Below are 115343 nucleotides of genomic sequence, written 5' to 3'. Positions count from 1 at the left end.
GCACAAAGTCATCCCGGCACGAAATTGCGTCGTCACGACGACTTCGGGTTGGTGACCGGCGCGGCCCGCTCCGGGCCGGCGGCCATGTCGATGGCCGGCGTCACCGTCGACGATATCGATATCGCCGAACTCTACGACTGCTACACCTACACCGCTCTGGTCAGTCTCGAGGATTACGGGTTCTGCGCCAAAGGCGAAGGAGGCGAGTTCGTGTCGACGCCGGGAAATATCGGCCCCGAGGGCAAGCTGAAGATGAATACCGGTGGGGGACAGCTGTCCTCGTATTACATGTGGGGTATGACCCCGCTGTCCGAGGCCGTCCTGCAGGCGCGCGGGCAGGCAGGTGCCCGGCAGGTAGACCAGCACGAGCTCGTCCTGGTTTCGGGTAACGGCGGAATTCTCGACCACCACTCGACCTTGATCCTGGGCTCGTGAGCAGGGTCGGAAGAAACGGAGGGATTCCCACATCTATGAACATTCAGCCTGTTGTCCGCGATGCCGCCACCTCGGAATTCTTCGACGGCGCCGCACGAGGAGTCTTCCTGGTGCGCCGGTCCACGGAAACCGGCGAGGTCCTGGCCCCGCCCGCAGTACAGGACAGCGTGGGTAACACCGATCTGGAATGGGTGGCGGCTTCGGGGCTCGGCCGGGTCGTCTCGTGGGCGTTCGTCCCCCGGCGGGGCGGCGGTTCGGATACCCCGGTCGAGCTCACGATCGGTGTGGTCGAACTCGATGAGGGGCCGTGGTGGTGGACCCAGCTCGTCGATATCGAGCGCGATACCCTCACCGCGGGACTACGAGTCCGCGCGGTGTTCCCCAAATCCGGGCCGGCGGAAGCCGACGAGTATGTCCCGGTCTTCACGCCCACACCGGACGAGTAGGCCATATTTGATTCGACAGGGCCGGCCTTCGGGATCGGGCCGGTCGAGCCGGCATTCCGGTCGCCGTGGTGTCCCGGCGGCACGCTTCGCTGATATCGACAACATATCCGACGAACCTGGAAAGTAGGTCAAGAATTATGTCCGATCGAACTGCCGGCGTGAAGTTTCCGTCCGAGGTCGGCGTCTGGTGGAACAGCGAGGCGTGGCCGATACGTGAGGCGCAGGACATCGCCCGGGAAATCGAAGCGTTGGGGTTCGGTTCGCTGTTCATGCCCGAGGGGGGCGGGAAAGACGCGCTGGTGGAATCCGGGGCCTTTCTCTCGGCCACCGACCGGCTGGTGATCGGCACCGGTATCGCCAATATCCACGTCCGGATACCGACAGCGGCGGAGTCCGGCGGCCGCATCCTCAGTGCCCTGTACCCGGGGCGGTTCGTGCTCGGTCTGGGCGTCAGCCACGGCGCGTTCGTCGAACAGTTGGAAGGGGGTGCGTATCGCAAGCCGCTGGCGACGATGCGGACGTATCTCGAGCGCATGGATGCGCTGTCCCCAGAGATCGAGCCCGGCGCCAGGCCGCTACGTCTGCTCGCCGCACTGGGACCGAAGATGATCGAACTGTCCGGCGAACACGCCGATGGAGCCCATCCCTATCTGGTGACGCCCCAGCAGACGCAGGTCACCCGCTCGATCCTCGGCCCCGATCGCTGGATCGTCACCGAACAAGCCGTGGCGATCGGTGGCGATTCCGAGGATCAACTTCGGCGTGCGCACGACCATCTCACGATGGGTTCGACGCTGCCGAACTACCGGAACTCGTGGCTACGCCAAGGTTTCGACGAATCCGACCTGGTCACCGGTGGGTCGGACCGGTTGGCCCGCGCACTGGTCGGCGTGGGTTCGGCCGACGACGCGGCCGCTGCGCTCACCGCACATCTCGACGCCGGCGCGGACCACGTCGTCGTGCAGGTCCTGACGGACACACCGGCGACCGATCCGCGGCCGGTGCTCCGTGAGCTTGCCAAGGCGTTGCAGTTGTAATTTCACCGGTGACCAGCGCTGGGCTTGCCATCCGACGGTGTGCGGACGGCCGCGCGAGATGGCGCCACCGCAACGGGACGCCGGCCTCTTCTACCGGAGAGGTCGGCGGCCCGCGGGCGGTGGGTCAGTGGTGTGCGGCGCGATTGATCGCGACGGTCTCGTCCAGCGAGGGTGCCGCAGTCAGGCTCGTGAATTGCTCCCCGAGCCGGTCACGAGTACGGGGAGCTTCGTCCTTGTCGGCCGCTGCCAGGGCCCGCCGCAACTCCGCGGCATCCAGTTCCGTGCAGTAGGCAGGCGTCCCCGGCTGCTGCCGCCACGATTCGGCCAGAACACCGGCATCGACCGGATCGAAGCCTGTGTCGTCGACGAGCTGCATGACGATCCGGCGGGCTAGTTCCGAGTCGGCGGCAACGGGGATCGCGATGCGACCAGGCGTTCCGGCGGGTACTCCCTTGGTCTGCTGCGTCCCCGCGAGCGCCGCGTTCCACGCCTTCACAATCGGTTTGCCGAGCTGCTCGGCGCTCCACACGCTCTCGACCTGCCCGTGGTCCACCGCCTCGACGTGGCCGTTCATGCCGGGATAGTAGTTCGACGTATCGACGATCACGGTATCGCCGGAAACCCCGGCGAGGACGCCGGCGAGCTCGGGCTGCTTCGCGAACGGGATCGACAGGATGATGACCTCCCTGTCGTGGGTCGCGGCTTCCAGGTCGACTGCGCGAGCGCCCGCCTCGCGGACGTCGGTGGCGACGGCCTCCGGGCCCCGGGCGTCCGCGACCAATACGTCGTGTCCGGCCTCGCTGAGCCGGCGTGCGATATTGCCGCCGATGGCTCCGGCGCCGATAACGGAAATCCTCATATCGTGTTCCTTTCTTCTGCCGTGTGCGGATCGCTACATGAACAATGCGCGGCTGAGACGGACGCCGTACTCCGAGTCGGGGTTCGTCGTCCCGTCGCCGACCCTTTCGAAGATGGCGGCGACCGACAGATCGCGCCGCTTCGGCAGTCGTGCGGCCTCGGCGCTCGCCAGGGCCGCCGGCATCTCGTCGCGGGTGAGGTCCGTGCAGTACGCCGGTGCCCCGGGCTGCTGACGCCACGATTGCGCCAGCGGTCCGGCATCGAAACCATCGAATCCGGTGTCCTCGACCAGCGCCATGCCGACCGCGCGTTCGCTGTCGTCATCGGCGGCGACCGGGATGGCGATACGACCCGGAGTGCCCGGCGGCGTGCCTTTCAGGGCGAAGGAGACGGAGCCGATGGCGTTCCACGCCTTGACGATCGGCCGACCGAGCTGTTCTGCGGCCCAGATACTTTCGACCTGGCCTGCCTCGATCGCCGCTATTTGGGAGTCGCGCCCCGGATAGTAGTTCGAGGTGTCGATGACAACGGTCCCGGCGGGTACGCCGGTGAGTAGCGGCGCGATATCGGGCAACCGGTTCAGCGGGGTGGAGAGGATGACGACGTCCACATCTTGCACCGCTTCGGACGCGGTCACCGCACGTGCTCCCGTCTCCAGGACCGTGGCGTCGATCGTTTCGGGCCCGCGGGAGTTGGCCACCTTCACGTCGTGTCCGGCCGTGCTCAACTTTCGACCGAGTGTCTTGCCGATATGGCCGACACCGAGAATGCCGATTTTCATCCAGTAACTCCTTGGGTTGTTCTATCGATTTGCTCGATCGGGCAACGCTGCGCGGTCGCCGTGTCGGCCGAGCCGTTGGACGGCCTCTTCCTCGTTTCCGGCCCTGTGCGACCCGGACCGAATTGCGGGGCTCACCGCCGCGGGTACTGGGCCTGCCGAATGACGGAAAAGCCGGCATTTTTCCAGGCGTTACCGAACGCGTATGCCGCGGTTCCGCCTCGGTCTTGCGGGTCGGCGAGTACGGCGGGTGATGCTGCTACAGCTTGTTGTGTTGTTCGCGGTAGCCGTTCTCGATCAGTGTCAGGAGACGATCGAGCGCCTGCTGGTCGGCCTCGGCGGCGCCCATGGTCCATGCCACCGAGACGGCCAGGAGGAACAGGTCACGCCCGCTCACCGCGGCCCGCACCTGTCCCGTGAGTTGCGCGCCGCGCATGTATTCATCGGTGGTCCCGATGAGATTTTCGCAGGGCACCGTCAGCGGGTTATCCGGTTCCAGTGCCCGCGCCGCAGCCATGAGCGGTTCCGGCAACCCGCTGAACGCGCTGAAATATTCCTCCATCGCACGCAGCCATTGCCTCAGCTTTTCCAGCGCGTCGTCGAGCTGAGCGATATCGGCTCGACGTGCCTCCAGTTCTTCCGAACGGGACTGCAACACCGCCGCCAGCAGCGCCTCGCGGTTCGGGAAATGCCGATACAACGTGCCCGGCCCGACCCCGGCCTCCTTGGCGACCGCCTCCAGCGACGTGCCGACCCCGAACCTCAGGAACTGACGCTGAGCCGCCTCCAGCAGAGCAGCACGGTTGCGCTGGACATCCGCGCGCGGCCGGCGGCCCGGCTGCTCCTCGGCGGCCATACGTCCTCCTACCTGATCCACACGGCAAAGCGGATGCTTCCTCCGGATACCTTCTGAGCATAAAACGGAGGCCGCATCCGGTCAACCTCGGGGTCGATGGCAGATCCGATATGACCGCACAAGCGTGGTCCTCCCGGTAATCCGCTGCGGGCACCGATAACGAGAACTCGTGCTCTGGTGTTCGGGCGCTCATGGAAAAGGTCCACGTCCAGACCGCTCCGATGTGCGGGTCTACGAGTCGACGCGCCGGCCGGCGGTGAGGCGTGCCCGCAGTGTTTCGATGATCCGCGCTCTGGTCATGGCGTCGATGCGGTCGCTGGTGGCCGCATACAGAGTCACGTCGGGGATCGGGGGTAGCGCGTCGATGCGGCTGATCCCGTCCGGCGGCGGGCCCAGGCGCGGCAGTGGGGTGACCCCGAGGCCGTGCCGTGCGGCGGTGAGCACGCCGGTCAGGTCCGGGCATTCCTTCACGACCCGGTGCGGGGCTTTCGTCAGCGACGCGAGCGCTTGGTCCCGTACCGCGCACGGGCGAGTGAAGAAGATCAGGCGGTCGCGAGGGGCGTCGTCGGTGCCGAACCATTGCAAGGGAAGCTCGGCGATGGCATGGCTTCCGCGAGCCGGCCGGGTGAGCATCAAGGCCACGTCGGCGCGGTCGTCGTGAACCAGATCGCGCACATGGGCGCTGCGAGTCAGCCGCAGTCTGATCTCGTGGCCGGGATGCAGGGCATTCAGGGTGGATACGACACTCGGTACGAGGAATTGCGCCGCGTGTTCGGTCGCGGCGACCAGGAACTCGCTGTCCCCGGGGGGCGCCAGGGCGTGGATCGCGTCGTCGTGGTGCGTCAGGATCACCCGTGCCCGGGCGACGAGTTCCTCGCCGTCGCTGGTGAGTCCGATTCCTCGTCCCTGGGCGGTGACCAGCCGGGTGCCGAGTGTTTTCTCGAGCTTGCGCAGATGGTTGCTGACGGCTGACGGGGTGAGGTGGAGCGCCTCGGCGGCTCGGCGCACGCTCGAGAATGTCGCGACCGCGACCACACTGCGAAGTTGGGGGATGTCGAGAGTGGCCATAGCGCCAGTATGCCGCAAGACTGTTCACGTTTTGTGAACGGTCTTGCGGCGGCCGTGCTCGCGGCCGATTGTGGAGCCATGTACACGACCACGCCCCGCCTGTCGGCGCGACTGGCTGTTCCGACCGTGCTGCTGTACGCGGCCGGATATCCACTCGGAACGGCGACGGTCGCGGTCATGTCCCCTTTCTTGGTGATCTTCCTGCGTTTCGCAGGTTCGGCGATGATCCTTTGGGCGATCGTGGCCGCCCGCAGAACGGCGCTGCCTTCGCGGCGGCAGGTGTGGCATGCGATGGTCGCCGGGTTGATGACCCAGGCGGTGCAGTTCCTCGGGTTGTATTGGGGGTTGGCCCATGGAGTTTCGGCAGGACTGGCCTCATTGGTGATCGCGCTCAACCCGGTGATCACAGCCGCCCTCATGGTAGCGGTGACGCGCCATCGTGAGTCGCGTAGGGGAATGTTCGCGCTCGTGTTGGCCACCGCCGCGGTACTGCTCGCCTGCGCGCCGCGTATTGCCGCCGACCATCAGATGGGGATCGGTATTGCGGCGGTAGTGATCGCCATGCTCGGTTTATCGGCCGGCGGTGTGTATCAGGGTCGCTTCTGCACCGATATGGACCCGTGGCTGGTCACCGCACTCGGTATCACGGCGGCCACTCCGGTCGCCGGGGTGGCGGCGGTCCTCACCGGCCCGCAATCCTCGGACTGGCCGCACGCTCTGCTTCTGCTGGCGTGCATGATCGTCGCCACTTCCGTTGGTGCTACCACGCTGTACTCGGCCGCAATCAAGAGGGCGGGGGCCCGCGCGGCCTCGATTCTGTTCGCGGTCATCCCGGCAGCGGCGAGTGTCATGGCGTGGGCCGCGCTCGGGGAGACACTCTCACCACTGGCCGTTGCGGGTCTGGCCCTCGGCGCCGCGGCGTGCACAGTGCAGGCAAGCACCGCTGCATCCCGGCCGAGCCACCGCGACCGACAGCCTATTTCCGACCAACCGTTGCCGGCTACTCGTTGAGCTCAACGGATTCGCCCAGCGGCCGTGGAGAGAATCAGCGCTGTGCTGCGAGTGTCCTGACGGAACGGCATGAGAGACAACGAAATCGGCCGGACCGCTCCCAGCAAGGGCAACACATGACGCGTCGGCGCGGATTCGGTCGGTCGGGCTAATCCGGGGATCCGCTGTCCGGTCGGTACTGAGAGGCATCCCGGTACGCGGACGGCGGCATCCCTCGCCACCGCTTGAAGGCGATCGTGAAGCTGGCTGCGTCCTTGTAGCCCAACGTCCGGGATATCCGGGATATGGAATGGTCGGAATTGGAGAGCAGATCGCAGGCGAGGTCACACAGGATCTCGTCGCGTAGCTCGGCGAAATCGTGGCCTGCGAGTTCGAGTTTGCGCTGCAGCGTGCGCGGTGAGACCTGCAGCGTGGCAGCCACATTCGCGAGTTTCCGGTTGAGCGCCGGCGCGGCCCTGATGGCTTTGGCGACGGTGTCGGGCCAGTCGCCGGTCGCCCGGAACGAGTCGAGAACTTCGGTGTCCGCTTTGATCCATGCCGCGTGCTGGAATGCGTTCCCGAAAGGGAGTTCCTCTGTCGATATCACGGGATCCCACCACAGCCGCAATGTCTCGGAGCCACATTCGACCACGTTGCAGGAGATGTAGGTCAATGCTTCGGGCGAGACTTCCGGTAACGGGAATTCGATGCGAGTGAACGGGAATCGGCCGCCGTAGAGCCACTCGAACGAACGGCTGGTGGCATAGAGGTCGCGATATGCGCTGAACGGGATCAGCTCTTTCGCGGTGTCGGGGTAGGTGAACTGGACACCTGTCACCGTGCCATCGGATGTCCGGAGCGCCCCGATCTCGAGAAGTCCCGGCGAGTAGTCGACCGCGTTCACTGCTTCGACCCAGGACGCAATGGTCGGCGCGGTCGCGAGGGCCATTCCGCGGGCGCCGACCGTGGCAGTGGTGTAGGCCCGCGCGGCGCGTAACCAGAGATCGACGCGATCTCTCGTCAGCGTGACGAACTCGAGTTGAAAGGCGAGTTCCTTCTTCGCCGGAATGGTGCCCCCCGGGCGGTTCACGGCATCGGGGTCGATCTCGGCATCGGCGAGTGCGGTTCGCCAGTCGAGACCCGCTTCTTCGAGAATTCGGCGCAGTGCGTGGACGCTGAAGTTCGCGACACGGAGGTTCTGATACGAGTTCAGCTTCACTGCTGCCTCCTTACATGGGTCGGCGGCCGGCGCTCGACAGCGCTGTCGAGACGGCAGCTCCGGCAGGCATCGGAAGTCCCGCCAGTACGTTTGCATCCTGCGCCATCACCCGATATCGGGAGGCGTTTGGCGCGTTATACGGCTTTGTTGGCGTCGAATACCGTGCCGTTCCGGCGCCACGGCTCCCCGCCTGAGCCGTGGTGAATGTGAGCCGCCGCTCGAGATGATCGTGGCGCCTCCTGGAACGCTGCCGTCAGAACTGTCGTGCCGCGACGTCGGGACGATGCGAGGCGGTAAGTAGCTCGCGCAGGCGGTCGGCCGGAACGGGGGCACCCGGGTCGGCGAGGTAGTCCGCGGCGAACCTGTCCTTGTCGGCCGCGTAGATCGGGGTGTACGCACCGGACTCCGGTTCGAACCTCCAGGATTCGGCGAGCGTTCCGGCGTCGACGGTATCGAAACCGAGCGTGTTCACGATCGTGGAGACCCGCGCCTTCGCCTCGCTGTCGTCTCCGGCGATCGGCAGCGCGGTACGCGGGGAGGAGTGTGCCAGGTTCGGGATATGTTGGAAGAGAATGTTGTTGAACGCCTTGACGATCACCGTTCCCGGAAGAAGCGACTGCTCGTACTCGGCCGTCGTGCTCTTCAGGGAGTCCAGCTGCTCGATGCGGCCATCGCGATGAGGGTAGTAGTTCCCGGTGGAAAGGACCGTCTTTCCGGCGAAGGCGTCGACGGGCAGTTTCGGGTACGCGGCCAGCGGCACGGCCAGGACCGGGATGTCACCGAACGACGCTGCCGCGCGGACCTCGTCGGCCCGGGCCCGGGGGCCGAGTTCGTCGATCAAGTCCGTGAGCGATTCCGGTCCCCGTGAGTTCGCGATGAGGACGTCGTAGTCGGCTGCGACGGCGAGCCGGGCGATTGCCGCTCCGATCGATCCGCTACCGATAATTCCGATGCGCTTCATGGTGCTCTCCTTGCTGTTGACGAGTGTTCAGGCCGGCACGAGGCGTGACTTTCCGGCTACTTGTTGTCGGTGATGCCCGTTGGGCGGGTCGTGCGTGTGGTCGACTCCCACCCGCTTCTGAGGAGACCGGCCAGGGCCGCGCCGGACGCGTCGTCAGCCATGGCCGCACCCCGTGCCCAGCTCGTGGCCAGAGCGGCCAGGAAGAGATCGCGGGCCCGGATCCCGCTGCGCGCACTCCCCTCGCGCTGGGCGGCGTGCAAGAACTCCTCGGTTGTCGTAATGAATCCCTGGCATGTCACGGCCAGCGGAGAAGGGCTCTTCATCGCCGCGCGCAGGGGCTCCGGCAGCCCGTCGAATGCGCCGGCCCATTCGGTGAGCGCGTCGAGCCAGCCCTCGAGTGCGTCGGCGGCGTCGGCCGACCGGGTGCGGAGTTCATCGCGCCGGGACACGAGCACCTCGTCGCGTGCGGCGAGTAACGCGGCGAGCAGCGTTTCCCGGTTCGGGAAGTGCCGGTACAAGGTCCCTGCACCGACGCCGGCCTTTTTCGCGATCGCGTCGAGCGAACCGTTGACGCCGTGATCGGAGAAATACCGTTCGGCGACAGCGAGGATGTGATCTCGGTTGCGCCGGGCATCGGCCCGCGGGGCACGAGCCCCGCTCGTGGCGCGCTCAGGCATGGCGGTCACCTCACATTGACTAAACGGAGAATGTCTCCGTAGGCTTCCAATATAAGAGGAGACTACCTCCTCTTATCTTCGGGGGTCCGGCACCCACCCCGCGCCACCCCGAACCAGCAACCCATTTATCCGAGAGCAACAACGCGGTCTGTTCCGCACCGAGTGCGAGGGCGCGACGCTACGCGAGAGCCTGGATATCGACCATCAGTCCGGCCTCCATCGTCGACCTCGCTCCTCGCTGACCACGACCCCGCCTACACAACCCACGCTCAGCGAGTGACAAACAGCCCGGATCTGCGCACGGAAAGAGGACATGATGGACAGGCAGATGATCATCGGCATGCATCTGGGCAATGGGTACGGCAACCTGCCCGGCGCTTGGCGTGCCCCGGCGGTCGATCCCACGAGCTATACGAGCTTCGACGTGAAAGTTCGGCATGCCCGAGCGGCCGAGCGTGGAAAGCTCCAGTTCCTGTTCCTGCCCGACGGCCCCAGTCACGTCGGCGATATCGAGAACGAGCCGCCCAACTTCAATCTCGATGTCATGGTTACGTTGGCGGCTGTTGCGCGCGAGACGAGCCGGATCGGTCTCGTCGCCACCGGCTCGACCACCTTCAACGAGCCATTCAACCTCGCGCGACAGTTCAAGGCACTCGATGTCATGAGTCATGGACGGACGGGCTGGAACGCCGTCACGTCCAGCGGTGAGGACGTCGCGGCCAATTACGGCAAACGCCTGCCGTCCAGTCTCGAACGCTACGGGAGAGCGCATGAGACGGTCCAGCTGGTGCAGGCTCTCTGGGGCAGCTGGGGAGAGACCGCATGGGTGCACGACAAGGTGACGGGCCGATTCGCGGACGCCGAGAAAATTGCCCCGATAAATTTGGGCGGCGAGTTCGTCGCCGCGCGCGGGCCGCTGCACATTCCCCCCTCCGAACAGGGACAACCCGTCGTCTTCCACGCCGGAGGCAGCGCGAACGCCCTCGAGTTCGCCGGCCGCTGGGCCAGCGGCGTCATCGGAGCGGCTTTCACGATCGACGATGCGCGTGCGCAGCGTGCCGCGTTCCGCCGAGCGGCCGAACGCGCCGGGCGCAACCCGGACGAAATCAAGTTCTTCGCCGGCCTGATGACGACCATCGCAAGCGATAGGCGGGAAGGTCTTGATCGCCGGATCACGTTGAGCGGCCGAACATTCCCGCAGCGCGCGTCCTATCTCGGACGGATGCTCGGCCTGCGGCTCGATCCCGCCCGGCTCGACCGGCCACTTTCGCCGGAACAGTTGTCCGCGGCGCGGCCGTCACCGGGCGACCCGCGCTCGGTCCACGCATTGAAGATCGCGCGTGAAGGCTGGACCGTCCGCGACGTTCTCGCGCACGGTGTCATCGACTACCACCCCGTCATCGTCGGCCCGGCCGCCGAAGCCGCTGACCACATGCAGGAATGGTTCGAGGCAGACGCTGTCGACGGCTTCTGGGTCTCGCCGGACATCTACGAGGACGGGGTCGACGCCTTCGTCGATGGCGTCGTGCCGATCCTCCAAGATCGCGGGCTGTTCCACCTCGAATACGACGGCGCTACCCTGCGCGGACATCTGGGCGCCCCGACCCAATACGGAGTCGATCCGCGCGTCACGCGGTGACTGCAATCGCCGATCACCTCAATCGCTCCCTCATGCACCGGGGTCTGTCCAGTTAACGACACACCCAACCAATCGAGCAGCCGGTGTAGTGGTTGAAAGCCCAGACCGTTGAACGGGTTTACTGTCCGGTGCGGGGAGAGGTGTAGGTCCGACCGTCGAGAACCGTGATCAATTCTCCGGATATGGTGGCGCGCTCGCCGGATTTGCTGGGCGGTGTCACCACGAAGCCGTCCCGCCCGGTGGACCTCGATCCGCTGTGCTTTCCGCTGAGCGTCAGGTCGGAATGCCAGGTGTAGGGCGCCGAGGTAGCCGACTCCGTACCGTTTACGACGTTGTCTCCGTCGATGGAGTAGTCGTCGTAGTCGACATCGATTCGTGAAACCGCGGTGCCTTCGGCATTCTCGGTGACCACCACCGTGGCTTTGCCGGATACGTCGCCGTCGAGCGTATAGGTGCCCGCAGGTAGGTGCGGGCGGGTGGGGAGCGGCTGTCCGGGTTCCACCCGGGTTGCCCAGGGGATGTCCATATCGAACGGTTCGACAGGCGGGGGTTCGTGTGGTTGCCGATCGGTCAGTTCGGCGATCATGAGCCGGGTTGCGCGGCCACCGGGTTCGGCGGATACCGGACAGTTGGGTGCGGTGGGTTGGCCGGGGCCGCATGCCGGCGGCACTGCCATGGCCTGCCAATAGACGATGGCAGTTCCATCCGGAGACCAGGCCGGATCAGCGCGACCGTTCCACAGCGGGTCGCACACGCTTCCGCTCCCCGGTGTCGGGTCGTCGCAAGCGTTGAGCTGTTGAGTTCTGCCCGGGTCATCGATTCGTGCGATATATGGCTGAAAGAAGCGGCGGTCGCCGTTGTTGTAGAAGAACTGGACTGCTCCGGTGTTCACCACATCGACGATCGGCGGAACACCCGGTAGTGCACCGGCAAAGCTCATGCGATCACCGACACGGCCATCCATGTACACGATCCAGTCGTCGTCGGGCGAGGTCTTCGACGGGTCGGTGTACGCAGGATCCATGGAAACTCTTCGCGAACCAGCGGTTTTCAGGTCGGTGACGAACAGGTCGAAGTTCCACGAGTCATAGGTTCCGATACCCAACGCCGACTTCCCGTCGTGGGTGAAGCCGCGGAACTCTCCGATCATCGCGGTGGGCTCGTTCCTGCGAAGCCTGGCGGGTTCCCCGGGGACCGGCTCGATCAATCCCTGGGACTCGGACGCGTTCGGGAGTAGATAGGTGACCTCGGTTAGTTCGTAGCGTGCGGCCGCCCGGTTGAAGACAAGCCCGCTCACTACCGCGAACTGGTCGACAAAAACCCCATTGATCAGGCTCGGTTCGCTGAACCCCAGATGCCTGTCATCCGGATGCAGCCGGAGTTCCCGCATAACCGCCCCCGGTCGATGCGGCGCGATGGGGTAGACCGTGGCCTTGTCCGGCGTGCACGTGTCCACCAAGCGAAGCTCCCCGCAGTCGAACACGTTGGTACCGATGAGCATGCGCGTTCCGTCACGAAACGCCTGTGGGTGGTCGACGAGGATCTCACCGGCGCCGGAAGAGCCGGGCTGCCGGTTGGCGCGGGCGGTGTCGGCGATACCGCAGGTGAGGCATCGCCACGCTTCGCCGTTGGCGAACCTGGTCCCGTCGGTCTTGATCACGATGACCTGGTCCCCACTGAAGATGTGGCGGGGGTCCGGCGCGGCGGGTGCTCCGGAATAGTGAATCGGCAGCAAGACATGCTTGGCATCCCAGGTATAGCTGGGTCCTTCCGCGATACCTCGGTCTCCGCCATCGATGCAGCCGGTCGGATGCGCACACGAACCGGCTCGGTCCGACGGGGCAGTGGGTGGCAGCGGCAATTCGCGGACCGAGACCGGTTCACCAACCGATGCCTGTCCATTCGATGTGGGATCGGTTGTACCGCTGGAGCAGCCGACCAACATGGCTACCGTCAGCATCAACGCACCGATGCCGGTGCCAACTGTACGCGTCGATCGCATACCGAATGTCCTCCGCGGTCAAATGCATCTCTATAGATACATCTCTAGTGATAGATTAGCAGCCGTGGACCGGCAACGATTGCACCGCCTGGGGCGACGATTGGTCGAGCTTTCCCGGCAAGTGCAGCTCGAACCAGGGGACATACGGCCGAGCCCCGCAGAGGAATTGATCATCAGTGACGTGATGTTTCACTCGAACAGCACGGTCGGCGATGTTGTTGCCCGCACCGGTTATGCACAGAGCTATGTGTCCAAATGCGTCGCGGACCTGGTCGAGCGAGGTCTGCTCGTGACGAGTACCGACGAATCAGACCGCAGACGTACGATCATCGGCCCATCCCCGATGTTGCAGAGCGCCACTCCGCGCCGCACGCCTCCCCTGGCCCGCATTCTCGCCGACGATCTGGGCAGTGACGAAGCAGCAGGTCGGGCGCTGATGCTCCTGGACGACCTTTGCGACGTACTCCTGGACCGGACGCCAGGCGACAGTTCAGGCAACGGGGGCGGCGTCGCCGGTGAGCAGGGACACTCGCCGTAGCACGCGGGGCCTTCAGCTGGTCGGTTGATGTGCGTGACGGCACATCGGTCCGTAGCGGGATCGCTGAGGTTCACCCCGAATGGTGGACAGGGGGTTATGGTGCCGGCGTTGTCCCAGCAGATCCCGGTAGCGCCCATCGACCGGTGCAGGCCATGACGACGGTAGGCCGCTGCCACGGCCGAAGCGGTGTATTGACTGCCGCGGTCGGCATGTAGAACGATTCCGCGGCCATGCCCGCCGCGTGCCGCGACCGCCATGTCGAGGGTATCGATGACCAGTTCGGTGCGCATACGGTCGGCCACCGACCAGCCCAGCACCCGTTTGGAGTGCTCATCCTTGATCGCGTACCAATACAAGTCTGCTTCCCCGCAGGTCAGGTAGGTGATATCGCTCGTTCAGGCCACGTCGAGCCGGCCCTGGTCGAACCGGCGGCCGACCAGATCCGGCGGGAACGACGCACCCGGGTCGACCACCGTGGTCGCGACTTTGAAGGTGCGGGGGCTGATCCCCTCGATTCCGGCAGAGGCCCCGTCGCAGAGTGAGTTCGTGGCGCTGCCGGGTCGCAGTGGTTCCGGTAAGAGCACCCTGCTCCGCGCCTTGGGCGAACTCGATCATGATGTCGCCGCGGACGGTGAGCTCCTCGTCCCGGTGGAGCGGTCGGTGGTCTTCTCGGACTCCCCGGGGCACGCCGCGTGATGATGCCACGAAAGGTGGTATCTGACAACTGTTGACAGTTTTCAGCAGGGCGTCTTACAGTGACCTGAGTCATAGCACCCGAAAGATGAGGGCGGGTGCTGGGCGGAAAAGGAGCGGTGATATCCATGTGCAGCTACTGGGCCAGCTGGTCGGACCTTCCCGAACGGGAGGTGCTGGAAAATAATTTCCGCACCGCCGTCGCGGGGAAGGAGATGGGGCTCAATCGGATCCGGTGGGTGCATCCGACGACGCTTCCCGCGCACAATCATCCGGATGCCGAGCAGGCGATGGTGATCACGAGCGGCCGCATCTCGTTCACCGTCGCCGGTGCGGAAACCGTGCTCGAAGTGGGAGACGTCGTGGTGATCCCGCGAGGCGTCGAACATTCGGGGCGCAGCATCGAAGGCGAGGCGACCTTCCTCGAAGTGTTCGCGCCGGCGCGGATCGAGAACCTCGTGGGATTCCTCGGGGGCGCTTCGATGCCGGCGGTGCCGCGATGAGCCTGCATCAGATCAGCGCCCATGTGCACGTGGAAACATCGCACCTCGGCAGCAACAACTCGATTGTCGTGGGCGACGGTATCGCGCTGGTGGACACACCACACCGGCCGACCGACGCCATCGCGTGGCGTAGCACCGTGGACGGGTTCGGTGCGACACGGTATGTCGTCAACACCGACCACCACCCCGACCACACCATCGGGAACTATTGGATGGGCGGCGAGGTCGTCTCCCATCGAGGTACCCGGCGGCGCCTGCTGCACGATGCGCCCGATCATGATTACCTCGCAAGGCTTTTCGCGCGCATCGATCCGGCCGCGGTCGCATTGCTCGACGAATACCGGGTGCGGGTACCCGACGTCGTCTTCGACGATCGGCTCGACCTGCACCTCGGTGATATCCACCTGGAACTGACCTTTCAGCCGGGACACACCGCGAACAGCCTGATCGCTTATCTGCCCGCGGACGGCGTGGTCTTCACCGGCGATATCGTCTGCGAGGCCGGACTCCCGTCGTTCCAGGATTGCCGGGTCGCCGATTGGTTCGATGCCATCGACGCGGTCGCGGGGTACGACTTCGAGTATCTCGTCCCAGGACACGGCGAGGTCGCCGGCCGAGATGTCCTCGACCGCTACCGCGAATGGGGGCGTGAGGTCGTGGGCCGGGTGGCCGATGCCATTCGCCGTGGCGTGGACAGTGAGCAGGCCACCGCGGAAATCCGGTTCGCCGACAATATTCACGTCGATACCGAGGATCAGCCCGGTTACCCCGACGATCTCATCGAGTTCTTTCAGCGGCGTTCCATTGCCCGCGTCTACGCCGACCTCATCGAGCGGCCGGAGCTCGCGTCGCGTTAGCGGCACCCGGCGCCCGGCCCGAAACTCCGGCGCCCGATCCGAACACGGAGAACACCCATGCGTACGAAGAAGTTCGGCGCCGCGTTCGCGGCCGCCGCTGTGACGGTCGGCGTGCTGACCGGCTGTCAGAGCGGGACCGGCGATGCCGTGGCCACCCCGCAGGGAATCCAGAAAGCCGAGGCAGCGCGGCAGGTGGTCGCCGCCGCCACGGCCGTTCCGAGCGCAGACGACCTCGGCCCCGCGATCGCGGTGGAATCGCTGCGCGGTAAGACGATCTACAGCATCCCCATCGATAGCAAGGCCGAGTTCTACCAGGCCGGCGAGCAGGCGATGAAGAGTATCGCCGCAAAGGCGGGCATCAACTACGTCACCTTCCCGTCCGACGGTACCCAGATCTCCTACCAGCAGGGCATCAACCAGGCCATCAATGCCCGGGCGGGTGCGATTCTGCTCAACGGCCCGCTGCCCTCGACGCTCGGCCCGCAGATCGACGCCGCGAACAAGGCGGGTGTGCCGATCGTGCCGCTGCACATTTCCGATAAGGACAGCCCGGCGACCCCGGGCGTGCGGTACGAATCGTTCGCACCGTTCAACGAGGCGGCCCGGTTGATGGCCCTCGCAGCGACCGCCGCGCAGGAGGGGAAACCGGTGCATGCGCTGGTGATCGAATCGTCGGAGACCGGCCCATCGCAGGGCATGGTCGACACTATCCGGAACACGCTCGCCGAGCAGGCCCCCGAAGGTTCACGGACGACGGTGATCAATATCGCGGTTCCGCAGTGGGCGCAGCAGATTCAGGGCCAGGTGCAATCGGCTGTGCTGCGCAATCCCGATATCAACGCGGTGCTGCCGATCTTCGATTCGATGTCGCTCTACGCCGCCCCGGGCATCAGGCAGGCTGCGTACAACCGTGACGTTCCCATCTACACGTTCAACGGAACCCCGTCGATCCTCGCGATGGTCGAGAACGAGCAGGTCGCGATGAATGTTGCCGAGAATCCCGATTGGGTCGCCTACGTCAATCTCGACGCCGCCTTCCGCGCGATGCTCGGGGTGGAGCCGGTGCCCGGCGCATCGGGTCCGGTCCGGGTGATCGATGCGTCCAATGTCGCCGAAACCGGTGACCCGCCCACGAGCGGTCAGGGTTTCGGCGACGAGTACGCCGGCGCCTTCCTGCGGCTGTGGGGCCTGGCGTGATGGCCGCGCAGACACCACTGCTGGCAGTGGCCGGACTGGCGAAGGCATTCAACGGAGTTCCCGCGCTGCGCGGCGTCGACCTCGAGGTGCACGCCGGGGAGGTGCACGGGCTGCTCGGTGCGAACGGCAGCGGGAAATCGACCCTGATCAAGGTTTTGGCCGGATTCCACGAGGCCGACGCGGGTGCGGTCACCGTAGCGGGTACCACCATCGGCAGCCCTTTCGGGGCCCGCGGGCTGCGCGACCACGGATTGGGTTTCGTGCACCAGGACCTCGGGCTCGCCGGTGCGGGCACGGTGCTGGAGCATATTGCACTCGACTCGTGCGGGGGTGCTGGCGACCTGCGCCGGATCGACTGGCGCGCCGAGCGAAAAAGAGTGCGGGAGTTATTGGGACGCTTCGAGATCGGTGTTGACCCGGATTCCACCATCGATACGCTCGCGCCGGTACAACGCGCCATGGTCGCGGTGGTGCGGGCGGTCGGCGCGCAGGAACTGACCTCCGACGGTGCCGGGCAGATCCTGATCCTCGACGAACCGACGGTTTTCCTGCCGAGACACGAGGTCGGCCTGCTCTTCGGGCTGTTGCGCCGGCTACGCGACCGCGGGGACGCGGTGCTGCTGGTATCGCACGATCTCGACGAGATCCTCGAGGTCACCGACCGGGTCACCGTGTTCCGGAACGGACGGTCGGCCGGTACCCGGCGCACCGCCGGTGCCACCCGCGACGATCTCGTCCAGCTCATTCTGGGAACCCGCGACGAACACGTCCCCAAGGGGAATGCGACGGTCGACCGCGACCGGCCGGCGCTGCTCGCCGCACGCGGCCTGCGTGGCAGCCGGGTGCGTGATCTGGATCTGGACCTGTTCGCGGGCGAGGTGGTCGGAGTGACCGGGCTGGCCGGATCGGGTTTCGAAGAGCTGCCCGATCTGCTGTTCGGGGCGCGCCCCGCGGCGGCCGGCACCGTCGAGCACGGCGGGCGCACCGTGCGCCGGCCCGGTCCGGCGCTGTCGATGTCGAACGGAGTCGTACTGATTCCCGCCGACCGCAAAACGCAGGGCGGCGCACTGGAACTCAGTGTGCTGGAGAATATGTCTTTGCCCTTCCTCGCCGGCCGGGCCCGCGGCCTCGCCGTCGACTGGCGGATGCTGCGCCGGCGCGCGCAGGACACCTGTGCACGACTCGACGTGGTTCCACCGGATCCGCAGGCGATGTTCGGCCATCTCAGCGGCGGCAATCAGCAGAAGGCACTGCTGGGCAAATGGATGGACACCGACCCGCGGGTGATGCTGCTGAGCGAACCCACCCAGGGCGTCGATGTGGGCGCCCGGCGCGAGATCTTCACTCTCATCCGCTCGGCCGTGGCCAAGGGGATGGGCGTGCTGTGTGCCACCTCCGACTATGAGCAGCTGGTCGAAATGGCCGACCGGGTCCTCGTTTTCGACGGCGGCCGGATCAGTGCCGAGATCACCGGCGCGGACATCACCAAGGACGTGCTGGCGTCCGCCGTCTACGCAGAGGAAACACGATGAGCACCACTGAGAAAGAGTCCGCGGTCGCCGGCCGTGCGGCCGCTGCGTCGCGGCGAAAGCGCGGGAGGAAACCGGCCGAGCCGGAGCGTTTCGCGCTGCTGGGTGTATGGGTCGTTCTGATCGTCGCATTCAGCGTGACCATCCCCGATATATTTCCGACCACGGCGAACGTATCGAATATGCTCGCTTCCCAGGTGGTCCTGCTGATCGTGTCGATCGGTTTGCTCTATCCGCTGCGCGCCGGCGATTACGACCTGTCGGTGGCGTCGACGTTGAACCTGTCCATGGTGGTCGTCGCGGTGCTCAATGTTCAACAGGAATGGAACATTTGGCTCGCGGTGCTCGCCGCGATCCTGGCCGCTGTCGCCGTCGGTGTCCTCAACGGCCTGATCGTGACGGTTTTCGAGATCAACCCCTTCATCGTGACGCTCGGTATGGGAACCGTCGTGCAGGGCCTGATCTACCTGTTGTCGGACTCCGCGACGATCAGCGGTATCGATCGGTCGCTATCGGATGCGGTGCTCACCCAACCGTTCCTGGCGATCCCGATCGGCTTCTTCTTCGCGCTCGCGTTGTGCGCCGTCGCCTGGTACGTCTTCGACCACACCGCATTCGGGCAGCGGCTGCTGTTCGTCGGGCAGAGCCATGATGTGGCGCGGCTGAACGGTGTCGATGTGGCCCGGCTGCGGTGGCGCGCCCTGATCATCTCCGCGGGCACCGCCGGGCTGGCCGGCGTCGTCTACGCCGGTACGACGGCCAGCGCCGATCCGGTATCGGGTGCGTCGTTCCTGTTGCCCGCGTTCGCCGCGGCGTTCCTCGGCTCGACGGTGCTGCGGATCGGCCGGTTCAACCCCTGGGGCACGTTGATCGCCGTCTACTTCCTGGTCACCGGCATCACCGGATTGCAGTTGCTCGGTGCGCAGCAGTACGTCCAGCAGCTGTTCTACGGCGGTGCGCTGGTCGTCGCGGTCATCGCCGCGAAGCTCGTGCGCACCCGCGGCGAACGCAAACGTCGCGGACAGGCAGCGGCCTGATCTGCGACAACTACCCGACTTTCTCAATGACAAGGAGTAGCCGATGAAGGCACAGGGAGCCGTTCTGCACCGGATCGACGGGAAATGGGAGGTCCAGGACCTCGAGGTCGACGAGCCCGGTCCGAACGAGGTGCGAATCAAGGTGATGGCCAGCGGGTTGTGCCACTCCGATGATCATTTCGTCACCGGCGACCTCGCCGTCACCCTGCCCATGGTCGGTGGGCACGAAGGGGCCGGCATTGTCGAGCAGGTCGGATCGAAGGTCACCCGGGTACGGCCGGGCGACCATGTGGCGACGCTGTTCATACCGGCGTGCGGCACATGTCACTACTGCGCTCGGGGCATGCAGTACATCTGCGATAACGGTGCCGGGATGGAACACGGCCGCGCGATGGACGGAACCGCGCGCTTCCATGCGACCGACGGTAGCGATATCGGCGGCGTGACCCGGCTCGGCACCTTCGCGAACTACCTGGTGTGTCACGAAACCCAAGCCGTCAAGGTGCCCGACGATATGCCGTTCGAACTTGCCTGTCTGGTTTCCTGCGGTGTGGCGACCGGATACGGCGCGGCAGTCAACGGCGGGCCGGTGCGTGCGGGTGATGTGGTGCTGGTGTGCGGGCTGGGCGGTGTCGGGGCGAACTCCGTGCAGGGTGCCCGGCATGCGGGCGCCGACCATGTGATCGTGGTGGACCCGGTGCCGTACAAGCAGGAACGGGCCGCTGATTTCGGTGCCACCGCGGCCTTCGGCTCTATTCCCGAGGCGCGGCCGTTGATCGACAGCCTCACCAACGGGCAGGGCGTGGATGTCGCGATCGTGACCGTCGGCCGCGTCGACGGCGATATCATCGGCGAAGCCTTCGCGGCGGTCGGTAAGTCCGGGCGCTGCGTCCTGGTCTCGGTCGGCTCCTCTGACCTGCATCTCGCGGTCAGCCCGCAGGACTTGACCAACTTCGCCAAGTCCATCAAGGGCGTGATGTACGGCGATTGCAATCCGACCGCCGATATCCCCCGGCTGTTGCGGATGTACCGCGCGGGCAGTCTCAAGCTCGACGAACTGGTGACCCGGCGGTACTCACTCGGCGAAATCAACGAGGCGGTCGCGGATATGCACGCGGGCCGCAATATTCGCGGCGTTCTCGTGCACAGCCACTGACCGATCTGTCGTTGTTCTGAGGAGATTGTTGACCATGGCGAATCTACGGACCGAACCTGTCGAACACACCCGTCTGCATATCGGTGGCGAGTGGGTCGACGCGATGGCCGGGGGCGAGCTGGATACCGTCGATCCCGCGACCGGCGAGGTCTTCGCCCGGGTAGCCCAGGGTGAGGCAGCCGATATCGACCGTGCGGTAGCGGCGGCGCGAGCGGCGTTCGAAACCGGCCCGTGGCCGCGGATGAAGCCCAAGGAACGGGCTGCCGCGTTATGGCGGCTCGGTGATCTGCTGCTCGCGGACGCCGCCGAGATGGGCCGGATCGAAACCCTCGATCAGGGTAAGCCCTACGCGATCGCGCAGGCGGGCGATGTGCCCACCGCGGCCGGGCTTTTCCACTATATGTCCGGCTATGCCACCAAAATCGAGGGCGAGACCATACCGATCTCGGCACCCGGCCGATACCACACGTATACGCGCCGTGAGCCGCTCGGCGTGGTGGGGCTGATCGTGCCGTGGAACTTTCCGCTGGTGATCACCTCGTGGAAGGTCGCGCCCGCACTGGCGGCCGGAAATACGGTGGTGCTCAAACCGGCCGAGGCGACCCCGCTGTCGGCGCTGCGACTCGCCGCGCTCGCACTCGAGGCCGGGATTCCGCCGGGCGTACTCAACGTCGTCAACGGTTACGGTTCGAGTGCCGGCGCCGCGCTGGCCGCACATCCGGGGGTGGACAAGGTCTCCTTCACCGGCTCCACCGCTACCGGGCGCAAAATTCTCGACGCCGCCGGGGGCAACCTGAAACGCGTAACCCTCGAACTCGGCGGCAAGAGCGCGAATATCGTGTTCCCGGACGCGGATCTGGATAAGGCGATCACCGGGTCCAAGGATGCGATCTTCTTCAACGCGGGACAGGCCTGCGCCGCCGGATCCCGCTTGTATGTGCACGACACCGTCTACGACGAGTTCGTCGCGGGCCTGGTCGAGCAGACGAAGAAGATCCGCGTCGGCGACGGTTTCGACCCGGACACCGAGATAGGGCCGTTGGCCGGCCGTGAGCATTTCGACCGTGTCACCACGTATCTCGACGCGGGCAGCCGGGAAGGCACGGTACTGACCGGCGGCCGGCGGGTCGGCGACGCGGGGTATTTCGTCGAGCCGACCGTTATCGCGGATGCCGCCGCCGGCGCGCGAGTCACGCGTGAGGAGATCTTCGGTCCCGTGGTCGTGGTAGACCGCTTCACCAGCGAGGACGAAGTTGTGCGGGTCGCCAACGATACGCGCTACGGGCTCGCGGCCGGGATCTGGACGAGCCGGGTCGGCACCGCGCACCGGGTCGCGGAGCGGCTGCGGGCGGGCACGGTATGGGTCAACACCTACGGCGTCTTCGATCCGAGTATGCCGTTCGGCGGTATGCGGGAATCGGGTTGGGGCCGCGAAATGGGACATGAGGTGCTGCACGACTACACCGATGTCAAAACGGTCTGCGTGAATATCGATGACTGACGGAGCCGTCGCGTCCGCTACCGTTTTCGACCCGGTACGAGTCGGCGATATCGAACTCGCCAACCGGGTCGTGATGGCGCCGATGACCCGTAATCGCGCCGATGCCCGCGGCGTGCTTCCGGATTCGGCGGCGACCTACTATGCGCAACGGGCATCCGCCGGGCTCATCGTCACCGAAGGCACCCAGCCCAGCGCGGCGGCGAAAGGTTATCCCGGCACACCGGGTATCCACGACGATGATCAGGAGCGGGCATGGCGCAAGGTCGCCGATGCGGTGCACGCCGCGGGCGGGCGGATCTTCTGCCAGCTCATGCACACCGGACGGATCGGGCACCCCAGTCTTATCCCCGCCGACGCCCGGATCGTCGCGCCGAGCGCGATCCCGGCACAGCTCGAAGTGGCCCGTGCCGATGGGGTGATGGTTCCGGCGGTGGTGCCCGAACCCCTGACTTCGCAGGGTATTACCGAGGTCATCGGTGATTTCGCGAGTGCGGCGGGTCGCGCTGTGCGCGCGGGTCTGGACGGTGTCGAACTGCACGCGGCCAACGGTTATCTGCTGCACCAATTCCTCTCCCCGGGCACGAACCGGCGTGCCGACGAGTACGGCGGCTCGCCGCAGGGGCGCGCTCGGTTCGTTATCGAGGTCGCGGCGGCCGTCGCGGCGGAGATCGGTGCCGGACGGCTGGGGATCCGTATCTCACCCGGCGGCCAGTTCAACGATATGCAGGACAAGGGAAACGAGGACACCTACCTCGCGCTCGCCGACGGGCTGGCCGAGCTGCGACCGGCCTATCTGCATACACTGCGCCGGCGTTCTTCGCCGCTGCACCGGGAACTACGGCACCGCTGGCCGACCGCCTATGTGCTGAACACCGGCTACCTGGGGGCGAGTGAACTCGACGATATCTCGCCGCTGATCGCCTCGGACGCGGCGGATCTGGTGAGCGTCGGGCGCCTGTTCATCTCCAATCCCGACCTGGTCCGGCGCTGGGAGCGCGGGGTACCGCGGGCGCCGTGGGACGAAACCACCTTCTACAGCGGAGGGGACCGTGGGTATATCGACTACCCCGCCGCGCACGAAGGGCAGGAGTGAGGTGGTGGTACCAGGTGCCGCGGACCTCGTCGAGCGTAAGCAGAGGAGTCGGTAATGAGCTCGATATCGAATAAGCGAGTTGTGGTGGTGACGGGAGCGGCCTCCGGAATCGGTGACGCCACCGCACAGGTGTTGCGCGAGCAGGGCGACACGGTCGTGGGCTGGGACCTTTCCGGTACACCGGAAGCGGACCCGCTGGATCTGACCGATATCTCCGCTGTCCGTGCCGCCGCCGACGCGGTGCGCTCGCGGCACGGCCGGGTCGACGCGTTGGTCAATTGTGCGGGAATCATTACCGAGAACCTGCCCGTCGAGGATACCGATCCGGCGGATTTCCGCCGCAATTTCGATGTGAACGTCGGTGGGATCGTGCACGCGAGCCAGGCGCTGCACAGCGCGCTCGCGGAATCGCGTGGCGCGGTGGTGAACGTGGCTTCGCAGGCGGCGCTGGTGTGTCTGCCGCATCAGTCGGCGTACTCGGCGTCGAAGGGTGCGGTCGCCGCGCTCACCCGCTCGATGGCGATCGACTGGGCGGCGGCGGGCATCCGGGTGAACGCCGTATGCCCGGGCTTCAGCCTCACCCCGATGGCGGTGCAGCAGATGACACCGGAGCTGGACGCGGCGGTGTCGCGGCGCGTGCCGCTGGGTCGTATGTTCCGGCCCGAGGAGATCGGCAAGGTGATCGCCTTCTTGGCCTCGCCGGCCGCGTCGGCGGTGACCGGTGTCGTCATGCCCGTGGACGGCGGCTGGACCGCCGGTGAGCCCGCACTGCCGATGGGGGCCGCATGATCGCCTATGTGACGGGCGCCAGTTCCGGTATCGGTCGTGGTGCCGCCGTGCGGCTCGCGGCAGACGGTGCCACAGTGGTGCTGCTGGGCCGCGATGAATCCCGTTTGACCGAGGCGGCACACGAATGCGGTCCGGCGGCGGTGACAGCGGCCTTCGATATCACCGATATCGCGGCGGTGGACGCCGTGTTCCCGGACCTGCTGGCCCGGACCGGCCCGCCCGATATCGTCGTGCACGCGGCGGGGCAAACCGTGGTGGGCGCACTCGACGAGCTGACCGCCGAGCAATGGCACCGGCAGTTGAATGTGAACCTGACCAGCATCCACACCCTCAATCGGCATTTCTGGCCCGCTATGCGGCCCGCCGGGGGAGCGATCGTCATGGTGGCCTCGACCGCGTCCTTCGCGGCTTTCCCGCAGGACGCGGCGTATGTCGCCTCCAAAGGTGCGGTGCTGGCCTTGACGAAAGCGATGGCACTGGATGGCGCCGCCGACGGCATTCGGGTGAACGCGGTGTGCCCGGGGTTCATCCACACTCCGAACCTCGAAGGTTTTTTCGATGCCCAGGAGGATCCGGCCGCCGCGGCAGCCGGTGCGGCGGCGGCCGCGCCGTTGGGCCGGATGGGCACAGCGGCCGATGTCGCGGCCGCGATCGCGTTCCTGGCCTCGCCGGATGCCCGGTTCATCACCGGCACCTCGTTGCTGGTGGACGGTGGGTTGATGGCCAAGGTGCCGACCGCGTGATTGCGCGGTCTCGCGGCCCGGCGAGCCCCGGGTGCCGCCGCCCTGCCGCGGCGTGCCAGAATTACAAACTGTTGACAGTTGTCAGTTTATGAACTTGGGAGGAAGGTGGGGGAGTGTGACCGACTACCGACTATCCATGGTTTCGAGCAACCTCGAGGAGACCCCATGACCACTCCGGCGCGAACGCTGCGTACCCTCGCCGGCGCACCGGATCGTCCCCTACTGCTGCCGGGTGTGGCCAACTCCCTGGCGGCGCGGGTGGTGGAGGAGGCAGGATTCGCCGCCGCCTACGTCACCGGCGCCGGCCTGACCAATACCTATCTGGGGATGCCCGACCACGGCCTGATCACCCTCGACGAGCTGTCCGCACACGTCGACGCCATCTGCGATGTCGTGGGTATTCCGGTGATCGTGGATGCCGATACCGGCTTCGGCAACGCCCTCAACGTGCAGCGCACCGTCCGCAGGCTCGAACGAGCGGGCGCCGCGGGTATCCAGATCGAGGATCAGGTGAGTCCCAAGAAGTGTGGCCACTTCGCCGGTAAGGAGGTGGTGTCGTCCGGTGAGATGATCGGCAAGATCCACGCCGCCGTCGACGCCCGCCGCGATGACGACCTCGTCATTGTCGCCCGCACCGACGCCCGCGCCACCGAAGGACTCGACGCGGCCTGCGATCGTGCCGCCGCGTATCTCGAGGCGGGCGCCGACCTGATCTTCGTCGAGGCTCCGGAAAACGTCGAGGAGATGCGCGAGATCACGCGCCGCGTCCCCGGATTGCATATCGCCAATATGGTCGAGGGCGGCCGGACCCCGATTCTGTCCCGCCAGGAGCTGGGCGAACTCGGTTTCGCGGTCGCGCTCTACGCGAACGCCACCATGCGCGGCGCGGTGGTCGGTATGCGCGAGGTTCTCGCGCATCTCCGGAAACACGGCGATACGCGAGCGGCGGGGGATTTGATGATCAGCTGGGAAGATCGGCAGGCGCTCGTGCGCAAGCCGGAGTTCGACCGGCTCGAGCAGCGGTACGCGGCGACCGCGGAACGGAGTCATATCTGATGAGCGGCAACGATATTCACGATCTGAGGTTGCGGGGCGGCCGGGTGTTCCAGCACGGTGCCGGGCTGCAGGACCTCGATATTCTGATCACGGACGGCATCATCAGCGGTCTCGTCGCACCCGGCACCCCGGTGAATGCCGCCGAGGAATTAGATATCTCGGGCAAGGTCGTGCTGCCGGGCGGGATCGACCCGCATGTGCACCTGGGCAAAGATATCCGGGTTCCGCGCGATCCCGACGATGCGTCCCGCGAAACCGCGTCCGCCGCGGCCGGCGGCATCACCACAATGCTCATCTACCTGATGAGCGCAGACCCCTACGAGGGGGTGTTCGCCGCCTCGAACGCCGCCATGGCGGGCAATTCACATACCGACTACGGATTCCACTTCGTTCTCGGTACCGAGGAACAGGTCGCGCAGATCCCCGCGTACGTGCGGGAACTCGGCGTCCCGAGCTTCAAGTTCTTCATGAACTTCCGCGGTGACGAGGGCAAGTATCTCGGCCTGCCGGGTAACGACGACGCCTATATGTACGGGCTGCTGGGCGCGGCGGCCGACGCGGGCGCCATGGTGAACCCGCACCCGGAGAACATCGAGCTCGTCTGGAAACTGCGTGAGCAGCCGCGTGATGAATCGATCCCGCCGCTGGAAGCGTGGTACCGCAGCCGGCCACCGATCGTCGAGGCCGAGGCGGTGCAGCGAGTCGCCTACTTCGCCAGCGCCACCGGCGCCTCTGTCTACGCGGTACACACGAGCAGCAAGGCCGCGCTGGATGCCATGCGGATGCAGCAGACGGCCTACCCCAATCTCTTCACCGAAACCTGCACCCAGTACCTCACCCTGACCACCGATTCCGACTGCGGCACCTATGGCAAGGTCAACCCGCCGTTGCGGCACGACGAGGACGTCGAGGCGCTGTGGGAAGGCCTTCGCTCGGGCGCTGTCGATACGGTCGGTTCCGACCACAACGCCCGGCACCGCACCGCCAAGGAGAAGGACATCTGGACGGCCTCGGCGGGTTTCCCCGGCACCGGTCTCGTACTGCCGACGACCGTGGGGGAGGGGCTGCGCCGCGGTATCGACCTCGAACGGCTCGTCGACGCCACGAGCACCCGGGCCGCGCAACTGTTCGGGCTCTTCCCGCGCAAGGGAACCATCCGCGTCGGCTCCGATGCCGACCTCGCCGTGGTGGACCTGAACGCACACACCGTCGTGCGCGCCGAGACCCAGTATTCCGCCGCCGAATACTCACCGTGGGAGGGGCGCGAAATCCCGCTGCGCGTCGTGCACACCCTGGTCCGCGGCCACTTCGCGCTCCGGGACGGCGAGCTGTCGCAGACCCCGGCCGGAACCTACCTCGCCCGGACCCACGGCGGCGCTGCCGCGCTGGCACATGTACGGAAGGAGTTCGTATGACCGAGCAGCCCTGGACAGTAGGCGGTGCCGGAGTTGTCGACGAGACCACCCTGCGCCACTACGAACTCGCCGGTTTCGGTAAACCTGTCGGCCTGGGTGCACGACCCGCACTGCTCATCATCGACGTCCAGTACCGCACCGTCGGCACCACGCCCGCGCCGTTCGAGACATCCGTGCAGGAGTTCCCGACCAGTTGCGGTGAGGTCGGCTGGAAGGCGGTCGGCCATATCGCGCGGCTGGTCGAAATCTTCCGCGCCAAGGGCTGGCCGATCCTGTACCCGCACGTGGCACCGAAAAAGTCCTACGACGCCGGTCGGCTCGGCGCGAAAGTGCCCGGGATCATGGATATCCCGGCCAAGGGGTATGAGTTCGTCGCCGAGATCGCTCCCGCCGAAGGCGATGTCCTGGTCCCGAAACGCCACCCCAGTGCATTCTTCGGCACCCCGCTCACCAGCTACCTCGTGGAAACCGGGGCGGATTCCCTGGTGGTGACCGGCGCGACCACATCGGGTTGTGTGCGATCGAGTGTCGCCGACGCGTTCTCCTACAACTTCCGCGTCAGCGTGCCCGCGGACGCGGTCTACGACCGCAGCTCCGTGGTACACGAGGTCAACCTCTTCGATATGGCACAGAAGTACGCGGACGTGACCACAACGGATTCACTGTTGACCGCGCTGCGGGAGCTTCCTGCCCGGGCCTAGTCGCCTCTCATGGACTCTGCCCGGCGTCGATCGTGCGTCCCACCGCCGCTGTGGCGGCTGTGCGCCGACCGATGCCGGGCTGTGTCCGGCTGCGGGCCTGTCATCGTGTACGCCCCCGCCGGTGCAGCCGTGGGCTGGCAGCCTACGCCGGCTTGACCCCATCGGCAGGTTCATCGGTGCGTAGCACCGCCAGCGCGTTGTTGAGCGAACTCACCAGGTGGGCTTCGATAAGACGCGCTGCCTGCTCGTCGTCCCGCGACGACAGGGCCGCGACAATCGCGCGATGCTCGTCCAGGGCGGTGCGGGCCCGCCGCGGCTGGTGGGCGGAGCGGGCGCGGGCGAGTTGGATCTTGCGGCCGACCTCGGTGAGTGCGTCCAGCAGTGGCGGTTTCGCAGCCAGGCGCACCACCCGCGCGTGGAAATCCTGGTCGGCGGGGTAGGCGGCGTTCGTATCCGCGCCCATGCTGGACTCGGTGTCGTCGAGCAACTGGCTCAGCTCGTCGATACGCTCCTGCGGCGTATGCCGGGCGGCGAGGCGGACGGCATGCGTTTCGAGCGCGATCCGGAGCTCGTAGAAATCGGTGAGTTCGTTCGACGAGAAGGACCGCACGTAGGCGCCCCGGTGGGTCACCGCCTCGACGAGGCCTTCGCTGGCCAGGCGCTGAATCGCCTCGCGCAGTGGGCCTCTGCTGATTCCGAGCGCCTGGGACAGATGTACTTCGTTGAGGCGTTCGCCGGGCGCGAGGGTCCCGTCGAGGACCATATCGCGTAGTACCTCGAGGCTGCGGCCGGCGAAGGTTGCCACCCGGCCGAGTTTGGCGGGACGGATCTGCTCGCTCACCAGGGTCTCCTTACACGGTCGATGTGCCGTGCCGTGCGGTCGGGGTTACTCCCCAGACCGTTCGAAACTGTCAACAGTTGAATAGTAACGATAGCCGATGTCCATCGTCATGAGCGCCCCGCTCGACAGAAAACTGTTGACAGTTGGCAGTCTGTGTCGCAGAGTAGGGCACCAGCGAAGCCGGTCGGGTACCGGCAGCCAGGAGCAGGAGGTCCTTCACAGTGGAGGCTAATGGACGTGCCGCGGCAGCGGACGTGAACGCACTGCTCACACCTGCCGGCCCAGCAGTGGCGGCAGTCGAGGGCGGCGCCAGACCCGGTGTCCCGCAAGCGATCGACCGACGAGTGGTGCCCGCCGGGCTCATCGGGTCGATGGTCGAGTATTACGACTTCGGGATCTACGGATACCTCGCCACGATCCTTTCGGTGGTGTTCTTCGCCAGCGAGACCGATCCCACGGGCGCCCTGCTGGCCACGTTCGCGACCTTCGCCGCCGCCTTCGTCCTGCGCCCGCTCGGCGGTCTGATCTTCGGCCATCTCGGCGACCGGTTCGGCCGGTCGCGCATTCTCGCCGCGACCATCCTGTCGATGTGTGTGGCCACCGTGGCGATCGGCCTGCTGCCCACGTACGCCGCGATCGGGGTGAGTGCGGCCTTCCTGCTGGTGGTGGCCCGTTGTGTCCAGGGCATCGCCTCCGGTGGCGAAGTCGGCGGCGCGGCGGCCTATGTGGCGGAGAAATCGCCGCCCGCGCGGCGCGGGTTCCTGTGCTCCACCGTGCAGCTCGGTGCGCTCGCCGGCGCGTTGCTGGCATCGGTCGCGGTGACGATCCTGACATCGGTACTGACCCACGAGCAGCTGGTGGACTGGGGCTGGCGGATACCGTTTCTGCTGAGCCTGCCGCTGGGCCTGGTGGGCCTGTGGATCCGGTACCGCCTCGAGGATTCCGTTGCCGACGACGACCTCTCCGCGGGTGGCGGCCTCGCCTCGGCCCCGGCCGCCGAGCTCGTGCGCGCACATCTGCCCGGCCTGCTGCGAACGCTCGGACTGTCCACGCTGCTCTTCGCGGGTTACTACGTGGTCTACGTCTACGCGTCCACACATTTGCAGCGCACCGGCGGTTTCACCACCACCGCCGCATTCTGGTCCACCACGGTAACGCTGACGGTGTCCTGTCTGGCGATGCCGCTGTTCGGTCACCTCGCCGACAAATGGGGACGCAAACCCCTGCTTCTCGGCGCCGCGGTGGCTTTCGGTGTGCTGGCGGTTCCCTGCTTCGCCCTGATGAACGCCGACAACTTCGGGATGGCACTGCTCGCGCACGTGGTGCTGGGGTTGCCGGAATCCGCGCTGATGGGCGTGGTCTTCGCGACCTTCGCCGAGATGTTCCCCGCCCGCGTCCGCTACACCGGTATCGCGCTCGGGTTCAATCTCGCGAGCATGGCCGTAGGCGGTACCGCCCCGCTGATCTGCTTATGGCTGCTCGAGGCCACCGGGAACGCTTTGGCGCCCGCCTGGTTCCTCGTCGCCACCGCCGTGATCAGCGCCGGCACCGCACTGACCTTGACCGAGACGCGCGGCACCGCGCTGCGCGCCAGCTGAGCCGAGAGGACCCCGTGGCAGAGCCCAAACAGACGGATGTGGACGTCGACGTGGTGGTGGTAGGAGCCGGCGGCGCCGGCCTCGCCGCTGCGCTGGCGGCAACCGATGGCGGTGCGACCGCCGTCGTACTGGAGAAGGAAGACCGCCCCGGCGGCAACACCGCCGTATCGACCGGGTCGGTGCCCGGTGCCGGTTCTCGCTGGCAGGCCGAGGCCGGTATCGACGATTCGGCCGAACGGCTCGCGACCGATCTACTGCGCCAGTCCGGCCCGCACGAGGCGGCGGAACTCGTCCGGATCCTCGCGGCGGCGAGCGCCCCACTCGTGGAATGGCTGGTGGACACACACCGGATCGACCTGCGGCTGATCACCGACTACAAGCATGTCGGGCACAGCGTCCCACGGTTGCATGCGCCGCCGTCACGCAAGGGGCACGCCCTGATCGCCGATCTGCTCCGCGCCGCGAAGGCCGCCGATATCGAGGTGCTCACATACAGTCCGGTGCAGCGGCTGCTCATCGAGGACGGCGTTGTCCGCGGTGTGGTCGTCTCCGGGCGCCGCTCCGGCACCTACGAGTTGCGCAGTCACGCGGTCGTCCTGGCGGCCAACGGGTTCGGCGCCGATCCCGATATGGTGGCCCGGTTCGCGCCACAGGCCCGCGGGCTCGAATACCTGGGCGCGCACGGCAGTACCGGTGAAGCGGTCCGCTGGCTGCTGGACCTGGGCGCGACAATGGCCAACGGCTCCGCTTTTCAGGGCTATGCCGCGGTCGCGAACCCACACGGCTCGATCACCTCGTGGACCACGGTCGAGCACGGCGGCATCCTCGTCGATGCCCGTGGTGCACGTATCGGTGACGAGTCGATCGGCTATTCGGGTTTTGCCTCCGATGTCGCGCGGGTGCCCGGTCCGGTGCACGTCCTGTTCGATACGAGGATCCGCGATTCTGTTGCCGCCCATGAGGAAGAGTTCGCCGATCTGGTGGCTGCGGGCGGAGTGAAGGAAGCGGCGGATATTCCGGCTCTCGCCGCGGTGATCGGGGCGGACGTGGACGAATTGACCCGCACCCTCGAGTCGGCGAGCGCGGCGGCGGCCGGTGCGACGCCCGATCCCACCGGCCGTAAAGAATGGGGCTGGGGGCCATTACAGCCGCCGTACGCGGCCGTACGCGCGATTCCCGCGCTTTTCCACACCCAAGGCGGAGTCCGGGTCGACGCGGATGCCCGTGTCCTCGGTGCCGATGGTCCGATTCCCGGCGTCTACGCGACCGGTGGCGTCGCCGCCGGAGTGAGCGGCCGCGACGGCGGTGCCGGTTACTCGTCCGGCAACGGATTGCTTGCCGCGCTCGGCCTCGGCATGCTCGCGGGCCGGCACGCCGCCGCCGCCCGCGCCTGAACTCGACGAACACGCAGGAGCGAATCCGTGTCCTCTTCACCCCCGGTGCCCGGCGGCCAGTCGCGGCGCGCCGCGACTGGCAGCTTCGTCGGCACGACCTTCGAGTGGTACGACTTCTTCATCTACGGCACCATGGCGTCGCTGGTGTTCGGTGAGGTGTTCTTCCCGACCCAGGAGGGCGTCGTCGGTACGCTCGCGGCGTTCGCGACGTTCGCCGTAGGCTTCCTCGCCCGGCCGTTCGGCAGTGTCCTGTTCGGGCACTACGGTGACCGGCTCGGACGGCGTAACGTCCTCATCGCCACGCTGTTGATCATGGGTAGCGCGACCGTTCTCATCGGATGCATTCCCTCCTACGACACGATCGGTGTCTGGGCGCCGGTCCTGCTCGTGGTGTGCCGGATCGCCCAGGGCGTGGCACTCGGCGGCGAATGGGGTGGCGCCGCACTGCTCTCGGTGGAGAACGCGCCCGCGAACCGGCGCGGGCTGTTCGGTTCGTCGACGCAGATCGGCTCACCGGCCGGACTGTTGCTGGCGAGCCTGGTCATCGCGGCCTCCGCGGCCGTCAGCGGTGACGCATTCGAGCAGTGGGGCTGGCGCATTCCGTTCCTCGCCAGCGCGCTGATCGTCGTGGTCGGCCTGGCGATCCGCCGGGGCCTTGCCGAATCGCGGGATTTCGCCGAAACCGTGCAGACCGAGGGCGTGGCGACCGTACCGGTGGTGCAGGTGCTGCGCGAGGACTGGCGCACGGTACTCATAGCGGCCGGTCTGGGCGCCGCGAACAATGCCCTCTACTACACCGTGGCCACCTATACGCTGGCCTATGTCACCGGCACGCTCGGTCTGCCGAAGGGCGAGACGATCAACCATCTGACGATCGTGTCGGTCTGCTATCTCGTGTCGATCCCGCTGTTCGGCTGGCTCTCCGACAAGGTCGGCCTGCGACGTCAGGTCGCGGTGGCGGCACTGGTCGCGGCGGCGTTCGTCTTCCCGTACTTCGCCATGATCGATACCGGAAACGGGTGGATCATCCTGCTCGGCATGATCCTCGGCCTGGCAGTGATCCAGTCGGCCGCCTACGCACCACAGCCGGCCGTCTACTGCGAACTGTTCCCGGCCAAGACCCGTTATACAGGCGCGTCTCTGAGCTACGCCCTGCCGACCACGATCGTCGGCGGTACCGCGCCGTTCATCGCGACCTGGTTGTACAGCGTGACCGGAAGCAACAGCGCCATGGCATGGTACGTGGTCGCCCTGTCCTTACTCGCCGCCGTGTGTGCGGAACTCGCGCACCGCCGGCACACCGCTTCCTCGCGCACCGCTTCATCGACGGTGGAGGCACAGAATGTCTGAGATACACAAGCTGCTGACGTGGGCGGCCGAATCAGCCGACCTGCCCGATGCCGTGCTCCGCACGACCCTGACGATCGTCTGCGACGACCTTGCGGCCATGATCGGCGCGCATACCGAGCCGGAGGTCCGCCATATCTCCGCGCATGCCACCGGACCGGGCGAGGCGACCGTTGTCGGAGTTCCGGGCAAGCGGGCCGGCCCCCGATCCGCGGCATTCGCGAACGCGGTCGCGGCGAACTGGACCGAACTCGACGGCGGCTACCGGCCCGCCACCTGCCACGGTTCCCTGTACACGCTGCCCGCCGCGCTCGCCGAAATCGAAACGACCGGCGGCACACTGCGCGATCTGCTGCGCTCGGTGGCGATCGGCTACGAGGTCGTCACGCGCATCGCCCGTGCCTACCGGCCGCCGTTACCGCTCGTACTCCATCCGCACGCGACACTGTCACCGATCGGCGCGGCCGCCGCCCTTGCCGCCGCACGACAATTGCCCGCGCACCAGTTCACCCAGGCCGTGCTCGGCGCCGCTTCGATGTCGCTGACCGGCCCGTTCGGGCATGCGCCCGAGGGGGCCACGGTCCGCAACGCCTGGGCGGGGGCCGGAGCGCAACTCGGTTTCGTCGCCGCGGATATCGCCGTTGCCGGACTGACCGCGAGCCCGGCCGTGCTCGACGAGGTATTCGGCCGCGTCGGTGGCGCCGCGTCGCAGGTCGCCGAGCTGACCGACGGACTGGGCGAACGCTACGCAGTTCAGGACGGCTACCAGAAGCCCTACGCGTGCTGCCAATACCTGCACTCCAGCGTCGAGGCGGCCGCACTCGTCGCGCAGCAGGTCGAGCCGGCGGCGATCTCGGCTGTCGCCGTCCGGGCGCATCCGCTTGCCGCCGCGCTCGCCGGCGCTGCCCCCGAGACCAGCCTCGCCGGGCGGTTCTCGTTACCGCATGCCGTCGCGGCCGTTCTCGCGGCCCGCGATACTTCCGCGGAAGTTTTCGCGGCTGCGTCATTGCGCGACAGCGAGGTCGCGCGCCTGCGGGCTCTGGTGGCGATCGAGGAGTGGACCGACCCGCCGCAGCCGCCGCACGACCGCCCTTCGCGAGTGCAGGTCTCGCTGGCCGACGGCCGGGTCGTGGCGGAAACCGTACTCTCCGCGGCGGGCGGCCCCGATCGCCCGCTGGCCCGCGATCAGCTGCAGGCCAAGTACGAAACCCTCACCGGGGAGCTTCGCCCCGGATTCGCCGACCGCGTCCGGACACTGACCGATCCGGCCCGCCTGCCGGACCTCGATCTGCCCCTGGCCACGCTGCTCGACGAGGTGCTGGGATGACGGCCGCCGAACACCTGGTCGACGGATTGCTCGGGCTCCCGGTAGTCTTGCCCGACGATATCGACCGCACTGCCCGCCTGCACCTGCTGGACGCCATCGGAGTCGCCGTCGCCGCCGCCGCGTGCGGACCGGCCCGCGCGTTCGCCGCGTCGCCGCGCCCCGACGGCCCCTGCACCATCCTGGGCACCGGATCCGGAACCGGGCCGGCCGACGCCGCTCTCGTCAACGGAACGCTCATCCACTCGCTCGAGTACGACGACACCCACACGGGATCGGTTATGCACGGCAGCAGTGCCCTCGCGCCGGCAGTGCTCGCCGCGGCCCAGCACCACGGTTTCGCCGGTGCCGAGGTGGTGCGGAGTTTCGCGGTGGGCTGGGAGGTTCTCGTCCGGCTCGGTCTGGCGGCGCCGAGCGGGTTCCAGCGCACAGGTTTTCAGGGCACATCCGTCGCAGGGCCCATCGCCGGGGCACTGGCCCTGGGGTTGATGCACGGGTTCGACCGCGCACAGCTCATCGATGCTGTCGCCGTCGCCGCAAGCTTCTCCGCGGGAAATTTCACGTTTCTCAGTCGAGGTGCCACGAGCAAGGCCGCGCAGGCCGGTATCGGTGCTCAGGCCGCTGTATCGGCCGTCGCGCTGGTCGAGGGTGGAATCACCGGAGCCCCGGACGTCTTCGAGGGCGACCGCGGCTTCTTCGGTCTGTACGCCCGCGACCCCTCCGCCGCCAGCCGGCTGCGGGAGGTTTCGGACGACCTCGGCTCCCGCTGGTATGTGGCCGATGCGGCGTTCAAGGGTCTGCCCTGCTGCCATTTCCTGCACCCGTTCGTCGAGGCCGTCGCGACCCTCGATCGTGCGCCGGACCGGATTCTGTGCCGGGTGCCGAGCGGGCAGGAACAGATCATCGCTGTTCCGTGGGCGCGCAAACAACGCCCGGCCCGGGCCGACGAAGCACGCTGGAGCCTGCCATATGTGCTGGCCCTGCAAGTGGTGCGCGGTGCCGTGACATTGGACGACTTCATCGGCGAACCGGACCCTGCCGTGCTGGCGATGGCGGCCCGCATCGACTGGGAACCGTGGCCTGATTCGGGCTACCCTGCTGTCTTCCCGGCCGCGATCGAGGCCGAATTCGCCGACGGCACCGGCCGGACAGTCCGCATCGACGATGTCGACGGCGGTGCCCGGCGTCCCTGGAATGCCGAACGTGTGATCGGTAAGTTCCGGGACAATTGCGCCCGCGCCGATGTCGCGCCGGATGTGGTGGAGCAGGTGAGGGCCACCCTTATCGACGCGCCGCAGCCGGACTTTTCGGCCGTGCGCTCACTGGTGCGCGCTGCCTGACGAGACATCGTGGAAGGCACCACCACCCGCCGTCAATGCCGGGTGAGCGTTTCTCCGGGAAGCCCAGGGGCATAGCTCTCCGAGTGAGTCAGGCCGGAAACTCCTTTGAACCGGCTCTGGCTCACTCTCGGTGGTGCATATGAAATGCCGGCGGCACGGCAGCCCATGGCTCTAGGTGAGTGTTGTTGTCGGCGTGGGTGTTTCAGGTTCGGCGTCACTTGTTGCCGAGGAGGTGGGTGTGGCGGGTCCGCGGCCGGTGGTCCGGACGCGGACTCCACCGGCTCGGTTCCGGTCAGCAGATGTACTGGCACCGCTGGTTCGCTGGTATCCCACGGCAATCGCCCGAAGCTCGTCCTCGGTCAGTACGTCCTCTATTCGTTCGAAGCCCTGAGGAGCGCGCTCCTCGACCAGCCGTAGTACTCGGTCGGATGGAATATCCCGATTGGCGAGCACGATGGCATTGGCGGCTTCCAGCCGGGCAGCTTCGTATGCCAGCAAGCCGTGCCGGGGATCAGCGGAACCGGCGAGCTCGGCGGCGATAACACCGGCATCGAGAATCGCCTGCGAGCCGCCATTGGACCCGATCGGATACATCGGGTGCGCAGCGTCGCCCAGCAACGCGATTCTCCCGAAGACCCAGCGCCGCACCGGGTCGCGGTCGACCATCGGATACTCGAGTATTCGCTCACTGCCGGAGATCAGCTCGCCGATATCGATCCCCTCGAAATGCCATCCACGATAATGCGGTAGCACATCGGATAATCGGCCGACCCGGTTCCAGTTGGCCGTCGATTCCCTGTCGTCCGGGACCCGTACTTCGGCAACCCAGTTGATCAGGGCACTTCCTTGCCGTCGCGCGGTGGCCGAGATGGGGTAGGCCACCAGCTTCGCGGTGTGGTTGCTACCGGCCATCACCATCGACGCGCCGGTCAGGAATGGCTTGGACACGGTGACTCCGCGCCACATACGGATTCCGTTCCAGCGCGGTGCGGTTTCGTTCGGGTACTGGCCCGCGCGAACGGCCGAATGCAGGCCGTCCGCGCCGACCACCACGTCGGTCGTGATATCGAACGTGTGGTTCCGAGTGCGGTCGTAGATAGTGCTGCACACTCGGTCCAGATCTTGATGCGCCTGGACGAACCGCATTCCCGTGCGAATCGCGGAGTGCCCGAGGCGATCACGCACTGTGGCCGCCAGCAAGGACTGCAGTTCACCGCGGTGGAGCGAATACTGCGGCCAGTCGTGGCCGGCTGCCAGCCCCCGCGGTTCGCGCCAGATCTCGTTGCCGAACCGGTCCAGGTGCACCAGTTCCGCGGTGGGGATGGCCAGTTCGGCCAATGCGGCCCCCAGGCCGAGCTCGCACAGTTCGCCTGTCGCGTGCGGAAGTAGGTTTATGCCGACACCCAGCGGTAGCAGTTCGGTGACGCTATCGATGACGACGACATCGATCCCGGCTTCGTGCAGCTGCAATGCTGTCGTGAGACCGCCGATTCCGGCCCCGACCACCAAGACTTTCACAGTGCCTCCGTCAGCGGCGCGAAGGCGGGGCTCATGCGCTCGTACAGGTGCGCTACCGGATCGGATACATGGTCTCGCAGCAGGCTTTCCTTGTACACGCATCGATTGCCGTTCGCCGTATCGGTGAACGACCAAGCGGTAACACCGGTTTCCAGCACAACCCGCTCGAGGTGTTGCCCGGAGGCGATCATGCTGTGTCCCATGGGACGGTGCTCATCAGCCAGCATGGTGGCGTGTCTGTGCTGGGCGACTATTACCACTGAATTCTCGGAGACCACTGCTCCGCTGCCTGTGGTGAGAACGGACCGGCGGATGATCACCGGGTCCGTTTCGGATCGGCCGAGGGCGAGGCGTATCCGATCGGACAGTCCGGCTGCGGTCGTGTGGCACTGGTCGAGCAGCTGGAGTATCAGCGGTTCGCCGACGAGGGCTTCGAGTAGGGTGGTCATAGATCCGTCGGATCTGAGCAGCATCCGGGTTATCACCGGAAGAGCTGATTGCGCTGTTACTGTTAACGATTCCGCCGCCATGGAAATCGAATATATGCGCCGCGATACCGGACTTCTATCTGCTGGGAATATTTATCGCCCAGTACCCCGTCAGTTAACTGAATCTACCATTTCGTAGTACCCGGAGACATTTGTTGGCAATCAACTGGCAATCCAACCGTATTGGAATTCTTGTACGCGATGTGCCAGTAGGCGAGCCCGTGAAAGGGGCCGACCCATGTGGGATCGCAGGGGCTCGATGGCAGGTTTCAACCACTCGGGCCATCCGCGGGGCGTAACAGGTGGGATCCCTGAATTTCATCGAGAATTTTCATTGTTATCCAACGCGGGAAACTCTCCGTTGATGAGTCACCACCACGCCGCTGCCGATATTGATCCGCCACGGAGAGTGCGTCGGCCTCCGGGCAGGAACAGGGGCCGGCCTGTCAGCGCGACGTATGGAGGACGAACTCCTCGAGCGTGGTGAGCGTCTCGGCGCGGTTGTCCCGGTGTCGTAGGCAATACCTGGTGGGATACCAGCCCGGCTGCTGCCAGGCTTGCGGCTGTTTGATATCGAAGCAGGAATCGGCCATCCTGCCGCCACGCAGAGCCTCGTATTGCGAGAGATCCACCATGGGTTCGAGGAAGGTCACCGCGCCGTTCCAGCTTCCGTAGATGAATGTGCTGGTGAAATCGGCTCCGTTCAGTTCCGGGGTGGTCGAGTCGATCAGGTGTTGGCCCATGGCCGGTTCGATCGCGTCGAGGTCGACGTAGTCCGGGTGACGGTACTTCGGGTCGGGCAGAAGCTTGCCGAGCCGGTAGTCGTCGCAATCCGTGAGCTGCGGGCACGGTCCGGGCCGGATCGCCAGCCGCTCGGAATTGTCGTTCAGGTAGAAGTGAACATCGAAATGTGGTGTATCCCAGACGCCGGGTGGAACGTGCCCGTGGGGGTTCCAGTTCGCGAGGACATAGGTGAACGGAATGTCCGCACGTGCGGTGAAGGCATCGCCCAGCGGCAATACGGTCTCGTGCCCGCCCGCGCATTCGCCGTGATCGGCCACCACACCGTCGTCGTTCTTGTCGTGACACCACAGACGGCCTGACGGTGGCTCGTACGGCAGTGCGTCGTAGACGCTGTCGTCGGCCGCGAGACCGACCGCCACTGGTTTACCGGACTCGTCGGTTTGCGAGAAGGCGGTGATCCTGCCTCCGCCCAAGCGCGTGCTCGCACCGTATTCGGCGCATGGGCCGAGGTAGGACCGGGTTTCGGCGAGCAGGTCGGCGACTTCGGATTCGGCGATTCGGCGGCCGGCTTCCTGGGTTGTGTCTACGCCGTCCACCCCGCAGACCGAAACGAGATTCGCACCTTCGATACCTGGGAGTGCTTCGGAATCCCTCGACAGCGGTATCACTATCAGCATCGCAGCCAGCACAATTGCGATCAGCCCTGTGATCAGTAGCGCCCTGCTGTGGCGAAGCTTTCCGAAGTTCCGCAGAGCTGCAGCGATTGGTGACATGATCCAACCCACTTTCCGAGCAGCGGTGCAGATTACGTTATGCGCAGGTCTCGACCCTGTTCGACCGCGCAGTGTCGAACAGCCTCATTACCGTTCGACAGCGGAAATCAATGACCGCCTCACCGATGCGCAGTAACCATACAGCTCTGATCAACCGGGCGCATGGTTTCGGCCTCTGCCGTGGATAGGGATAGCGGCCGGGTCGCGATAGGCGGCGTCGGTCGACGCAGCCGGTCCTGGATGTCGCCTGGGCCGACTGGCTGGTTCCGCGATTCTTTCCCGCTTGTGGGAAATCCCCTTTTGTGGGTGCTGGAAGTATTTTGCCCACCTGATGGGTGGCGACGCGGTCGGTAGGCAGGTCGAGCTGTGAGCGAGTGGGCAACATGTGCGACACGAATTCGGAAGAGCCGGAGAGTGCGGGTTTCGGTTCGGGCGCACAGGCGTGTGCCCTGGGCGACGGTGAGGATCGGTGATGGCGAAGAGGATCGAAGTCGACCCCGCGTTGCTCGGCGATGCGGCGAAGCTGGTTGCCGAAATCGGCGATAACCTCGCGGCTGTGCGAGACAAGGCGGACAGGATTCTGTTCGATACCGAAATAGCCTGTGGCAGCGATCAGTTCGGTGAGGAGTTCGCCGGTGGTTCTCGAGGTTTCCGGAGTCAGGGGGAGGCGGCCGGGGACAAGGCGGGCCGGATGTCGGAGATCGTTGCCGGGATTGCCGACGATATGGGGGTCGGGAACGGTGCGGCGCGGGCGCATATCGACACGGACGAATCCTCGAGCAAGCGATTCGGGTGATAGCGGTGATATCCGGCGAATACTCAGAGGAAGCGGCTGCGGCGTATGAGAGTCTGCAGCGGCAGATGGGGCTGATCGCCGAGGCGCAGCGGCAACGGGTGAAGTTGACCGCGTCCGCTTCGGTGCGGGACGGCCGGGTGACGGCCACCGTCAATGCCGATGGGTTGCTGATCGAGACGATATTCGCCGACGATATCGATGAGTTGAGTTATGCGGAGATCGCAGCGGCGACGACCGAGGCGACGCAGCAGGCGGCGGCCGAGGTTGCCCGGAAGAGTGCGGAATTGGTCGCTCCACTGCGGGAGGAGCGAGCGGGGCGACCGAAGCTGTCGGAGATGCTTCCCGGGCTGGCCGATGTGGAGGCGATGATGCCGGTGGCGCCGCCGGTACCGACTGTCGCTCCGGACCACGAGGCCCCCGAGGATGATGCCGAGGATGCCGAAGTGGCGGCCGACCCGGTTTTCGAGTTCGAGAATGTGGAAGAGGTCGATCGGGCCACGGGCCGTGGACGGAGTGATCCTCCGGTATCCGGTTCCGATTGGTGATCTAGGTGGCTATTCCGTTTCCTCCCGCGGATTTGGCGGGTTTGCTGGGGTGGGTGGGTGGTAGTGAGATCCCGGTGGGGAACGAGGATTTCGCCGAGGTCATGCGGGAGGGGTTCGACGATCTGAAACGGCAGCTTCTCGATGAGGAATTGACGCGGATCGACGAGGCGATCGCCGCGGTGCGCGCGGCGTATCCGCATGGTGACGGTGGTGCGGCGATTCTGGCCGAACTGCGGAGTGTGCGTGCGGATGTCGAGAGCACAGGGGAGGAATTCGGTCGTCTGGCCGACAGTATTCACGAGTTCGGTGGGGAGATCGTTGCGGCGAAGCTGAACGGCATCATCGGGCTCACCTGGCTGGCTGCTGAGCTTATCTGGGCGTTGACGTTGGGGCCGGCGGGTCCGTTGGCGCAGGCGACGGCAATTGCGGCGACCAGGTATTTCTTCCGGATGATCGGCTTGCGGTTGGCGGCATGGATCCGGGGGAAGTTGCCGGGTCTGCTGATTGATCGGGGGTTGCGGACGGCGGCGTCGCATTTTGTGTACGAGGCGATTCAGGAAGGGTTCGAGGAGTTCGCGCAGGGGACGGTGCAGGAGGTGGTGGTTCAGTCGGTTCTTATCCACGACGGTTACCGGAGCGGATATGACTGGAATGCCCTCGGTACGAATGCGGTGGTGTCGGCAGGGGCCGGTGCGGCGGCGGGGGTGGGTGGTCATTTCCTGCATCGTGGCGCGTCGCGGTTGCCGTTGGGGGCGGATCGGTGGGGTGGGTTGGCTCGTGGCGGGTTGGTGGGTTCGGGGGCGGAGTTGGTGGGTGTGGGTGCGGCGTGGGCGATTCAGGGGGGCATGACCGGTGCGTGGGAGTTCGATCCGAGGTCGTTGACCGGTGCGCTCGCCGGTGCCGCGCCGAGCATGGCTTATGGCTGGCTGGGTGGTGGGGACTATTCGGGTAAGCCGATCACTCCTGATGACTATCGGCGGGTGCGGGTCGGGAATCCGGAGTTGGATGCGGCTCCGGGGGAAGAGGCCCGGCCGGAAGTGCAGGCGCGGCGATCGAGCGAGGCGTCGGCCCGTGCTGGTGATTCGGCGCGTAACGGTGTTCCGGGAGGCGAGGACCGGTGGGCGCCGCCGGGCGCCGGCGAAGCGGGTCTGCCGGACAGTTCGGAAGCCGGGGTGCGGCGTTCGTTGTCCGCCTGCGAGGTGGGGACACCGATCGGCGCGAGTGTCGTCGAGGGTGATGCCGGTGCCGCTCCGAATGTTGTCGCGAGTCGCGACGGTTCCGAGGCAGGAGAGCAGCGGATTGCCCCGGATGCGGATGCCGGTGCGCGGGACGGTGCCGGCCTGGACGACTCCGGATCGCGGATGGATGAATCAGATTCGCCTACCACCGAATACGGCTCGAGAAAGGGCGGACCCGGCCTCGGTTCGGACGCGGATAGCACCGGATTCGGTGTGGTGGCCGGGGAGAGGGCTTCGGGAACCGGCGAGCACGGTGAGCGGGTGTGGGACGGTCGCGATGCGGAGACGGTGGGTCCCGGGCGAGGGGCCGGTTCGGATTCCATCGCGGATCCGGGAGCCGGTGGATCCGAGGGCGGTGCCGGGGTGCCACCGGGTGAGACCGTTGGGGTACCGGGTGCGGCCGGTCGTGATCCTGTTGATGTGATTGCGGCACTCGCGGATACGCTCGCGCGGCGGCATCCGGGTGGTTTGATCGAGTCGCCCGGGCCGGTGGATGCGGCCGGTATGGATATGCGGGCGCTGGAGCAGGTGTTCGACGGGAATTTCGTCCGCGCGGGAATCGAGCGGGGGGCGACCCCGAAACAGGAATCGTGGCGGTTGCAGCTGCTGGCCGGTCGCGAGGAGCGCCGGTTGACGGGTATCGGGCACAGTAGGGCCCGGCATGCGAAAAAGCACGCGCGGCAGCGTGACGAAGCTGTGCGGACCGAGGTCGAAGAGTTGCGCCGGATACGGGCCGGGCTGGCTGCCGGGCGGGACCCCGGAGCGAATATCGAGGCGGAACTGGCGGGCATCGCCCGTTCGCGGAGTCGCGAGACGCAGGGGTTGTCCGATGCCGACCGCTGGATGGTCTACGCCGACCTGCTGGGCGAACAGATCGAGGAGAAGCAGACGGCCCGGCAGCGGGCTCGTGCGGCGGAACTGGCCGCAGGGGCCCGGTCGGCCGCGGAGTTCACAGAGCGAGGCGCCCGGGAGAAGGCCCGGCTGGAGCGCCTGGCCGGCCGCCGCCGGGGCATCGAGAAGGAAGAGTGGCGCGAGAGGTCGACGCCGGAGCATCTGCGGGAATCGCTGGAGGAGCTCGGGCCGGGTGGCACGTTGGTGGTGGTCGAAGAGTTCGGGCGTGCCGATGCGAACGGAGTGAACGCGCGACCGTATGCGCTGTATCTCGCGGGGGATACGGTGATGGTCGCCGACGGGGTATCGGACGGGCCGGCACCGTTCGATTTCACCGCACGCACCGGTATCGAGCGGACATTCGTCGCCGGGATCCGCGGAGACGGTGTCCCGACGCGACCGGCCCCCGCCTCCGGTTCCGGCCGGCCGGAGCGGGGGCCCGGTGCGCCTGCCCCGCAGGGCTCGAATCCCGGTACTGAACAGGGGTATACAGGCGCAGTTGCCGAGGATGACGCGCCACCGGTGACGGGCCATCCAAGGCAGGTGGTAGACGGAACGGCCCGCTATCAGGTGGACCCACGGTTCCCAGAGGAGGTCGTCGCCGCTGCCGGCGTGGACGCGGCGATGCGAGATACGGCCGATACTCCATTCGGCGCGGCACCCGCGGTGGGTGTCGCGAAATCCCGGGTGGCGGCGTTGGCTGCCGCAGAGATGAATACGCTGACCGCGCCGCTACCGGTAGGTGTGGCGTCCTCCCGAGAGGCGTTCGAGGCCGAAGCCGAGCGGCTGTATCACGAGGCCGTCGAGAGCGGTGCCCCGGAGATCGCAGAGCCGGTCGAACCGAGCGCGTGGCGAGAGGATGTCGATCCGCACTATCACCTGTGGGTTTCCGGTACCCAGGAAACGATTGCCGCGTTGCGCGCGCATCTGCCGAAATTCGCGCGGGGTAGAGGGGAATTCGATCAGCGCACCACCGCCTCCGGTGCCGCGACATTAGCGATACCGGTCGAGGATCACGTGGCGTTGGGGCAGACGCTGCGGGATATCACCCGGTTCCAGGCCGGCCATCCGGCCGGGTTCACCCATGAGCTTCCGGTGGGCGCGCAGCCGGTGCCGGAATGCCCCGGGGTGGGGTTCTCGGCAATACCGGCGGTCGAGATCAGGCGGCGGTTGCGGGACCTCGAACTACTACTCCACTTGCCGGACGGCCGGAAGATGGTCGAACTGCTTCGGGCGAGGACGTATATCGAAGCCGACAACACACCGGTGGGTCGCGAGCGGCGCAGCGCGTACGAGCGCGAACTGGTCCGGCAGGCGCGGCGACTCGCCCTGCCCGAATCCGGAGGGCCGGAAATCGTGCAGGCGCTTCGCGCCCTACGGGATGTGGATGAGAACGACTCGCTCGCCCTGCACCGCCGTCTTCGGGAGGTATATCACCGGATTCGTCCCGCCCTCGTGGACGGTCCGCAGGCGATCACGGCGATCACCAACGCGACACTGCGTCGATATCTGGCCGAAACAGATTCCACAGCAAGGAATTGCGACGACTTTCTGGTGACGCTGCGAGATCAGCTGTGGTTCATCGGTATCGATCCGGCACGGCCTCATCTCGAACTGGGGGATGAGGCGTTCGGTGCCCTTGAGGACGCGGTACCTCCGCACCGCGGCACCACGCTCTCGGCCGGCGAACAGGCCGAGGAGGTGGTAGAGCGGATCCGGGACCTCTACTCCCGCGCAGATATGGAACTGCCGGCCGGGGAATCCGGGCCGGCGCGCAGCGATCGTGGGCCGGCAGCGGCATTCCGTGGCTCGCTGGATCGGTTCGGCACATCGGAGCAGGGCTATCGCGACGCTTACGCCGCACTCGGCCGGGAACTGCTGGAAATCGGGCCCGGCTCCACGGCCGTAGTCGCCGAACAGTCCGCCGGAGGTGAACGCAGTGTCTACCTGGTGCGAAATATTTCCGGCCAGTTGTCGGTCGAGAAACCCGAGGGCCGGATACGCGGCACCGCCTACACCTTCGATGCCGCGGTTCGACCGATGGGCGAGGTGCGGGCCACGCTGCTGGACGACGCCGGTTGCGCGGTGGCTCCCGGCCATGCTCGGACTATCGCCGAAGCACTGGCTGATCCGGCCGCGCACCCCGGCGCCGTCGAGAGGGAAATCGATCGACTGCGAGCCGAATGCGATCGCCTGCTGGCGAACCCGGTACCCGGCGTTTCGGGGAATCTCGCCGAGCACAGGATTCGGGAGCTCATCGACCGAGATCCGCACGAACTGGTCGTCGCGGTCGAGAAGATCCGCCCCGACCTCTGGTACCCGTTCACCGGGGACCAGCGCCCACTCCACCTGCTCCGGCTGGCCCGGCGGCTCGAGATCGCGCGACTGAGCGTCGACGAGTGGCCCGCGGGCGAGGCAACGCGAGCCGAGCCGCTGGAGATCCCGGCGAGCGACACCTCGGATATCACTACTTCCTCGGAATCAGCGGGGCAGGAATCGGTTACGACAGCGCAGCATGGCCTACCGAGCGCCGACCAGGATATCCGGCAGCTGCTCCAGTCGCGGTGGGAGGGGCTGAAATATTCCACCGACAGGGGTCCTGACTACTGGCGCCGATTGACCGGACTCTTCGACGACGACGGAACATCTGTCATCGTCGCGCTGGACCACGCTCTCACCGACGGTCCCGTCGTTCGGGACGCAAAGGAGTTCGGTCCGCTCATCCGGGCCGTTCTCGAGAACGGTGCCAATGGCGTGTTCCTGCATCGCGGTAACGCGTCACGGTTCGCTCGGACAGATGCGGACGGACTGGTCCTGCATGTGACCGGTGGGCCCGTCATCGGCGAGGATGCCGACGGTGACGGACTGCTCCGCGCCGACCCGAATCACAAGCTGCTTCTCGGCTCCGCCGAAAGTATCGTCAGGGAGGCGCAGCGGCTCGACGTGGATGCGGTGAGTGTCCATGTGAATGTCGGATCACCCGGCAACGCGGAGCAGGAAGCCGAGGTCGCGGAGCTCGGGCGGGCTTTGTCCGAGGCCGATATTCCGCTGATCATCATGAGCTACCCACGCGGCCCGGGTATCTCGCCGGACAACCTCGACCACGTCCTCACGGCTGTCAGTCAAGCGGTGCTATTGGGCGCGGATATCGTGAAAACGAGCATCCCGAAGTGGCCCGACGGGGCGGTGGACACCGAGGACAGGCCCATCGGCGGAAGCCCCAACCTCGCCGCGATGCGGGCGGTGGTCGCCTCTTCGCACGTACCGGTGGTGTTCGCGGGCGGATCGAACTGGACCATTCCGATGGAACAGATCGTCGCGGCCGTCCGGGAATCCGGCGCCGCCGGATTGGCCGTGGGCCGGATGGTATTCCGCAATCCCGATAGCCTCTCTCCGGGCGCCGCGATGCGCCTCGTCGACGATGCGCTACGCGGCGATGCGGTGCCGCGCTTACCGGACAAGGGGTCGGACGCGTCGACCTGGGAATCATGGGCGGAGACGCGGTACGACGCGGCACGCGCGGACGATACCGATGTGGAGCGGATCGCCGCGTACCTCGCCGGGATCGCGGCGGATCCCGCGGGGCACGGACTCTCGCCCGAGGACCTCGCTCGTCTCCTCGAAGTGTCCGACGTGGACACATTGGGTGCGGTCAAGAACCATTTGTACTTCAACGAGCACGATCTCATCGATGACCTGACCGGGGAGCGTGTTGTCGCGAGGTTCCGGGCGAATCACTTGATCGCCGAAACGTGGCGTGATCTCTCCCTCGGCTGTCCCCTGCACCGTGACACGTTGATGAGTCATGTGGAGTTGCTCAGACACGAGGCGGCCGAACAGCGGTTCGAGGCGCGGTGGTTCTCGGCATGGGGGAAGCTGCCCCCGTTCGAGATAATGCACGGGGAGGCGAACGGCGAAGCCGATTGGGAACACCAGCTGCAAGATTTGCTCCCCACGGCGAACACCGATCCCAGGTACTTGCCCGCCCAGTCCGGAGGCCAGCTGATCGAGCCGGGCGGTCCGGATCGTGGTGCGGGCGCCGAGCGGAATCGCATCACCCGCATCCGGGAGCTGGACGTGGAGATCCAGAAGCGTGCGGCCGAGGTCCGGAGGCAGGGCACGCTGTCGTCCGGATCCGACCTGGCGAGCCGGGTGCTGCAGATTCCCCAGTTCCGGCTGCGTGAACTCTGGCGCGAGCGTGATCAGCTCACCGACGGTCTCATTGCCGACGGCGTGCTGAAACACGGCGGGCAGGATGACGTACGAGCTGTCCAGGGCGAGTCGGCGAGAGCGTTCGACAGCGTTCGGGAGCGGGCCGGGGCCGCATACGCTCGGCTGCGGGCGATCGCAACCGAGTACGACGTCGATGCGGCGGTAACCGAGGTGCGAGATCTCCTGGACGCGATCGGGGAGCGGATGACCGTCACCGACCGGGGGGATATCGGCAGTGAAGCCCAGGTCGAGGGCAGTTTGACTGATGCCGAGTTCCTGGTCGAGCGCCGCGCCGCTCGGTTCCGCACTGCTGTCGAGATGTATGAAGCCGCAATCGAGTACCACGCGAGCCAGGAGCGTTCGGCCCGCGCCGGTGTGCCGCTCGCGCCTGTTGGCGCGGCCGGAAGCGCGGAATTCCACAGGGGCCGGGTGGAAGACGCGCGACGGGCGGCCGAGGCTTCGGTGGCCGAACGGCGTCAGCGAATTGCCGCCGATCTGCGCGAGCTGGCGGTTCATGCCGGGCTGGACCTCGATGCCGCGATCAGGGAGCGCACCGAGGGGGATCCCGAGGCGATGCGCGTGGCCCGGGCCGCGCTCGGGAACGCCCGCCATCTCCACGGCCGCCTCACGACGTGGATAGCGACCGAACGTGGCAGTATCGCGACTGCCGGACAGGACCCCGCGGCAGCCGCCGGCGCCGCGCACCGGCGCCGGATCGCCCAGGTCGACCGGGTCGAACGAGCCCTGCTGCGGTTGCAGCGGGGCGATCTCATCGCCCAGGCCGCCGCATGGAAGCTGACCGATCAGGACCGCGCCGCCCGCACCTGCATGGCCGACCACAAATCGGCCTGGTTGACAGCCCGTCTCGAGGCAAGCCGAGCCTTGCACGCCGCGAACCGCCGCATGCGCACGATCGCCGGACTGGACCCGATCGGTGAATCAGCCGGGCTGGGCGAGGATTTCCGGCAGCAGCTGAGGCATCGCGAGGCCACGGTACAGGCCGATCTGGCCGGTACCCCGGGCAGCGGGAACCGGCGGAACGGGCAGCGCCGTTTCGATGACACGACCGGAGGCCGCAGGGCGCGCCGCGTACTCCAGGCGCAGCTGGGCCAGATCCACCGGATCCGCGCGGCCTTCGACCGGGCCGAATACGAATTACACTGCGCCGAGATAGACCTCGCGCTGCTGGAAGCAGAACTTCCGGGTGCGGCCGTTGCCGTCTGGGACCCGCAGTCCCGGCCGCGTCGCAACGACACAGTTCTGGAGCAGGGCCGCAGTACGGAAAAAGATCAGGGAAAGGGTGATTCCGATGGCACTGCTGGTGTATTACGGCCTGGTTCAGGACGGCCCGGAGAAGATCGAGTATCGGTTCGGGGGGACCGAGGCGATGGACCAGCGCCTGACCATCGACAAGCGGACGAATCACTTCGAGGACCAGAACGGGGGCTCACACGGGATGGTGGCCTCGACGGCGGCACGGATCCTGGGCCGCCGCCGGGCCCAGGGCGAGTGGCCGGAGAAGGGAATGATCCAGGCGTAACCGAGATCGCCGGCGGACATGGGGAGTCGGCCGTCGACAGGGAACCGCCACCGGATATGCGGGCCGCAGACCCCGCAGTGGACCAGCCGGACGATTCGGCCGGAGAAACACCGGAATTCGACGTGGTGTCGGCCGAGGTGGCCCACGACGGTTCCTCGTACCGCATGCTGAAGTACAAGGTCCGTATGCCCGATGGCAACGTTTATCCGCGCGATGTGCTGGATGTGCCCGCGACGGTGGCGGTGCTTCCGGTCGACCGGAAGGGCCGCGTTGTGCTCAGCCGCCGCTTTCGTGCCGCGGTCGACGATGTGGTCCTCGAATTACCCAGCGGTGTGTTCACCGCCGACGGTGATCTGCCGGTGACCGCTCGCGGGATCCTTGCCGAGTACGGGCTGGAAACCGGCGCGGAGTTGTCGCTGGTTACGGATGCGGTGCGCAGCGGCGGCAGTTCGAACGCCGTCACCCGCGTCCTGATAGCCCGGGAGGTCGACGATATCGAGGGCGCCGAGCCGCCACCGGATATGCTGCGAATGCCGCTGACGGAGGCCGTGGCCCACCTCACGGGCGCGGCGCTCGTGGACACCGCAACAGCGGTGGGGGTCCTCGCCGCGGCGGGCGAGACATCAGGCGAGATCCGGTTGCGCCCGGCCACGGACCCGCCGCTGAACCCACTGCCCGCAGCATCGGGCACGCCGCCGGTCGACAGCACCCGAGTATTCGGGGCACGGAGGCTATGGCGTGGGGCCGAGGACACGGTGTGGTCCAGCCCGTACAACGAGGTGCGCCGGCTCGAGCTGCATACGCCGGACGACGGCGTGGTGTCCCAGGATGTCATCACCCGCCATGCCACGGTCCTCGCGCTGCCGTGGGACGAACGTACCGGTGAGGTCGTCCTGGTCCGCCAGTATCGGGCACCGCTCGGCCGCTGGATCTACCAGCTGCCCGCCGGTATGCTGGATAAAACCGGTGAGGACCCGCTGACGGGTGCCCGGCGCGAACTGGCCGAAGAAGCGGGACTCGCTGCCCTCCACTGGAGCGAAATCCTCACCGTGGAGCCACTTCCCGGGGTCACCGACGAACACCACCGCATCTACCTGGCACGGAACCTGTATGGGATCCCCCGCTTGGACGCGGGCGAATCCGACGAGATCGGGATGGGGCAGGTACGCATCCCGGTCGATGAAGCGCTCGCCATGGCAATGCGCGGCGAAATCGACGACGGCCCAGCAGTCATCAGCCTCCTGGCACTGGCCTCCGTCCGGGCCGGCCGGTCGGCACCCCGGGTCGTCGTCGAGAGCGGGCAGCGGAGCGCGACCGAAAACAGCACCGGCCGCGGTGTTCTCCCGGCCGACCCGCCACCACCTCCGGCAGACGGCGTCGTGCCGGATCGCGCGGACGGCGGATCGGGGACAGGGGCGCGGCCCGAGCCCGAGCCCGAGCCGGCGGTATCCGGCGTACCGCCGTCGTCGTGGGAGAGCGGCGAGCTTCCCAATGACGATCGTTTCCTGACCGACCGGAACCGAGCGGTCACCAGGGCATGCACCGAAGCCGGGGTCGAAACACCCGAGGGATATGCGGCAGTAGCCCGTGCGTACGAACTTGCCTACGGGTCACTCGCACCGTTCTTCGTCAAACACGGCATCGCCATCGCCGAGGACTGTGCTCGGGACGTCGCTCGCGGTGGACGGGTGAAGGTCGCCTATCTCGCTCGTGACGGATATGCGCTGTCCGAGGTCGCCGCTGTCTGGGATCCCGAATTCTTCGGCGAACACTGCGGGATCCTTCCGATCTCGCGAATTATGCTTGCCTCGGTCTGGCACGATACGAATCGGGACGATATCGGCACCGGGGAAGAACCGAGTATGAGCGCCCGGCTCGTACTCGGGAAAGGCGACCCCAGCGAAAATTCTGCGGGTGCACGAGAGAAATTCATCGAGATGGCGCAAGCGAATGGTGTGCCTCTGACGGATCCGGGCAGCGAGATCGTATTGGTGGACAGCGGATTACGCGGGACCATCCAACATGCGCTGTCCGAACTGTTCCCCGATATCACATTCCGGGGCCGTTATCTTGCGTACATGGCTCATTCGGATTCCGGCAACTCGGAGTCTGTACAGGGCTACGCGATGCACGTACCCCTGGCCGAAAGCAACGGCGCGGGGTACTTCCCCGACCTACCCGACGAGCCCGGCCTCACCTTCGGCCATTACGACGCCAATAAGATCAAGAATCTGGTGCGAGGCACCGATTCGAGTGCGACAGCAGTCCGCTTCGTCGATGTCGCGGGCGTGCTGGCTCTCCGGTCCGATCAGCAGATCGAATCACCGCTGTTCGATGACATCAACCCGCTGCGAATATCCGAACATTATGCGGATCCAGCAGTCCGCCTCGCGGTCGGCAACGCGAATTTCTACGCGGTACACGATCTCACAGCACGCGTCGCCGAATGGCGGGACAGTGGCGTCGACTGGCAGCCGATCATCGATCGCCATGCGGATAGGGCGGTTACGAAGATCCGGGCGTGGGTCGGGGGCACCAGTATGGATGATGCATGGAACGAGTTGCTGGATTCGTTCGTAGCGCGGACAGACGGCCTTGCGATCCGGCGGCTGAAGGAAGTGATCGCCGAACGTGGACTGAGTGAAAATGAAACCCGGCATCTTTGGGAGAATTTCATCGGCCTGCCCTCCCTGGAGGCGAAGGAATCGTTCGCCGGCGAGTTCCGCGCCGCGGACACCTCCGTACCGGGTTGGGCGCGCCGATTCACGGAACAGCGCGTCGTGGAGCAGGATCCACGAGGGCAGTCGGCTCCGGACAGGCGGCCGGGGCACTCCGGCACACGGCCGGTCGATCAGTCGATGGTGGAGCAGCGGCCGAACGAATCGGATTCCGGGGTGCCGGGACCGGAAACCTGGGTGCTGGAGAGGGATCTGGACGAGGTCGGAATCGCCGCGATGGCCCCGGAGCTGGCGCAGAAGCGGATCGCCTGGCGCGCCGCGCAAGACAAGCTGAAATCCGAACTGTTCGGCCGGCTGCGTACCGATTATTCCGACCTCTTCCCCGGGAGCATCATCCACGATCCCGGCAGGGCAGGCGGCGACGCGCTGAACAATCCGGACTCGGAATTCCGCAGGTACGTGGACGAGTACTACGAGCGACTGCGAGTGGAGATCAACCGAGATATCGCGGCCCTGCCCAGGTGGGTACCCGGATCGGCTACCGGGACCACTCCGGAATCCTCGCTCGAATCGACCAGGACTCTGCAGGTGGTCGGTGATCTGTGGTTGATGCCGGACCGCCCGAAAGTGCTCACTTCGCTGCTGGCGGATTTCGCGAGACTGCACGGCATCGTCGCGCGGATCCGCGAATTCGCGCAGTACACCGGCTGGATCGACGCGATCGATGCCATGGATTCGGCGATGTACCGCGAATCCGCCCATCCGGGCGCCGGTCCCCTGACCCTCGCGGAATTGCGCGCCCGCGCGGCGGAATTCGGAGCCAGGGCAGCGGAGATGGATACTGTCGCGACGACAGTGCGGCAGACCGGACAGCTGCTGATGAACCTGGCATCGGACTCGGGTGTGCAGTTGAACGTCGGAAAAGCCCGGCGCCGCGATGTCCTGCCCGGCGCGCAGACGGTGGCGCGTTTGCGGCGGGAAGTCGAGGAACTCGAGCTACAGGCCAAAACGCGGCCATTCCCTGATCCGGACGGGTGGCAGCCCGTCGTCGCGCGCCTGGGGACACTGAACCGTCTGCTACGAACTATCGCAACATTCGACGCGTGCAGCCTCGAGCTCGAGGAGCGACGTTTCGAACTGGACACACTGGCTGTATCCGGGAGTTCGGTCGAACCTTCGCTGCCGCAGGACTCGCCCCTGAAATGGGAGGCCGGAAGGTCTCTGGAGTGGCTCGCGAAAATCCGGATCGCCCTCTCGGATCCGCTGACCTCGATCGAGTACTACGAACCGACCGACAATGTGCCGCCGGATGTTCGGCGGCAGCGGTGGTTCACCGGACTCGAGGCGCTGGATCGCGCTGTCCGGTATGCGTGGGCAGAGTTCGAGTTCGCGTCGCGGGCCGAGGTGGACGATCATGGGCGCACTCGAGCGATCGAACGGATGTATTGGCAGTGGCGGGTCGAGCAGTTGGCGGCGCGGGCGAGTGTGCTGGTGGACCAGAGCGTCGTGCGCACGAACTCGTTCGGCGAGCTGCAACAGCTCTACTGGAAACTCGGCCCGCTCGTCGAGGGATCGGAATTCGACCGGAACACCGGGTTCGCATCGAGCTACCGAGACGAGCTGGATGATGCCATGAGGCGGCCGGTATCGCCTGGCCGTCTGCTGTCACTGGTCGATGACATCCGTGAACAGTTGGTGCTTGAGCAGGTCGAGCGAGCCGACCGATTCGGTGACGATGTGGTAGCCGGGGTCCACGCCACCGATCCGGACGCCGAGGATCGGATCGCGCAGGTACTGCTCGACATCGAGGAAGTGGCCGGCCGGCTGGAGTCGGTGATCGGCGACCTCGGCGTGATCGAACGGCAACTGGACAGCCTCCTCGGAACCGATTCCGCCTGGCAGGTGCTGGCCGGCCTCGTCCCGGATGCCGGCGAGGCGATCGCCCCGCACCGGCGCCCCGATACCCAGGACGCGGCGTGGGAGCCGAACCGGTGTGGCGAGCGGCTGCTGGCCGATATCGAGCGGGTGTTCGGCCGGGACGATCTCGGAGATCTGACAGGCGTCGGTGATCTGAGCGGCGTGCTGGTCAGTCAGCTGGAGCGGGCACTCGCCGATGATCCCGACGGTGAGGTGCCTCGCGCGGTGCGGATCCCCGGTGTCGCCGAGATCGAGACCGGGGTGCGCCGGCTGATGACCTCCGGGCAGAAGTGCGGCGGGGTGGCGCTGTTCGACCCCAGGGTGACCTCGACCGCGGCGGGGGAGCAGGGACATACCTATTTGATCGAATGGTCGGTCGACGCACAGGGTGAACCGAGATTCTTCAGTCACGACGACCAGGGGCGGGTCAACGCGCAAACCTTGTCCGCGGCCGATCGATCAGCGGCCGGTGGAGTCCAGTTCGTACTTCCCGACGCTGGATTCGGCGGTCCGGTGTTCGTGACGTTTCTCGATACGGAGGCACGGGTCCAGGCCGTGCCGCAGCCGCCGGATCACTGGCGGGCACGCTCGGACAGCGAGGATTTCCCGGTCGGCGCCGACGATGCCGTTCCGGAAGATTCCGCACCGGGTGATCTTCCACCGGATGTGCACGAAGCGGTCCGGACGGCGCCGCCCCGGGATACAGGTCTCGACTCCGAGCTCGGTCCGGACGGACGGGACTCGGTGTCCCCCTCGGCGCTCGCCCGGCAGCGCGGGGGCGCGCCGGCCGGACAGATATCACCCGCCGCGCCGGTGCCCGCGTACCGGGATTCGGCCCCGGTCGGCCGAGACCGCCGGTTGCGCTGGCCGTTTTGGCGCACGGTAGATCCGGCCCGGGCCTATTCGGTACCCCCGGCGCTGCCGTGGCTGAATCGGAATGTCTACCAGGTCCGCTATATGGGACCCGATGCCGGCGGTGCGCTCCGCGACAACCCGGAGGATTCCGGCTACCTGCGGTCTCCGGTCGCACCGGACGAGTGGTTCGACCGAATCGAAAGCTTGCACGCGTGGCTCGAGGCGGAAGATCTGATCCGGCCCGTCGCCGAGGACTTGGCGCTCACGTCTGCCCGGCGGGATATCGCCTGGCGCCTCGACGAACTCGCGGAGCACGCCGAAATGCTCTATCGGCGGCAGAGTGAATATCGTGCGCTGAGCGGCGCAGAGCCTCGATCGCGTACAGAACAGGCCGGGGAACTGATCGAGTTGCGATCCGCATTCGCGACGCACTCGGGCCGGATACTCGAGTTGGCCGAGGAATACGGTATCTCCCTCGGCAAACCGGTGACCCTCGGAATCGGCCTGCAGCAGCTCGCCCGCGAATCGGCGCAGCTCCGGCTGGAATCCGATGCTCCGTTCGCCACGGCCACAGATCGGATCATCGGTATCGGCCGGTTGCGATCCGCCATCGCCTGGGCCCGGGCACAGGTAGATCTCGCAGACCGGCGGTTCATCGAATACCGCGACAATTCCGCTGAATTCGAATACCCCGAGCTGTCCGGCGCGAATATCACCGACGTGGCGGCGCTCCGGAACAGCGTGATGCGCCCGCGTAGCGACCCGGTCGATCGGCCCGCCCTGCCGGAGAGGCTGCTCGAGTTCGCAGAGTACCGGGCATTGTGGTCGGACCGCGAAGCCCAGCTTCTCGAGCTCGCCGGGGAACTCCATCTGCTTGCCGGGGAACACTTCCGGCTGTCCGGAACGTACCTCCCGCCGGCCGAGGCAGAACACCGGACAGCCGAGCTCGCCAGAATCGACAAGGCTCTGGCCGCCGGGTTCGGAAGCCGTGTCGACAGTCTGCTCGCCACCACGGAAGCGGTCGGTGACCTTGCCGCTTACCGTCCTCCCGACACGCACCTGGATATGGCCCGATCCGATCTCCTCTGCGTCTATCGGGCTCGCGATGCCGCTTATGCGGCGCTGGGGCTGGCGGTGCCGGCGGGTTCGCCCGCTCCGGTGGCCAGGTATTCGGGAACCTACGGGCGGCGAGCACCGGAGGTCGTGGGTGCTGATTGGGAGCCCGGTGGCTGGCCCGATCCGGGTGCGCTCTTCGAACGAGTGCGGACAACCGGTGATGCTGTGGTGGCTACGGTCGGATATCGGGGACTATTCCGGGTCGGTCGAGTGGGATCTCATGCGGTGGCCGTGTTTCGGGACGGTACCGAGGTGACGGTCTTCGACAACGGCGCCGTGATCAGTTTCGGTCGGTGGGTGGCCGCCGGTGCGGAGAAGTGGCGTTCCTCCCAGATCTTCGGGATGGTCGTCCATCCGGACGGAACTCCGGGAACGCCGCTGGTCGTCGGGAAATCGCAGGCGGTAGTGGTCCTGGACTACTTCCCCGGAAGTATCGGTGGCGGCGAACCTGTACGGAGTATGCCGGCGGTCGATGGCCCGGATCCGGGCCGAGGCGGCGGTGGCGGATGAACTCCTGCGTAGGCCACTCGACACGGATCTGGACCAGAACTTCGTCGGCAGACAGTGAGCCCTCTGGCCCGATCACTGACGTTCGTCACGGATCGCGGCCACCACCTCGGCTGTCGCGTCGGAGATCGCGCCGGCCAGCCGGGTGCGGTCGGCCGGTGTGGCGACCGGCGGATCGCTCATCGGGATCAGATAGCGACCGTCCTCGCGCAGATCGCGCCAGTACAGACCCTGCCGGCAGATTCCTCGCGGCCCGAACCGGGAAAAACCCTGGACCACGGTGATCTTGCCCTCTCCGGTCACCGGGACGTCCAAGAACTGTTCGGCCCGCTCCTCCTCGGATTCCTCGAAGGTGCCGATGACCGCAGAGCGGCGGTATGCGTAGTCCATGGTGGTATCGGCGGCGGGTGAGCGCAATATCGTCGGTTCCCGGGTGCCCGCCCCGGGATCCGGTAGTTCGGTGGCGACCAGCTCCGAGAGTGCCAGCGGGTCGACCTCACTGATCACGTATCCATCACCGTGCCACACGGTTTCGCCGGGGAACTGTTTGACGAGGTACCCGGTGTTACCGCGTCGCACGCCCAGCAGCCGGATCCGGCCCGCGGCATCGCCCGGGTCCCCGGTCCAGCCGTGCGCCACGATCCGGATATCGGGCCTGGCAATGATCTCCAGCACCTGGTCCACGGCAGGGTCCAGATTGGTCCGCAGTTGTTCCCCCACAGCCTTTTTCTCGGCCTGGAAATCCTCGTACAGCGGAGTGCGACTGGTGAATACGAACGGGTCGGGCAGCAGATCGGCCTGACTTCGCTCCCAGGCGACCAGGAATTCGAGGTCGGAGAGTTTCCAGGTGTGGGTCATTCCACCAACGATCTGGTGAAGGCGAGAGACTTCCCCAATGCCTGGTCGAGGTGTTTCTTGGACCTGAGGTATTTTGCCCGGTCGTGTTCCTTGTCCTGCTGTCCCTGGTTTCCGGCCCCCGGGCCGGGAGTGCCCGGTGCGCCGTTCATCGGTGTGCTCGACCCCAGCGTGCCGGCCGCCCGCGCGCCGGCCGAGGTGCCTTCGAGACTGGCACGGGGGAAGAGCGCGGGGCTGCTCCGCAGCGGAGAAGGGGCCGGACTGGAACCGCCGGCTCCGGTACCGCCGGAAACCCCGCCGCCAGGGGACAGGCCACCGGACCGCGGCCCGTTCGCCTGCGGCATCCCGGGGGTGGCGGGCGTCCTCGGGATACTACCTGGTGGCGAGGCCTGCTTCAGTGCCTCGTCCGCGGCTGATCCGGCGTTCTGTAGACCCTGTTTCGCGAGGTCGGACAACTGCCCGGCGCGGTCCGTGGACCCGGCGGCTGTGCCGGGGAGACGGGGCGCGGCATCGGTGGGTGTCTGGTCGGCAGCGGATTCGACCGGGGGATAACCGCCTCGTGCGCCTGGACCGGGTGCGGCCCCGGCGGGTACGTCCAGCGCACCGCCCGGTACCGGACCTACCGGCGCGGACAGTGCGCTGCCGGCCGGGACGATGGTCCCCGAGCCGGCCGGCACGGTGGTCCCCGGGCTGCCCGGAACAGTGGTCGATCCACCGGGGACCGTCGCGTGTGGTGGCGTATCACCCGGAGTGCGTGCGGTGGTGGGGAGTTCCCCGAAGGCCGGGAGGTATTCCGAGCTGTTCTGCACGCCTACCACGTAGTTGTTCTCCATGTTCTGGCGGTGGATGGCGAGTTGCCGGGCAATCTCCGCCTCGGTCGCCGCATCCGTCATCCCGGCCGAACCACCATAAGGGCTGTAATAAGCCTGCCCCGGCTCGTAAAAACGCTCCGGTGGCTCCGGGGTATCGGGCATTCCCTTGGCAGTGTTCTTCAGCCAGCGGGAGGTGTAATCGAGATTCCCGCCGAACGATTCCATCCGGACGGTGAAATCCCGGGCTCGTGCGTGATAATCCTGCACTGCCGCTTTGGCCGCTGCCGCGCCCGCACCGTCCCACAGGCTCTCCGGCATTCTCGTCAGCCGATCGGCCAGCCCTTCGACGGCTTTGCTCAGTTCACCGGCCACCCATTTCCACATCTCGGCCTGATGGTATACGGGTTTGACTGCCTTCTGGGTGGAGAGACGCAGCTCGTAGAGCTCGTGCCACAGCTGAACATACGGATTCTCCGTGCCGCCACCACCTTCCAGCGTCCGCTGCTGGAGCGACTCCGGCTTTCCTTGGTTGGATTCGTCGAAGTAGAGCATACTGTCGTTCACATTCGCGGGCCGGACCAATTCCCTTGCCTCGATCGGTGTTCCGGATTGCTGCCCCGCTTCGCCCGGGCCGGTGAGATCACGGGCCCCCACGGCGGTGATCTCGGTATTCGTCCCTTTGCTGAAGGTGGCCGGTTCGCGGCCCTCGTTCGGTGGTTGCCGGAAGAATTTTCCGGGTGCGGCCGGTGGCCGGATATCGTCGAGCGCAGCACGCATGACCTGCCGGGCCGGGCCGGGGAATTCGGCTGCTGCCAGGTCGTCGGAATCGAGGTAGTTCCGGCCGGCCAGTTTGAAGGTGTCGAGCATTTCGCCGAGAACTGTCCGGAAACTGTCCATGACGCTGACGACGGTGTTGGTCGTGCCGTTGATCTGGTTCGCCAGATACCAGCCCGACGCGAGGTGGCTGAGTTCGCTCAGGCGGCCCATATTCGAGATCTCCTGCCGGAGCGCGCCCACCGTGCCCATGACATCGGCGCATTCCTGGGCGGCGGATTGCGCGGCGGCCGGATGGAAAACCAGGCGGCCCTTCGATGCCTGCGCGCCGACGTTCTTCCAGGGATCCTGGTGAGTCGCCCGGATGAGCGGACCGCTCGTCAGATCCGGGACGCTGCTGTCGTCGGGTGTCCGCATCTCGGCTCCACTCGTCGGCGCGGCGGCCGCGGCGACGACCGGCTGCGTTCCTCTACCCCTATCGCCCGCTCATCCTGGCACGTCAGATGCGCGAGACCCGGTGCCCGACTTCCCCTCGCTGGAGATTGCTGTTCAGGGGATCCGAGTGTCGAGCATCTCCGTCAGTTTTATGTTCGACACCACTATGAACTCCGCGGACACGGCCCGGGCCGGCTGCCCGGGAGGGCCTATCGGAGCTGAGGGCAGCCCCGACTCCGCGCGGCGAGAATCGAGTTTCTGCAAGGATGCAGAATCTCCGAGTACGGAGTCCTGAGGCCGGCTGGCCGTTAACCTCACGACTGGCGGCCCAGCTGTTTTCTGGTGAATACAACACCGCGCCGTCCGGCGTCGGCCAGTGCGGCAGAGTCGACACCTCGTTGCGGCTCCGGTGCGACCGGTCCCCGATAACGCGACCACCTGGTCGCATCCATGGAGAGCGGGTGAGTGGCAGTTGCGGTTATAGTTCGCTGCTTGTGGGGGCCAACTGTGCCTTCAGCCAAGCTGCCGTGATCCCCAGGTTGGGTTCGGCGTCGAACCGGGGGTCCTCGTGGCCGGCGCCTCCGATCATGCAGTAGGTGACATCGACCAGGTGCCGAGCGAGTGCCGTGAACAAGTCGTGGCTGTCGGAGTCCGGGACGATCCGGTCGAGATTTCCGTGGGCGATCAGAAACGGTGGGGCTGCAGGGTGGACATTCTCGAGCGGGCCGGCTGAGCGGAGTTCGGCGTCGTGGGACTCGAAGTCGTCACGGCCGAATAGGGCAGATACCGACGGAGGGCGATTCAGGATGAGAGTTTCGAGCCAGGTGCGCCGGGTGCTGCTGAGCAGATCGGTGGGTGAGAACCAATTGACCACCGCGTGCACTGCGCTGGAATGGGCGAGGTGGGTGCCGGCATTCCCTTCGATTGCGGCATTTCCGGCGGTGAGTCCCACCATGGTGGCGAGGTATCCGCCCGCCGAGGCGCCCCAGATTCCCAGTCGTTCGGTGTGTAGGCCGTGGTCGCTGCCCACTGCACGCAGCCATCGCACGGCTGCTTTGGCATCGTGCAGTTGAGTGGGGTAGTGCCCGGCAGGTGACAGTCGATAGTTGGCCGAGGCCACAGCCACACCCAGCTCGGCGAGTGGCTGCAACCGTCTGTCGGCGTCGTCGCTTTTGTCTCCTGTTGTCCATCCTCCCCCGTGGAGGTAGAGCACCGTCGGGGCGGGCCCAATTGTGCTGGGACGGTAGATGTCCAAAGTCAAGGGGCCGGCCGGTGTAACGGCGAATTCGAGGTCTTTGACAATGCTGACGTCGTGCATGGGACCGGCTGCCCTTTCCGGAGTGTTTTGAACGAAAATCGCGATTCGGAGCGGGGACCCGCCGGGACTCGGTCATGATTTGCTGGAGTGTGCTCCGATCATCAGCGCCGCGAGGTCGTCCGGTTCGAGGAACGACGGTGGGGGTGGTGGGCCCCAGGCGTAGAGGCCTTGCAGGCCGTGGAGGACTTCCGGGGACCACAGTTCGTCTTCGGGGATAGTGTCCATATCGCTGTAGTATTCGGAGAAGTTTCCGGCCGGGTCCTTGAGGTACCAGAAGAAGTTGGCGCCGGCGTAGTGTCGGCCCAGCCCCCAGATGTGTCGCTCCGGATTGTTCTCGAGCATGGCGTGGGCCCCGCGGCCGACCTCGTCGATATCGTCGACCTGCCAGCTGGTGTGGTGCAGGAAGTTCACCGGCGCGGCCATGACCAGGACGTTGTGATGTTCGACCGAGCAGCGTAGGAACGCGGCCTTGTCGCCCATGAAGTCGCTGACCTTGAATCCGAGCCCTTCGGTGAAGAATTTCATGGTGGTGTCGAGGTCGGTGGAGCCGAGTACGGCATGTCCGAGTTTGCGGGGTCGCACCGGCTGCGTGCGGGCGATGAAGGGGGCGCGGCCCCATCGGTCGATGCGGCCGGGCCCGTTGTATGCGGTGGCGGCAACGGCGGGGGTGATGACGATGCGTGGCCGGATTTGCACGCGTATACATGTCCCGGTGACCGGTTCGGTCGCACGCAACGAGTTCTCGTCGTCCTCGAAGGGAAGCCCCAGCTTGTGCAGCCGGGACGAGATGGCCGCGACGTCGTCGGCGTCGTCGGCGGCGATTGTCATCTCGACCAGGCGCCGGCGGGCCGCGTGGACGATCTCGAGTTGTTCACCGCCGTTGGCGGTGGCGAACACACCGTTACCGCGGTGGTCGAGACCGAATTCGTTGTAGTAGGCGATGGTGCGTTCGACGTCGGGAACGCCGAGGGTCACCTTGCCCAGTCCGTGAAGTGGCATAACAGGTCCTTCAAGCGCTCATTTGTTTTGGGAGCCAGCAACGAAATGCTGCCGCAGTTCGCCGATACCTTCGATCCAGCTGTTCAGGTTCTCGCCGGGCCGGAGGAATCGCTGCGGGTCGCGGCCGACCCCGACTCCGGCGGGGGTGCCGGTGAAGATGACGTCGCCCGGGTAGAGGGTCACGGTGCGGGAGAGAGCGGCGACGAGTGTGGAGACAGGAAAGATCAACTCGCGGGTCCTGCCTTTCTGGACTTCTTCACCGTCGATCGTGCAACCGAGTTCGAGATCGTCCCGGTCGGCGAACTCGTCCGGTGTGACCAGCCACGGACCTTGCGGGGAGAAACCGGCGAAGGACTTGCCCAGGCCGAATTGCGGTGCCTGACCGCGTAGCTGGGACACCCGCTCGGAGATATCCTGCCCCACTGTCAGCCCGGCGACGTGCGACCATGCGTCGGCCTCGTCGATATTGCCGGCTCGACGGCCGATGACCGCGACAAGTTCGACCTCCCAGTCGACGTTGCCGGCGGCGGGAATGGTGACCTCTGTGTCCGGACCGGTGAAGGAAGAAACGTATTTGGTGAACACCGGCGGCAGATGCACCGGTGATTCGAATCCTGATTCGGCGGCGTGGGCGTGATAGTTCAGCCCCACCGCGAACACCTGCCGCGGCGCGGGCGACGGCGCGCCCAGAAGGGCACGATCGATCACGGTGGTGGCGATGCTATCTGCCGGCACCTCGGCCGCCCAGGATCGAAGCTCGTTCCACTGTTGGTATACGGCGGGCAGATCGGGGCCGAAACGGCCGTCGGACAGAGTAGCGATATCGACGGCACGTTCGGCGCCGGGTTCGCCGAGGATGAGAACAGCACGATTGTCGAGATTGGCAAGACGCATAAGGTTTTCGCTTTCCAGAGGGTGGATGTCGAAGCTGGGTTGTTACGGTCTTGAAGTGCGACCGGATGTCGATCGGCGTGACGTCGTCGCGTGCGCGCGTGGACGCTAGCCGGGAAGTGAGGTTGGCGGGGGAGGGGGTGTTTGCGCCATGTTCATCACCATGGCCAGTGTCGTGTAGTACCCGGCGGTGACTACCACGTCGATGACAGCCTGAGGACCGAATGCCTCGACACCGCGATCGAAAGTACTGTCGGAGACGGCTCGGTCGGTGAGTAGTTCGATGACAATGTCGTATGCCGATTGCTCAGCGGCTGTGAGATCGGGTGGATCCAACCGCTGAGAAAGGGCGTCGATCGTTTCGTCCGACAGCCCCGCCGCGCGCGCGAGCGGGAGGTGATAGGTCCATTCGAAGTCCTGATCCCATTCCCGGGCTACCAGCAGGACAATCATCTCGAAAATGCTTCTCGGCAGCGGGCTTTCGTACCGAAGGTAGGCGCCGAGTTGCTGTAGGTGCTCCGTCGCTTGTGGACTGCGCAGCAGTGGGACGAAGGGGCCGAACACCGCGCCGCGCGGTCCGGTGGCGATGCGACCTGCTGCGGCCTGTTGCTCGGCGGAGAGTTCCTCGAGCGGTGGCATGGGCATCCGGTCATTGCTGTCGGACCCGGGCACTGTGCGCGGAGTTGCTCCGTTCATCGGACGATGCTCAGGGCGTGTTTCAGTGCGAGCTGGGCATGTTCGAGTGCCGGCGGTTCCGTACTCGCCCAGGCGATGTACCCGTCGGGTCGGATCAACAGACTTCGCACCCCGTGTAATTCGGGTGGAGTAGGCACCAGATGTCCCGAATATGTCCGCAGCAACGGAACTGTCTCCTCCATGCCTGCGTATGTCTGCGCGCCGGTGCAGTCGATGAGTACACATGCCTGTTGCCGGAGCAGCTCTCCCATCCGGTGCAAACCGGCGTCGGTCTGCAGGTCCAGATCGGGGCAGCGATGCCCGGTCATCGAATGGCTTTCCGGCGAACTGGGATACGGAAAGGCCAGCCCGTTGAGGTCCAGGGCCAGTTGCCGGTTGACCTCGGGGATCGGAAGAAGCGTGCGCTGGAACCATCGTTTGAGGGCGACGCCCTCGGCGGTGAAATCGAATTGGACGGCGCACTGTGCCTGCACGCTGTGCAGCAAGGCTTCGGTTACGGGGCGCCGTTCCGACTCATAGGTGGTGAGCAGATCATCTCCGGCGTGTCCCTGGATCACGGCGGCGAGCTTCCATCCCAGGTTGAACGCATCTTGTATGCAGAAGTTCATGCCGACCCCGCTGGCGGGGTAGTGGATGCGGGCGGATTCCCCGACCAGGAAGGCGTTGCCCTGGTGGAATGACGCGGCGAGCTTCATCGTGTCGGTGTATCGCGAGCCCCATGTCAACTCGTCGAACGGGACGTCCACACCGAGTATGTCGGTGATGCATCGGCTCACCTCCGCCGCAGTGACCGGTTCGGACTGCGCCGCCTGCCGGCGCTCGGCGTGGACGATATTGAACCGTGTGAGGGTCTGGTTCTCTCCGAACGGGAAGGAACTGATCCATCCCTTCTCGTTGTCGACCATGCGACGGACCTCAGGCCACGGGCGGTCCATTCGTAGGTCGGCGACGATCCCGGTGAACGTCGGTCCGTGGCCGTCGAAGGTGATGCCCAGTGCCGACCGCACCGTGCTGCGTGCACCGTCGGCGCCGATCAAGTAGCCGGCCGAGAACTTCTCGGTCCTGCCGGTAACCGCCGAGGTTGCGGTCACTGCGACGGTGTCTTCGTGCTGCACGAGGGTGTCGACGTGCATGCCGGCTCGCACGTCGACACCCAGGCGGCGAGCCTCTTCGAGCAGTAGCTCCTCGGTGTCGTTCTGCGGCAGGATGAGACGGAATCCGAAGCGGGAGTGGAGATGGTGCCACTCGACCGGCTGCATTCCGCCCCAGATATGGGTGGGCATCAACGGGTTGGGCCGGATGCTCTCGGCACGCTCGATGAACTTCTCGGCCAGACCGCGTGCGTCGAGGAGTTCGAGGACGCGCGGGAGTATGGTGCCCGCACGCGATTTCACCCGTTCGGTCCGCTGTTCGAGGACGACTACATCAATGCCTGCGCGGGCTAATTCTGTGGCGACGGTCAGTCCTGACGGACCGCCACCAACGACAACAACTTGCGGAGACATGCGCATCGCCTTTCGGGTCGCATGGCGCCGATGACGGTCCGAAGAACGTTTGCGCCGGTGCGGTGTGCAACGAGTGATCTATGCCCTCGACCATGCCCGGCAGTGAGATATATGGGAAGCGGATGTTCCTGATGTCGGATATCCATGCGGTGGATAGAGTGTGGCCGACGCCCCTCCACAGATCGACATGTTCGGTCCCTCGGGCGCTGATCCCGGCATTCCCCTACGTGGGCGTCGGTCCAGGCCGTGGTCACGACCCCGGAGCTATTCGGTGACGCCGCTCTTCTCACCGGATGCGTAGGCGTCGACCGTCGACCGGGCCGCTTCGACCACTGTGGTCCGCAGCCAGAGGAATTCGGGGTCGGAGTTGTACATCGGATGCCACCACAGGGCCTGCCGCAGCGGTGCCAATGTCAACGGAGTGCTGACGATGCGCATCCCGCCCGCCCGGACAAAATTCTGAGCCAGCAGGTTCGGTGCCAGCGCGACCCGAAGGGTTCCCGTCAGCAAGTAGGGCAAAGCGAGGTAGTTGTCGCCGATGACTTGGACGCGCGGTTCGACGCCCTGGGCCTTGACCTGGTGCAAAGGGGTATTGGGAGATTGCGGGTCGGTCTGGAAGACAGCCCACGGACTACGACCGAGCTGTTCCAGCGTGATGGTGTCGTCGATATCGGAATTCTCCTCGGCGACCAGGCATACCCAGTGATCGGTGTAGAGATCGACGGAAGGTAGATCGGTGACGAATCCTCGCGGGACGATCGCGAGGTCGGCGGTGCGCAGCCGGTCGGACATACGATCGACGAGTTCCGGCCGCAGATCGACAAAGTTGATGGTGGCGCGCGGTGCCTGCGCCAGAAGGTGGTCGGAGATTGCCCGCCCCATCGTCGCGAGCACGTAGCCGGACACGATCATGGTGAATTCGCGTGTGGTCTTCTCCATGTCGAGCTTCGGCACGGTCTCCAGTACCCGATCGACTGCCGATATCGCTACCGTTGTGCGCTCGACCAGGCGTTGTGCCAAGGGGGTGAGCTGATAACCGTTGCCGACCCGGGCGAGCAGGGGGTCCCCGAAGTACCGGCGCAACCGGGCCAGCGCCGCGCTCATCGCCGGCTGGCTCAGCCCCACCTCGGTGGCGGCGCGACTGACACTGCGTTCCCGCAGCAGCGCTTCGAGCGCCACGATGAGGTTGAGATCCAGCTTGGCGCGCCGGCTTCTCGGCTGTCCTATCGGGCTCATGAATACGCACTATACGGAACCCTGTATTCGCAAATAACGCCATGAGAACCACACTGAAGGACGTCGGCGGCCGTCGGCAGCAGCGGATGGCTGCGTGATAGTGCACGGCTCCCGCGGGGCCGTCGTTCCCGTTACCCGAGGAGTTCGAAGAATGACTGTGGATAGTGGCTTCGTGAGGCATCCCGGCAGCACGGATGCGCCGAGAGGCCCTCGAACCCTTTTGCGTGGCGCGGCAGTGGTCACCCTCGATAAGGAACTCGGCGACTTCGAGCAAGCCGACATACTCATCGACGGCGACATCATCTCGATGGTCGCGCCGAAGCTCGAGGTGCATGACGCGAGGGTGGTCGATGCCACTGACATGATCGCGATCCCCGGCTTCGTCGACACCCACCGCCATACGTGGCAGAGCGCCATGCGTCACGGCTATGCGGAGATGAACCCGCTGCAGTACTTCGCCGACGTGCTCCAAGGTATCGGGGCCGCTTACACCCCGGAGGATGTGCATATCGGCACGCTGCTGGGTGCGGCGTCCGCGCTCAATGCCGGCACCACCACCCTCGTCGACTGGTCACATATCCAGAACTCACCCGAGCACTCCGACGCGGCAATCTCCGCACTGGTCGAATCGGGGATCAGGGCGGTATTCGCGCACGGCTGGCCACTCACCACCGACGACCGCTGGACCAAGGACAGCGCGTTGCCGCATCCCGCCGATATCGAACGGCTGAACAGGCAGTACTTCGCCGGAGACAACCCACTCCTGACCTTGGCCATGGCGGCTCGCGGCCCGGAAATGACGCTGCCCACGGTCTGGCGTGCCGACCTCGAACTCGCCCGCGCACTCGGTATCCGCACATCCGTACACGTCGGCGCCTATCCCCACAATGCAGCCCACCATGCCGTCGACCAGTACGGCCGAGCGGGTCTGCTCGGCGCCGATATGACCTTCGTGCACTGCTGCGGGTGTAGCGACGCCGAACTGGCGATGATCGCCGACGCGGGAGCATCCGTTTCTCTGGGAGTCCACTGTGAGATGAATTCCCAAGGAATAGGCGATATTCCACTCGACCGGCTGCTGTCGATCGGGCTACGTCCCAGTCTCAGCGGAGATACCGAGACGAAGTGCACGGGCGATATGTTCACCCAGATGCGGCTGCTCTATGCCTACTACCGCTCGTGGCGCGGCGGTGGGCATTCCGCGATGTCCACTCCGCCGGACCTCATGCTCCGTGACGTGCTCGAGTTCGCCACTATCGAAGGTGCGCGGGCGGCGGGACTCGACCATCGCGTCGGTACCATCACTCCCGGCAAACAGGCCGATCTCGTCCTGATTCGTGCCACGGACGTCAACCTTGCTCCGGTCCTCGACCCTGTGGCGGCGGTAGTCCTATCAGCACACGAAGGCAACGTCGACTCGGTCCTCGTGGCCGGCGATTTCGTGAAGGCCAACGGCCATCCGGTACGCCTCGATCACCGCGCTTTGATTCGGAAGGCGGCGATCTCGCAGAAGCGAGTGCTCGGTTACTCCGTCAACGGGTGAGCGGATATCCACGATACGAATACTGTTTATCGCAGATTTCGTCTTCCTGAATACCCACCCCGCAAGACAGGGTGATAGTGCTCACAGTCGAGGCCAGGCTGTTCGAGCAGAATCAGTCAGCGAGCATGTACGAAGGAGTACGAGCTTTGTCTATGTCACGAGCCTCCGAATTCCGGAGCGGCTGGCCCAGCCTGGCAGCTGCCACCCTGGGCGTCGGGTTGGGTGTCTCCGGACTCGCGATCTACTCTGCCGGCCTGTTCGTCAACGATCTCGGTCGCGAGCTGGGTCTCACCGCCACCACATACGGGTTGGCGTTCTCCCTGATGACGCTGGGAATGGCGGCGGCGGTCCCGGTCGTCGGTTACGCCGTCGACCGGTACGGCGTCAAGATCCCGACGTTCATCAGCGCGTTGGGCCTCGCCACGGGCTTCGTCGTGCTCGGAACGCTCGTCCATTCGGTTCCGGCATACCTGGCCGCAATGGCCCTGATGGGCTTCCTCGGCGCGGGATCGGGCCCGATTTCCTTCACCCGAGCAGTCAGCAGCTGGTTCGACCGTGCCCGCGGGTTCGCCCTGGGCATCACGATGATGGGCATGGGCTTGGCCGGAGCGATCGTCCCTGTCGTGACCAGCTCCCTCATCGCCGTTCACGGTTGGCAGTCCGCCTATCTCGCGCTCGCGGGTGCCGCCGTGGCCGGCGCGCTGCCCACGTTGCTGTTCCTTCGTGAAAAGCCGCACCGGGAACTCACCGCGGCACCGGTCTCACCCGCAGCCGGGAATCACGATGCTCCCGCGCCCGCCGCGACCGGCCCGAGCTTCGCGGTCATCCGCCGCACTCGACTCTTCTGGCAGCTCATCGCCACCTTCGGGTTGATGTCGGTCGCCTTCACCGGCCTCGTTCCACACCTCGTCCCGATGTTGCGGGAATCCGGGATGAGTGCCGGCGGGGCCGCATCGATTGCCGCGCTGCTGGGTATCGCCGTCATCGTCAGCAGGCTGGTGGTCGGCTTCCTGTTCGATATCCTCCGTCCGCCCGTGGTAGCCGCCACTCTGTGCGCCATCTGCACTCTCGGTGTTCTCGCCTTCGCATTCGGCGGCGTAGCACTGGCGCCGGTCGCGGCGATCGCGGTGGGGTGCATGCTCGGCGCCGAACTCGACATGCTCGGATTCTTCACATCCCGATACTTCGGACTCGCCGCTTTCGGCCGCGCCTACGCGGGCCCCTACACCGCTTTTGTGGTCGGCGGAGCGATCGCCCCGTTGTGGGTCGGCGCCGTCGCCGACCAAGCCGGCAGCTATCGGCCCGCCCTCGTCATCGTCGCGGTCCTGACCCTGGTGGTCACCGGCAGTTTTCTTGCGCTGCCGAACCCGAACGTTCGACTCGCAGAACCGGACACCAGCGCAACTCCAGCGTCATCACCGCAGCCGGTTCCCGCCGCAATCCCAGCCGACAAGTAACGCGAGCTCGACTACCTGGTGCTGGATTCTTCGAGTTCGGCGATCCGGTGGTTCAGGCGCTGGATGGTGCGGCGCACGTTCTCGATAAGTTCGACGGCGCTCTGCTGCATCGGCGGGACGCCCATAACGTCATACAGTCTCCGCCACACGTGCTGCTCCGATTCGAGATAGGAGTCGTAGGTGGCCTGCAACGCGTCCAGCCGGACCTGCGCGGGCACGATTTCGGCTACTTGCGCGCCGTGGGGCGGCGGTTCTTCGCCTTTCCAGGGCGACCACGGAGAGCGCGCTCGGGCATCGGTCATCTGCGACAGCGTCCGCAGCAGCTCGTGACATGCTTCGGGTGACGCCAGGACCTTGTCCAGGCATCGGTGGTAGTCCGGGGGCTGTATCTGGGGATGGTCGTCCATCGGCGGCGCTCCTATTACTCCGTCCTGCAGACGAAGACCACAATGTTATCTGCGGAACCCGGGACTGACTGCCGCACGGGCAGGCGTCAGCGGCACGCCGTTCACGCGGCGCGGGCGCCAGCGCGATCACCGGGCCGGCCAGCGCCGCTGCGACTTCTCGGCCGTGCCGGTACCCCGGGCCGCGCTGGTTCTCGCTCGTAGGCACGCGTCGGCCTGAGGACCCACGGCAGACCTGTTTCCGCTCCGTACCGGTCGATCAGATCAGGTGGTGATCGCGGAGCGCCTGTAGTGCAGACGAAACCGTTGTCCGAACTTCGGGCGGGAGACTCTGGACCGGCGCCGGCAGGTTGGGTGCGCGCACCATACCGAGGTCTTCGGCGATTGCGGAGACCGTGCGGAGGCTACCGTGGCTGCGGAAGATGGACCACAGTGGCTCGAATTGCCGGGATAGCCGGACGGCAGTGGCCGCATCGCCGGAGCGGGCCGCTCGGGTGAGTGCGAGACACGGCGCCGGAAGTACACCGGCGATGGCGCTGTACCAGGCATCACATCCGGCGTTGAGACCGGTCGCGGCGAATGCGTCGCCACTGACGCCGATGGTGACGGCCGGAGGGATTTGTGACCGCAGCGTCTCGATGCGTTTCGCGGCGAGGGCTGGGTCGGCCGGCACTCCAGGGATCTTGATCGAGCCGACATGCGGGAGTTGTGCGATGCGGGCGTGTAGTTCGTCGGTGAAAGTGAAGTGGGTGGTGCCCGGGTTGTCGTATACGCACAGCGGCACTGACAGCTCGCGGGCGACGGTCTCGTACAGCCCGTAGACCTCGTCGGCGGTGAGCGGTTGGTAGGACATCGGTGCCAGCAGGACCGCGGCTGCGCCGGCGTTCTGCGCATCCTCGGCGTGACGGCACACTTCCCGGGTGCGCAGTGCGCCGATGCCGACGATGACGGGAGTCGAGCCCGCGGCCTCGACGGCGAGGTGGGCGACCCTGCGGCGTTCCTCCCGGGTGAGATAGCCGTAGCTGCCGGTCGAGCCGAGAGCGCCTATCGAGTCGACTCCGGCGTCCACCATCCGGGTGACCAGTCCGGTGAAGGCCTGTTCGTCGATATGCAAGTCGGTGGTCGGAGTCATCGGAAAAGCCGAAAGTCCGGTGAACATGCGCTCACACACTACGGCAGTGGTGGCGGAGATGACGTTCCCGCCGAGCCCGGTCACGGTAGACGTGGCATCAGGGCGACGGCACGTGGGAGTCGATGCCGACCGCGCTACAAGCCCACGCAGACGCGGTCGGCGAGATCGCCTCGATCGCGACTGCGGTCGGCACATTGCTGGCCGCGATCGCCGCCATGGGACCTTTACCCACGTCGTGAATTGCATTGCACCGGCCTTCGGCCACCCCAGCGGCGGAATTGCCGCCTCCGATCTCAGACAGGGGCTGATGAGCGAACCGGATCGTGTCTCCCGAGTTGCGCGCGCCCGTGCCCCGGCTGGTGTGCCCCCTGATGCGTGAGCGGCACCTTCCGTTCGCAGCACACGCGCGGACCAGTGGACAACGCCCGACAGCGAATGGGGCTGCTGCGGTAAAGGTGACTGGTCCGCGGCCTGGCACCGCCTGTGCCGGAGACTGCCCACCCAGCCCGCAACGCGCCGCCGAGCCCCGGTCATATGCCGAAAGCGATTACGGTCACACAGTTTCCATATAGTTGTCGCGGCCGCGACACCTATCCGCGCGACAGTCGCTGTGCCACGAAACCTGATTCTGGAAGATGACCTCTGAGGAGTGTGGATGCGTTCGCTGATCACAGGAGTATCGGGGTTTCTTGGTATTCATCTGATGGGCGAACTGCTCCGTGAAGAGGGCGAGTTCGTTCTACTCACGCGTAGAGATCCGGACGCACTGCTGAGTACGTTGGCGGAGGGGCTGCATGCGATCGGGACCTCTGAGCATCTCATCGACCGATTGCCCGAGCGATGTGAGCCCCTTCGGGTGGATCTGCTCGAGCACCGGTTCGGGCTCGCGGAATTGCAATTCAAACAGCTCGCCGCCGGGGTCGACGCCATTTGGCATCTGGCGGCCTTGGTCGAATTGGGTGCCACCCTCGACGCCGTTCGCGCAACCAATGTCACCGGCACCCGTCGCGTCCTGGAATTCGCCGCCGCGGGCGGGGTGCCGAACCTGTATCACGTCAGTACCGCATTCGTCGCCGGTCGCCGGAAATTGCGAGGCCGAGTCCGAGAGAACGAACTCGACGACAGCCACGGATTCGAAACAACCTACGAACGATCGAAATACGAAGGTGAGCTGCTGGTCCGGGACTTCGCCCGAAAGTCCGGCGGCCGCGTGCTGGTCATGCGACCCAGTATCTTGGTCACCGATCGGGCCCCGCACCCGGCGCTCCCGGAGCATTTGTTGCTGCGACTGCGCCGCAGCATCGACGCCGCCGTTCGCCTACGGGGCCAGGCGCGAAAGCCCGTTCACGAACTGACGACGGTCCGGCTGGTCGGCGACGAACACGGCCACCTCAGCTTCCTTCCAGTCGACGCCGCGGCGTCCACCATGGTCGAATTGAGCCGTAAGGCCCCGGCTGGACTCAACACCTACAACGTGGTTCATCATTGTGAGGTCCCCGTTCCGGTTGTCTTCGACGTCTTACGCTCCCTGTCACCGCTGCCGCTGACGATGGTGCCCGACTCGCCCGCGGATCCCAACGTGTACGAGCGCAGCAGCCGTCGTGGTGCCGCCGGTAGCTTCACCCCGTATCTCACCCACCGCCGGATCTTCGATGACACCAACACCCGAGGGGTAATAGGAGATCCCATCGACACCACGGTTGTGGGACTCGACTACCTGCTTGCCGGCATCGGCCTGAACCGAGACGACCTGGCAGCCCTCGCGCCCACGACCGGCACACGCAAGATCTCGCGGCGCCTTCCGCAACCGGAACCGCTCGCATATCCCAGGCCATCGATACCGGTTGTGCCGACACGACAGCCCACGTTCGTGGTAACCACCGGCCGCAGCGGTTCGACAACCTTGTCGCGTGTCCTACGGGCACATCCGAGTGTGCTGAGCCTCAACGAGTTCTTCGCCTCGGTGCGCACTTCGACCACCCCCGACGCGATATTGCCGGCCGCCCGATTCTGGAGTGCGCTGGCCGAACCCCACCCGCTGTTCGATCCGTTGATCCGCGGTGGCGGGCGCATGTCCGAACTGCTGTATCCGAATCTCGTCGGCGCCCGCTACGACGCACATACCACCGGCATACCGGCGATCAGCCTGATGACTCTGCCGCACCTGTCGACCGACCCCGACCTGATGTTCGACGAGCTCGCCGTCGAAATCGCCGACTGGCCCGATCGGATCACCTGCGATCACTTCCAGCACCTGTTCGGCTGGCTGGCCACCCGCCTGCAACGGCCCGTCGTCGTGGAACGCTCGGGCTTGTCGCTAGGGTGGATTCCGTGGCTGCGCCGCAGCTTTCCCGAGGCGAAGTTCCTCCATCTGCACCGCGACGGCCCCGATACCGCGTTGTCCATGAGCCAGCACGCGCCCTTCCGGGCGATGACCCTCATTCAGGACGCGTTGCAGGCGGCCGACATCGTCGACGACAACGCCGGCGGACGCTGGGTCGTCGACCCCGCGCAGATGCCCGCCGAAGCAGCCGAACTATTCGGCGACAGCATCGACTACGAACATCTGATGGGCCTCGACATCCCACTCGACCGATTCGGGCGCCTGTGGTCGGAACTCGTCGAAACCGGTCTGGGCGCCCTCGCGGACCTACCCGACGACAAACATCTGCCGGTGGCTTACCAAGACCTCATCACCGACACCGACCATCAGCTCACTCGCATCGCACAATTCCTGGACGTCCCCGCCTCGCCGGACTGGCTCACCATCGGTGCCGCCGAATTCGATCCCGCACGAAACCGCAGCGCTCGGCACCGACTTCCCGAGACCGTGTACCGCAGCCTCGAAGACGCCTGCGCTCCAGCAACGCGACTACTGGCAGGCCAGGACTGCTGAGCCGATCGTAGAGCCCGCTTCACCTGCGCCGATCGCCACAGGCCGGACCTGAGGGGATCGGCGCAGAACAGCATGAGCGGGAAGATCACCGAGCGGGTGGCGGGAATGGGTGCGGTGAGCATGAACACGGGATCGTCACCGGCGACGGCGAAGGAATGGAAAAGCGCTCGCGGACGCAGACCGAGCCGGGACCACAGGCCTCGGAACCCGCCGGTTTCGGAGGTCGCGCCGGGGTCCGGGCGTTCGAGCGAGCCTCTAGATATCTATCGCCATTAGGTTTTCTGGTCAACGGCGCTGCTTTCGGCTCGTCGGCGGCGCCTGTCGAAAATGCCCTCGCGTGCCCCTCAGTCCGGCGCCGCGACCCGCGGCGCGGCGGACATCGACCTGCTCGATCGGGATTCGACCCCACAGTCAGCCGGATGACCGACAACGTCAGCGGTAACGCGGCCCCAACGAGGGACTGCAAGAAGATCCGTCGGACACCGCGTCGAAATTCGCCGATGGCGGGCATCAATGTTCTGTGTCGCGTACGACGCAGCGGAAGCCGAGGTGGCAGGTGGCCGTGTCCTCGGTCTGTGGTTGCCGGGCGGCGGGCCGGTACCGCAGGCAGTAGCTGGCTGCGCACAGATAGGAGCCGCCCTTGACGACATGGTGCGGAAAGCGCTGCGCCGATGCGGATTCCGGCGTATCGACGCGCGGGTTCGACGGGGCGCAGCAGGCCGGCGACGGATGGTGGGAGTGGAAGTAGTCGGCCGTCCATTCCCACACGTTGCCGGTCATGTCGGAGAGGCCGTAGCCGTTCGGCGAATAACTGCCGACCGCCGTGGTGCCGGGTGCGCGCGCCTGTCCGCGGCCCGGATGGAATTGCCAAGGAAAGGTGCCGACCCAGATATTGGCCATGCGCCGACCGGTGGGTTCGAACTCGTCACCCCAGACGAAGGTGGCCGAGTCCAGTCCGCCACGTGCCGCGTACTCCCATTCCGCCTCCGTCGGCAATTGTTTGCCGGCCCAGGCCGCGTATGCCGCGGCGTCGTCGTAGGCGACCTGGGTAACCGGATGACGGTCGAGTCCGTCGAGCGTGCTGCCGGGTCCGCGTGGGTGGCGCCAGTTCGCGCCGGGGACATACCGCCACCACCGTCGCCAGTTGTCCAGTGGCACCGGTCCTGCGGTGGGCCGGAAGACCAGTGCCCCGGGCGCCAGATCCACCGGGTCCGCGTCCGGGTAGTCCTCGATGGTGGGAGTGCGTTCGGCGACGGTGACGTATCCGGTGTGCTTCACGAAGCGTCGGAACGCCGCATTGGTCACCGGGTGCGGGTCGATGCGGAACGAGTCGATCCGCACCCGGTGCACGGGCCGTTCCTCGGGGTAGAAGCCGTCCGAACCCATGGTGAATTCGCCGCCGGGTACCCTGACCATCCCGCGGGGCGCGTCGGAGGGCATCCGGTGTCGCTTCAATCGCGCGAAAAGGCCGCCGCTGCGGCCATTTCCAGGTCCTCATAGGGTTTTCCGCTCACGTCCTCGATGACCTGATGCACCGTGCCACCGGTGAACGGGAACGGTGACCGGTAGCACGCGGAAACCGACTGACCACTGTCACGGCCCACGCGGACTCCTTCTCCGACACCGGAGAACACGATGGGCTGTGTCCGCATATCGTCGAGGGAGCCCACCGGCTCCTCGTCGATGTAGAGGACGGCCTCACCGGTGGGGGTGAAGTTGTCGGACCGGGTTCCGTGCCGTTCGTACCGGATCCCGAGGATGTGATCGCCGAGCGGTACCGGGCGATCGGACACGACGGCCTGTTCCTCTTCGCCGAGGAAGTTGTAGATGTAACGCAGATGGCCGTTCTGGAGGAACAGTGTGTGCCCGCCGAGCCGCCCACCGTGGGCGAACAGCACCCCCTCCGCCTCCGGGCTGGTGATCGCGGTCTCGGCGAGCAGCGCGAACGACCGGCCCTGGATCTCGAGCGCCGCACCCGGACCGACTTCGGCAAGTCCCGGATAGTAGACGGCGCTGTCCCGTGACTTGGCGTATGTGGGGCGGTCGCGCATCATCGCGGAGACGATATCGAGATCGTAGAGCGGCATTCCGTTGTACTTCTCGGCCTCGGAGAACCACAGCGCTTTCATCTCTGCCAATTTCTCGGGATGAACCTCGGCCAGGTCGTGTATCTGGCTGCGGTCCTGCTCGAGCTGGAACAGTTCCCAGCGGTCGGCGTCGAAATGTCCCCAGCCGGACGGGCATGCCGCATGAACGGTGTCGGCGAACCATCCACGATGCCAGATACCGCGCGTGCCCAGCATCGAATAGAACTGGGTGTGTTTGCCGACGTCGGCGTTCGCGTCATCGAACACCGCGCGGAAACCGACCCCCTCCAAGGGTCGCTGCGCCACATTCTTCACTGTATCCGGGGGCGTGATGCCGAGCAGTTCGTAGACGGTGGGGGTGATATCGCAGACGTTGACGTACTGGTGCCGCACCTCGCCCCGGGCCACGATCCCGGCCGGCCACGACATGAGGCACGAGTCGGCGATGCCGCCTTCGTGCGAGGCGTACCGCTTGTACAGCTTGTACGGGGTGTTGAACGCCATCGCCCACCCGATGCTGTAGTGGTTGTAGGTGGTCGGCGAACCCAACTCGTCGAGCTTTGCCAAGCTGTCGTCGATCGTATCGATATAGCCGTTGAAGAATTTCATCTCGTTGACGGATCCGTTCGGACCGCCCTCGCCGCTGGCGCCGTTGTCCGAGAGAGCGACGATTATCGTGTTGTCGAGTTGGCCGCTGTCCTCGAGGTAGTCGAGTAGTCGGCCTATCTGAGCGTCGGTGTAGGACAGGTATCCCGCGAACACCTCTGCCTGTCTGCGGAACAGTCGCTTCTCGTCCTCCGACAGCGAATCCCACGCCCGCACCGTGTCCTGCGCCGGCCACGGCTTGCCGTCTGCGCTGGTCGCGGTCGAATAGGGGTTCATGGGCGACAGTTCGGTGTTGTCCGGTACCAGACCCATGCGCTTTTGATTCGCCAGCACTATCTCGCGGTATTTCTCATATCCCATATCGAACCGGCCGCGGTACTTGTCGGCCCATTCCTTCGCCACGTGGTGCGGCGCGTGACCGCATCCCGGGCACAGGTACATGAACCACGGTTTGTGGGGTGCTATCACCTTGGCGTCGCGGACGAACTCGATCGATTTATCGGCCAGATCCTTCGACAGGTGATATCCGTCCTCTGGTGTGTACGGCTGCGGGATCGGGTGATTGTCGTACACCAGATTCGGGTACCACTGGTCGGCCTCACCGCCCAGGAAGCCGTAGAACCGTTCGAATCCGCGCCCCAGCGGCCAATGTCGCTTCGACGCCGCCAGATTTTCCTCTTCCAGGGGCGTCATATGCCATTTGCCGACCGCGTATGTGTTCCATCCGCGCTCGGCGAGGACCTCCGAGCACAGTGCGGTGTCGTCCGGTATCCGGCCACACATGCTGGGGAACCCGTCGGTGAACTCTTCTATGGTTGCCATACCGACCGAAGTCGGATTCCGCCCGGTGAGCAGCGAGGCACGGCTGGGGGAGCACAGTGCGGTGGTATGGAATTGCGTGAACTGGACACCGCTGTCGGCGATACGTTTCATATTCGGCATCTCGACCAGACCGCCGTAGCAGTCCCAGGTACCGATGCCGATATCATCCCACACCAGATACAACACGTTCGGCGCGTCTTGCGGTGCGGTCGGCTCCGCGAAAGGCGCCCAGTCTGCGACCGAATCACGGATATCGAGCGCTATATGTCCTTCGAAATCTTTGGCCATCATGTAGCTCCGTAAAAGGAGAGCAGGTCGTTTCGCCGTTGATCTATCCTGCCGATCCAGGACCCACGCCGCATATCCACGCACCTGACGATCGGTGCGGCCTCAACGCCTGAACGGAACTCCCAGTTGCGGCGACACCGCTGAGAGCCGACGACTGTTCGAGCCGACGTGCGGTTGCCCGTGCAACCAGCCGACATCGCGGTCCGGACGGTTGTCGATCTACGCATCCCGCACTCACAAAGGATACCGCCCGGGATGTGCTCAACGCCGAATACGCCGGATCGGGCCCGGAGAATTACATACTCCGTCGCACGAGCCCACCGCTGACGGCCGGTGCGGTCGATGCGCGGCTGGACCGACCGGGCCCGCGGCGGAATCGGCGGCCGGTCCCGGTGGAGGCAACAGGCCGGTGAGGACTTTCGACCCTCTTGTTTTGCGGCACGGTGCTGCATCGTGGAGTACGGCCGGTTTGTCGGCTCCGTCGGTGTGCCGCCCAATTCTGTGGACCGGCGAATGTGTGAGAGGCGGCGAAGACCATGCCACAACCGAGGATGTTGTCGATGCTGACCGAAACGGATTGCTGGTCTCGGCTCCGGTCGGTTCCGGTCGGCCGGATCGGTTATATCGAGGGCGATGTCCCAGTGATCCGGCTGGTCAATTTCTCGGTGCGTAAGGGCGACATCGTGATCTGGACCGTGCCCGGGGGATGCGGTAGCTCGGTCGCGGGACAGGTCGTGGCGTTCGAAGTCGATCAGGTGGATCCGCGATCGCGCAGCGGCTGGACCGTACTGGCCGCGGGAACGGCCGAGGCGGTCACCGATGTAGAAGAGCTCCTCGCAGCCACGGATTTTCCGCGGCGTCCGTGGGTGGCCGAGCGTAACGACCAGGTCAACCGGATCCGCGTCGATCGAATCTCCGGCCTCCAACTGCCGGCCCTGCCGGGGATTCCGTGAACGAGCGCCGCAGCAGTGGCCGGTCCCGTTCCGGGGCGGGCTCCATCGTCGCGAGGATTCGGCGGTCTTCGCGCATTCCGCCGGGCCCGGTTCCTGGAAACAGTTTCTCCATCCACCGCGTCGCAAGATCCTGAGTGTCGGCCCCGATCTGACCGAGGAACCCCGGCCAGCATTCGCCGGCAGGATATCGCCTTCGCCGAGGACGAGAAGATCGCCGACGACCACCTCGGCGGCGGGTATTTCGCGTTGTGTCCCGTCGCGCACCACTCTGGCCGCAGGGGCGGTCAGCTCCGTCAGCGCCGAAATCGCGTGGTCGGCTCGAACCTCCTGGACAACGCCGACAAAGGTGTTGACGACCACCACCATCGAGATGACGGCCATATCCGTCCAGTCGCCGGTGACGAGGGTCAGCGCCGCGGCGATCAGGAGAACGACGATCAGTGGGTCCCGCAGTTGGGTCAGTACTCGCTGCCACAGCCGGGGGGTGGACGCCGGGGCAGTACATTCGGCCCGTCCGCTGCCAATCGGACGGCTGCCTGCGCGGTGGTCAGTCCTTCGGCTCGATGCGTGTACCTCTCACTCAGCGCCACGTGTCGTCACCTCCCGCGTGCCCGCCGGCTTTCCGGAGACAGCCCGCTTCTGCCCGGATCTTGCGAGGTTCGGGATCTTCTCGTGTGCCGGACCATCGGTGCTGTTCCGGATCGGTGGACCGGTCAGGGTTGCCGGTGCATGGATCCACCGGCCGTTTGCCGGACGACCGAAGCCATGGTGCGAGTTTCGCTCTTCCCGGACGGCCGGGCAGGGTCGTGCGTCCCCCGACCGTGGGACCATCGGCCCGGGGGCTCCGCGTTCGACGACCGTGGTGTCGATGCGTGTTCCCGCCACACGTGCGGACCGGCCGATGCGGTCTGCCCGTTCCGGGCGGCGTGGGCCACTGGCCTGTGGATCGGGGACCAAAGACTCCTGGCGGGCCGCGCACGTGTGTATAGCGTCGTGACCATGACAGAAGGGCCCAGTGATACGACGGTCGAACAGGCTGTCCTCCTCGCCGGGAGGGCGCCCTCACTGCACAACAGCCAGCCTTGGCTGTGGCGATACGACGGCCGCGTGTTGCGCCTGCACGCGGTGCCCGAACGGATGCTGTCGACGACAGATCCCAGCGGCCGGCAGATGCTGATCAGCTGCGGTGCCGTCCTGGCTCATCTCCGGGCGGCGATGGCGGCGGCGGGGTGGCGGCTGTCGATGGCCCGCTTCCCCGATCCGAATGACCGGAACCATCTGGCGGACATCACTTTCCATCGCTCATCGATCATCACCGAGGCCGAACGCGCCCGTGGTGAGGTGATCGACCGGCGCTACACCGACCGGAGGCCGTTCGGCGAGCCCGCAGGCTGGCCCGACTTCGAAACAGTGCTGAGATCCACTGTCGATCCCTATGACGCTGATGTGGACGTGCTGCCCGAGGACAGTCGTGCCACGTTGACGCACGCCGCGCAGATGACCACGTCCCTGCGCCGCTACGACTCGGGGTATCACGCCGAGTTGTATTGGTGGACGGGACATGTGGTCGGCGCGGCGGGAGTCCCCCGAAGCGCACTGGCATCCTCCGGTGAACAGGAGCGGGTGGGCGTCGGCCGGCGATTCCCGACCCGCGGGGCCGAATTCGAACAGGAGGAGCGGGCCGAGACCGACCGCGCCGCCATCCTGGTCTTGTCCACCTCCTCCGACGGCCACGACGAGCTGGTCCGCTGTGGTGAGGCGTTGTCGACGGTGCTGCTGGAGTCGACGCTCGCCGGGTACGCGACCTGTCCGCTCACTAATCTGACCGAGGTACCACGCAGCCGCGAGGTGGTCCGGGAACTGGTCGGCGGCGGGCACCGGTTACCGCAAGTCCTGGTCAGGATCGGTGCACCACCGCAGCAGGACCACCCCGTGGAGCGGACTCCTCGGTTGCCTCTTCGCGATATCCTCGCCATGACAACTACCTGACCTTACGCCGGCGCCGGTATCGCACGGCTTCGTCGACGCTCCAGAGCGACCAACCGGGATTGTCCGCGGCGCACGGGCAGTTCGTCGGGGCCATAGACCCTGAGCCTGCCGCCACCACTGCCTCGATCAGGGGACGGATTCGGTGCGCTGACGTGGGCCACGCTCTCGCTTCAGGTCGTATGGACGACGAGGACCGGGCAGTGGGCACGCTGTACGACGATATTGCTCGTGGATCCCATGAGCAGGCCGTGGAAGCCGCCACGGCCACGGCTGCCGACGACGACGAGTCGCGCGGATTCCGACCAGTGGATGAGGTGCAGGTCGGGTCCCGCCAGATAGGTCTTCCGGACGACCTCGACCTCGGGGTATTTCTCGATCCAGGGCGCCAGCCAGGCGTTCAACTCGGCTTCGGCCGCTTCGGCCAGAGGCGGATCGCTGACGATCTCCGGCATTCCGGCGAACAGATGGAATCGAAGATCGTGCCAGGTGTGGATCGCGATCAGGGGAGCCCGGCGCGAGCCGGCTTCGGTGAAGGCGGCGGCAGCGGCGGCCTCGCTGCTCGGAGAGCCGTCCAAGCCCACGACGACAGGAGCCTTGCGGCGGCCTGTCGGGTGGCCGGTGCCGCGTACGACGACAACCCTGCCGTGCCCGTGGCTCGCGACGGCGAGCAGGGTCGAGCCCAGGTGAGCGATAGTGGACCGTTGCCCGGTGGTGCCGATCACGGTCAGCTCGGCGGCAGCGGATCGGTCGATGAGCAGATGAGCGGGCCCCAGTTCCGAGAGTTCGGTCTCGACGGTGAGCGCGGGGTCGATCCGGAGTGCGGTCTGCCGGGCTTCTGCGAGGAGTTCGTTACCGCGCCGGCGGATCGCCTCGCTGACGGGTGGCTCCATGGCGTCGTAGACATTGCGGACGGCTCTGGCCCCGGCCAGGTCGATGGCATGGACGATATGCAGCCTGCCCGTGTGCCCGGACGCGGCTTCACTCGCCCAGCGCACGGCGAGACCGGACGCCTCGGAGCCGTCGATACCGACGACGATGGGTCGAACTGGATCACGATCTGCGGTACTGGTCATCGGATAGACCCCTTCGGCTCCGGCGCATAGGACCAGTGTGTTTCTGCTCGGCCCGACCGGCCAGGGGCGGTCGGAACCGGTCGGGGTACCGGAATACCGGGCTTTCGGCCCTCTCCGGGTGGGTCTATGTGCTCTATGCCGAGTTGCCGGACAGCGATGTGGGCGCCGGTGGGCGGCCGATACCGGCGCGCGGTCGGATTCAGGCGCGGGACATTCAGGGGAGGGGGGCACTCCAGTGCAGGACGGTTCCGCCGGCCGGGTTGCCGGTGATCCGGCAGCTGCCGCCTGCGCGTTGTGCGCGGGCAGTCAGATTGGCCAGTCCGCTGCGCCGGCCGATCTCCGGCGCCAGGCCGATTCCGTCGTCGGTGACTTCGAGGGTTACCGCGTCGTCGACGCGCAGTTCGACCGAAAGGGTGGTGGCGTGGGCATGCCGGACGACGTTGCTGACCGCCTCGCGGAGGGCGGCTTCCACATCGTCGGACAGTGGCGGCGTCAGCACGGTGAGGGGCCCGGCGAGCCGGATCGTGGTGCGCAGATCGATGTCGGCGGTCAGCTCGGCGACGATACTGTGCAGGCGTTTGCGGTAGTCGGCCGAGGTCGCGGCCGCGCTGCTGTGCAGATCGAAGATCGAGTGGCGGATCTCCTGCACGATGGATTGCAGGTCGTCGATCGTTTCGCTCAGGCGTGCCTGCACTTCCGGGCTGCGAGCGCGCTGCAGCGTGCCCTGGAGACCCAGACCGACGGCGAAGAGCCGCTGGATGACGTGATCGTGCAGATCGCGGGCGATCCGGTCGCGATCTGCGACCACATCGAGTTCGCGCATCCGCTGTTGAGTTTCCGCGAGTTGCAGGGCCAGCGCGGCCTGGTTGGCGATTACCGACACCATCGCCTGAACCGCGGGGTCGAGGGGGTTGCTGGCGGCGGGCTGTACAGCGGTGAGGAGCCCGATGACTTCGTCACCGGCCAGCAGCGGAAGGACCAGCGCGGGTCCCCAACCGGTGTTCGTATCCGGTAGGAAGTCGCCGGGAAGGCGGTCGAGGGTGACGGTGCGGCCGTGCCGGAACGCCTGGTCGGCTCGTGATCGCTGTAGCGGGAGACGTTGTCCGCGTAGATTGTCGGCTTTCTCACCCGCCGCAGCGGTAATGGACAGCTCGCCGACATCTCGGCGGGGGAGGTCGGGATCTTCCGGGAGGGCGACGAAGGCGCACGCCGCTCCGGTGAGTTTCAGGGTTCGTTCGGTGACGAGATCGAGTATTTTCCGGGGGGTGCCTCCCGCCAGCAGTTCGGTGGCGACGTCCCGGGTCGCTTCCAGCCAGCTGTGGCGTGCCTGCGAACGTTCGTAGAGGCGAGCGTTCTCGATCGCTATGCCGGCGGCCGCGGCCAGTGCTTGCACTACGACCTCGTCGTCTTCGGTGAACTCCTGGGCGCCGGCTTTCTCGGTGAGGTAGAGGTTGCCGAACACTTCGTCGCGCACCTTCACCGGTACACCGAGGAAACTGCACATAGGGGGATGGTGGGCCGGGAAACCGACGGAAGAGGGGTGGCCGGAGATATTGGGGAGGCGGATGGGCTCGGGGCTCTGGATCAGCAGTCCCAGCACACCGTGACCACGGGGGAGGGCACCGATCAGGACGCGGGTGTCGTCGTCGATGCCCTCGTAGATGAACTGGGCCAGCTGATCGCTCGTTTTGTCGGTTCCGTAGACGCCGAGTGCGCCGTACCCGGCATCCACCAGTTCGATGGCAGTGTGGACGATGGACCGCAGTGTCTCGTCCAGATCGAGCCCGGTGGTGATGGACAGCATGGCCTCGATGAGGCGGTCCATTCGGTCGCGCACGTCGACGATCTGGGTGATACGGTCCTGCACTTCGTCGAGTAGCTCGTGTAGACGCAGCTGTGACAGCGCCTCGGTGACCGGTGGCCGAGCGCCGGCCGGGGAGGTCCGCCGCATCATGAGCTGCATTCTTCCACCGACCGCGGCCCCGGCCAATGCGCCGGGAAGCAACCGGAGCAGGCGGCCGTTACCGGAACTACACCTTCTTATCGGGCGGAGCCATCTTCGATGCGATGACGGCGGCCTGTGTCCGGCGTTCGACGCCCAGTTTGGTCAGCAATCGTGACACGTAGTTCTTCACCGTTTTCTCCGCCAGGAACATCCGGCCGGCGATCTGCCGGTTGGTCAGGCCCTCGCCCAGCAATGCCAGCAAGGTGCGTTCCTGGTCGGTCAGGCCGGCCAGCGGTCCGGTGGCGGCTTCGGCTTCGGCCCGGAACTTCGCCATGAGCGTGGCCGCGGCGCGGTTGTCCAGTAGCGATTTGCCCGCGCCGACCTGCCGGATGGCGCTGGTCAGGTCGAGGCTGCTGATGTCCTTGACGACGTAGCCGCTCGCACCGGCCAGGATCGCGTCGAGCATGGCCTGCTCATCGGTGAACGAGGTCAGCATCAGGCAGCGCAGCCCCCGCCCGGCGGAGAGCAGTTCCCGGCACAGTTCGATACCGTTGCCGTCGGGCAGCCGCACATCGAGCACAGCGACATCGGGTCGCAGAGCGGGAATACGGGCCAGCGCCTGGGAGGCGCTCGCTGCTTCGCCGATGACTTCCATATCCGATTCGGACTCGATCAGGTCGGCCACGCCGCGGCGCACGATCTCGTGATCGTCGACCAAGAAGACCCTGATCATGGCTCACCTCTTTCGCCTACGGATCGTTATAGCCTACGGAGCCGGCACCGGGTCTGTGCGATGCCGGAGGCCCTGCCTTTCCGGGACCAAAGGCCCTTTGTCCAGGCCACGAGTTCGGTCGTCGGTACGGAAATCGGCACCGTGCGCGGTTGCCCCGGGCCGCTTGATCGGTCTGGTCGAGAAACCGGTGAGCCTGCTCGATGTGTACCACTGCCTCGGTGCCGGGCACGACCCGTGTCTATGTCGGGACCCGCGTGGGCCGGTCCGGTGCCTCGTCGTCTTCTGCGCATATGCGTTCGACGGCGCTCCGGAGCCGGGAGGGAGAAAACCTGCACCGGCAGTGCACCGGCGCCTACACCCGGTAATCCGGCCATCCAGCAATCCGGCGCGAAACCATCCGACGCTCTAGACGCACGAATGGCCACGCCGGGTGCACAGTGCCGCTCGACCTTCGCGAATGGGACTTTCGGCTACTACAGCTCTGCGCCCACGCGACCGGATCGAGTTGTGATCCTGAACTTGCCAGTATGTAGTGCTCGTTCCAGCCCTGAGGTGCCGTGCGCTCAGGACAGGACCTCTCGCACGACGGAAGGGGCATTCGACCCTGTCCGGAGTATCCGCTCGATGGTGCGATCGAGACAGGAGTCGACCGAGAAAGCGGTGAGTTCAGGTGGCTGGTCCGAATAGGTTCCCGGCCCGCGACGAGAGTCCACGGCGAACCGTGGGAATCGAGCGGGTGGAGGCCTTGCGATTGCTCGCCGCCGCCCCGCTCGGGCGGATCGTGTTCACCCACGACGCGTTACCCGCGGTGCGTCCGGTGAACCATTTGATCGGTGCGGACGGGGCGATAATCATCTGCACTCGCCCGTCGGGCGGGCTCGTTTCATTGTTCGGACGTGCGGTGGTTCTCGCCTACCAAGCCGACGATATCGACCCGGTGCGGCGGATCGGATGGTCGGTGCTGGTCGTCGGCCCGGCACATGCCATCACCGCCGTCGAACTGGCCGAGGAATACGCACGCCGACTCGGCTCCTGGGACGGCCCGGCGACCGGCACGGTGATCGGTATCGAACCCACCCTCGTCTCCGGAACGAGGGTGATCGAGGAGGTCGCGGTGTGAACGGGCCGGGGAAAGGGCCCACTGTCATGCGCGCGTGGCGGGTGGACTCTCCGCGCGCTATCGACCGGGGCCCGATCGCCGAACGTAATGAGCCGCTCCCGGAGCCCGGGCCGGGCGAACTCTCGGCCCGGGTGCTGGCTTGCGGTGTCTGCCGGACCGACTTGCACGTGGTGGAAGGGGACCTCCCTGTGCATCGCCCGCAGGTGGTACCGGGCCATGAGATCGTCGCGGAAGTCTTCGACGCCGGCCGCGCGGAGGACGCCGGGTTCACGGTGGGGGATCGCATCGGTATCCCCTGGCTGCGATATACCTGCGGACATTGCGAGTTCTGCCGGCGCGGCGCGGAGAACTTGTGCCCGCAGTCGCGCTACACCGGGTGGGACGCCGACGGCGGATATGCCGAATATGTCACCGCGCCAGCGGATTTCGCGTTGTCCCTGCCGACCGGGTACGACGATCGGGAGCTGGCCCCGTTGCTGTGCGCCGGGATCATCGGCTACCGCGCCCTCGGGCGGGCGGCCTTACCGGACGGCGGTGTGCTGGGCATCTACGGTTTCGGCGGAAGTGCCCATCTCACGGCACAGGTCGCCCTCGCGCGTGGCGCCCGTGTCCACGTCATGACCAGGGGTCCCACCGCCCGCGAGCTGGCGCTCGACCTCGGCGTATCGTCGGCCCGGCCCGCCGCGGACCCGCCGCCGGAACGGCTGGATTCCGCGATCCTCTTCGCGCCGGTGGGCGAGTTGGTGCCACCCGCGCTGGAAGCGCTCGGTGCGGGAGGCACACTGGCACTGGCGGGCATACACCTCAGTGATATACCCACCCTCAACTACCAGCGCCACCTGTTCCGGGAACGGCAGCTCCGCAGTGTCACCTCCAATACACGGGCCGACGCGCGCGAGTTCATGTCTTTCGCGCAGGGCCACCGGCTTCGCGTGACGACCCATCGGTACCCGCTCGACCGAGCCGGCCACGCACTGTCCGACCTATCGCACGGACGTTTCGATGGGGCCGCAGTCCTGGTGCCCTGACCGGTCGCCGCTCCCGGGCGGGCCGCCCGGCTGGTGCCGATAGTGCGACGGTAGAGGGTGGAAGAGGTCGCCGATGCGGACATGGTCCCGGGGCCAGGAGTCCGAAGTCGCTTCCCGGCGGTGCCGGGCCGAGCCCGAAACGGCACCGGCAGGGACTTTCGGCACTCCCGCCGACGAGGATCTATCGGGCAGGATACGTGCAGGCGAGTATGCGGCCCACACCCGGCGATCGACCGGAGTGTTCGCGCCCGGTTGCCGGATCGCGGGAAAAGGAGTCCGAACGCTCCAGCAGAGCCCCGATAGGGACACGGTCCGGCGTAGACGAGATCCTCGAGCCGGCCCGGCCGGTCCGTTGACCCGCCGGAAGCGACGAAGCCCTGTTCGAGACAGGTAGGTTCCATGCGCATCGAGCCCAGGGTTCACGATTCGGCACCGCATATCGATATCCGCCGATACGACGCGGTGATCTTCGATATGGACGGTGTGGTGACCGACAGTGCCTCGATCCACGCTGCTGCCTGGACCGAGACATTCGATGCCTTCCTGACGGCGGAACCGGCCGGCCCGGGACAGGATCGGTCGCCGTTCAGCGAGGCGGACTATCTGAAATACGTGGACGGTAAACCCCGCTACTCCGGCGTCGAGGATTTCCTGACTGCCCGGCATATCCAGCTGCCTCGCGGCGGACCGGCCGATCCGGATTCGGTCGCGACCATCTGCGGGCTGGGCAACAGAAAGGACAACCTCTTCCGGGCGATCCTCGCCCGCGACGGGGTGGCGGCGTTCGAATCGACCGTCGCCCTGGTGCGCCGGCTCCGCTTCCAGGGAATACGTACGGGCGTCGTCTCGGCCAGCCGGCACTGCGCGCAGGTACTCGCGGCTGCCGGTATCGGTCACCTTTTCGAGGTCCGGGTCGACGGGATGGATGCCGCGGAGCTCCGACTGCCGGGAAAGCCCGATCCCGCGATGCTGTGTGAGGTGGTATCGCGCCTGGACGTCGCTCCGGCCCGGGCGGTGGTCGTCGAGGATGCCGAGGCGGGTGTGGCAGCCGGACGAGCCGGAGGTTTCGCACTGGTCCTCGGAATCGAGCGGGCCGGCCCGGGCGGGCGGCTGGTGGCCGCGGGCGCCGATGCGGCCGTCGACGACGCGGTGCGGATCGGAGTACACGGGGGTTTTCGCCGTATCGGGGAGGTGCCGGACGCATTCGAGTTCTGGCCCCGGATCACAGACCTGCTGGGTATCGAGACACCCGCTGTGCTCATGGATTTCGACGGGACTCTGGCCGAGATCGTCACCGATCCGGCCGCCGCCGAGATGGTGGAGGGCGCGGCGACCGCCCTCACGGAACTGGCCGCTCGCTGCCCGGTTGCCGTGATCAGCGGCCGCGGTCTGGACGACCTTCGCGAACGAATGCCCGTACCCGGCGTCTGGCTCGCCGGCAGTCACGGGTTCGAATTGATGGCTCCCGACGGCACCCGGCATGTGCACGACGCGGTGCCCGGCGCCGAAACAGCCCTGACCGATGCCGCCGAAAGCCTGAGGTCGCGACTGCGCGATATCCCGGGTGTCATGGTCGAGCACAAGCGCTTCGCGGTCGCCGTGCACTTCCGCACCGCAGGCGCCGAGGTCGCCGAACAGGTGATGACCACGGTGCGCGACACCGGTCGTGCCGCCGGTCTGCGGGTCAGCACCGGTCGCAAAGTCGTCGAGCTGCGGCCGGACGTCGACTGGGACAAAGGCGAGGCGGTGCGCTGGATCCTGCGCCAGCTCGATATCGCCGCGCTTCCGATTTACCTCGGCGATGATGTGACCGACGAGGACGCCTTCGACGCGATCGAGCCGGACGGGCTCGCCCTGGTCGTGCACGATGCGGAGAACACCGACAGGTTCACCGCCGCCCGCTACTCGCTGGCCGGGCCGCGCCGGGTCGGTAATTTTCTGCAGCGGCTGGTGGAACTCGTGCGCGCCGCGCCGGCTGGAACCGAAACGGAGACTTGGTCACTGGTCTACGAGGGCTACGACCCGGGGCAGGAGAAGCTTCGGGAAGCGCTGTGCACCCTGGGCAACGGCTACTTCGCCACCCGCGGTGCGGCGCCGGAATGCCGAGCGGGCGAATCGCACTATCCCGGAACCTATGTCGCCGGCCTGTACAACCGGCTCCGCGACCGGGTGGCGGGACAGGAGATAGACAACGAGAGCCTGGTGAATGTGCCGAACTGGCTGCCGGTCACCTTCCGGATATCCGACGGCGACTGGTTCGAACCCGACACCGCGGAACTGCTGGACTACCGCCAGCGATTGGATATCCGCCGCGCGGAACTGACCCGGCGGTTCCGGTTCCGCGACGACACCGGGCGCATCACCGGAGTGGAGCAGCGGCGTTTCGTGGCCGTACACCGGCCCCACCTGGCGGCACTCGTCACCACGATCACCGCCGAGAACTGGACCGGGACGCTGTACCTTCGCTCGACCGTGGACGGATCGGTGACCAACAGCCTCGTCGAGCGTTACCGCGACCTGTCCGGCACGCATCTGGGCGCGGTGCGCACAACCCGGCTGTCCGAGGATTCGGCGCTCCTGGCGACACAGACCAACAGTTCGCTGGTCCCGATAACCGTCGCGATCCGCAATATCCTGCGATCCGGTGCAGCGGAAGCGCCGGAGACCGTGTGCGGGGAAAGGTCTATCGGCCACGAGTTCACCGTCGAGGCCAGGGAAGGGGAGCCGGTCGTCCTGGAGAAAACGGCGGTGGTGTGCACAGGTCGTGATCATGCCTCGGCCGGCCCCGATGACGAGGCAGCACGAGAGCTGGAGACCGCGCAGGACTACGAAAGCCTGTTCGCCGGACACGCCGCGGCCTGGGACCGGATCTGGGGACGTCTGCGCATCGACCTCGACGACCACGGTTCGGTGCGAACCCTGCGCTTGCATCTGCTCCATCTGATCCAGACACTCTCGCCGAGCACTGCCGACCTGGATGCCGGAGTTCCCGCGCGCGGCCTGCACGGCGAGGCCTATCGCGGCCATGTGTTCTGGGACGAGCTGTTCGTGCTGCCCGTCCTGACCCCGCGATTTCCGGGGCTGACCCGGTCACTGCTGCGCTACCGATACCGGCGCCTACCCGAAGCCCGCCGGGCGGCCGCCGCGGCCGGGCTCGCCGGAGCGATGTTTCCCTGGCAGTCCGGAAGCGACGGGCGCGAGGAGAGCCAGCAGCTGCACCTCAATCCGCTGTCGGGCCGGTGGAATCCGGATCCGAGCCGGCGCGCGCATCATGTGGGCGCCGCCGTCGCCTACACCGTCTGGCAGTACTACCAGACGACCGGCGATCTGGAGTACCTCACCGAGCGTGGCGCCGAGCTACTGGTGGAAACAGCCCGGTTCTGGGCGGCACTGGCCGATTTCGATACGCGGCTCGACCGCTGTGTACTCACCGGCGTGATCGGCCCGGACGAATTCCACGCCGGCTACCCGGACGCACCGGGAACGGGTGTCGACAACAACGCCTACACCAATGTCATGGCCGCCTGGACGATCCACTGCGCACTCGAAGCGCTCGAGGTGATCGCCCCCCGCGCCCGCGCCGAATTGCTCGAGCGCCTCGGTGTGGCTTCCGGGGAACCATCGCATTGGCGCGAGGTCGCCCACCGGATGTACGTGCCCTTCCACGACGGTGTCATAAGTCAATTCGAGGGCTACGACCGGTTGCAGGAACTGGACTGGGACCACTACCGGCGCCGCTACGGCGATATCCAGCGGCTGGACCGGATCCTGGAAGCAGAGGGCGACGATATCGGCCGATACCGCGCGGGCAAACAGGCCGATGTGCTCATGCTGTTCTATCTGTTCTCGGCGGACGAACTGCGCGAACTGTTCGCCCGCCTCGGCTACGAGTTACCGGGGGAGATGATTCCCCGGACGATCGACTACTACCTGACCCGGACATCACACGGTTCGACCTCGAGTGCCCTCGTGCATTCCTGGGTGCTCGCCCGCGCCAACCGGGAACGCGCCCTGGAATTCTTCGCGCGGGTGGTCGAATCGGATGTGGGCGATATCCAGGGTGGGACGACAGGCGAAGGAATCCACCTGGCCGCGATGGCGGGCAGCGTCGACCTGCTCCAGCGTTGCTTCACCGGGCTGGAGGTGCGCGGTGGCCGGCTCATCTTCTGCCCCTACTGGCCGGAAACGCTGGGCACGCTGTCGTTTCCCATGCTGTACCGAGGTCATCGGCTGATGGTGCGAATCGGCGGCAGGAGAGTCGAGATCGGTTCCGAACCCGGGGACGCGCCGCCGATCGATATCGTCTGCCGGGACCAGGCGGTACGGTTGTCGCCGGGGAACACCGTGTGCCTGGAGGACAGTCCGGCCCCGGCTGCGGATACGTAGCGAACACTTCGGCCGGAATACCTCGCTACTGTCAGGTGCGCGTCGGCGGCCGGTAGTGCTTCGAGGAGAAATGGTTCGTGACTATCTCCTCCTCGGCCCGTAACTCCGCGCTCGTCACCACACGAGCGTCGGGACCGGAAACGTGAGCGCGCGGGTCTCGGTATCGGTCCGGTGCACGAGGTACGGTGGCGCACCGTCGGCGCCGTGGACTTCTTCGATCAATCCCCGGTGAACGGCGTCATCGAGCGCGCCCTTCGACGATCAGCCAGTCCCCGCTCTCATCGTGACTCGGCGTGGCGCTCGACCGGATCCGGCACCGCGGCAGCAGCCTCTCCGAGGCCACCCCGCAGATCGCCACCGCCCTGGCCGGCACCGTGGACCCCTGGCCGGACGCAGTGGAAATCGACATCGACGGGCCTCGGGTGTTGCCGGTGTCGGCGGCCTGCCGGGTTTGGGATGATCTCGCCGACGAGGCCCGGACAGCAGAGCCGGTGAACGGGGCCGCGGTGCGGGCCGCTGCGGTCTCCCGCGACCCGAACCTGAGAGCGGCGTCGACAGCTATGCCGTGGGTGCTTCGGCCTGGGCGGGCAACTGCGGTTCGCATACCGCCTCGACGAACTCGCCGACCTCCTGCTCCGGCAGCTCCCGGGCCAGATCGGCTTCGGTGATGATGCCCACCAGCCGGCCGTGGTCGGTGACCGGGAGGCGGCGGATCTGGTAGCGCTCCATCAGTGCCAGAGCCTCGCCGATATCGGTACCGGTCTCCACTGTGTGCAGCTCGTCCCCTTGGGCGTACTCACCGGCGGTGGCAGTCGCGGGGTTGTGTCCCAGCGCGACACAGTTCACGACGATATCGCGATCGGTGACGATGCCTACCGGGTTTCCTTCGCCGTCGCAGATCGGCAGGGCGCCGATGCCGCGCTGACGCATCTGCTGCGCCGCGACGTCCAGCGTGTCACGCACCCCTATATGGGCCACTTCTTCGTGCATCACAGCACGCGCGGTCGTCATGGTTGCCTCCCTGATGTCACATTCTCGGTGATGTGCCCATCCTCGCCGCAGGAATCGGGCGGCATCAGGGGACTAAGTACTCTGCGGCAGGTCTTCTGTAGTCGAAGCCGAATGGGTGGTTACGCAACGGCGCTGCACCGGTCATGGGCAGAGCACCTGGCGTCCGAGGAAGCCGATCGCCGCGCACGGGAGTTCCGATAGCAGGCCGCCCGAGCCGGATCCGGTGGCGAGGCGTCATCTGCTGGCGGAGGACACCAGGACAGGTGACTTTCGACTGTCTCGGCGGTCGGGGGAAAACGGGAGGCTGAGGACGGAGGATCCGGCGACGAGAGGTGCAGAGATGAGTGCATTCACCGGCCGCGGCGCGCTCGTCACCGGCGGTGCCCGGGGCATCGGTGCCGCCATCGTCCGCGCCCTGACCAAAGACGATATCGACGTCGTCATCGGTGATCTGCTCGAACAGGCCGGTACAGAACTCGCCGAGTCGATGGGACCCCCACGCGCTGTTCCAGCGGCTCGATGTCACCGACGAAGCGGACTGGCGGCGGGTTCTCGACGAAGCCGAGGCCGTGTACGGGCCGCTGGCGATCCTGGTCAACAACGGTGCCGTCCGCAACGACCGGAACTGCCGCGACAAGACGCCGATCCGAGAGCGAGGACTCATCATGGCCGGGATTCACCGCGCCGCCCGCTCGACGAGGTGATCGGGCCCCTGCGCTAGATCGCTCGCCGGTGGGTGAAGACGATGACGCGCGGCCGGACCAGGATGGAGCATCCGATGGCTGAGCCCCCGGCCGAGGAGATCGGCACACCCATCGTGGTGGGTGTCGACGGCTCGCTACCGTCGCTGCGTGCCGCGGCATGGGCCGGGCTGGAAGCCCGGCTGCGGGGGCAGACGTTGCACTTGCTGACTTCGTGCGCACTGCCGCCGCGCTCGGGGGCATCGGTGCTGGACGAGGCGGAGATCGAGTGGCTGCGGGCAAACGGGGAGTGGGTACTGGACGAAGCGGTACGAGCAGTTCGCGCGACGGCCGGCGATTCCGTGCCGATCACGACCGAGGTGACCTTCGAACTGATCACCCCGACCCTGCTGGACCGCTCGGCAAGCGCGGCGATGCTGGCCGTGGGCCGGCGCGGCCGCGGTGGGATCGCCCCGACGGTCATCGGTTCGCTCAGCTCCGCGGTGACAGCGCACGCGCAGTGCCCGGTCGCCGTCGTATCCGGGCAGTCCGGCACCGACCCGGTCTCACGGACGAAACCGGTCGCTGTCGGGGTGGACGGCAGCCCGCACAGCTTGGTCGCGCTGGAGAGCGCTTTCGCCGAGGCGTCGCGTCGCGGGGTGGGGTTGGTGGCCGTGCACGCCTGGAGCGATACCAGCGGAATCGAGATTCCCGCCGATAGGCGTCCCACCGACGAAGCTCTGCTCGGCGGATGGATGGCCGGTCCCGCCGGGCGGTATCCCCAGGTGGAGATCGAAAGGGTTGTCCGGACCGATGCGCCCGCGCGGACGCTGACCGTCGAATCGGCGTGGGCCCAGCTGCTGGTTGTGGGTCGCCGCGGACGTGGCGGAGTCCCGGGCACCGTCTTGGGAGCGACCACGGTCACGCTGCTGTACGCGGCGGAATGCCCGCTCATGGTCGTGCACGGTCGGCCCATGAGGAATTGACAGGGAAAGGGAAAGCCATGGCAGACCACGGATCCGGTCCGAAGGCACACTCCGAGCCGCTGATAGTCGCGGCCGCGGACGGCTCACCGAGTTCCTACCGGGCGGTTGCCTGGGCCGCTGTCGAAGCAGGTTTGCACGGCTGCGGGTTGCACCTCGTCAATTCGTGGACGATCCCGTCCGGCTTCGGACCCGATGCGATCGCGACCGAAGACGATCTGCGCTGGATGCGGGAAGAGGGCGAGCGAATCCTCACCGAGGCGGCGCACGTGGCCCGGACAGCGACACCGGGCGGCGAACCCGCCGTCACCACCGAGGCGACCGATCTGCTCATCACGCCCGCGCTCATCGCGCAATCGTCCACGGCGCGGATGCTGGTGGTCGGCAGCCGTGGCGTGGGCGCCTTCCAGCGGGGCCTGCTCGGATCGGTGAGTACGGCGGTCACCCGGCACGCGCACTGCCCGGTCGCGGTGATCCACGCCGACACACCACTGGACGTGGTGTCGGCCGGCCGGCCGGTGCTGGTGGGCGTCGACGGCACCGGCAACAGCGTCGCGGCGGTGGAACTCGCCTTCGACGAGGCGGCGCGCCGTACGGTCGGATTGACCGCGCTGCACGCCTGGAGCGATACCAGCGGACTCGATATCCCGGTCCGGAACTGGGACAGCGCCCGGGGATCGGCGGAGGCGGAGCTGGCCGAGAACCTCGCCGGGTATGGCGAGCGGTATCCGGACGTCCCCGTCACGCGGATCGTGACCGCGGACCGGCCGGTGCGCTCGCTGCTCGACGCCTCGGACGACGCGCAACTGGTCGTCGTGGGCAGTCACGGGCGCGGCGGATTCACGAGCATGCTGCTCGGATCTACAAGTAACGCGTTGCTGCACGCCGTGGACACTCCGATGATCATCGTCCGCGCGCGGGACACACACTGAGCCGGAGGCGCGGGGCGGTTCGCCGGCCGCGAGCAGTGATCAGCGGTGCAGTTCGGTATGGGCGACCATGACCGGGCAGTGCGCGTGCTGGACGAGGGCATTGCCGGTGGATCCCAGCAACAGGCCCCGGAATCCGCCGCGGCCTCGGTTGCCGACGACCACCAGCTGCGCCAGCTTCGACCACTCGCTCAGCTGGTGGATCGGTCCGGCGGGGTAGACCTTCCGGAGGACGGGAACGTCCGGATACTTCTCCTGCCAACCTGCCAGTTGCTCGGACACCAGGGTCTGTGCGGCGGCCGCGACTTCTGGGTCCGTGATCGTATTCGGGTATCCGGCAAAGCGATCGAAGCGCTGGTCGCACCAGGTGTGCACCGCCACCAGCCGGGTCTTGCGCTCCGAAGCTTCATGGAATGCGGCCGCGACGGCGGCCTGGCTCCGGGGGCTGCCGTCAATACCCACCACCACGGGGTATCCGCCGCCGGGCCGGAGGTCGGCGCCGCGATGCCGGACCACTACGACCGCGCCGTGGCCGTGTGCGACGACCGCGAGCAGGGTGGACCCGAGGTGGGCGAACGTGCCGATATCGCCGGCCGCGCCGAGAACGACCATATGCGCGTCGGCCGATCGCGCGATGAGCAATCGTGCGGATTCTGCCTCGCAGACTTCGGTGCGGATCCGGAGGCCGGGGGCGATTGCCCTGGCCAGGTGCGCCGCCGAGGCGAGGTGCTCGGTTCCGCAGCGGCGGATGTTGTCGATGACGCCGGGAGCCAGTACGTCGTAGGATCCCAGGGCGGCCGCGGCGGCGGTGAGATCGAGTCCGTGCACGATGCGGAGGGTCCGGCCACGCTGGGCAGCGGTTTCCGCGGCCCAGTGCACCGCCCGATGGGATGCGGCGGAACCGTCGGTGCCCACCATGACCTCGGCGGAGGCCAGATTGTGTGGTCGGTCGATCCGGTGGGTCGCCATGTCGTGGGTCCCTTCGGCTCGACGCGGCACAGTACTCGTAGCGTAGAAGCCCGTCGCCGCCCCGCACGCCTGTCGTTTGTCATGAACCCGGGGGCCGAAAGGCGATACCGGTCCGCCGGGCAGCCCGGCCCGGTGGTTCCGGCACATTCTGTCCACGGTGCCACTGGGTCTCGCCCCGCCCCGCTGGGAACCGGACCCGAATTTCGATCTGTCCTGGCATCTTCGCCGCGCCGCGCTGCCGGGTGCGGCGGACCGGTCGGATGTGCTCGAGTTCGCCCGGAACGAGGTGATGACGGCATTCGATCCGGCCCGCCCACTGTGGACATTGACTCTGTTGACCGGTTTGCCCGAAGGCCGGACGGCGGCTGTTCTCAAGGTGCACCACAGTTTGACCGACGGGGTCGGCGGTATGGAGATCGCCGGACAGATACTGGACGTCACCCGGGAGGGGACAGAACGCGGACCGGTCCGCGGACTCGACGGATCCAGCGCCGGACGGGTCGCCGATACGCTGGCGTGGAACTGGTCGGCGGGGTACGGACTGCTACGAGGCGGAGTATCCGCGGTGGCGGCGCTCGGACGGGCGGCAGGGAATCCGGTCGCTGCGGCACGCGGCGGCGCGGCCCTCACGTCCTCGCTGGCACGCCTGGCCCGCCCCGTGGTCACCACGATGTCGCCGGTGATGACCGAACGCAGTCTCGGACGGCGGTTGACGGTCCTCGAAGTGCCGCTCGAGCAGTTGACCGAATCCGCACTCACGGCCGGATGTACCGTCAACGATGCCTTCCTCACCGCCCTGCTCCTGGGATTGCGTTCCTATCACGCCCGCTACGACGCGCCCATAGAGCGGCTGCGGGTGACGGTCCCGATCAGTGTCCGGGCCGAAGACGACCCGATCGGCGGAAACCGGATCACCTTGGCCAGATTCGGTATTCCGGTCCACACAGACGACGTACTGGACCTGATGTGGGTGGTACACGATCTCGTCGACCGCTGGCGCCGTGAACCCGCTATCCCGCTGTCCAACGCGGTCGCGGCCGTATTCAACCGCCTGCCCAGCGGTGCGCTGGCGCAGATGCTGAAGCATATCGACTTCGTCGCCTCCGACGTACCCGGTTCACCGGTCCCGCTCTACCTTGCGGGCGCCGAGGTCGAGAGCATCCACGCGTTCGGTCCGACCATCGGCACCGCGTTCAACGCGACACTGATCTCCTACCTCGGAACATGTTGTGTGGGAATCAATGCCGATACGGCGGCCGTGCCGGATCTGCCGGAATTCACTGCCTGCCTCGATTCCGGGTTCCGCGCGGTGCTGGCACTCGGTCCCGGCGCGGATACCGCTGCGAGATGCGGACGATGACCGAGCTCCGTGCACTCGACACCGGCTTCATCGAACTGGAGGACGCCGATAGGCGGGTCAGTCTCGGTATCGCGGTTGTCGCGATCCTGGATGGTGCGCCGCCCCCACGCGACGCTTTGACCGCGACCCTGGGGCGGCGGCTCGGCGGGATGCCCCGGTCATCGGCGTCGATATACCGCGGTACGGGTGTCGCTGCCGGTGGTCGCCGATATCGGCGCGAAGTACCGGGTCACCGTCAACGATGTGGTCCTCGCCGCGATCACCGCGGGCTACCGGGAGCTGTTACTGGGGCGCGGCGAGACACCGACCGCACACGGGCTGCGCATAATCGTGCCGGTGTCCATGCGGGCCGAGCATGCGAAATATGTCCTGGACAACAGGGTCTCGGCGGTTCTGCCGTACCTGCCGGTCGACCGGACCGACGCGGTCGACCGCCTCCGGGCCGTCCACACGACCATGCAGGCCCAGAAGTCCGGCGGTGCGGCGGTGCGGAGCATACGGTTCTCGGACTGGCACAATGGCTTCCGTTCGCCGCGGTGGCGTGGACCCTGCGGCTTGCGACGCGGTTTCCCCAGCGCGGTGTCGCCGCGCTGGCGACCAATGTGCCCGGCCCGCGGCACGAGCTCACACTGCACGGCCACAAGGTGCGCGAATTGCTGCCCGCGGTGCCGATCGCCATGCGTCTGCGGACCGCGATCGCGATTCTCAGCTACCACGATCACCTGGTCTTCGGAATCACCGGTGATTACGACACCACCTCCGATATCGAGGTGCTGGCGGACGGGATTCGAAGCGCCGTAGGTGAACTCGCCGCCCGTGCCGCCCGTGGTGGCGATTCTTCCGGTCGGCCCGATAACGATGGGGAGAGCGGGCCAGCGTCTCACCGGTCCTCGGCGGAGGAGAAGGACGGCAGATGACCGGCATCACGACTGTTCGCACTGGGGCTCAGCATACGGCTGTCGCTGTTGCGCTCAATGGGGCTGCGGCCGATCGTGCCGGCAACCCTGTTCACGGTGCGGCCGGCGGCAGTCGCGCTGGCGGGTGCTCTGCTGGTGGCGTGAAGGCGCACCGTCGGGCAGGGCATTACGCCGAAGGATCAGATCTGTGCCCAGGTCAGTCGTTGGTGTATTCGGGCAGGTTGATCTCGAGGCGGGCTCCGCCGTGGGGCGAGCTCGACAGTCGTGCGCTGCCGCCGGTGTGCCGGGCGGCTTCGGCGATGATGGCCAGGCCCAGTCCCGCGCCGCCGTGGGTGCGACTGCGATTGTCGTCGCTGCGTTCGAAACGGCGGAAAAGCCGGTCACGGTCGGGCTCGGGGACCCCGTCACCGTCGTCGTCGACCCAGAGGACAACCTGTCCGTTCTTGCAGCGCAGTGTGAAGTCGACGTGACTGCGTGCGTGGCGGCGCGCGTTGTCGGTGGCGTTGCGAACCGCCCTGGCCAGTAGCCCTTCGTCGGCGAAGACCCGGGCCGGTCCCACCGCCGCGATATCGACGGTGACACCGAGTTGACGCAACCGGCTGGCTTCGGCGAGGACTATATCGTCGAGATCGACTTCGCCGCGGTTGTTGCCGGGCCCTTCCCCGAGACGTGCCAGCAGCAGCAGATCGTCCACCAGAGCGTGTAATCGGGCGGCCTCGCTGTCGACGATCCCGGCCAGCGATGCCAGATCGGTCGCCGCGGGATGATGCAATGCGACCTGCGCGTGCTGGCGGATGGCGGCCACGGGTGAGCGCAACTCGTGGGAGGCGTCAGAGACGAACCGTTGCTGCGCCCGGTGCGAGGATTCGAGCCGGTCGAGCATCCGGTTCATGGTCGCGGCCAGCCGTGCGACCTCGTCTTTCCCGGCGGGTGGATCCACCCGCCGGGAAAGATCGGCCCCGATGGATTCGGCATCGAGCCGTATGTGCTCGACCGGTCGCAGCGAACGACCGACCACCGCCCACATCAGTACCGCGACGAACGCGCTGACCGTGGGCACCGCGGCGGCCAGCAACAGGCCCGCCGATCGCACGGCACTGTCGGCGTCCTCGAGTGAGCGCGCGACGACAACGGACTGCACCGGTCCCGACTCCACTGTGATCGGCGCGGATTGCACGACATAGCTGTCCCCACCGAGGGAGAAGCGTTCTGCGAACGGCACCGGCAGGGTCGGCCCCCCGCCGGAATCCCCCTCGGAGGTGGCGATCACACGACCGTCCTGCTGGAGCTGGATGATCACATCATCGACTTCCGAGACCGGTAGCAAGATCGGGCCGGCGGCGTTCTCGAGCCGGTGCTGTGCGTCCGTGGCGATTTGGGCGGCCTGGATACCAGCGGCCTTCGATTGCGCTGTGACCAGGGTGTGGCGGAACAACGCCAGGAAAGTCACCGCACCGCCGGCCAGGACCGCCAGCACGGTGGCCGTGGTCGTCACCGTGATCCGCACCCGCAGCGACGGCAGGCGCAGGCTAGACATCGGGCATCAGCCGATATCCCGCGCCGCGGATCGTGCGGATGGTGTCGACGGCGAACGGTTTATCGATCTTGGCTCGCAGGTGCGCGATATAGACCTCGACGATATTGGAATCACCGTCGAATTCGCCCTGCCAGACCCCGGCCAGAATATCGCTCTTGGACCGGATCACGCCCGGCTCGCGGGCAAAGAAGGCCAGTATCGCGAATTCCCGGGCGGTCAACCGCACCGGAGTATCACCGCGGCGGACCTCTCGGGTAGCCGGGTCGAGGCGGAGGCTGCCCACTTGCAGCGAGGTCGGGCGCTCCGGGCGGCCGCGGCGGATCAACGCGCGTAGCCGGGCGACGAGCACCGGGAAATCGGCGGGTTTGATCACGTAGTCGTCGGCGCCGGTATCGAGACCCTCGACCTGGTCCCATTCACCGTCCTTGGCGGTGAGCATGAGAATCGGTGTCCAGTTTCCCTCGTCCCGCAGAGTCCGGCACACCGCGTATCCACTCATACCCGGCATCATCACGTCCAATATGAGCGCGTCGTAGCGCACCTCACGCGCCCGCCACAGGCCGTCGGTCGCGGTGTAGGCCAGATCGACGGCGAAGCCCTCGGCCCGAAGCCCTCTCCTCAGCCCGTCGGCGAAGCGGCTTTCGTCGTCGACCACCAGTATGCGCACGGCACCCAGTATGAATCGACGACCGTGAACACCGGCTCGACCATGCTGTTCGCACGCTCCTCTTTCGCGGTCGAAGCGGTCCGGCGCGGATACCGCGATGCGGGGCCGATCCGTCGTTAATGCTGGCTTAAGCATGGACCGGGCACCATGGCCGCGGCCGTTCACCATGAGTAAGGAGTACAAGAGGATGGGCGTGACCCTCGCGAAGGGTGGCAATGTATCGCTGTCGAAGCAGGCACCGGAGCTGACCGCGGTGGCGGTCGGTCTGGGCTGGGACGTGCGGTCGACCCTGGGTGCCGAGTTCGACCTGGATGCCAGCGCTATGGCGACCGGGCCGGATCAGAAGGTCCTCTCGGATCGGTATTTCGTCTTCTACAACAACCTGCGTTCCCCCGAGGGCAGCATCGAGCACACCGGCGATAACCTCACCGGTGAAGGCGACGGCGACGATGAGGTGATCAATGTCGACCTGGCCGCCACTCCGCCCACGATCACCAGCATCTTCTTTCCTGTCTCGATCCACGACGCGAACGCGCGGCAGCAGTCTTTCGGGCAGGTCCGCAATGCGTTCATCCGGGTCGTGGACCGCACGACCGGTTCGGAACTGGCCCGCTACGACCTGACCGAGGACGCCTCGACCGAAACCGCCATGGTCTTCGGGGAGCTCTACCGCCACGGTGCGGAGTGGAAGTTCCGCGCCATCGGCCAGGGGTACGCCTCCGGGCTGGCGGGAATCGCCCGCGACTACGGCGTGAACATCTGACCTCGTCTGCGATCGGGAGCACAGCCGATGGGCATCGACTACACCGAGCGTCAGGCCCCGTCCCCGGCGGGCGGCGGGAACCCGGGAACCGGGCCGGACAAGCTCACACTCACCAAGAACGAACGCAGCGTCGACCTCACCAAAAGCGGTGAGCGCCAAGGCGTGATGCGGGTGAACCTGAACTGGACCACTCCGGCGCCGGTCGGTAAGCCGGGCTTCTTCGCGAAACTGCTCGGCGCGAGCGGCGGTATCGACCTGGACCTCGGCTGCCTCTACGAACTCGCCGACGGCTCCAAGGGAGTGGTCCAAGCGCTGGGCGACAGCTACGGCGAACTGAACAGGCCGCCATTCATCGCGCTGGATCGTGACGACCGCACCGGCGCGGTGACCGGCGGGGAGAATCTGCATATCAACCTCGCCGACCCCGCCGCGTTCCGCCGGATCCTGGTGTTCGCCATGATCTATGAGGGAGCCGCGAACTGGGCGGCGGTCGACGGTGTCGTCACCATGTATCCGACAGCCGGGCCGCAGATCGAGGTCCGCCTGGATTCCGCGGTCGACGGTGCACGCCTCTGCGCGGTCGCGCTACTGACGAATAATGGTCGCGGCCTGACCGTGGGGCGTGAGGTCGAATATGTGAACGGCAGCCAGGCCGACCTCGACCGTGCCTACCAATGGGGTCTGCGCTGGGCCGCCGGTCGCAAGTAGCGCGCCCGGGCCGTCGGCAGGCTGCACGGTTCGTGCGGTCACTATCACAAGGAAGAAGCGCAATGAGCACAGACGGATACGACCCCCGACTCGGAGCCCCGGCGGGGGTCACCCCGGGCGACCTGGGTAAGCGCGCCGGCGCCCGCTTCATCGACTGGATCATCGCCGGCATTGTCGGAGCGATCCTGTTCTGGCTGTTGAACATATCCACTCACACCCCCGAATGGGTCTCCATCCTGCCCGGCGCGGGATTCGCCTTCCTGTACTTCCTCGGCTTCGAGGTCACCACCGGCGCCACACCCGGCAAGAAACTGCTCGGGTTGCATGTCGAAGGGGCCGGCGGGGCAGCCAAGCCCGGTCTCAAGGAATCCGCGTTCCGCAACTCCTACATGCTGCTCAATCTCATCCCGTGTATCGGCGGCGTCCTCTGGTTCTTCGCCGCCCTGGGCATAGCTGTGACCATCGGCTCCAGTCCCACCAAACAGGGCTGGCATGATCGCTTCGCGGACGGGACCCGGGTCGTCGAGGACCAGCCGAGGTAGCGGGGAACCTCAGCCGATATTTGTCAGCCGCACTTCGACAGATTTCCGAGAACGGGGATTTCCGGGCCGGCTGCCGGTAGCCTCACAGGCCGGCAGCCCGGCGTGATTCGATGTGTGCGGAAATCTGAGGAGGCGTTCTCGTGGGTATGCTTTCGCGACTGACGATGCTCTGCGCAGGTGTCCTCGCCACCGCGGTAGCGGTCGTGCCCGCTGCAGCGCAAACGCGGCCCGTTACCGCCGCCGCAACCGCCGGTGGAAATACGATCAACCTGACTTTCGTCAACAACACGCCGGACGTGATCCTGTGCGTGGCCAATGGATATCTCGACACCGTCGAGCCCAACTCGAACTCCGTCGGCCCTGTCGGGGCAGCGTTCTCCAGCTTCGTGGAGGACAATGACCCATTCGTGCAGCCACGGTCCGAACGCACACTGTCGTTCCCGGCCGTGCCGGACGGACGCTACCGGCTGTACTGGGAATGCACGAACCGATGGGGCGGCCCCACTACGCCACCTACGATCGGGTTGTGGGGTACCCGGCCATATCGTGGAAGTACGGACTTCGATCCGCCTACCGCCGAACCGATCTCGGTCGCCGTCCCGGCGAAGTCATGTTTCGGTTCGGTGTGCTTGCCGGGCAGTAGGTGACTCACCATTGCTCACCGAATTCTCCGCTGGCCGAGATTTCGAACAGAAGCCGCCGCCGGGTCTCGCCCGCGCACTCCATCTGACTACCTGCACGCCTTTTTCGACGTGGCGTTCGGCCGGACCGGACAGCCGGGGTACGGCGACGCGGCGGGTGATGTAGTCGGGGTAGGTGTAGAACTCGCCCCGGCGGGGGATGTCTGCCCAGCGGATCTTGTTCAATTCGTATAGCGCTCTGTGGTGTTCGGCGCTGATCAGTTCGCGGGTAGGGTCGCCGTTCGTGACTTCGACTCTGCGTACCCAGCGTCTTGTCCTCGAGCGGTACGTTCCGGAGGATCGTTGTGATCCGGTGCAGCGTTCAACGCCCACTCAACCGTCGGGCGGCGTCTCGGACGAGAGTGCCGACCGACGCGTACGCGTCCGAGGTGAGGCGGCTATCCGGTGCGCTTACGACGATCGCGCCTTGGGGGGCTCGGGTGATATCGAAGATCGCCGCACCGATACTGGTCGATCCGGATTGCACGGCCCCCTCGCACAACGACCAGCCACGCGTCCGGATCTCGTCGTATTCGGCGGCCGTTAGCAGCGCGGCTGCCGTTCCGGCCCGTTCGGCGCGTTCGGCAGGTGTGAGGTGCGCGAAGATCGCGCGCCCGGCGGCACTCGTCTCGGGTGGGTGCACCTGCCCGATCGGTAAGGCGGTGCGCACCGTATGGGTGCCGTCCGCGACGCTCGCGACCACTATCTTCCTGCCTTCCAGGAGGGCGAGATGGGTGGTCTCGCCGGTGGCATCGCGTAGGCCGGACAGGAGCGGACGTGCGCGAGACAGCAGCGAGGAGGCACTGTGGGCCTGTCCTGCCAAGGTGACGATTTTCGTCGCCAGTTCCCATCGCGGCGGTGAACCGCCGAGCTGCCGAATCCATCCCGCCTGGTGGAGCGTAACGAGGACGCGTTGCAGGGCGCTTTTGTCCTCGTCCAACAGCCGGCACAGCTCGGTCAGCCCGACCGGCTGGGCGGAGCCGATCGTCTCGACCACCTGAAGGCCCCGCAGGAGACTGCTCAAAGTCTTGACTGAGATGGAGATCACTCCTACCTTGTATCAATAAGAGATACCACCGTATCACATAGTGATACCGCTGTACTGGCCTGTCACGATTCGAAGGCCGGGCGGACTCGCCGCCGCGTGAAGGAGATCGCCATGACCGCACCGAATCAGGAACTCGACCCCGAGTTGTTCGATCCGGAGCCCACACCGGCGAACATCCGATACACGGTCATCTCCGTCGACGACCATGTAGTCGAGCCGCCACATCTGTTCGAGACCTGGATGCCCGCTTCCCTGCGTGACCGCGGCCCGAAGATCCGGGAAACCGAGGACGGCGCACAGATCTGGGAGTTCGAGGGCAAGGCCTACTCTCAGGTCGGAATGAACGCGGTGGCGGGACGGCGTTCGGAGTCGGTCAAGTACGAACCCTTCCGGTTCGAGCAGATGCGCCCCGGGTGCTACGACATTCATGCGCGAGTCGCGGATATGGATCTCGGGGGCATCTGGGCCATGCTCAATTTCCCGTCACAGATCACCGGATTCTGTGGTCGGGTATTCGCCTTCGCCGCCGATCGCGAAGTGGGCAAGGCGGCCGTCCGGGCCTGGAACGACTGGCTGTACAACGAGTGGTATCTCGCGTATCCGACGCGGGTGATCCCAGGGGGTATCACCTATCTCGGCGATTCGGCGGAAGCCGTGGCCGAAATCGAGCGCAACGCCACACGCGGATTCACCTCCGTCACGCTGCCCGAACGCCCGCACGCGATCGGGCTGCCGTCGCTGTGGGAAAGGGAGTATTGGGATCCGATCATCCGTGCGTGTGTCGAGACGGAGACCGTTATCTCCCTGCATGTAGGTAGTTCCGGAATGTACTCGTACCCGCAGGGCGCTCCCGGGCTCCAGTTGGGGGCCACGATGTTCGGGCAGTTATCGCTCGGCGCGTGCAGTGAATGGCTGTGGTCGGGGTACCCGAAGGACTATCCGACATTGAAAATCGCGATGAGCGAGGGCGGAATCGGCTGGGTGCCGATGCTGATCGACCGCCTGGACAACATCATCGACCGTTCCGGGTACGGCCTGGGCTGGGATGAACGACCGGCCGATATCCTCCGGCGCAACTTCTGGTTCTGCACGCTCGACGATCCGTCGACGATCTCGTTGCGCGACGTGATCGGAGTCGACCACATCATGCTCGAGACCGACTACCCACACGGTGACGGAACCTGGCCCCACACCCAGGACGTCGTCGAGCGGTACTGGGGTGATATCCCGGCGGCCGAACTGCGGAAGATGTGCAGCGAGAACGCCGCCGATCTCTACCGGCATCCACTGCCTCCCGTCGTCTTGCCGCAGGCGTGAGGAGCACCGGATGAGATTCAGGCCGAGCGCGGACCTGCTCGCACCAGAACTGACGCCGGCGCAGGAGATGGTGCTGTTGGCGCGCGCCCTGTGGCGCGAGGGGTATCGCGACCATCTGGCGGGCCACATCACCCGCAATATGGGTGACGGCACCCTGCTGTGCAATCCGTGGCTGTTGACATGGCAGGAGTTCCGCCCCGAGGACGTTCTCCGGATCGACCTCGACGGCACCCTGCTCGAGGGAGTATGGCCGGTGCCGCTGGGCATCCCGTTGCATCTCGCGTTGCACCGGGTACGACCCGACGTGCAATTCGTGGTGCACAACCACTCCGAGTTCGGGACCGTCTGGAGTGATCTCGGCGAGATCCCGCCGGCGTACGACCAGAGTTCGACCCTCGGTGGCGGCGAACTCGTGCTGGTCGACGAATACGACGGCGCGGTGAACAGTACCGAGGCCGCTGTCAAAGCGGTATCCGGTCTGGGCGATGCCGACCTGGCACTGCTCGGCGGTCACGGAGTGCTGGTGGTCGGCAGCACAGCACGGGCGGTGTTTCTTCGTGCGGTCGCCTTGGAACAGAGGTCGAAGAACGCGTGGATGGTGCGGGCGGCACGGGGCCCGGAGAAGGCCGCTCTGCCCGATTGGTGGGTCGATCGGCAACGCCGCAGTGATGGGAACGGGTTCCACGGGTTCTGGGAAGCCGCAGTCCGCGTCGAACTCCGCGACGATCCGGAATTGGAACAGCACATCCTGTCTCGAACCGACTGACAGACATTCGATCCGAGAACAGGAGCTCGAGTTGGAACGAGAGACCATAGCGGCGATGCTGCTCGACCGCCTCGGCGACGCCCACCCGGGCGTGCGAACCCGGGAGCAGGACTGGACCTGGGATGAGACGGTCCGCGAGAGCGCGACCCGGGGCGCACTTGCCACCTCGCTGCGGGTGGACGGCCCGTTCCACATCGGTGTCCTGCTCGAGAACACCCCCGAATTCCTGTTCTGGCTCGGCGGCGCGGCACTGAGCGGGGCGGTGGTAGTGGGTATCAACCCGACCCGCCGCGGCGCCGAACTCGAGGCAGAGATCCGCTACGTCGACTGCCAGCTGATCGTCACCGATGCCGCCGGTCTGGCGAGGATACGCGATCTCGATCTCGCACTGAGCGAGGATCGCTTTCTGCTCGTCGACTCCTCCTCGTATCGCGAGCAGGTGGCGGCGCATCGCGTCGAACGGCCGGTCGCGGCTCCGTCAGTGGGCGAGTCGACACTGTTCTTGCTGCTCTTCACTTCCGGCACCACCGGTATGTCGAAGGCGGTGCGCTGCAGTCAGGGCCGGCTGGCGCGACTCGCGTACGCGAGTACGGAAAAGTTCGGTCATTCACGTGCGGACGTGGACTACTGCTGTATGCCGTTGTTCCACGGCAATGCGCTGATGGCGTTGTGGGCGCCGGCCCTGGCCAACGGCGCGACCGTTTGCCTGACCCCGAAGTTCTCCGCTTCCGGGTTCCTGCCGGACGTGCGGTTCTTCGGTGCCACATTCTTCACCTACGTCGGTAAGGCGCTGGGCTACTTGATGGCCACCCCGGAGCGCCCCGACGATATCGACAACCCTCTCCTGCGCGGGTTCGGCACCGAAGCCTCGCCGGAGGACCAAGCGGAATTCGTCCGCCGGTTCGGTGCCGTGTTGTTCGAGGGCTACGGCTCTTCCGAAGGCGGCGGGTCGGTGAAAGCGGATCCGAACACACCGGAGGGGGCACTGGGACGACCGGCGCATGCCGATATCGCCGTCGTGAACCCGGAAACCAGGATCGAGTGCGTCCCGGCGAAGTTGGACCGCCACGGCCGGGTTCTCAATCCGGACGAGGCTATCGGCGAGATGGTCGACAAGGGCGGCGCCGCTAGGTTCGAAGGGTATTACAAGAACGAATCGGCGGTGGCCGAGCGGATCCGGCACGGCTGGTACTGGACCGGTGATCTCGGCTACCTCGATGAGGCCGGATACATCTATTTCGCCGGTCGCCGGGGCGACTGGATCCGGGTGGACGGGGAGAACATCTCGGCGCTGTTGATCGAACGAATCCTGCGACGGCACCCGAAGATCATCGCGGCGGGCGTGTACGCGGTGCCCGATCCGCGTTCGGGCGACCAGGTGATGGCCGCGATCGAGGTAGCAAATGTCACCGACTTCGATCCGGTCGAGTTCGCGGATTTCGTCGGCAGCCAGGATGATCTCGGCACCAAATCGGCACCACGGTTCGTGCGGGTATCGACGAAGTTGCCGGTGACCGGATCCAACAAAGTACTCAAACGAGAGTTGCGGGCACAGTTGTGGCGCGGCGACGAACCGGTGTTCCGCTGGACGGGGCGGGGGAGCCCTGAGTACGAACTGCTCACCGATTCCGACGAGCAGGCGCTGGAACGCGATTTCCACACCCACGGCCGCGCGAGGTTCCTCTAGGGCCGCCGCGATCTCGACGTGTCGCATTCTCGGATTCGAAGTGGCGGAGGCTATTGGTTGACACCCCAATGTGATACATCTAACATCCAGCCAAGCGATTGCTTTGCAAAGACCTAACTCCTGCACGGTCTCTGCGGCAGGAGCCCGGGACCGAGCAACATGCAAGGAGCGAAAGCATGGGTCTCGGATCATTCATCCCGAATCTCTCCGAGCTTTCCCGAAATCGGGTACCTCGTCTGCCCCGTTTCTTCGAATCAGGATCCCCAACGGGGATCACTGAGGCGGGAGCAGACGATTCTCGACCGGCAATCGGATCCGGTGAATCCGGTGGAAGTGTGAAAGGAACGCGATGAACCGTACAAGGTTTCGTGTCTCCAAGAATTTGGTGGCAACCGTCGTCTTCGTACTGGCTCTGGCCGGTTGCGGTGGGGGCCCGATAAACGGGGGATTCGCCGGGCCGGTCGGTGATATCGATCGGGACCAGGTCCTACGAGTCACTTCCAGTTCACCCCTGAGGAATCTGGACCCCTACTTACAAGCAAGTTACGGGGGTTGGGGTTATCTCACCCTGTTGTTCGATCGGCTCACCACCGTCGACAGCGACGGGAATCTGATTCCGGGACTGGCGAACTCATGGGAATTCGCTCCCGATGGCTCATATTTGGAGATGAAGCTGCGGGAAGACGTCGTGTTCCACGACGGTACAGCGTTCGACGCCGCGGCGTTCGCGGCGAATATCCGGAGAGGCCGGACCCTGGAGGGCAGTACGGTAGCGGCTGCGTTGCGGAATATCTCCGCGGTCGACGTAGTCGACGATCACATGGTCCGATTGCGGTTGGTGCCGGGCACCGGTGTCGAGCTTCCTGGAGTGTTCAGCACCAACGTCGGAATGATGCTCAGTCCGAAGACCATTGCGGCGGGCACCGATATTCGCAACGGTCCGGGCGCCGGAGGTTCCGGGGCCTACCAGGTGAGCGAATTCGTGCCCGAAGAATCACTCTCACTGGTGCGGGCGGCAGAGACCAACTGGGACCCGGAAGCCGGGCTCCTGGCCGGCTTCGAGTTCGAATGGATTCCCGATGCCAGTACTCGCTTGAACGGTGTGAAGACGGGTATGACCGATCTGACCTGGGTGAGTTCCGCGAACGAGGTGGTCCAGGCGCAGATGCTCGGACAGAACCACTCACTGGGTGTCGATCAAGTCGTCTACCGAAACGTGCTGGGGCTCTATATGCGGCCCGAGGGAGACCTGGCGAATCCGGATATCCGGCGGGCGGTGGCCTCCGCGATCGACCCGGCGGCCGTGAGCGCGCTCTTCTCCGGTACCTGCACCCCGAACCGTCAGCTGTACCCAGCGGGCAACTGGTCTGCGGACCCCTCCTATGAATATCCCTATCCATTCGACCCGGAAAAGGCCAGAGCCGTACTGGATTCGTCGGGCGGTGCTCGTATGACACTGACGTACGCAGCTGGGACGAACACGGAATATACCGCGAACGTGCTTCAGTCGACGCTCTCGGACGCGGGAGTCGACGCGGATCTCGAACCGGTTCCGAACAGCCAGAACGAGCCTCGATACCTTGCCGGTGACTTCGAGTCCATGGTGTCCAACAGTTTCAGCCCCAAGGTCGATCCCGCCGAGACCGTGAATACTTTCCTCTTCGGCGGATATGGCCTCGCAGGCGGTAACCCGCGCATCAGGGAGCTCGCGACAACGGCAGCCGATCCCGCACTGACCCGAGAGGAACGCGCACCGATTTATCGGCAGATCTGGGATCTCACGCTGAAAGAAGCCCTTTTCGTCCCGATCTGCAACCAGACCAATGCGGCGATGTTCACCAGCAAGGTCGTCGGCGTACCGGAAACACCCTGGGTCGATATGGGAATCTTCGACCTCCGCCATGTGGGAATGACCGAGTAGGCCGTAGGAAAAAAAGTAGGAGATCTTGTGCTGCGTTATGCCGGGCAGCGGTTACTGGCAGCGATTCCGCTGTTGTTCGTCGTTCCCTTGTTGATATTTCTGTTGATGGAACTGGCTCCGGGTGATCCGGCCGTCGTTCTGGCAGGAGAGAATTCCACCCCTAAGCGCCTACGGGAGCTACGCGAGAATCTGAACCTGGACGAGAATGTGTTCATTCGATACCTGGATTGGGTCGGTTCCGCACTTCGGGGCGATCTCGGGATGTCGCTGTGGTCCCACCAGACCGTGGTCGAGCTCCTGTTACGGCGAATGACCACGACCCTGTCGCTGGTGCTGTTCGCGATAGTGCTGGCCATAGCTATCGGTGTCACCCTCGGCGTCCTGGGGGCGCTGCGGCCGGGTGGCGTGATCGACCGCGGCATCAATGTTGTGGCATCGGTGGCCATTGCTGTACCCGCCTTCTGGTTCGGTTTGGTGCTGGTATCACTGCTCGCGGTCTCGCATCAGATATTTCCGGCGTTCGGATACGTACCGATATCCGACGGAGTAGTCCCGTGGTTCCAGCACCTGGTACTGCCCGGGGTGGCGCTGGCCCTACTGCCCGCCGCGGAGGTGACGGTGCAGTTGCGGTCCGCGCTGGGACAGGTACTCACCAGTGACTACATTCTGAACGCCGAGGCCCGGGGGTTGTCCCGGGCGAGCGTGGTTTTGAAACACGGTCTCAAGAACGCGTGCATACCGGTGGTGACGGTACTCGGCTTCCGGGTCGCCGAAATCCTCGGCGGCACGGTGACCATCGAGATCATCTACAACATGCCGGGGCTGGGGAGCCTGGCGGTCAACAGCGTCCAGAACCACGACGTTCCCGTACTCCTCGGGTTCGTCTTGTTCACCACGATCGTCGTCGTAATCGTCAATCTCCTCGTCGATATCTCGTACGGTTATTTCAATCCGAAGGTGCGCTCATGACCGCGGACTCCGCATCGGCCGGTATCGGTATCAGCTCCGGGAGGGGCCGCCGGATCCTCGGTTTCGTACGTCGTCGACCCGCGACCGTGGTGGCGGGATTGTGTGTCATCCTGTTGATCTGCACAGCGGTATTCGCGGCCTGGCTCGCTCCCCACGATCCGTATGCGCAGGATCTGCTGCACAGGTTGCAACCGCCGGATGCCCGGCACCTGCTGGGAACCGACGACTACGGGCGGGATGTGCTGAGCCGTATCATCTTCGGCGCTCGCATCTCCTTGATCGCCTCGCTGCAGGCTGTGGCTCTCGCACTGATCCTCGGTCTGCCGTTGGGAATTATCGCCGGCTACCGCGGGGGATGGGTGAACACCCTGTTCACCCGGATGATGGACGCACTGATGAGTGCGCCTTCGCTGGTTCTCGCGATCACGATCGTCGCCGTACTGGGGTCCGGCATCACCAACGCGATGGTGGCAGTGGGCCTGGTGATGGCGCCACGGTTCTTCCGAGTCGCGCGGGCCTCGACGATGGATGTCCGAGGAGAGACCTACATCGAGGCCACCGTCGCACTGGGTGCGACGCCGGCCCGGACGATCATTCGACACATACTCCCGAATGTGATGCCGCCGATCATTTTGGTCATCTCCGTTTCCCTGGGTACGGCCGTGGCCGCAGAGGCCAGTCTGAGTTTTCTCGGACTCGGGGCGGAGGCGCCCGCGGCGAGCTGGGGGTCGATGCTCAGCACCGCCGCATCGAATATGCAGCTCGCGCCCCATCTGGTGTGGCCTCCGGGCGTCATGATCTTTCTGACCGTCCTGGCCTTCACCTATCTCGGCGACGGGGCTCGCCGGGCGCTGACAAGGAGTGGCAATGGCAGTGAAAAATGACAGCCTCCGGAAGTCCCGCCATGCCCCCGGGATCACTGCCGAGAAACTCCTCCGGGTCCGGGACCTCAGTGTGCAGTTTCGCGCGGACCGCCGGAACTGGGTCACCGTCGTCGACGGCGTTTCCTTCGACGTCGGTACGGGTGAATCCGTCGCGCTGGTAGGCGAATCAGGGTCGGGGAAGACAGTGTCATCGCTCGCTGTCATGGGGTTGACCCGCAACACGGGGGGCCGGGTAACCGGTGGCTCGATCGAGTTCGACGGTCGCGACCTCACCTCGCTGCCCACCCGGGAGTGGCGCAAACTTCGCGGACCCGGGATGGGAATGATCTTCCAGCAGCCCATCCGCAGCCTCAACCCGGCGTACACGGTGGGTGACCAGATCGCCGAATCGGCGCGCAGGCATCTCGGACTCGACAGACGGGCGGCGATGGCGCGCGCGGTGGAAATGCTCGAACTGGTCCGGGTACCCCGTGCTGCCGAACGCATCCGCGAATATCCGCACGCCTTCAGCGGCGGAATGTGCCAGCGGGTCATGATCGCGATGGTTATGGCGTCGAACCCTCGCTTGCTGATCGCGGACGAACCCACCACCGCGCTGGATGTCACAGTGCAGCAGACCATTCTCGAATTGCTGCGGGATCTGCAGGAACAGACCGGCATCGGGCTTCTCTTCATCACCCATGACCTCGCGGTGGTCGCGGAACTGTGCCAGCGCGTGGTCGTGATGTATGCGGGCGAAGTGATCGAGCAGGGACGTGCCGAAGACGTTTTCTACACGCCTCGGCATCCGTACACGGCAGGGCTACTGGCGTCCATCCCACAATCGGGGCATCGGAGGACCCGGCGCCTGGCCGCCATCGAAGGCCGCGTTCCCGGCGCCGGCGAGTGGCCCACCGGTTGCCGGTTCAGGGAACGCTGCCCCCACGCGCGATCCGGCCTGTGTGATAGCACGCACCCGGCGATGAGTGCCGCCGGAGACCGCGACGGGGTTCGGTGCCTACGTACCGCCGATCTCGAACTACAAGGAGTACGGGAACGATGAGCCTGCTCGAGGTGTCCGATATTTCGAAGTCGTTCTCGACTGGACGCGACATCATCGGCCGTCGGACCGGGTGGACACACGCTGTTCGCAACGTGTCGTTCACACTCGACGCCGGCGAATGTCTTGCGTTGGTGGGTGAATCCGGGGCGGGCAAGTCGACTGTCGGCAGAGTCGTACTGCGATTGATCGAACCCGATGCCGGCAATATCGCGTTCGACGGCCACGATGTGCGCGGTGCATCACCGGCGCGGCTGCGGGCGATGCGCCGCGGGATGCAGATGATCTTCCAGGATCCACACAGTTCTCTCGACCCGCGCATGAGCGTCCTCGACGCGGTGGCTGAACCGCTGATCGTGCATACCGATCTCGATCGCGAGGCCCGAACCGAAAAGGTCCGGGAATTGCTCGACAAGGTCGGTATCGGCCCGCGCTACCTCTCCCGGTACCCGGGGGAACTCTCCGGTGGCCAATTGCAGCGGGTCGCCATCGCTCGTGCGCTCGCCCCTGGGCCGAAGATGATCGTGTGCGACGAACCAGTCGCGGCACTCGATGTATCGGTTCGGTCGCAAGTACTCAACCTCCTCCGAGATCTGCAGGAGGAACTGGAATTGGCGTATCTGTTCGTCTGTCACGACCTCGCACTGGTCGAGGTGATCGCCGACCGTGTTTTGGTCATGGCGGGCGGAGAGGTCGTCGAATCGGGCACCGTCGAATCGGTCTACCGTGATCCACAGCAGGATTACACCCGAAAGCTACTGGATGCCATCCCTGCTCCCTTCCCGCGCGGCGCCCGGCAGCGATGATCGGGCGGCGTAAATCTGCCAACCACACACGGACGCAACCGATCACGCTGTCGACACACGGACCCGTCGAGGTCGCGGGAGGCTCCGGGGCGGCGAGTTCCGCTCAATCCTGCTGAGTGAGTTTGGCGTTGATTTCGCGGGCTTCGGCGAGTTGGTCTTCGAGGATGATGATCCGGCACGCCGCTTCCAAAGGGGTGCCGGAGTCCACGAGTTCGCGGGCGCGGGCAGCGATCCGCAGTTGGTAGCGGGAGTAGCGGCGGTGCCCACCGGCGGAGCGTTGCGGGGTGATCAGTTCCGCGTCGTCCAGGGTGCGCAGAAACGCTTGGGTGGTGCCGAGCAGGTCAGCGGCCCGGCCCATGGTGTAGGCGGGATAGTCGTCATCGTCGAACTTCTCGTTCGCGGTCGTGAGTTCAGAAATCGTGCGGCCTCCATACGCCGAAGTGCCCCGGCGCCGCAGGCGCCGGGGCACTGAAAGGGGGAATTACTTCGTCTTCCGACAGGTAACCAAATCGTCGGCGATCGCCCCAACCACATAACTTCACGGGCGACCCGACGGGCAACGCCTCCCTTCTCCTCACAGTGTTACTTCATCTTCTTTCCGTGCGACTTCACTTACTTCCCGGCGGGCGGCGGGACCGTCGTATCTGCTGGTCCCATGGCCGCGCCCGCCGGTCTTGCCCTCACGGGTAGTTCGTCATCTCCCGTGCCTTCTGGATACTTCTTACGCTTCCAACAAGATAGAAGCTACCGCACCTTTGGTGGAATGTCTACTGTGATCGCTGTAGATTTTCTCTACCCGTCGGCCAGGCTCACCAATGCAGGTACGAACCCCGATCAGGGGCATAAGGTCCTGGACCTGGCCGCCGCCGGCCGCCCGGTCGCGCAGGTAGCCGCTGACCTGGGAATCAGCGACGAGACGATCTGTGTCCGGCGCAAACAAGAACTGATCGACACCGGCCGGATACCGGGCGCCACCAGCACCGAGCAGTCCGTATTGATCGCAGCCGAGCGCAGCCTGAGCCTGGCGGATCGCGCGGTGTCACATCGCCCGGTGTACGTCGCTGCCGGGTTGTGACAGTGGCCGGATCGCTTCTCCGGCAAGTGGCCGTCGTCGGGGAGTTCCAACCGGCCGTTGACAATCGATGAGCCGGCGTCGCGCTCGGTTCAGGGTTCCTTGAACGGGCAGCGGTGTGCGTATCAGCGGTTCAGGAATTCCGCGGCGGCGGGTGCGAATCTGTCGTGGAACTGGAAGATGCCGCCGTGCCCGGAGTCGGGGTAGATGATCAGCTCGGAATCCTTGATGCTCCTCCGGTCTGTGGGTGTCAGGGGTGGGTGCCGTCGGTTGTGGAGGCGACAGGTCCGGGGTTGCTGATGACAGCTTTTCCCCGGATACCGCCTTTACTCAGCGCCTCGAGGGCTTGGGGGGTCTGATCGAACGGGAAGACCCGGCCGACCACGGGACGCAGCGCGCCGTCGTCGACCAGACGGGTGATCCGGCGGAGCTGATCACCGTCGGCGCGCATGAAGAGGAACTCATAGCTCACGCCCAACCGGCGGGCCCGGCGGCGGATACCGCTGCTGAGGCCGGTGATCGCGAGACGGAGCACAGGGTTCGCGCCGAGTTCGCGGGCGAAGGCCGGGTCCGGGGGACCGGCGATCCCGATGGCCCTGCCGCCTTGCCGCAGCACTCGCAGCGATTTCTCCAGATTCTTTCCACCCAGGCTGTCGAGTACCAGGTCGTAGCCGTGCAGTATTTGTTCGAAATCCTGGCTGCGATAGTCGATGACATGGTCGGCGCCGAGTTCTCGGACGAAGTCGGCGTTGGCGGCGCCGGCTGTGGTCGCTACGGTCGCGCCGAGGTGTTTGGCGAGCTGGATCGCGATCGACCCGACACCGCCGGCTCCGGCGTGGACGAGGACCTTCTGCCCGGGCTGAACGTTTCCGCGCTCCACGAGTGCCTGCCATGCGGTCAGCGCCACCAGTGGGAGAGACGCTGCCTCCTCGACGCTGACCGATTCCGGTCGGCGGGCCAGGTCTGCTTCCGCGACGGCGATGCGCTCCGCGAAGGTCCCGATGTGCTCCTTACCGGGCCTGGCATACACCTCGTCGCCGGGCTCGAACGATCGCACCTTCGCGCCGACCCGGAGGACGACACCGGCCAGATCGTTACCGAGAATCAGCGGCAGCTCGTACGGCAGGATCCGCTTGAACTCGCCCGCCCGGATCTTTTCGTCCAACTGGTTCACTCCGGCCGCCTGCACCCGCACCAGCACGTCGTGCTCGCCGACTACCGGCTCCGGGACGCCGGCCTCCCGGAGGGCCCCTTTGTACTCGGTGACGACGAATGCTCGCATGGTTGGTGGCTCCTTCTGGTCTGCGGACGGGTATGTGCTGGTCTTGTGCTCGGTATCGCCGGATCGGTCGATGGGCTCTCGATCGGTCGGCGCCGGACAGTTCGGCGGCTGCCCGCCCGGAGTGCTGCTCAGCCGTCGGTGGCCGCGAGCTGGGGGTAGAGCGCTTCGATGGGTGCGCTGAGTCCCGCTTTGACCTGAGCGGAAGCTTCGTCGGCAAGAACTTCGTACTCGCCGGCTTCGACGGCGGCGAATACGGTCCGCACCAGGTCCGCGGGCTGTGTCTTGGGGTCGGTGGTGTGCGCGGCCATGGGGGTGTCGACGTAACCGACGTGCACACCGACGACGTGAACGCCTGCGGGGGCGAGCTCGAGGCGCAGCGAGTTGGTCGCCGACCACAGAGCTGCCTTGGTGGCGCTGTAGATGCCGGCGACGGCGTACCAGCTCAGCAGGGAGTGGATATCGATGATGACCGACTCCTCTCTGCTGCTCAGGATCGGGGCGAAGGCGCGGGCGAGGAAGAGCGGGCCGAGGAAATTGGTCTCGACGTTGGTGCGGATCTCCTCATCGGTATGGGTGAGGATGCCGGCGCTGGACACCGAGGCGCCGGCGTTGTTGATGAGCACCGTGACGTCCGGCGCGGCGGCGACTGCCGCCTCGATGGACGCGGGATCGGTGATATCGAGGACGAGCGGGACGATTCGTTCGTCGTTCCAGTCGCGGGGCTTGCGGGCGGTGGCGTAGACCTTCGCGGCGCCACGGGCGAGGGCCTCGTGGACGAAATGCGTCCCGATACCACCATTCGCTCCGGTGATGAGGACGACGGCTCCATTGAGTGAGGGCATGTCACGTTCTTTCTTTTGCGGGGTGCGGACCTGTAGGTGCGGCCTGATCAGGAGTGAGTTGTCGGCAGTCCGACCCGGGGATGACCGATCGACAGCGTCATGTGTCGGGAGGGATGTTCTCGATGGGAGGGTCAGGAGAGCACCCATCTGAACCGCATCAATATTGACTATACTCAAAACTGAATGTAGTCAGAATTTATTCCGAAGGGCACCCGCCATGTCATTCGCCCCCCAGCCGGTGGGACGGCGCGAGCGGAACAAGCAGCAGAAGCTCGACCGCATCACCGCCGCCGCCGGCGAACTCTTCGCCGAATACGGCGTCGACGAGGTCACCACCCAGCAGATCGCCGATAAGGCCGACGTCGGCACCGGGACGGTGTTCCTGTACGTCAAGACCAAGGGCGAGTTGCTTCTGCTCGTGCAGAACACCCATTACGTCGAAGCGCTCGAGCGGGGCCGGGCAGCTGCCGAGAACATCCCCGACGTGCTCGACGCGGTGATGACGATCATCCGTCCGATAGTGGGGTGCAACCGTACTCAGATCG

The 115343-nt window shown here is 66.1% G+C and carries 91 protein-coding genes and 6 pseudogenes (2 of these 97 running past the window's edge); 57 read left to right on the top strand and 40 right to left on the bottom strand.

Annotation, left to right across the window (positions count from 1 at the left end):
- The 3 genes from ABZ827_RS08490 to ABZ827_RS08480 form a co-directional block, all read left to right on the top strand.
- Positions 1–435, top strand: the 3' portion of a protein-coding gene (locus ABZ827_RS08490) for a thiolase family protein (protein WP_357234238.1). It extends 738 nt beyond the left edge of the window; the window shows 435 of its 1173 coding nt (coding positions 739–1173); the start codon falls outside the window, past its left edge; it ends in the stop codon at positions 433–435.
- A 35-nt stretch (positions 436–470) separates the two neighbouring features.
- Positions 471–881 (top strand): OB-fold domain-containing protein, encoded by a 411-nt coding sequence (locus ABZ827_RS08485; RefSeq protein ID WP_357234236.1) that lies wholly within the window; start codon positions 471–473, stop codon positions 879–881.
- 137 nt (positions 882–1018) lie between these two features.
- A complete protein-coding gene (locus tag ABZ827_RS08480) occupies positions 1019–1918 on the top strand; it encodes a TIGR03620 family F420-dependent LLM class oxidoreductase (RefSeq protein ID WP_357234233.1) in 900 nt (299 codons plus the stop codon).
- 124 nt (positions 1919–2042) lie between these two features.
- On the opposite strand, the gene ABZ827_RS08475 is transcribed toward ABZ827_RS08480, so the two are convergent.
- From ABZ827_RS08475 to ABZ827_RS08460, 4 genes are all read right to left on the bottom strand, one after another.
- Complete coding sequence (locus ABZ827_RS08475; RefSeq protein ID WP_357234231.1) at positions 2043–2777, bottom strand: NAD(P)-binding domain-containing protein; 735 nt, start codon at positions 2775–2777, stop codon at positions 2043–2045.
- A gap of 33 nt (positions 2778–2810) precedes the next feature.
- On the bottom strand, positions 2811–3557 hold the full coding sequence (locus tag ABZ827_RS08470) for an NAD(P)-binding domain-containing protein (protein WP_357234228.1): 747 nt from the start codon (positions 3555–3557) through the stop codon (positions 2811–2813).
- 256 nt (positions 3558–3813) lie between these two features.
- Entirely contained in the window at positions 3814–4410 is a 597-nt protein-coding gene (locus tag ABZ827_RS08465) for a helix-turn-helix domain-containing protein (RefSeq protein ID WP_357234225.1), read from the bottom strand.
- 231 nt (positions 4411–4641) lie between these two features.
- The gene (locus ABZ827_RS08460) at positions 4642–5478 is read right to left on the bottom strand and encodes a LysR family transcriptional regulator (RefSeq protein ID WP_357234222.1); all 837 of its coding nucleotides are present in this window, start codon (positions 5476–5478) and stop codon (positions 4642–4644) included.
- Between the two features lie 78 nt (positions 5479–5556).
- On the opposite strand from ABZ827_RS08460, the gene ABZ827_RS08455 reads away from it, so the two are divergent.
- Positions 5557–6489, top strand: coding sequence for a DMT family transporter (locus ABZ827_RS08455; protein WP_357234219.1), 933 nt, complete (start codon positions 5557–5559; stop codon positions 6487–6489).
- Between the two features lie 148 nt (positions 6490–6637).
- Here the strand turns inward: ABZ827_RS08455 and ABZ827_RS08450 are convergent, their stop codons facing one another.
- The 3 genes from ABZ827_RS08450 to ABZ827_RS08440 form a co-directional block, all read right to left on the bottom strand.
- Entirely contained in the window at positions 6638–7687 is a 1050-nt protein-coding gene (locus tag ABZ827_RS08450) for a helix-turn-helix domain-containing protein (RefSeq protein ID WP_357234217.1), read from the bottom strand.
- Positions 7688–7940: 253 nt separating this feature from the next.
- On the bottom strand, positions 7941–8648 hold the full coding sequence (locus ABZ827_RS08445; protein ID WP_357234215.1) for an NAD(P)-binding domain-containing protein: 708 nt from the start codon (positions 8646–8648) through the stop codon (positions 7941–7943).
- A gap of 56 nt (positions 8649–8704) precedes the next feature.
- A complete protein-coding gene (locus ABZ827_RS08440) occupies positions 8705–9325 on the bottom strand; it encodes a helix-turn-helix domain-containing protein (protein ID WP_357234212.1) in 621 nt (206 codons plus the stop codon).
- A gap of 313 nt (positions 9326–9638) precedes the next feature.
- On the opposite strand from ABZ827_RS08440, the gene ABZ827_RS08435 reads away from it, so the two are divergent.
- Positions 9639–10964 carry an NtaA/DmoA family FMN-dependent monooxygenase gene (locus ABZ827_RS08435; RefSeq protein ID WP_357234209.1) on the top strand — a complete coding sequence of 442 codons (1326 nt, stop codon included), beginning with the start codon at positions 9639–9641 and terminating at the stop codon, positions 10962–10964.
- A 118-nt stretch (positions 10965–11082) separates the two neighbouring features.
- On the opposite strand, the gene ABZ827_RS08430 is transcribed toward ABZ827_RS08435, so the two are convergent.
- Positions 11083–12624, bottom strand: coding sequence for a hypothetical protein (locus ABZ827_RS08430; RefSeq protein ID WP_357234207.1), 1542 nt, complete (start codon positions 12622–12624; stop codon positions 11083–11085).
- Between the two features lie 406 nt (positions 12625–13030).
- On the opposite strand from ABZ827_RS08430, the gene ABZ827_RS08425 reads away from it, so the two are divergent.
- The gene (locus tag ABZ827_RS08425; protein WP_357234205.1) at positions 13031–13504 is read left to right on the top strand and encodes a helix-turn-helix domain-containing protein; all 474 of its coding nucleotides are present in this window, start codon (positions 13031–13033) and stop codon (positions 13502–13504) included.
- A gap of 182 nt (positions 13505–13686) precedes the next feature.
- Here ABZ827_RS08425 and ABZ827_RS08420 read toward each other — a convergent pair.
- Positions 13687–13860: pseudogene (locus ABZ827_RS08420) on the bottom strand (DDE-type integrase/transposase/recombinase); the annotation flags it as partial.
- Between the two features lie 130 nt (positions 13861–13990).
- On the opposite strand from ABZ827_RS08420, the pseudogene ABZ827_RS08415 reads away from it, so the two are divergent.
- From ABZ827_RS08415 to ABZ827_RS08350, 14 genes and pseudogenes are all read left to right on the top strand, one after another.
- Positions 13991–14182: pseudogene (locus tag ABZ827_RS08415) on the top strand (ATP-binding cassette domain-containing protein); the annotation flags it as partial.
- A gap of 143 nt (positions 14183–14325) precedes the next feature.
- Positions 14326–14700: a cupin domain-containing protein gene (locus tag ABZ827_RS08410; protein ID WP_357234202.1), complete on the top strand. Its 375-nt coding sequence runs from the start codon at positions 14326–14328 to the stop codon at positions 14698–14700.
- Positions 14697–15557: an MBL fold metallo-hydrolase gene (locus ABZ827_RS08405; RefSeq protein ID WP_357234200.1), complete on the top strand. Its 861-nt coding sequence runs from the start codon at positions 14697–14699 to the stop codon at positions 15555–15557. The genes ABZ827_RS08410 and ABZ827_RS08405 overlap by 4 nt, the downstream gene beginning before the upstream one ends.
- Positions 15558–15614: 57 nt before the next feature.
- Positions 15615–16754, top strand: coding sequence for a substrate-binding domain-containing protein (locus ABZ827_RS08400; RefSeq protein WP_357234198.1), 1140 nt, complete (start codon positions 15615–15617; stop codon positions 16752–16754).
- Positions 16754–18286 carry a sugar ABC transporter ATP-binding protein gene (locus tag ABZ827_RS08395; RefSeq protein ID WP_357234196.1) on the top strand — a complete coding sequence of 511 codons (1533 nt, stop codon included), beginning with the start codon at positions 16754–16756 and terminating at the stop codon, positions 18284–18286. Before ABZ827_RS08400 ends, ABZ827_RS08395 begins: the two co-directional genes overlap by 1 nt.
- A complete protein-coding gene (locus tag ABZ827_RS08390) occupies positions 18283–19320 on the top strand; it encodes an ABC transporter permease (protein WP_357234194.1) in 1038 nt (345 codons plus the stop codon). The genes ABZ827_RS08395 and ABZ827_RS08390 overlap by 4 nt, the downstream gene beginning before the upstream one ends.
- Before the next feature lie 43 nt (positions 19321–19363).
- The gene (locus tag ABZ827_RS08385) at positions 19364–20476 is read left to right on the top strand and encodes a Zn-dependent alcohol dehydrogenase (protein WP_357234191.1); all 1113 of its coding nucleotides are present in this window, start codon (positions 19364–19366) and stop codon (positions 20474–20476) included.
- Between the two features lie 34 nt (positions 20477–20510).
- The gene (locus ABZ827_RS08380; RefSeq protein WP_357234188.1) at positions 20511–21977 is read left to right on the top strand and encodes an aldehyde dehydrogenase family protein; all 1467 of its coding nucleotides are present in this window, start codon (positions 20511–20513) and stop codon (positions 21975–21977) included.
- Positions 21970–23070: an alkene reductase gene (locus ABZ827_RS08375; RefSeq protein WP_357234185.1), complete on the top strand. Its 1101-nt coding sequence runs from the start codon at positions 21970–21972 to the stop codon at positions 23068–23070. Before ABZ827_RS08380 ends, ABZ827_RS08375 begins: the two co-directional genes overlap by 8 nt.
- A gap of 54 nt (positions 23071–23124) precedes the next feature.
- On the top strand, positions 23125–23859 hold the full coding sequence (locus ABZ827_RS08370) for an SDR family oxidoreductase (RefSeq protein ID WP_357234182.1): 735 nt from the start codon (positions 23125–23127) through the stop codon (positions 23857–23859).
- Positions 23860–23867: 8 nt separating this feature from the next.
- Positions 23868–24602, top strand: a complete 735-nt coding sequence (locus tag ABZ827_RS08365; protein WP_357234179.1) for an SDR family NAD(P)-dependent oxidoreductase — start codon at positions 23868–23870, stop codon at positions 24600–24602.
- Positions 24603–24767: 165 nt separating this feature from the next.
- The gene (locus tag ABZ827_RS08360; RefSeq protein ID WP_357234177.1) at positions 24768–25658 is read left to right on the top strand and encodes an isocitrate lyase/phosphoenolpyruvate mutase family protein; all 891 of its coding nucleotides are present in this window, start codon (positions 24768–24770) and stop codon (positions 25656–25658) included.
- Positions 25658–27073 (top strand): amidohydrolase family protein, encoded by a 1416-nt coding sequence (locus ABZ827_RS08355; RefSeq protein ID WP_357234175.1) that lies wholly within the window; start codon positions 25658–25660, stop codon positions 27071–27073. The genes ABZ827_RS08360 and ABZ827_RS08355 overlap by 1 nt, the downstream gene beginning before the upstream one ends.
- Positions 27070–27774 (top strand): isochorismatase family protein, encoded by a 705-nt coding sequence (locus ABZ827_RS08350; protein WP_357234172.1) that lies wholly within the window; start codon positions 27070–27072, stop codon positions 27772–27774. The genes ABZ827_RS08355 and ABZ827_RS08350 overlap by 4 nt, the downstream gene beginning before the upstream one ends.
- 142 nt (positions 27775–27916) lie before the next feature.
- Here the strand turns inward: ABZ827_RS08350 and ABZ827_RS08345 are convergent, their stop codons facing one another.
- Positions 27917–28615, bottom strand: coding sequence for a GntR family transcriptional regulator (locus ABZ827_RS08345; protein WP_357234170.1), 699 nt, complete (start codon positions 28613–28615; stop codon positions 27917–27919).
- Between the two features lie 221 nt (positions 28616–28836).
- Here ABZ827_RS08345 and ABZ827_RS08340 point away from each other — a divergent pair, with 221 nt between their 5' ends.
- From ABZ827_RS08340 to ABZ827_RS08320, 5 genes are read left to right on the top strand one after another with little or no spacing between them, the layout of a single operon-like run.
- A complete protein-coding gene (locus ABZ827_RS08340) occupies positions 28837–30213 on the top strand; it encodes an MFS transporter (protein ID WP_357234167.1) in 1377 nt (458 codons plus the stop codon).
- Positions 30214–30227: 14 nt separating this feature from the next.
- Complete coding sequence (locus ABZ827_RS08335; RefSeq protein WP_357234165.1) at positions 30228–31607, top strand: FAD-dependent oxidoreductase; 1380 nt, start codon at positions 30228–30230, stop codon at positions 31605–31607.
- Between the two features lie 27 nt (positions 31608–31634).
- Positions 31635–32957, top strand: coding sequence for an MFS transporter (locus tag ABZ827_RS08330; RefSeq protein WP_357234162.1), 1323 nt, complete (start codon positions 31635–31637; stop codon positions 32955–32957).
- Positions 32950–34281 carry an MmgE/PrpD family protein gene (locus tag ABZ827_RS08325; protein WP_357234159.1) on the top strand — a complete coding sequence of 444 codons (1332 nt, stop codon included), beginning with the start codon at positions 32950–32952 and terminating at the stop codon, positions 34279–34281. Before ABZ827_RS08330 ends, ABZ827_RS08325 begins: the two co-directional genes overlap by 8 nt.
- Positions 34278–35618, top strand: a complete 1341-nt coding sequence (locus ABZ827_RS08320; protein ID WP_357234156.1) for an MmgE/PrpD family protein — start codon at positions 34278–34280, stop codon at positions 35616–35618. The genes ABZ827_RS08325 and ABZ827_RS08320 overlap by 4 nt, the downstream gene beginning before the upstream one ends.
- Before the next feature lie 171 nt (positions 35619–35789).
- Here ABZ827_RS08320 and ABZ827_RS08315 read toward each other — a convergent pair whose 3' ends face one another.
- The 3 genes from ABZ827_RS08315 to ABZ827_RS08305 form a co-directional block, all read right to left on the bottom strand.
- The gene (locus ABZ827_RS08315; RefSeq protein WP_357234153.1) at positions 35790–37136 is read right to left on the bottom strand and encodes a flavin-dependent oxidoreductase; all 1347 of its coding nucleotides are present in this window, start codon (positions 37134–37136) and stop codon (positions 35790–35792) included.
- Positions 37133–37585 (bottom strand): hypothetical protein, encoded by a 453-nt coding sequence (locus ABZ827_RS08310; RefSeq protein WP_357234150.1) that lies wholly within the window; start codon positions 37583–37585, stop codon positions 37133–37135. Before ABZ827_RS08310 ends, ABZ827_RS08315 begins: the two co-directional genes overlap by 4 nt.
- A 485-nt stretch (positions 37586–38070) precedes the next feature.
- A complete protein-coding gene (locus tag ABZ827_RS08305; RefSeq protein WP_357234147.1) occupies positions 38071–39045 on the bottom strand; it encodes a hypothetical protein in 975 nt (324 codons plus the stop codon).
- Positions 39046–39613: 568 nt separating this feature from the next.
- On the opposite strand from ABZ827_RS08305, the gene ABZ827_RS08300 reads away from it, so the two are divergent.
- Genes ABZ827_RS08300 through ABZ827_RS08290 form a run of 3 tightly spaced genes read left to right on the top strand, consistent with a single transcriptional unit; the run spans position 39614 to position 55439 of the window.
- Positions 39614–39937 (top strand): hypothetical protein, encoded by a 324-nt coding sequence (locus ABZ827_RS08300; RefSeq protein WP_357234144.1) that lies wholly within the window; start codon positions 39614–39616, stop codon positions 39935–39937.
- 5 nt (positions 39938–39942) lie between these two features.
- Entirely contained in the window at positions 39943–40482 is a 540-nt protein-coding gene (locus tag ABZ827_RS08295; protein ID WP_357234141.1) for a YbaB/EbfC family nucleoid-associated protein, read from the top strand.
- A 5-nt stretch (positions 40483–40487) separates the two neighbouring features.
- On the top strand, positions 40488–55439 hold the full coding sequence (locus tag ABZ827_RS08290) for an NUDIX domain-containing protein (RefSeq protein ID WP_357234140.1): 14952 nt from the start codon (positions 40488–40490) through the stop codon (positions 55437–55439).
- Positions 55440–55511: 72 nt separating this feature from the next.
- Here the strand turns inward: ABZ827_RS08290 and ABZ827_RS08285 are convergent, their stop codons facing one another.
- From ABZ827_RS08285 to ABZ827_RS08250, 8 genes are all read right to left on the bottom strand, one after another.
- The gene (locus tag ABZ827_RS08285; RefSeq protein WP_357234137.1) at positions 55512–56294 is read right to left on the bottom strand and encodes an ESX secretion-associated protein EspG; all 783 of its coding nucleotides are present in this window, start codon (positions 56292–56294) and stop codon (positions 55512–55514) included.
- Positions 56291–58294 (bottom strand): hypothetical protein, encoded by a 2004-nt coding sequence (locus ABZ827_RS08280; protein ID WP_357234135.1) that lies wholly within the window; start codon positions 58292–58294, stop codon positions 56291–56293. The genes ABZ827_RS08285 and ABZ827_RS08280 overlap by 4 nt, the downstream gene beginning before the upstream one ends.
- A gap of 496 nt (positions 58295–58790) precedes the next feature.
- Positions 58791–59630, bottom strand: a complete 840-nt coding sequence (locus ABZ827_RS08275; protein WP_357234133.1) for an alpha/beta hydrolase — start codon at positions 59628–59630, stop codon at positions 58791–58793.
- A 72-nt stretch (positions 59631–59702) separates the two neighbouring features.
- Entirely contained in the window at positions 59703–60629 is a 927-nt protein-coding gene (locus tag ABZ827_RS08270) for a VOC family protein (protein ID WP_357234130.1), read from the bottom strand.
- Between the two features lie 18 nt (positions 60630–60647).
- Positions 60648–61523 carry a fumarylacetoacetate hydrolase family protein gene (locus ABZ827_RS08265; protein ID WP_357234127.1) on the bottom strand — a complete coding sequence of 292 codons (876 nt, stop codon included), beginning with the start codon at positions 61521–61523 and terminating at the stop codon, positions 60648–60650.
- A 105-nt stretch (positions 61524–61628) separates the two neighbouring features.
- Positions 61629–62216 carry a carboxymuconolactone decarboxylase family protein gene (locus ABZ827_RS08260; protein ID WP_357234124.1) on the bottom strand — a complete coding sequence of 196 codons (588 nt, stop codon included), beginning with the start codon at positions 62214–62216 and terminating at the stop codon, positions 61629–61631.
- The gene (locus ABZ827_RS08255) at positions 62213–63721 is read right to left on the bottom strand and encodes an FAD-dependent oxidoreductase (RefSeq protein ID WP_357234121.1); all 1509 of its coding nucleotides are present in this window, start codon (positions 63719–63721) and stop codon (positions 62213–62215) included. Before ABZ827_RS08255 ends, ABZ827_RS08260 begins: the two co-directional genes overlap by 4 nt.
- Before the next feature lie 264 nt (positions 63722–63985).
- Complete coding sequence (locus tag ABZ827_RS08250) at positions 63986–64957, bottom strand: LysR family transcriptional regulator (RefSeq protein ID WP_357234119.1); 972 nt, start codon at positions 64955–64957, stop codon at positions 63986–63988.
- A gap of 151 nt (positions 64958–65108) precedes the next feature.
- Between ABZ827_RS08250 and ABZ827_RS08245 the strand changes: the two genes are divergently transcribed.
- Together ABZ827_RS08245 and ABZ827_RS08240 are read left to right on the top strand one after the other, a co-directional pair.
- Positions 65109–66500 (top strand): amidohydrolase family protein, encoded by a 1392-nt coding sequence (locus ABZ827_RS08245; RefSeq protein WP_357234117.1) that lies wholly within the window; start codon positions 65109–65111, stop codon positions 66498–66500.
- A 152-nt stretch (positions 66501–66652) separates the two neighbouring features.
- Positions 66653–67957, top strand: coding sequence for an MFS transporter (locus tag ABZ827_RS08240; RefSeq protein WP_357234115.1), 1305 nt, complete (start codon positions 66653–66655; stop codon positions 67955–67957).
- Between the two features lie 11 nt (positions 67958–67968).
- On the opposite strand, the gene ABZ827_RS08235 is transcribed toward ABZ827_RS08240, so the two are convergent.
- Positions 67969–68364 carry a hypothetical protein gene (locus ABZ827_RS08235; RefSeq protein ID WP_357234113.1) on the bottom strand — a complete coding sequence of 132 codons (396 nt, stop codon included), beginning with the start codon at positions 68362–68364 and terminating at the stop codon, positions 67969–67971.
- A 256-nt stretch (positions 68365–68620) separates the two neighbouring features.
- The gene (locus ABZ827_RS08230) at positions 68621–69520 is read right to left on the bottom strand and encodes a dihydrodipicolinate synthase family protein (RefSeq protein ID WP_357234111.1); all 900 of its coding nucleotides are present in this window, start codon (positions 69518–69520) and stop codon (positions 68621–68623) included.
- A gap of 628 nt (positions 69521–70148) precedes the next feature.
- Here ABZ827_RS08230 and ABZ827_RS08225 point away from each other — a divergent pair.
- Positions 70149–72389 carry an SDR family oxidoreductase gene (locus ABZ827_RS08225; RefSeq protein ID WP_357234109.1) on the top strand — a complete coding sequence of 747 codons (2241 nt, stop codon included), beginning with the start codon at positions 70149–70151 and terminating at the stop codon, positions 72387–72389.
- Positions 72390–72899: 510 nt separating this feature from the next.
- Here ABZ827_RS08225 and ABZ827_RS08220 read toward each other — a convergent pair.
- The gene (locus tag ABZ827_RS08220) at positions 72900–73829 is read right to left on the bottom strand and encodes a formylglycine-generating enzyme family protein (RefSeq protein WP_357234106.1); all 930 of its coding nucleotides are present in this window, start codon (positions 73827–73829) and stop codon (positions 72900–72902) included.
- A gap of 11 nt (positions 73830–73840) precedes the next feature.
- Positions 73841–76192, bottom strand: coding sequence for an arylsulfatase (locus tag ABZ827_RS08215; protein ID WP_357234103.1), 2352 nt, complete (start codon positions 76190–76192; stop codon positions 73841–73843).
- A gap of 560 nt (positions 76193–76752) precedes the next feature.
- On the opposite strand from ABZ827_RS08215, the gene ABZ827_RS08210 reads away from it, so the two are divergent.
- Complete coding sequence (locus ABZ827_RS08210) at positions 76753–77145, top strand: pyridoxamine 5'-phosphate oxidase family protein (protein WP_357234101.1); 393 nt, start codon at positions 76753–76755, stop codon at positions 77143–77145.
- Positions 77146–77373: 228 nt separating this feature from the next.
- Here ABZ827_RS08210 and ABZ827_RS08205 read toward each other — a convergent pair.
- Together ABZ827_RS08205 and ABZ827_RS08200 are read right to left on the bottom strand one after the other, a co-directional pair.
- A pseudogene (locus ABZ827_RS08205) lies at positions 77374–77511 on the bottom strand (hypothetical protein); the annotation flags it as partial.
- 92 nt (positions 77512–77603) lie between these two features.
- Positions 77604–77735 carry a cation-transporting P-type ATPase gene (locus tag ABZ827_RS08200; protein ID WP_357234099.1) on the bottom strand — a complete coding sequence of 44 codons (132 nt, stop codon included), beginning with the start codon at positions 77733–77735 and terminating at the stop codon, positions 77604–77606.
- 409 nt (positions 77736–78144) lie between these two features.
- Here ABZ827_RS08200 and ABZ827_RS08195 point away from each other — a divergent pair, with 409 nt between their 5' ends.
- The gene (locus tag ABZ827_RS08195; protein WP_357234096.1) at positions 78145–79134 is read left to right on the top strand and encodes an NAD(P)H nitroreductase; all 990 of its coding nucleotides are present in this window, start codon (positions 78145–78147) and stop codon (positions 79132–79134) included.
- A gap of 170 nt (positions 79135–79304) precedes the next feature.
- Here the strand turns inward: ABZ827_RS08195 and ABZ827_RS08190 are convergent, their stop codons facing one another.
- The 3 genes from ABZ827_RS08190 to ABZ827_RS08180 form a co-directional block, all read right to left on the bottom strand.
- Positions 79305–80207, bottom strand: coding sequence for a universal stress protein (locus ABZ827_RS08190; protein ID WP_357234093.1), 903 nt, complete (start codon positions 80205–80207; stop codon positions 79305–79307).
- A gap of 214 nt (positions 80208–80421) precedes the next feature.
- A complete protein-coding gene (locus ABZ827_RS08185; protein WP_357234090.1) occupies positions 80422–82161 on the bottom strand; it encodes a GAF domain-containing sensor histidine kinase in 1740 nt (579 codons plus the stop codon).
- 76 nt (positions 82162–82237) lie between these two features.
- Positions 82238–82885, bottom strand: coding sequence for a response regulator transcription factor (locus ABZ827_RS08180; RefSeq protein ID WP_357234088.1), 648 nt, complete (start codon positions 82883–82885; stop codon positions 82238–82240).
- A 670-nt stretch (positions 82886–83555) separates the two neighbouring features.
- Here ABZ827_RS08180 and ABZ827_RS08175 point away from each other — a divergent pair.
- From ABZ827_RS08175 to otsB, 3 genes are all read left to right on the top strand, one after another.
- Positions 83556–84005, top strand: a complete 450-nt coding sequence (locus tag ABZ827_RS08175; RefSeq protein ID WP_357234085.1) for a pyridoxamine 5'-phosphate oxidase family protein — start codon at positions 83556–83558, stop codon at positions 84003–84005.
- Positions 84006–84031: 26 nt separating this feature from the next.
- Complete coding sequence (locus ABZ827_RS08170) at positions 84032–85033, top strand: zinc-binding alcohol dehydrogenase family protein (protein WP_357234604.1); 1002 nt, start codon at positions 84032–84034, stop codon at positions 85031–85033.
- Positions 85034–85432: 399 nt separating this feature from the next.
- A complete protein-coding gene (gene otsB, locus ABZ827_RS08165; protein ID WP_357234082.1) occupies positions 85433–89419 on the top strand; it encodes a trehalose-phosphatase in 3987 nt (1328 codons plus the stop codon).
- Between the two features lie 114 nt (positions 89420–89533).
- Here otsB and ABZ827_RS08160 read toward each other — a convergent pair whose 3' ends face one another.
- Both ABZ827_RS08160 and ABZ827_RS08155 read right to left on the bottom strand, forming a co-directional pair.
- A complete protein-coding gene (locus ABZ827_RS08160; protein ID WP_357234080.1) occupies positions 89534–89641 on the bottom strand; it encodes a DUF1918 domain-containing protein in 108 nt (35 codons plus the stop codon).
- A gap of 336 nt (positions 89642–89977) precedes the next feature.
- Positions 89978–90430, bottom strand: coding sequence for a CBS domain-containing protein (locus ABZ827_RS08155; protein ID WP_357234078.1), 453 nt, complete (start codon positions 90428–90430; stop codon positions 89978–89980).
- A 446-nt stretch (positions 90431–90876) separates the two neighbouring features.
- Between ABZ827_RS08155 and ABZ827_RS08150 the strand changes: the two genes are divergently transcribed.
- From ABZ827_RS08150 to ABZ827_RS08140, 3 genes are all read left to right on the top strand, one after another.
- Positions 90877–91134, top strand: a complete 258-nt coding sequence (locus tag ABZ827_RS08150; protein ID WP_357234075.1) for a hypothetical protein — start codon at positions 90877–90879, stop codon at positions 91132–91134.
- Positions 91135–91208: 74 nt separating this feature from the next.
- The gene (locus tag ABZ827_RS08145; protein ID WP_357234072.1) at positions 91209–92096 is read left to right on the top strand and encodes a universal stress protein; all 888 of its coding nucleotides are present in this window, start codon (positions 91209–91211) and stop codon (positions 92094–92096) included.
- Positions 92097–92113: 17 nt separating this feature from the next.
- On the top strand, positions 92114–93025 hold the full coding sequence (locus ABZ827_RS08140; RefSeq protein ID WP_357234070.1) for a universal stress protein: 912 nt from the start codon (positions 92114–92116) through the stop codon (positions 93023–93025).
- A 39-nt stretch (positions 93026–93064) separates the two neighbouring features.
- On the opposite strand, the gene ABZ827_RS08135 is transcribed toward ABZ827_RS08140, so the two are convergent.
- Positions 93065–93991 carry a universal stress protein gene (locus tag ABZ827_RS08135; protein WP_357234067.1) on the bottom strand — a complete coding sequence of 309 codons (927 nt, stop codon included), beginning with the start codon at positions 93989–93991 and terminating at the stop codon, positions 93065–93067.
- A gap of 139 nt (positions 93992–94130) precedes the next feature.
- Between ABZ827_RS08135 and ABZ827_RS08130 the strand changes: the two are divergent.
- The 4 genes and pseudogenes from ABZ827_RS08130 to ABZ827_RS08115 all read left to right on the top strand — a co-directional run.
- Positions 94131–94763: pseudogene (locus tag ABZ827_RS08130) on the top strand (wax ester/triacylglycerol synthase domain-containing protein); the annotation flags it as partial.
- 84 nt (positions 94764–94847) lie between these two features.
- The gene (locus ABZ827_RS08125; protein WP_357234602.1) at positions 94848–95351 is read left to right on the top strand and encodes a WS/DGAT domain-containing protein; all 504 of its coding nucleotides are present in this window, start codon (positions 94848–94850) and stop codon (positions 95349–95351) included.
- A 342-nt stretch (positions 95352–95693) separates the two neighbouring features.
- Positions 95694–95804 (top strand): annotated as a pseudogene (locus ABZ827_RS08120) (hypothetical protein); the annotation flags it as partial.
- A gap of 83 nt (positions 95805–95887) precedes the next feature.
- Positions 95888–96268: a WS/DGAT domain-containing protein gene (locus tag ABZ827_RS08115; protein WP_357234064.1), complete on the top strand. Its 381-nt coding sequence runs from the start codon at positions 95888–95890 to the stop codon at positions 96266–96268.
- Between the two features lie 196 nt (positions 96269–96464).
- Here the strand turns inward: ABZ827_RS08115 and ABZ827_RS08110 are convergent, their stop codons facing one another.
- Together ABZ827_RS08110 and ABZ827_RS08105 are read right to left on the bottom strand one after the other, a co-directional pair.
- A complete protein-coding gene (locus tag ABZ827_RS08110) occupies positions 96465–97805 on the bottom strand; it encodes a HAMP domain-containing sensor histidine kinase (RefSeq protein ID WP_357234061.1) in 1341 nt (446 codons plus the stop codon).
- Positions 97798–98472 (bottom strand): response regulator transcription factor, encoded by a 675-nt coding sequence (locus tag ABZ827_RS08105; protein WP_357234058.1) that lies wholly within the window; start codon positions 98470–98472, stop codon positions 97798–97800. The genes ABZ827_RS08110 and ABZ827_RS08105 overlap by 8 nt, the downstream gene beginning before the upstream one ends.
- A 187-nt stretch (positions 98473–98659) precedes the next feature.
- On the opposite strand from ABZ827_RS08105, the gene ABZ827_RS08100 reads away from it, so the two are divergent.
- The 4 genes from ABZ827_RS08100 (at position 98660) to ABZ827_RS08085 (ending at position 101132) form a co-directional block, all read left to right on the top strand.
- Complete coding sequence (locus ABZ827_RS08100) at positions 98660–99235, top strand: TerD family protein (protein WP_357234055.1); 576 nt, start codon at positions 98660–98662, stop codon at positions 99233–99235.
- A gap of 27 nt (positions 99236–99262) precedes the next feature.
- A complete protein-coding gene (locus ABZ827_RS08095) occupies positions 99263–99943 on the top strand; it encodes a tellurium resistance protein (protein ID WP_357234052.1) in 681 nt (226 codons plus the stop codon).
- Between the two features lie 62 nt (positions 99944–100005).
- The gene (locus ABZ827_RS08090) at positions 100006–100485 is read left to right on the top strand and encodes an RDD family protein (protein WP_357234048.1); all 480 of its coding nucleotides are present in this window, start codon (positions 100006–100008) and stop codon (positions 100483–100485) included.
- A 140-nt stretch (positions 100486–100625) separates the two neighbouring features.
- Entirely contained in the window at positions 100626–101132 is a 507-nt protein-coding gene (locus tag ABZ827_RS08085) for a hypothetical protein (RefSeq protein WP_357234045.1), read from the top strand.
- 355 nt (positions 101133–101487) lie between these two features.
- Here the strand turns inward: ABZ827_RS08085 and ABZ827_RS08080 are convergent, their stop codons facing one another.
- Positions 101488–102213 (bottom strand): IclR family transcriptional regulator, encoded by a 726-nt coding sequence (locus ABZ827_RS08080; protein WP_357234042.1) that lies wholly within the window; start codon positions 102211–102213, stop codon positions 101488–101490.
- 111 nt (positions 102214–102324) lie between these two features.
- On the opposite strand from ABZ827_RS08080, the gene ABZ827_RS08075 reads away from it, so the two are divergent.
- From ABZ827_RS08075 to ABZ827_RS08040, 8 genes are all read left to right on the top strand, one after another.
- Positions 102325–103530 carry an amidohydrolase family protein gene (locus ABZ827_RS08075; protein WP_357234039.1) on the top strand — a complete coding sequence of 402 codons (1206 nt, stop codon included), beginning with the start codon at positions 102325–102327 and terminating at the stop codon, positions 103528–103530.
- Positions 103531–103540: 10 nt separating this feature from the next.
- Positions 103541–104296, top strand: coding sequence for a class II aldolase/adducin family protein (locus ABZ827_RS08070; protein WP_357234036.1), 756 nt, complete (start codon positions 103541–103543; stop codon positions 104294–104296).
- A 55-nt stretch (positions 104297–104351) separates the two neighbouring features.
- Positions 104352–105983, top strand: coding sequence for an AMP-binding protein (locus ABZ827_RS08065; RefSeq protein WP_357234599.1), 1632 nt, complete (start codon positions 104352–104354; stop codon positions 105981–105983).
- Between the two features lie 349 nt (positions 105984–106332).
- Positions 106333–107904, top strand: coding sequence for an ABC transporter substrate-binding protein (locus ABZ827_RS08060; RefSeq protein WP_357234034.1), 1572 nt, complete (start codon positions 106333–106335; stop codon positions 107902–107904).
- 27 nt (positions 107905–107931) lie between these two features.
- Positions 107932–108873 carry an ABC transporter permease gene (locus tag ABZ827_RS08055; protein ID WP_357234031.1) on the top strand — a complete coding sequence of 314 codons (942 nt, stop codon included), beginning with the start codon at positions 107932–107934 and terminating at the stop codon, positions 108871–108873.
- Positions 108870–109757, top strand: a complete 888-nt coding sequence (locus ABZ827_RS08050; RefSeq protein ID WP_357234028.1) for an ABC transporter permease — start codon at positions 108870–108872, stop codon at positions 109755–109757. The genes ABZ827_RS08055 and ABZ827_RS08050 overlap by 4 nt, the downstream gene beginning before the upstream one ends.
- Positions 109741–110799 (top strand): ABC transporter ATP-binding protein, encoded by a 1059-nt coding sequence (locus tag ABZ827_RS08045; protein ID WP_357234025.1) that lies wholly within the window; start codon positions 109741–109743, stop codon positions 110797–110799. Before ABZ827_RS08050 ends, ABZ827_RS08045 begins: the two co-directional genes overlap by 17 nt.
- Positions 110796–111602, top strand: coding sequence for an ATP-binding cassette domain-containing protein (locus ABZ827_RS08040; protein WP_357234022.1), 807 nt, complete (start codon positions 110796–110798; stop codon positions 111600–111602). Before ABZ827_RS08045 ends, ABZ827_RS08040 begins: the two co-directional genes overlap by 4 nt.
- Before the next feature lie 103 nt (positions 111603–111705).
- On the opposite strand, the gene ABZ827_RS08035 is transcribed toward ABZ827_RS08040, so the two are convergent.
- Positions 111706–112020: a MerR family transcriptional regulator gene (locus ABZ827_RS08035; protein WP_357234596.1), complete on the bottom strand. Its 315-nt coding sequence runs from the start codon at positions 112018–112020 to the stop codon at positions 111706–111708.
- 345 nt (positions 112021–112365) lie between these two features.
- Here ABZ827_RS08035 and ABZ827_RS08030 point away from each other — a divergent pair, with 345 nt between their 5' ends.
- Positions 112366–112677 (top strand): hypothetical protein, encoded by a 312-nt coding sequence (locus ABZ827_RS08030; RefSeq protein WP_357234019.1) that lies wholly within the window; start codon positions 112366–112368, stop codon positions 112675–112677.
- Positions 112678–112799: 122 nt separating this feature from the next.
- Here ABZ827_RS08030 and ABZ827_RS08025 read toward each other — a convergent pair.
- The 3 genes and pseudogenes from ABZ827_RS08025 to ABZ827_RS08015 all read right to left on the bottom strand — a co-directional run.
- Positions 112800–112895, bottom strand: a pseudogene (locus ABZ827_RS08025) (alpha/beta hydrolase); the annotation flags it as partial.
- A gap of 29 nt (positions 112896–112924) precedes the next feature.
- Positions 112925–113956: an NADP-dependent oxidoreductase gene (locus ABZ827_RS08020; protein ID WP_357234017.1), complete on the bottom strand. Its 1032-nt coding sequence runs from the start codon at positions 113954–113956 to the stop codon at positions 112925–112927.
- A gap of 128 nt (positions 113957–114084) precedes the next feature.
- Positions 114085–114798, bottom strand: coding sequence for an SDR family oxidoreductase (locus ABZ827_RS08015; protein ID WP_357234014.1), 714 nt, complete (start codon positions 114796–114798; stop codon positions 114085–114087).
- A 217-nt stretch (positions 114799–115015) separates the two neighbouring features.
- Here ABZ827_RS08015 and ABZ827_RS08010 point away from each other — a divergent pair, with 217 nt between their 5' ends.
- A protein-coding gene (locus ABZ827_RS08010) for a helix-turn-helix domain-containing protein (protein ID WP_357234011.1) crosses the window boundary here: on the top strand, positions 115016–115343 show its 5' portion. Its footprint extends 275 nt past the window's final position; only the first 328 of its 603 coding nucleotides appear in the window; the start codon lies at positions 115016–115018; the stop codon falls past the right edge of the window.

This window comes from Nocardia sp. NPDC019395 (assembly GCF_040632335.1).
Classification (GTDB): domain Bacteria; phylum Actinomycetota; class Actinomycetes; order Mycobacteriales; family Mycobacteriaceae; genus Nocardia.
The sequence above is the reverse complement of the archived record's forward strand: the minus strand, read 5'-3'. Positions and strand labels throughout refer to the sequence as shown.

Excerpts from the sequence above, each read along its gene's own strand:
- ABZ827_RS08305 (WP_357234147.1), bottom strand. The coding sequence starts at position 39,045 with ATGCTGATAGTGATACCGCTGTCGAGGGATTCCGAAGCACTCCCAGGT.
- ABZ827_RS08485 (WP_357234236.1), top strand. The coding sequence starts at position 471 with ATGAACATTCAGCCTGTTGTCCGCGATGCCGCCACCTCGGAATTCTTC.
- ABZ827_RS08210 (WP_357234101.1), top strand. The coding sequence starts at position 76,753 with ATGCTGACCGAAACGGATTGCTGGTCTCGGCTCCGGTCGGTTCCGGTC.
- ABZ827_RS08465 (WP_357234225.1), bottom strand. The coding sequence starts at position 4,410 with ATGGCCGCCGAGGAGCAGCCGGGCCGCCGGCCGCGCGCGGATGTCCAG.
- ABZ827_RS08090 (WP_357234048.1), top strand. The coding sequence starts at position 100,006 with ATGAGCACAGACGGATACGACCCCCGACTCGGAGCCCCGGCGGGGGTC.
- ABZ827_RS08400 (WP_357234198.1), top strand. The coding sequence starts at position 15,615 with ATGCGTACGAAGAAGTTCGGCGCCGCGTTCGCGGCCGCCGCTGTGACG.
- ABZ827_RS08395 (WP_357234196.1), top strand. The coding sequence starts at position 16,754 with ATGGCCGCGCAGACACCACTGCTGGCAGTGGCCGGACTGGCGAAGGCA.
- ABZ827_RS08445 (WP_357234215.1), bottom strand. The coding sequence starts at position 8,648 with ATGAAGCGCATCGGAATTATCGGTAGCGGATCGATCGGAGCGGCAATC.
- ABZ827_RS08065 (WP_357234599.1), top strand. The coding sequence starts at position 104,352 with ATGCTGCTCGACCGCCTCGGCGACGCCCACCCGGGCGTGCGAACCCGG.
- ABZ827_RS08040 (WP_357234022.1), top strand. The coding sequence starts at position 110,796 with ATGAGCCTGCTCGAGGTGTCCGATATTTCGAAGTCGTTCTCGACTGGA.
- ABZ827_RS08050 (WP_357234028.1), top strand. The coding sequence starts at position 108,870 with ATGACCGCGGACTCCGCATCGGCCGGTATCGGTATCAGCTCCGGGAGG.
- ABZ827_RS08245 (WP_357234117.1), top strand. The coding sequence starts at position 65,109 with ATGACTGTGGATAGTGGCTTCGTGAGGCATCCCGGCAGCACGGATGCG.
- ABZ827_RS08480 (WP_357234233.1), top strand. The coding sequence starts at position 1,019 with ATGTCCGATCGAACTGCCGGCGTGAAGTTTCCGTCCGAGGTCGGCGTC.
- ABZ827_RS08475 (WP_357234231.1), bottom strand. The coding sequence starts at position 2,777 with ATGAGGATTTCCGTTATCGGCGCCGGAGCCATCGGCGGCAATATCGCA.
- ABZ827_RS08300 (WP_357234144.1), top strand. The coding sequence starts at position 39,614 with ATGGCGAAGAGGATCGAAGTCGACCCCGCGTTGCTCGGCGATGCGGCG.
- ABZ827_RS08375 (WP_357234185.1), top strand. The coding sequence starts at position 21,970 with ATGACTGACGGAGCCGTCGCGTCCGCTACCGTTTTCGACCCGGTACGA.
- ABZ827_RS08380 (WP_357234188.1), top strand. The coding sequence starts at position 20,511 with ATGGCGAATCTACGGACCGAACCTGTCGAACACACCCGTCTGCATATC.
- ABZ827_RS08180 (WP_357234088.1), bottom strand. The coding sequence starts at position 82,885 with ATGATCAGGGTCTTCTTGGTCGACGATCACGAGATCGTGCGCCGCGGC.
- ABZ827_RS08225 (WP_357234109.1), top strand. The coding sequence starts at position 70,149 with ATGCGTTCGCTGATCACAGGAGTATCGGGGTTTCTTGGTATTCATCTG.
- ABZ827_RS08155 (WP_357234078.1), bottom strand. The coding sequence starts at position 90,430 with ATGACGACCGCGCGTGCTGTGATGCACGAAGAAGTGGCCCATATAGGG.
- ABZ827_RS08185 (WP_357234090.1), bottom strand. The coding sequence starts at position 82,161 with ATGATGCGGCGGACCTCCCCGGCCGGCGCTCGGCCACCGGTCACCGAG.
- ABZ827_RS08095 (WP_357234052.1), top strand. The coding sequence starts at position 99,263 with ATGGGCATCGACTACACCGAGCGTCAGGCCCCGTCCCCGGCGGGCGGC.
- ABZ827_RS08145 (WP_357234072.1), top strand. The coding sequence starts at position 91,209 with ATGGCTGAGCCCCCGGCCGAGGAGATCGGCACACCCATCGTGGTGGGT.
- ABZ827_RS08110 (WP_357234061.1), bottom strand. The coding sequence starts at position 97,805 with ATGTCTAGCCTGCGCCTGCCGTCGCTGCGGGTGCGGATCACGGTGACG.
- ABZ827_RS08255 (WP_357234121.1), bottom strand. The coding sequence starts at position 63,721 with ATGTCTCCGCAAGTTGTTGTCGTTGGTGGCGGTCCGTCAGGACTGACC.
- ABZ827_RS08020 (WP_357234017.1), bottom strand. The coding sequence starts at position 113,956 with ATGCGAGCATTCGTCGTCACCGAGTACAAAGGGGCCCTCCGGGAGGCC.
- ABZ827_RS08070 (WP_357234036.1), top strand. The coding sequence starts at position 103,541 with ATGAGATTCAGGCCGAGCGCGGACCTGCTCGCACCAGAACTGACGCCG.
- ABZ827_RS08270 (WP_357234130.1), bottom strand. The coding sequence starts at position 60,629 with ATGCCACTTCACGGACTGGGCAAGGTGACCCTCGGCGTTCCCGACGTC.
- ABZ827_RS08170 (WP_357234604.1), top strand. The coding sequence starts at position 84,032 with ATGCGCGCGTGGCGGGTGGACTCTCCGCGCGCTATCGACCGGGGCCCG.
- ABZ827_RS08275 (WP_357234133.1), bottom strand. The coding sequence starts at position 59,630 with ATGCACGACGTCAGCATTGTCAAAGACCTCGAATTCGCCGTTACACCG.
- ABZ827_RS08195 (WP_357234096.1), top strand. The coding sequence starts at position 78,145 with ATGACAGAAGGGCCCAGTGATACGACGGTCGAACAGGCTGTCCTCCTC.
- ABZ827_RS08030 (WP_357234019.1), top strand. The coding sequence starts at position 112,366 with ATGTCTACTGTGATCGCTGTAGATTTTCTCTACCCGTCGGCCAGGCTC.
- ABZ827_RS08135 (WP_357234067.1), bottom strand. The coding sequence starts at position 93,991 with ATGGCGACCCACCGGATCGACCGACCACACAATCTGGCCTCCGCCGAG.
- ABZ827_RS08230 (WP_357234111.1), bottom strand. The coding sequence starts at position 69,520 with ATGTTCACCGGACTTTCGGCTTTTCCGATGACTCCGACCACCGACTTG.
- ABZ827_RS08325 (WP_357234159.1), top strand. The coding sequence starts at position 32,950 with ATGTCTGAGATACACAAGCTGCTGACGTGGGCGGCCGAATCAGCCGAC.
- ABZ827_RS08220 (WP_357234106.1), bottom strand. The coding sequence starts at position 73,829 with ATGCCCTCCGACGCGCCCCGCGGGATGGTCAGGGTACCCGGCGGCGAA.
- ABZ827_RS08360 (WP_357234177.1), top strand. The coding sequence starts at position 24,768 with ATGACCACTCCGGCGCGAACGCTGCGTACCCTCGCCGGCGCACCGGAT.
- ABZ827_RS08075 (WP_357234039.1), top strand. The coding sequence starts at position 102,325 with ATGACCGCACCGAATCAGGAACTCGACCCCGAGTTGTTCGATCCGGAG.
- ABZ827_RS08280 (WP_357234135.1), bottom strand. The coding sequence starts at position 58,294 with ATGCGGACACCCGACGACAGCAGCGTCCCGGATCTGACGAGCGGTCCG.
- ABZ827_RS08235 (WP_357234113.1), bottom strand. The coding sequence starts at position 68,364 with ATGGACGACCATCCCCAGATACAGCCCCCGGACTACCACCGATGCCTG.
- ABZ827_RS08060 (WP_357234034.1), top strand. The coding sequence starts at position 106,333 with ATGAACCGTACAAGGTTTCGTGTCTCCAAGAATTTGGTGGCAACCGTC.
- ABZ827_RS08350 (WP_357234172.1), top strand. The coding sequence starts at position 27,070 with ATGACCGAGCAGCCCTGGACAGTAGGCGGTGCCGGAGTTGTCGACGAG.
- ABZ827_RS08265 (WP_357234127.1), bottom strand. The coding sequence starts at position 61,523 with ATGCGTCTTGCCAATCTCGACAATCGTGCTGTTCTCATCCTCGGCGAA.
- ABZ827_RS08190 (WP_357234093.1), bottom strand. The coding sequence starts at position 80,207 with ATGACCAGTACCGCAGATCGTGATCCAGTTCGACCCATCGTCGTCGGT.
- ABZ827_RS08410 (WP_357234202.1), top strand. The coding sequence starts at position 14,326 with ATGTGCAGCTACTGGGCCAGCTGGTCGGACCTTCCCGAACGGGAGGTG.
- ABZ827_RS08310 (WP_357234150.1), bottom strand. The coding sequence starts at position 37,585 with ATGACCACCCTACTCGAAGCCCTCGTCGGCGAACCGCTGATACTCCAG.
- ABZ827_RS08015 (WP_357234014.1), bottom strand. The coding sequence starts at position 114,798 with ATGCCCTCACTCAATGGAGCCGTCGTCCTCATCACCGGAGCGAATGGT.
- ABZ827_RS08355 (WP_357234175.1), top strand. The coding sequence starts at position 25,658 with ATGAGCGGCAACGATATTCACGATCTGAGGTTGCGGGGCGGCCGGGTG.
- ABZ827_RS08240 (WP_357234115.1), top strand. The coding sequence starts at position 66,653 with ATGTCACGAGCCTCCGAATTCCGGAGCGGCTGGCCCAGCCTGGCAGCT.
- ABZ827_RS08100 (WP_357234055.1), top strand. The coding sequence starts at position 98,660 with ATGGGCGTGACCCTCGCGAAGGGTGGCAATGTATCGCTGTCGAAGCAG.
- ABZ827_RS08390 (WP_357234194.1), top strand. The coding sequence starts at position 18,283 with ATGAGCACCACTGAGAAAGAGTCCGCGGTCGCCGGCCGTGCGGCCGCT.
- ABZ827_RS08455 (WP_357234219.1), top strand. The coding sequence starts at position 5,557 with ATGTACACGACCACGCCCCGCCTGTCGGCGCGACTGGCTGTTCCGACC.
- ABZ827_RS08285 (WP_357234137.1), bottom strand. The coding sequence starts at position 56,294 with ATGACCCACACCTGGAAACTCTCCGACCTCGAATTCCTGGTCGCCTGG.
- ABZ827_RS08470 (WP_357234228.1), bottom strand. The coding sequence starts at position 3,557 with ATGAAAATCGGCATTCTCGGTGTCGGCCATATCGGCAAGACACTCGGT.
- ABZ827_RS08260 (WP_357234124.1), bottom strand. The coding sequence starts at position 62,216 with ATGAACGGAGCAACTCCGCGCACAGTGCCCGGGTCCGACAGCAATGAC.
- ABZ827_RS08440 (WP_357234212.1), bottom strand. The coding sequence starts at position 9,325 with ATGCCTGAGCGCGCCACGAGCGGGGCTCGTGCCCCGCGGGCCGATGCC.
- otsB (WP_357234082.1), top strand. The coding sequence starts at position 85,433 with ATGCGCATCGAGCCCAGGGTTCACGATTCGGCACCGCATATCGATATC.
- ABZ827_RS08460 (WP_357234222.1), bottom strand. The coding sequence starts at position 5,478 with ATGGCCACTCTCGACATCCCCCAACTTCGCAGTGTGGTCGCGGTCGCG.
- ABZ827_RS08370 (WP_357234182.1), top strand. The coding sequence starts at position 23,125 with ATGAGCTCGATATCGAATAAGCGAGTTGTGGTGGTGACGGGAGCGGCC.
- ABZ827_RS08320 (WP_357234156.1), top strand. The coding sequence starts at position 34,278 with ATGACGGCCGCCGAACACCTGGTCGACGGATTGCTCGGGCTCCCGGTA.
- ABZ827_RS08385 (WP_357234191.1), top strand. The coding sequence starts at position 19,364 with ATGAAGGCACAGGGAGCCGTTCTGCACCGGATCGACGGGAAATGGGAG.
- ABZ827_RS08250 (WP_357234119.1), bottom strand. The coding sequence starts at position 64,957 with ATGAGCCCGATAGGACAGCCGAGAAGCCGGCGCGCCAAGCTGGATCTC.
- ABZ827_RS08140 (WP_357234070.1), top strand. The coding sequence starts at position 92,114 with ATGGCAGACCACGGATCCGGTCCGAAGGCACACTCCGAGCCGCTGATA.
- ABZ827_RS08435 (WP_357234209.1), top strand. The coding sequence starts at position 9,639 with ATGATGGACAGGCAGATGATCATCGGCATGCATCTGGGCAATGGGTAC.
- ABZ827_RS08215 (WP_357234103.1), bottom strand. The coding sequence starts at position 76,192 with ATGGCCAAAGATTTCGAAGGACATATAGCGCTCGATATCCGTGATTCG.
- ABZ827_RS08405 (WP_357234200.1), top strand. The coding sequence starts at position 14,697 with ATGAGCCTGCATCAGATCAGCGCCCATGTGCACGTGGAAACATCGCAC.
- ABZ827_RS08045 (WP_357234025.1), top strand. The coding sequence starts at position 109,741 with ATGGCAGTGAAAAATGACAGCCTCCGGAAGTCCCGCCATGCCCCCGGG.